The sequence below is a fragment of the Prosthecobacter sp. genome, from assembly GCF_044236155.1.
Lineage (GTDB): Bacteria > Verrucomicrobiota > Verrucomicrobiia > Verrucomicrobiales > Verrucomicrobiaceae > Prosthecobacter.
The window spans coordinates 1-113031 of sequence record NZ_JBIIHA010000013.1 but is presented as its reverse complement, the minus strand read 5'-3'; the positions used below and the strand labels follow the sequence as shown (position 1 = coordinate 113031).

The 113031-nt window shown below is 61.3% G+C and carries 103 protein-coding genes, 1 tRNA gene and 1 pseudogene (1 of these 105 only partly in view); 44 read left to right on the top strand and 61 right to left on the bottom strand.

Annotation, left to right across the window (positions count from 1 at the left end; translation table 11 throughout):
* Positions 1 to 3189 carry the 3' portion of a DUF6797 domain-containing protein gene (locus tag ACILSE_RS13115; RefSeq protein WP_395717851.1) on the top strand. It extends 63 nt beyond the left edge of the window, so only the last 3189 of its 3252 coding nucleotides appear in the window; its start codon lies off the left edge, out of view; it ends in the stop codon at positions 3187 to 3189.
* 3 nt (positions 3190 to 3192) lie between these two features.
* Here ACILSE_RS13115 and ACILSE_RS13110 read toward each other — a convergent pair whose 3' ends face one another.
* The gene (locus ACILSE_RS13110; RefSeq protein ID WP_395717850.1) at positions 3193 to 3987 is read right to left on the bottom strand and encodes an SDR family oxidoreductase; all 795 of its coding nucleotides are present in this window, start codon (positions 3985 to 3987) and stop codon (positions 3193 to 3195) included.
* A gap of 118 nt (positions 3988 to 4105) precedes the next feature.
* Here ACILSE_RS13110 and ACILSE_RS13105 point away from each other — a divergent pair, with 118 nt between their 5' ends.
* On the top strand, positions 4106 to 5347 hold the full coding sequence (locus ACILSE_RS13105) for an NAD(P)/FAD-dependent oxidoreductase (RefSeq protein ID WP_395717849.1): 1242 nt from the start codon (positions 4106 to 4108) through the stop codon (positions 5345 to 5347).
* An 8-nt stretch (positions 5348 to 5355) separates the two neighbouring features.
* On the opposite strand, the gene ACILSE_RS13100 is transcribed toward ACILSE_RS13105, so the two are convergent.
* The 4 genes from ACILSE_RS13100 to ACILSE_RS13085 all read right to left on the bottom strand — a co-directional run bounded on the left by ACILSE_RS13100 (position 5356) and on the right by ACILSE_RS13085 (position 8451).
* Entirely contained in the window at positions 5356 to 5655 is a 300-nt protein-coding gene (locus ACILSE_RS13100; RefSeq protein ID WP_395717848.1) for a type II toxin-antitoxin system RelE/ParE family toxin, read from the bottom strand.
* Complete coding sequence (locus ACILSE_RS13095) at positions 5652 to 5885, bottom strand: addiction module protein (RefSeq protein ID WP_395717847.1); 234 nt, start codon at positions 5883 to 5885, stop codon at positions 5652 to 5654. Before ACILSE_RS13095 ends, ACILSE_RS13100 begins: the two co-directional genes overlap by 4 nt.
* A gap of 104 nt (positions 5886 to 5989) precedes the next feature.
* Entirely contained in the window at positions 5990 to 7096 is a 1107-nt protein-coding gene (locus ACILSE_RS13090; protein WP_395717846.1) for an Ldh family oxidoreductase, read from the bottom strand.
* A gap of 5 nt (positions 7097 to 7101) precedes the next feature.
* Entirely contained in the window at positions 7102 to 8451 is a 1350-nt protein-coding gene (locus ACILSE_RS13085) for an MFS transporter (RefSeq protein ID WP_395717845.1), read from the bottom strand.
* A 152-nt stretch (positions 8452 to 8603) separates the two neighbouring features.
* Between ACILSE_RS13085 and ACILSE_RS13080 the strand changes: the two genes are divergently transcribed.
* Positions 8604 to 10949, top strand: a complete 2346-nt coding sequence (locus tag ACILSE_RS13080; RefSeq protein ID WP_395717844.1) for a DUF1592 domain-containing protein — start codon at positions 8604 to 8606, stop codon at positions 10947 to 10949.
* A gap of 1 nt (position 10950) precedes the next feature.
* Here the strand turns inward: ACILSE_RS13080 and ACILSE_RS13075 are convergent, their stop codons facing one another.
* Both ACILSE_RS13075 and ACILSE_RS13070 read right to left on the bottom strand, forming a co-directional pair.
* Complete coding sequence (locus tag ACILSE_RS13075; RefSeq protein WP_395717843.1) at positions 10951 to 11244, bottom strand: hypothetical protein; 294 nt, start codon at positions 11242 to 11244, stop codon at positions 10951 to 10953.
* Positions 11241 to 11504: a hypothetical protein gene (locus ACILSE_RS13070; RefSeq protein ID WP_395717842.1), complete on the bottom strand. Its 264-nt coding sequence runs from the start codon at positions 11502 to 11504 to the stop codon at positions 11241 to 11243. Before ACILSE_RS13070 ends, ACILSE_RS13075 begins: the two co-directional genes overlap by 4 nt.
* A 91-nt stretch (positions 11505 to 11595) precedes the next feature.
* Here ACILSE_RS13070 and ACILSE_RS13065 point away from each other — a divergent pair, with 91 nt between their 5' ends.
* Both ACILSE_RS13065 and ACILSE_RS13060 read left to right on the top strand, forming a co-directional pair.
* Complete coding sequence (locus ACILSE_RS13065; protein ID WP_395717841.1) at positions 11596 to 12702, top strand: hypothetical protein; 1107 nt, start codon at positions 11596 to 11598, stop codon at positions 12700 to 12702.
* Between the two features lie 2 nt (positions 12703 to 12704).
* Positions 12705 to 13100: a (deoxy)nucleoside triphosphate pyrophosphohydrolase gene (locus tag ACILSE_RS13060; RefSeq protein WP_395717840.1), complete on the top strand. Its 396-nt coding sequence runs from the start codon at positions 12705 to 12707 to the stop codon at positions 13098 to 13100.
* On the opposite strand, the gene ACILSE_RS13055 is transcribed toward ACILSE_RS13060, so the two are convergent.
* Genes ACILSE_RS13055 through ACILSE_RS13040 form a run of 4 tightly spaced genes read right to left on the bottom strand, consistent with a single transcriptional unit; the run spans position 13084 to position 16087 of the window.
* Positions 13084 to 13731, bottom strand: a complete 648-nt coding sequence (locus ACILSE_RS13055; RefSeq protein ID WP_395717839.1) for a thermonuclease family protein — start codon at positions 13729 to 13731, stop codon at positions 13084 to 13086. The two genes, ACILSE_RS13060 and ACILSE_RS13055, sit on opposite strands and share 17 nt — an antisense overlap.
* A complete protein-coding gene (locus ACILSE_RS13050) occupies positions 13728 to 14423 on the bottom strand; it encodes a 7-carboxy-7-deazaguanine synthase QueE (RefSeq protein WP_395717838.1) in 696 nt (231 codons plus the stop codon). Before ACILSE_RS13050 ends, ACILSE_RS13055 begins: the two co-directional genes overlap by 4 nt.
* Positions 14423 to 15760: an aspartate aminotransferase family protein gene (locus ACILSE_RS13045; RefSeq protein WP_395717837.1), complete on the bottom strand. Its 1338-nt coding sequence runs from the start codon at positions 15758 to 15760 to the stop codon at positions 14423 to 14425. Before ACILSE_RS13045 ends, ACILSE_RS13050 begins: the two co-directional genes overlap by 1 nt.
* An 18-nt stretch (positions 15761 to 15778) precedes the next feature.
* Positions 15779 to 16087: a Dabb family protein gene (locus tag ACILSE_RS13040; protein WP_395717836.1), complete on the bottom strand. Its 309-nt coding sequence runs from the start codon at positions 16085 to 16087 to the stop codon at positions 15779 to 15781.
* Between the two features lie 258 nt (positions 16088 to 16345).
* Between ACILSE_RS13040 and ACILSE_RS13035 the strand changes: the two genes are divergently transcribed.
* A complete protein-coding gene (locus ACILSE_RS13035) occupies positions 16346 to 16609 on the top strand; it encodes a twin-arginine translocase TatA/TatE family subunit (RefSeq protein WP_395717835.1) in 264 nt (87 codons plus the stop codon).
* Between the two features lie 19 nt (positions 16610 to 16628).
* Entirely contained in the window at positions 16629 to 17573 is a 945-nt protein-coding gene (locus tag ACILSE_RS13030; protein WP_395717834.1) for an endonuclease/exonuclease/phosphatase family protein, read from the top strand.
* An 11-nt stretch (positions 17574 to 17584) separates the two neighbouring features.
* On the opposite strand, the gene ACILSE_RS13025 is transcribed toward ACILSE_RS13030, so the two are convergent.
* Positions 17585 to 18634: a hypothetical protein gene (locus ACILSE_RS13025; RefSeq protein WP_395717833.1), complete on the bottom strand. Its 1050-nt coding sequence runs from the start codon at positions 18632 to 18634 to the stop codon at positions 17585 to 17587.
* A 115-nt stretch (positions 18635 to 18749) separates the two neighbouring features.
* Between ACILSE_RS13025 and glsA the strand changes: the two genes are divergently transcribed.
* Positions 18750 to 20570 (top strand): glutaminase A, encoded by a 1821-nt coding sequence (glsA, locus tag ACILSE_RS13020; protein WP_395717832.1) that lies wholly within the window; start codon positions 18750 to 18752, stop codon positions 20568 to 20570.
* A gap of 3 nt (positions 20571 to 20573) precedes the next feature.
* Here the strand turns inward: glsA and ACILSE_RS13015 are convergent, their stop codons facing one another.
* Positions 20574 to 21647 (bottom strand): hypothetical protein, encoded by a 1074-nt coding sequence (locus ACILSE_RS13015; RefSeq protein ID WP_395717831.1) that lies wholly within the window; start codon positions 21645 to 21647, stop codon positions 20574 to 20576.
* A gap of 106 nt (positions 21648 to 21753) precedes the next feature.
* Here ACILSE_RS13015 and ACILSE_RS13010 point away from each other — a divergent pair, with 106 nt between their 5' ends.
* From ACILSE_RS13010 to ACILSE_RS12995, 4 genes are all read left to right on the top strand, one after another.
* Positions 21754 to 23715, top strand: coding sequence for a sialate O-acetylesterase (locus ACILSE_RS13010; protein ID WP_395717830.1), 1962 nt, complete (start codon positions 21754 to 21756; stop codon positions 23713 to 23715).
* A 360-nt stretch (positions 23716 to 24075) separates the two neighbouring features.
* On the top strand, positions 24076 to 24198 hold the full coding sequence (locus ACILSE_RS13005) for a hypothetical protein (RefSeq protein ID WP_395717873.1): 123 nt from the start codon (positions 24076 to 24078) through the stop codon (positions 24196 to 24198).
* Positions 24153 to 24734: an IS5 family transposase gene (locus tag ACILSE_RS13000; protein WP_395717829.1), complete on the top strand. Its 582-nt coding sequence runs from the start codon at positions 24153 to 24155 to the stop codon at positions 24732 to 24734. Before ACILSE_RS13005 ends, ACILSE_RS13000 begins: the two co-directional genes overlap by 46 nt.
* Positions 24667 to 24864, top strand: a complete 198-nt coding sequence (locus ACILSE_RS12995; RefSeq protein WP_395717872.1) for a transposase — start codon at positions 24667 to 24669, stop codon at positions 24862 to 24864. The genes ACILSE_RS13000 and ACILSE_RS12995 overlap by 68 nt, the downstream gene beginning before the upstream one ends.
* Positions 24865 to 25016: 152 nt before the next feature.
* On the opposite strand, the gene ACILSE_RS12990 is transcribed toward ACILSE_RS12995, so the two are convergent.
* Complete coding sequence (locus ACILSE_RS12990) at positions 25017 to 27554, bottom strand: protein kinase domain-containing protein (RefSeq protein WP_395717828.1); 2538 nt, start codon at positions 27552 to 27554, stop codon at positions 25017 to 25019.
* Positions 27555 to 27678: 124 nt separating this feature from the next.
* Here ACILSE_RS12990 and ACILSE_RS12985 point away from each other — a divergent pair, with 124 nt between their 5' ends.
* The 5 genes from ACILSE_RS12985 (at position 27679) to ACILSE_RS12965 (ending at position 30886) form a co-directional block, all read left to right on the top strand.
* Positions 27679 to 28719, top strand: coding sequence for an aldo/keto reductase (locus tag ACILSE_RS12985; RefSeq protein WP_395717827.1), 1041 nt, complete (start codon positions 27679 to 27681; stop codon positions 28717 to 28719).
* A 48-nt stretch (positions 28720 to 28767) separates the two neighbouring features.
* The gene (locus tag ACILSE_RS12980) at positions 28768 to 29013 is read left to right on the top strand and encodes a type II toxin-antitoxin system Phd/YefM family antitoxin (protein ID WP_395717826.1); all 246 of its coding nucleotides are present in this window, start codon (positions 28768 to 28770) and stop codon (positions 29011 to 29013) included.
* A complete protein-coding gene (locus ACILSE_RS12975) occupies positions 29010 to 29417 on the top strand; it encodes a type II toxin-antitoxin system VapC family toxin (RefSeq protein ID WP_395717825.1) in 408 nt (135 codons plus the stop codon). The genes ACILSE_RS12980 and ACILSE_RS12975 overlap by 4 nt, the downstream gene beginning before the upstream one ends.
* A 40-nt stretch (positions 29418 to 29457) precedes the next feature.
* Positions 29458 to 29832: a hypothetical protein gene (locus ACILSE_RS12970; RefSeq protein ID WP_395717824.1), complete on the top strand. Its 375-nt coding sequence runs from the start codon at positions 29458 to 29460 to the stop codon at positions 29830 to 29832.
* A 67-nt stretch (positions 29833 to 29899) separates the two neighbouring features.
* Positions 29900 to 30886 carry a ThuA domain-containing protein gene (locus tag ACILSE_RS12965; RefSeq protein WP_395717823.1) on the top strand — a complete coding sequence of 329 codons (987 nt, stop codon included), beginning with the start codon at positions 29900 to 29902 and terminating at the stop codon, positions 30884 to 30886.
* Positions 30887 to 30895: 9 nt separating this feature from the next.
* Here the strand turns inward: ACILSE_RS12965 and sufU are convergent, their stop codons facing one another.
* The 6 genes from sufU to ACILSE_RS12935 all read right to left on the bottom strand — a co-directional run bounded on the left by sufU (position 30896) and on the right by ACILSE_RS12935 (position 39140).
* The gene (sufU, locus tag ACILSE_RS12960) at positions 30896 to 31342 is read right to left on the bottom strand and encodes a Fe-S cluster assembly sulfur transfer protein SufU (protein ID WP_395717822.1); all 447 of its coding nucleotides are present in this window, start codon (positions 31340 to 31342) and stop codon (positions 30896 to 30898) included.
* Positions 31342 to 32559: a cysteine desulfurase gene (locus tag ACILSE_RS12955; protein ID WP_395717821.1), complete on the bottom strand. Its 1218-nt coding sequence runs from the start codon at positions 32557 to 32559 to the stop codon at positions 31342 to 31344. The genes sufU and ACILSE_RS12955 overlap by 1 nt, the downstream gene beginning before the upstream one ends.
* A gap of 18 nt (positions 32560 to 32577) precedes the next feature.
* Positions 32578 to 32769, bottom strand: a complete 192-nt coding sequence (locus ACILSE_RS12950) for a hypothetical protein (protein WP_395717820.1) — start codon at positions 32767 to 32769, stop codon at positions 32578 to 32580.
* 429 nt (positions 32770 to 33198) lie between these two features.
* A complete protein-coding gene (locus ACILSE_RS12945) occupies positions 33199 to 36615 on the bottom strand; it encodes a PVC-type heme-binding CxxCH protein (RefSeq protein WP_395717819.1) in 3417 nt (1138 codons plus the stop codon).
* 75 nt (positions 36616 to 36690) lie between these two features.
* The gene (gene nspC, locus ACILSE_RS12940) at positions 36691 to 37884 is read right to left on the bottom strand and encodes a carboxynorspermidine decarboxylase (RefSeq protein WP_395717818.1); all 1194 of its coding nucleotides are present in this window, start codon (positions 37882 to 37884) and stop codon (positions 36691 to 36693) included.
* A 179-nt stretch (positions 37885 to 38063) separates the two neighbouring features.
* The gene (locus ACILSE_RS12935; protein WP_395717817.1) at positions 38064 to 39140 is read right to left on the bottom strand and encodes a sugar kinase; all 1077 of its coding nucleotides are present in this window, start codon (positions 39138 to 39140) and stop codon (positions 38064 to 38066) included.
* A 99-nt stretch (positions 39141 to 39239) separates the two neighbouring features.
* On the opposite strand from ACILSE_RS12935, the gene ACILSE_RS12930 reads away from it, so the two are divergent.
* Complete coding sequence (locus tag ACILSE_RS12930; protein WP_395717816.1) at positions 39240 to 40472, top strand: serine hydrolase domain-containing protein; 1233 nt, start codon at positions 39240 to 39242, stop codon at positions 40470 to 40472.
* 84 nt (positions 40473 to 40556) lie between these two features.
* The gene (locus tag ACILSE_RS12925) at positions 40557 to 41051 is read left to right on the top strand and encodes an FKBP-type peptidyl-prolyl cis-trans isomerase (protein ID WP_395717815.1); all 495 of its coding nucleotides are present in this window, start codon (positions 40557 to 40559) and stop codon (positions 41049 to 41051) included.
* A 33-nt stretch (positions 41052 to 41084) separates the two neighbouring features.
* On the opposite strand, the gene ACILSE_RS12920 is transcribed toward ACILSE_RS12925, so the two are convergent.
* The 10 genes from ACILSE_RS12920 to ACILSE_RS12875 all read right to left on the bottom strand — a co-directional run bounded on the left by ACILSE_RS12920 (position 41085) and on the right by ACILSE_RS12875 (position 50124).
* Positions 41085 to 42359, bottom strand: coding sequence for a putative Na+/H+ antiporter (locus ACILSE_RS12920; protein WP_395717814.1), 1275 nt, complete (start codon positions 42357 to 42359; stop codon positions 41085 to 41087).
* A 10-nt stretch (positions 42360 to 42369) separates the two neighbouring features.
* Positions 42370 to 42651 (bottom strand): hypothetical protein, encoded by a 282-nt coding sequence (locus ACILSE_RS12915; RefSeq protein WP_395717813.1) that lies wholly within the window; start codon positions 42649 to 42651, stop codon positions 42370 to 42372.
* A gap of 21 nt (positions 42652 to 42672) precedes the next feature.
* Positions 42673 to 43611, bottom strand: a complete 939-nt coding sequence (locus ACILSE_RS12910; RefSeq protein ID WP_395717812.1) for a calcium/sodium antiporter — start codon at positions 43609 to 43611, stop codon at positions 42673 to 42675.
* Positions 43612 to 43630: 19 nt separating this feature from the next.
* Positions 43631 to 44074 carry a universal stress protein gene (locus ACILSE_RS12905; protein WP_395717811.1) on the bottom strand — a complete coding sequence of 148 codons (444 nt, stop codon included), beginning with the start codon at positions 44072 to 44074 and terminating at the stop codon, positions 43631 to 43633.
* A gap of 3 nt (positions 44075 to 44077) precedes the next feature.
* The gene (locus tag ACILSE_RS12900) at positions 44078 to 46453 is read right to left on the bottom strand and encodes a fused MFS/spermidine synthase (protein ID WP_395717810.1); all 2376 of its coding nucleotides are present in this window, start codon (positions 46451 to 46453) and stop codon (positions 44078 to 44080) included.
* Positions 46454 to 46536: 83 nt separating this feature from the next.
* Positions 46537 to 47364, bottom strand: a complete 828-nt coding sequence (locus ACILSE_RS12895; protein WP_395717809.1) for an NAD(P)-dependent oxidoreductase — start codon at positions 47362 to 47364, stop codon at positions 46537 to 46539.
* Positions 47365 to 47373: 9 nt separating this feature from the next.
* Positions 47374 to 48453, bottom strand: a complete 1080-nt coding sequence (locus tag ACILSE_RS12890; RefSeq protein ID WP_395717808.1) for a peptidylprolyl isomerase — start codon at positions 48451 to 48453, stop codon at positions 47374 to 47376.
* Between the two features lie 18 nt (positions 48454 to 48471).
* Entirely contained in the window at positions 48472 to 49029 is a 558-nt protein-coding gene (sufT, locus tag ACILSE_RS12885; RefSeq protein ID WP_395717807.1) for a putative Fe-S cluster assembly protein SufT, read from the bottom strand.
* A 39-nt stretch (positions 49030 to 49068) separates the two neighbouring features.
* The gene (locus ACILSE_RS12880) at positions 49069 to 49557 is read right to left on the bottom strand and encodes an iron-sulfur cluster assembly scaffold protein (RefSeq protein WP_395717806.1); all 489 of its coding nucleotides are present in this window, start codon (positions 49555 to 49557) and stop codon (positions 49069 to 49071) included.
* 6 nt (positions 49558 to 49563) lie between these two features.
* Entirely contained in the window at positions 49564 to 50124 is a 561-nt protein-coding gene (locus ACILSE_RS12875) for a rhodanese-like domain-containing protein (protein ID WP_395717805.1), read from the bottom strand.
* Between the two features lie 118 nt (positions 50125 to 50242).
* On the opposite strand from ACILSE_RS12875, the gene pssA reads away from it, so the two are divergent.
* Together pssA and ACILSE_RS12865 are read left to right on the top strand one after the other, a co-directional pair.
* Positions 50243 to 51118, top strand: a complete 876-nt coding sequence (gene pssA, locus ACILSE_RS12870) for a CDP-diacylglycerol--serine O-phosphatidyltransferase (protein ID WP_395717804.1) — start codon at positions 50243 to 50245, stop codon at positions 51116 to 51118.
* Positions 51119 to 51172: 54 nt separating this feature from the next.
* Complete coding sequence (locus ACILSE_RS12865) at positions 51173 to 52396, top strand: hypothetical protein (RefSeq protein ID WP_395717803.1); 1224 nt, start codon at positions 51173 to 51175, stop codon at positions 52394 to 52396.
* A 39-nt stretch (positions 52397 to 52435) separates the two neighbouring features.
* On the opposite strand, the gene ACILSE_RS12860 is transcribed toward ACILSE_RS12865, so the two are convergent.
* The 9 genes from ACILSE_RS12860 to ACILSE_RS12820 all read right to left on the bottom strand — a co-directional run bounded on the left by ACILSE_RS12860 (position 52436) and on the right by ACILSE_RS12820 (position 61436).
* Positions 52436 to 52508 (bottom strand) — tRNA-Phe (locus tag ACILSE_RS12860).
* 83 nt (positions 52509 to 52591) lie between these two features.
* Complete coding sequence (locus tag ACILSE_RS12855; RefSeq protein ID WP_395717802.1) at positions 52592 to 52966, bottom strand: DUF423 domain-containing protein; 375 nt, start codon at positions 52964 to 52966, stop codon at positions 52592 to 52594.
* Between the two features lie 28 nt (positions 52967 to 52994).
* The gene (locus tag ACILSE_RS12850; protein WP_395717801.1) at positions 52995 to 54473 is read right to left on the bottom strand and encodes a DUF1501 domain-containing protein; all 1479 of its coding nucleotides are present in this window, start codon (positions 54471 to 54473) and stop codon (positions 52995 to 52997) included.
* Between the two features lie 29 nt (positions 54474 to 54502).
* Positions 54503 to 55159 carry an N-(5'-phosphoribosyl)anthranilate isomerase gene (locus tag ACILSE_RS12845; protein ID WP_395717800.1) on the bottom strand — a complete coding sequence of 219 codons (657 nt, stop codon included), beginning with the start codon at positions 55157 to 55159 and terminating at the stop codon, positions 54503 to 54505.
* Positions 55149 to 55598: a hypothetical protein gene (locus tag ACILSE_RS12840; RefSeq protein ID WP_395717799.1), complete on the bottom strand. Its 450-nt coding sequence runs from the start codon at positions 55596 to 55598 to the stop codon at positions 55149 to 55151. The genes ACILSE_RS12845 and ACILSE_RS12840 overlap by 11 nt, the downstream gene beginning before the upstream one ends.
* 10 nt (positions 55599 to 55608) lie before the next feature.
* Complete coding sequence (locus ACILSE_RS12835; protein ID WP_395717798.1) at positions 55609 to 56139, bottom strand: hypothetical protein; 531 nt, start codon at positions 56137 to 56139, stop codon at positions 55609 to 55611.
* An 89-nt stretch (positions 56140 to 56228) separates the two neighbouring features.
* Positions 56229 to 56798 (bottom strand): hypothetical protein, encoded by a 570-nt coding sequence (locus ACILSE_RS12830; protein ID WP_395717797.1) that lies wholly within the window; start codon positions 56796 to 56798, stop codon positions 56229 to 56231.
* Positions 56795 to 59059, bottom strand: a complete 2265-nt coding sequence (locus ACILSE_RS12825) for a hypothetical protein (protein WP_395717796.1) — start codon at positions 59057 to 59059, stop codon at positions 56795 to 56797. The genes ACILSE_RS12830 and ACILSE_RS12825 overlap by 4 nt, the downstream gene beginning before the upstream one ends.
* Before the next feature lie 91 nt (positions 59060 to 59150).
* A complete protein-coding gene (locus tag ACILSE_RS12820; protein ID WP_395717795.1) occupies positions 59151 to 61436 on the bottom strand; it encodes a M48 family metallopeptidase in 2286 nt (761 codons plus the stop codon).
* 135 nt (positions 61437 to 61571) lie between these two features.
* Between ACILSE_RS12820 and ACILSE_RS12815 the strand changes: the two genes are divergently transcribed.
* From ACILSE_RS12815 to ACILSE_RS12795, 5 genes are all read left to right on the top strand, one after another.
* Entirely contained in the window at positions 61572 to 62972 is a 1401-nt protein-coding gene (locus ACILSE_RS12815; protein WP_395717794.1) for a sulfatase, read from the top strand.
* A 66-nt stretch (positions 62973 to 63038) separates the two neighbouring features.
* The gene (locus ACILSE_RS12810) at positions 63039 to 65132 is read left to right on the top strand and encodes a DUF1549 domain-containing protein (RefSeq protein WP_395717793.1); all 2094 of its coding nucleotides are present in this window, start codon (positions 63039 to 63041) and stop codon (positions 65130 to 65132) included.
* Between the two features lie 22 nt (positions 65133 to 65154).
* A complete protein-coding gene (locus tag ACILSE_RS12805) occupies positions 65155 to 66444 on the top strand; it encodes a DUF1501 domain-containing protein (RefSeq protein WP_395717792.1) in 1290 nt (429 codons plus the stop codon).
* Positions 66445 to 66537: 93 nt separating this feature from the next.
* Entirely contained in the window at positions 66538 to 67848 is a 1311-nt protein-coding gene (locus ACILSE_RS12800) for a Gfo/Idh/MocA family protein (protein ID WP_395717791.1), read from the top strand.
* Between the two features lie 137 nt (positions 67849 to 67985).
* Positions 67986 to 70004, top strand: a complete 2019-nt coding sequence (locus ACILSE_RS12795; protein WP_395717790.1) for an ATP-dependent helicase — start codon at positions 67986 to 67988, stop codon at positions 70002 to 70004.
* A gap of 2 nt (positions 70005 to 70006) precedes the next feature.
* On the opposite strand, the gene ACILSE_RS12790 is transcribed toward ACILSE_RS12795, so the two are convergent.
* Positions 70007 to 71368, bottom strand: coding sequence for a hypothetical protein (locus ACILSE_RS12790; protein ID WP_395717789.1), 1362 nt, complete (start codon positions 71366 to 71368; stop codon positions 70007 to 70009).
* On the opposite strand from ACILSE_RS12790, the gene ACILSE_RS12785 reads away from it, so the two are divergent.
* From ACILSE_RS12785 to ACILSE_RS12775, 3 genes are all read left to right on the top strand, one after another.
* Positions 71346 to 71804, top strand: coding sequence for a hypothetical protein (locus ACILSE_RS12785; protein WP_395717788.1), 459 nt, complete (start codon positions 71346 to 71348; stop codon positions 71802 to 71804). The genes ACILSE_RS12790 and ACILSE_RS12785 overlap by 23 nt on opposite strands.
* Positions 71805 to 71933: 129 nt before the next feature.
* On the top strand, positions 71934 to 72941 hold the full coding sequence (locus tag ACILSE_RS12780) for a carbohydrate kinase family protein (protein WP_395717787.1): 1008 nt from the start codon (positions 71934 to 71936) through the stop codon (positions 72939 to 72941).
* A gap of 47 nt (positions 72942 to 72988) precedes the next feature.
* Positions 72989 to 73759 carry an SDR family NAD(P)-dependent oxidoreductase gene (locus ACILSE_RS12775; protein ID WP_395717786.1) on the top strand — a complete coding sequence of 257 codons (771 nt, stop codon included), beginning with the start codon at positions 72989 to 72991 and terminating at the stop codon, positions 73757 to 73759.
* 123 nt (positions 73760 to 73882) lie between these two features.
* Here the strand turns inward: ACILSE_RS12775 and ACILSE_RS12770 are convergent, their stop codons facing one another.
* Positions 73883 to 74560, bottom strand: a complete 678-nt coding sequence (locus ACILSE_RS12770) for a class I SAM-dependent methyltransferase (RefSeq protein ID WP_395717785.1) — start codon at positions 74558 to 74560, stop codon at positions 73883 to 73885.
* Positions 74561 to 74647: 87 nt separating this feature from the next.
* Between ACILSE_RS12770 and ACILSE_RS12765 the strand changes: the two genes are divergently transcribed.
* Genes ACILSE_RS12765 through ACILSE_RS12755 form a run of 3 tightly spaced genes read left to right on the top strand, consistent with a single transcriptional unit; the run spans position 74648 to position 76656 of the window.
* Positions 74648 to 75526 carry a hypothetical protein gene (locus ACILSE_RS12765; RefSeq protein ID WP_395717784.1) on the top strand — a complete coding sequence of 293 codons (879 nt, stop codon included), beginning with the start codon at positions 74648 to 74650 and terminating at the stop codon, positions 75524 to 75526.
* A gap of 27 nt (positions 75527 to 75553) precedes the next feature.
* Positions 75554 to 76054 (top strand): hypothetical protein, encoded by a 501-nt coding sequence (locus ACILSE_RS12760; RefSeq protein WP_395717783.1) that lies wholly within the window; start codon positions 75554 to 75556, stop codon positions 76052 to 76054.
* 32 nt (positions 76055 to 76086) lie between these two features.
* Positions 76087 to 76656 (top strand): anthranilate synthase component II, encoded by a 570-nt coding sequence (locus tag ACILSE_RS12755; RefSeq protein ID WP_395717782.1) that lies wholly within the window; start codon positions 76087 to 76089, stop codon positions 76654 to 76656.
* 23 nt (positions 76657 to 76679) lie between these two features.
* Here ACILSE_RS12755 and ACILSE_RS12750 read toward each other — a convergent pair whose 3' ends face one another.
* Both ACILSE_RS12750 and ACILSE_RS12745 read right to left on the bottom strand, forming a co-directional pair.
* Complete coding sequence (locus ACILSE_RS12750; RefSeq protein ID WP_395717781.1) at positions 76680 to 78554, bottom strand: hypothetical protein; 1875 nt, start codon at positions 78552 to 78554, stop codon at positions 76680 to 76682.
* A 56-nt stretch (positions 78555 to 78610) separates the two neighbouring features.
* Positions 78611 to 80977, bottom strand: coding sequence for an ABC transporter permease (locus ACILSE_RS12745; RefSeq protein WP_395717780.1), 2367 nt, complete (start codon positions 80975 to 80977; stop codon positions 78611 to 78613).
* Between the two features lie 94 nt (positions 80978 to 81071).
* Between ACILSE_RS12745 and ACILSE_RS12740 the strand changes: the two genes are divergently transcribed.
* Positions 81072 to 82103 (top strand): hypothetical protein, encoded by a 1032-nt coding sequence (locus tag ACILSE_RS12740; RefSeq protein WP_395717779.1) that lies wholly within the window; start codon positions 81072 to 81074, stop codon positions 82101 to 82103.
* Between the two features lie 31 nt (positions 82104 to 82134).
* Here the strand turns inward: ACILSE_RS12740 and ACILSE_RS12735 are convergent, their stop codons facing one another.
* Positions 82135 to 83256, bottom strand: coding sequence for a substrate-binding domain-containing protein (locus ACILSE_RS12735; RefSeq protein ID WP_395717778.1), 1122 nt, complete (start codon positions 83254 to 83256; stop codon positions 82135 to 82137).
* 155 nt (positions 83257 to 83411) lie between these two features.
* Here ACILSE_RS12735 and ACILSE_RS12730 point away from each other — a divergent pair, with 155 nt between their 5' ends.
* Entirely contained in the window at positions 83412 to 84368 is a 957-nt protein-coding gene (locus ACILSE_RS12730) for a YHYH protein (protein WP_395717777.1), read from the top strand.
* Here the strand turns inward: ACILSE_RS12730 and ACILSE_RS12725 are convergent, their stop codons facing one another.
* Genes ACILSE_RS12725 through ACILSE_RS12705 form a run of 5 tightly spaced genes read right to left on the bottom strand, consistent with a single transcriptional unit; the run spans position 84369 to position 92887 of the window.
* Entirely contained in the window at positions 84369 to 86537 is a 2169-nt protein-coding gene (locus tag ACILSE_RS12725; RefSeq protein WP_395717776.1) for a molybdopterin oxidoreductase family protein, read from the bottom strand.
* A gap of 17 nt (positions 86538 to 86554) precedes the next feature.
* Complete coding sequence (locus ACILSE_RS12720; protein WP_395717775.1) at positions 86555 to 88120, bottom strand: DmsC/YnfH family molybdoenzyme membrane anchor subunit; 1566 nt, start codon at positions 88118 to 88120, stop codon at positions 86555 to 86557.
* Positions 88117 to 89874: a NirA family protein gene (locus tag ACILSE_RS12715; protein WP_395717774.1), complete on the bottom strand. Its 1758-nt coding sequence runs from the start codon at positions 89872 to 89874 to the stop codon at positions 88117 to 88119. The genes ACILSE_RS12720 and ACILSE_RS12715 overlap by 4 nt, the downstream gene beginning before the upstream one ends.
* Positions 89855 to 91465 (bottom strand): sulfite reductase flavoprotein subunit alpha, encoded by a 1611-nt coding sequence (locus ACILSE_RS12710; RefSeq protein ID WP_395717773.1) that lies wholly within the window; start codon positions 91463 to 91465, stop codon positions 89855 to 89857. Before ACILSE_RS12710 ends, ACILSE_RS12715 begins: the two co-directional genes overlap by 20 nt.
* A 12-nt stretch (positions 91466 to 91477) precedes the next feature.
* The gene (locus ACILSE_RS12705; protein ID WP_395717772.1) at positions 91478 to 92887 is read right to left on the bottom strand and encodes an alginate export family protein; all 1410 of its coding nucleotides are present in this window, start codon (positions 92885 to 92887) and stop codon (positions 91478 to 91480) included.
* Between the two features lie 291 nt (positions 92888 to 93178).
* Here ACILSE_RS12705 and ACILSE_RS12700 point away from each other — a divergent pair, with 291 nt between their 5' ends.
* Positions 93179 to 94117, top strand: a complete 939-nt coding sequence (locus ACILSE_RS12700; RefSeq protein WP_395717771.1) for a cupin domain-containing protein — start codon at positions 93179 to 93181, stop codon at positions 94115 to 94117.
* Between the two features lie 21 nt (positions 94118 to 94138).
* Complete coding sequence (locus ACILSE_RS12695) at positions 94139 to 95281, top strand: DNA glycosylase AlkZ-like family protein (protein WP_395717770.1); 1143 nt, start codon at positions 94139 to 94141, stop codon at positions 95279 to 95281.
* A 12-nt stretch (positions 95282 to 95293) separates the two neighbouring features.
* Here the strand turns inward: ACILSE_RS12695 and ACILSE_RS12690 are convergent, their stop codons facing one another.
* The 6 genes from ACILSE_RS12690 to ACILSE_RS12665 all read right to left on the bottom strand — a co-directional run bounded on the left by ACILSE_RS12690 (position 95294) and on the right by ACILSE_RS12665 (position 100413).
* A complete protein-coding gene (locus tag ACILSE_RS12690) occupies positions 95294 to 96160 on the bottom strand; it encodes an ABC transporter ATP-binding protein (RefSeq protein WP_395717769.1) in 867 nt (288 codons plus the stop codon).
* Positions 96157 to 97077, bottom strand: a complete 921-nt coding sequence (locus ACILSE_RS12685) for an ABC transporter ATP-binding protein (RefSeq protein WP_395717768.1) — start codon at positions 97075 to 97077, stop codon at positions 96157 to 96159. Before ACILSE_RS12685 ends, ACILSE_RS12690 begins: the two co-directional genes overlap by 4 nt.
* A gap of 20 nt (positions 97078 to 97097) precedes the next feature.
* Positions 97098 to 97256, bottom strand: coding sequence for a hypothetical protein (locus ACILSE_RS12680; RefSeq protein ID WP_395717767.1), 159 nt, complete (start codon positions 97254 to 97256; stop codon positions 97098 to 97100).
* A 45-nt stretch (positions 97257 to 97301) separates the two neighbouring features.
* Complete coding sequence (locus ACILSE_RS12675; RefSeq protein ID WP_395717766.1) at positions 97302 to 97940, bottom strand: ABC transporter permease; 639 nt, start codon at positions 97938 to 97940, stop codon at positions 97302 to 97304.
* Positions 97941 to 98053: 113 nt separating this feature from the next.
* Positions 98054 to 99307 carry a CmpA/NrtA family ABC transporter substrate-binding protein gene (locus tag ACILSE_RS12670; RefSeq protein ID WP_395717765.1) on the bottom strand — a complete coding sequence of 418 codons (1254 nt, stop codon included), beginning with the start codon at positions 99305 to 99307 and terminating at the stop codon, positions 98054 to 98056.
* A complete protein-coding gene (locus tag ACILSE_RS12665) occupies positions 99304 to 100413 on the bottom strand; it encodes a CmpA/NrtA family ABC transporter substrate-binding protein (RefSeq protein ID WP_395717764.1) in 1110 nt (369 codons plus the stop codon). Before ACILSE_RS12665 ends, ACILSE_RS12670 begins: the two co-directional genes overlap by 4 nt.
* Before the next feature lie 93 nt (positions 100414 to 100506).
* Here ACILSE_RS12665 and ACILSE_RS12660 point away from each other — a divergent pair, with 93 nt between their 5' ends.
* On the top strand, positions 100507 to 101421 hold the full coding sequence (locus ACILSE_RS12660) for a LysR family transcriptional regulator (protein ID WP_395717763.1): 915 nt from the start codon (positions 100507 to 100509) through the stop codon (positions 101419 to 101421).
* Here ACILSE_RS12660 and ACILSE_RS12655 read toward each other — a convergent pair.
* On the bottom strand, positions 101369 to 102301 hold the full coding sequence (locus tag ACILSE_RS12655; RefSeq protein ID WP_395717762.1) for a hypothetical protein: 933 nt from the start codon (positions 102299 to 102301) through the stop codon (positions 101369 to 101371). The genes ACILSE_RS12660 and ACILSE_RS12655 overlap by 53 nt on opposite strands.
* A complete protein-coding gene (locus ACILSE_RS12650; protein ID WP_395717761.1) occupies positions 102298 to 103500 on the bottom strand; it encodes a magnesium transporter in 1203 nt (400 codons plus the stop codon). Before ACILSE_RS12650 ends, ACILSE_RS12655 begins: the two co-directional genes overlap by 4 nt.
* Positions 103501 to 103594: 94 nt before the next feature.
* On the opposite strand from ACILSE_RS12650, the gene ACILSE_RS12645 reads away from it, so the two are divergent.
* From ACILSE_RS12645 to ACILSE_RS12635, 3 genes are read left to right on the top strand one after another with little or no spacing between them, the layout of a single operon-like run.
* Entirely contained in the window at positions 103595 to 104560 is a 966-nt protein-coding gene (locus tag ACILSE_RS12645) for a rhomboid family intramembrane serine protease (protein WP_395717760.1), read from the top strand.
* A gap of 2 nt (positions 104561 to 104562) precedes the next feature.
* Positions 104563 to 104721, top strand: coding sequence for a hypothetical protein (locus ACILSE_RS12640; RefSeq protein ID WP_395717759.1), 159 nt, complete (start codon positions 104563 to 104565; stop codon positions 104719 to 104721).
* Between the two features lie 37 nt (positions 104722 to 104758).
* Complete coding sequence (locus ACILSE_RS12635; protein ID WP_395717758.1) at positions 104759 to 105313, top strand: cob(I)yrinic acid a,c-diamide adenosyltransferase; 555 nt, start codon at positions 104759 to 104761, stop codon at positions 105311 to 105313.
* Here the strand turns inward: ACILSE_RS12635 and ACILSE_RS12630 are convergent, their stop codons facing one another.
* The 4 genes from ACILSE_RS12630 to ACILSE_RS12615 form a co-directional block, all read right to left on the bottom strand.
* A complete protein-coding gene (locus tag ACILSE_RS12630; RefSeq protein WP_395717757.1) occupies positions 105314 to 108973 on the bottom strand; it encodes an ATP-binding cassette domain-containing protein in 3660 nt (1219 codons plus the stop codon).
* A 139-nt stretch (positions 108974 to 109112) separates the two neighbouring features.
* Complete coding sequence (locus ACILSE_RS12625; protein ID WP_395717756.1) at positions 109113 to 109307, bottom strand: hypothetical protein; 195 nt, start codon at positions 109305 to 109307, stop codon at positions 109113 to 109115.
* Positions 109304 to 109714 (bottom strand): hypothetical protein, encoded by a 411-nt coding sequence (locus tag ACILSE_RS12620; protein ID WP_395717755.1) that lies wholly within the window; start codon positions 109712 to 109714, stop codon positions 109304 to 109306. The genes ACILSE_RS12625 and ACILSE_RS12620 overlap by 4 nt, the downstream gene beginning before the upstream one ends.
* 12 nt (positions 109715 to 109726) lie before the next feature.
* Positions 109727 to 110023 carry a hypothetical protein gene (locus tag ACILSE_RS12615; RefSeq protein WP_395717754.1) on the bottom strand — a complete coding sequence of 99 codons (297 nt, stop codon included), beginning with the start codon at positions 110021 to 110023 and terminating at the stop codon, positions 109727 to 109729.
* Between the two features lie 278 nt (positions 110024 to 110301).
* Here ACILSE_RS12615 and ACILSE_RS12610 point away from each other — a divergent pair, with 278 nt between their 5' ends.
* The 4 genes and pseudogenes from ACILSE_RS12610 to ACILSE_RS12595 form a co-directional block, all read left to right on the top strand.
* Complete coding sequence (locus ACILSE_RS12610) at positions 110302 to 110775, top strand: GNAT family N-acetyltransferase (RefSeq protein ID WP_395717753.1); 474 nt, start codon at positions 110302 to 110304, stop codon at positions 110773 to 110775.
* Positions 110776 to 110781: 6 nt separating this feature from the next.
* A complete protein-coding gene (locus tag ACILSE_RS12605) occupies positions 110782 to 111093 on the top strand; it encodes a hypothetical protein (protein WP_395717752.1) in 312 nt (103 codons plus the stop codon).
* Between the two features lie 5 nt (positions 111094 to 111098).
* Positions 111099 to 112727: a PrsW family glutamic-type intramembrane protease gene (locus ACILSE_RS12600; protein ID WP_395717751.1), complete on the top strand. Its 1629-nt coding sequence runs from the start codon at positions 111099 to 111101 to the stop codon at positions 112725 to 112727.
* Between the two features lie 95 nt (positions 112728 to 112822).
* Positions 112823 to 113031, top strand: a pseudogene (locus ACILSE_RS12595) (RDD family protein); the annotation flags it as partial.

The window sequence follows — 113031 nt, the reverse complement described above, 5'->3', positions numbered from 1 at the left end:
GATTCGCCGGAGTGGCCGTTGAACTACCGTCTGCATCTCGAAGGTGCGGCCAAGGTGAAACTTAGCGATGAGCTGACACTCTCACTCGATGCGAAGGGGCCTCACGACATCGCAGTGGAGCATCCGGCGAATGGAGCGCCTGTTTTGCGGGTGTGGAGAGCAGGCAAACTCGTGCGCGGGCCGGAAGAGGTGCCAGCATTGGCCAAAACGGGCGCGAAGGACTTTCCGGACGCGGGGCTTGACCTCGGAGCGGACTTCACGGCGATGGCGCAGTTTGAGTCGAATGGCGAAGGCACGCTGTTTTCGATGTGTGCGCCCACGGGCAAGTGGTCGCCGGATGCGAAGGCGCTGTTCATTCGCGGCGGCAGGCTGGTGTATGACATCGGCTGGCTTGGCGCAATGACTGGAAAGCCGAAGGTGAATGATGGGAAACCGCACACGGCGGTTTTGAACGTCAGTGGAAGCACCGTGCGGCTTTGGTTGGATGGCAAAGAGATCGCGAACGCGGCGAATTTCGCCAAACCGGATCAGAAAGGGTATGTCTTCAAGGTCGGGCGTGCCGCGCCGAACTTCGGCGGAGATTTCACCCATGGCCAAATCAGCATGGTAAAGGTCTGGCAGCGTGCGTTGCCGCAGAGCGAGATCGCGCTGCTTTTCAAAGACGGTGGAGCGAGTGCGAACACGCCGGACTTCACGCATGCACCGAAAGCGGGCGGCAAACCGGTGATCGAAAGCGGCAGCGGCTGGGTGCAGGCGCTGGAGCGCAGCGATCACGCGGAGATCGTGGGCAGTTGGAATGCGAAGACGCTCGAAGAAGGTGCGACGATCTACAAGACCCTCTGCGTGGTGTGCCACGGCACGAAGGTGCAGCCGGGATCGCTGCCCACCGCTTTGCGATTCGCTGAAGGGCAGTTCAAAAACGGCAGCGACCCGTTCTCGATGTATCTCACGCTCACCAAGGGCTTCGGCCAGATGGTGCCGCAGCCGCAATACACCACCGCGCAGAAGTATGCGGTCATCCATTACATCCGCGAGACCTTCCTGCGCCCGCACAATCCCTCGCAGCTCAAGGAGATCGACCTCGCCGCGCTGCCACGTGGTCTCGCCCGTGCCGAGGCCGAAAAGATCGACACCACACTGCCGCCGTATCAACGCATGGAACTCGGCAACGCACTGTTTTGGACGCTGGAGGTCGCTGCGGACAATATCGCGCAAAAAGGCATCGCCATCCGGCTCGATGACGGTCCTGGTGGCGTGACGAAAGGCCGCGCATGGATGATCTATGATCACGACACGATGCGCGTCGCCGCGGCGAGCACTGGGACGTTTGTGGACTGGAAAGGCATCGCCTTCGACGGCAGTCACGGCACGCACACGAGCCTCATCGGCGAAAAGCAGTTCGTGATGCCCGTCGAACCCGGTTGGAGCCTCAGCAGTGATTTCGAAGACACCCGCACCGCAGCCAAAGATGGCAAAAAATACGGTCCCATGGCCGGCTTGCGTTTCCTCGGCCTCTACAAGCATCAAAACCAAAGCGTGATCGCCGCGAGCATCCACGGCACGCGTGTGCTCGAATCGCCCGCGTGGATGGATTACGGCTCCACGCCGATCCTCGTGCGCACGGTGAACGTCGCCGAGGCCAAACAGCCGCTTTTCCTGCGTGTGGCACCGGATGGCGTGAATGTCGTTTTGAAGGGAGAAGGCGAGTTGAAGCGCGAAAACGGCTTTTGGGTCGCCAAACTGGCTTCGGGGGCTCAAACGCGACTTTTCATCTCCCGCGTCGATCCGGCCTCGCTCGACACGATGGCGAAAAACTTCACTGCGCCGCTCGATCTGGCTCCGTTGACGAAAGGCGGTCCCGCACAGTGGCCGCAAACCGTCACCACGACCTCCGTGGCTGGCAAAGACGATGCCGCATTCATCGCCGATGACTTCTCGCTGCCGGTGGAGAATCCGTTTCAAAGCTGGATGCGCCCCGGTGGCTTTGACTTCACACCCGATGGCAAGGCGGCCATCGTCGCGATGTGGAATGGCGATGTGTGGCGGGTCGATGGCTTGATGGCGAAAGCGCCCGCCACGTTGACGTGGCGCCGAATCGCCAGTGGCCTGTTTCAACCACTCGGCGTGAAGTTTCGCGATGGTGAACTCTTCGTGCTTTGCCGCGACCAGCTCGCGAAGCTCGTTGATTTGAACGCGGATGGCGAAACGGACTTCATCGAGTGCTTCAACGACGACGCGCAAGTCACCGAGCACTTCCACGAGTTCGCGATGGGCCTGCAAACCGATGCCGCAGGTAATTTTTATTATGCCAAGTCCGGCCGTCATGCGCTCGACAGCGTCATCCCGCAGCATGGCACACTGTTAAAGGTAAGCGCCGATGGGTCGAAGACCGACATCCTCGCCACCGGCTTCCGTGCAGCGAACGGCGTGTGCCTCAATGACGACGGCACCTTCTTCGTCACCGATCAAGAAGGCTTCTGGACGCCGAAAAACCGCATCAACCGCGTCAAAGCAGGCGGCTTCTACGGCAACATGTATGGCTACACGAGCGTCACCGACGAATCCGATGCCGCCATGGAGCCGCCGATGGTCTGGATCACCAACGACAAGGACCGCAGCCCGGCCGAGCTTATCTGGGTGCCCAAGAACGCCTGGGGCAATCTCGGTGGCTCATTGCTCAATCTCAGCTACGGCACCGGCAAAGCCTTTCTCGTGCCGCACGAGGAAGTGAACGGCAAATGGCAGGGCGCGGTGTGCGAGCTGCCCATGCCCGCCTTCGCCACCGGCATCATGCGCGGCCGTTTCGGCCCCGATGACGCGCTTTACACCTGCGGGATGTTTGCGTGGGCTGGGAACGCGACTGCGCCTGGAGGGTTTCACCGCATCCGGCGTGGTGAGCGGCCTGCGCAGGTGCCGCTGATGGTGAAGGCGAAGAAGGGAACCCTTAGCGTGACATTTAGTGACCTAATTGACCCGACTGACTGTGCGATGAAGGTTTGGTCCCTCAAGCGCACGAAGAACTATGGCTCCAAGCACTACGACGAGCACGAGCTGACGATTCGCGATGTGAAGCTCAGTGACGACAAGAAAACGATCACGCTCGAGATCCCCGACCTCGCTCCAACCTGGTGCTACGAACTCCGAATCGGCGACCGTGTGCTGCACGGGACGATTCATGAGCTGAAGTGAGTCTCACGCCTTCGGCTTGATCTCAAACGCATCCAGCCACGGAAGCGTGATCTGCGGGGGCATGCCGCCGAAGGGTTGGTAGGCGGGGAGTTGGACGATGCTCATGCTGTGCGGCTGGCTGGCGATGAAGAACATCGCGTCGGCGCAGTCTTCGCAGGTGATCATGGCTTCCTTGTGCTTGGCGGAGGGCTGCACCGGGCGCTTTTTCACGAGCGGGGTGTCCGCTTCGCCAGGAGCGTATTCAGAAACGACGATGCCATGCGCATTCAGCTGCATCCGTGCCGTGAACAGCATGCCATGCACAGCCCACTTGCTGGCGGTGTAGGGCACGCCGGCGAAGGAATCATAGCCATGGCCGGCTGTGGAGGACACGACAACGATCCTGCCGCCACCATTGGCGGCCATCGGCTTGGAAACGGCTTGAATCATGTTGGCCACGCCGATCACATTGATCTCCATGACCTTACGCCAGCTCTCTTCACTCGCGATGCGTGTAGAGTCGGCGTGAGCCATGAAGCGGTCGGGCGTGTTGATCCCTGCGGTGTGGATAAGCGCGTGCGGCACGCCGGTTTTTAGCACTGTTTCCATCGCTGCCGCCACACTGGCACCCTCTGCCACATCGCAAACGACAGGGATGATGTTCGCTGAAAGCGCGGCGCTTTCCTGGAGTGACTCCAGTGTGCGCCCAAACACAAATGTCATTGCCCCGGCGTCCGCAAAACGCTTTGCCGCTGCCTGTCCCATGCCGCCGCCACCGCCGGTGACGATCACGATTTTGTCTGTCCAAGATTGGTCCATTGTTCGATGCTAACGAGCGCGTGCGGGGCGTCCAGCGGTGGCGATTGGCAAAAATTGCGGTGCGGGCCGCCAAAGCATCCAAGATGACGGGTCGCGCCGCGCCATTCTGAGCGGGAACATGAGCAAACAGGTCATCATCCTCGGAGCGGGCGTCATCGGCCTCAGCACGGCGCTTTATTGCGCCCGGCGAGGCATGAGCGTGACGATCATCGATCAAAAGGCGCGTCAGCGGGATGGTTGTTCGTTTGGGAACGCAGGTATGATCGTGCCAAGTCACTTCATTCCGCTCGCGGCGCCGGGAATGGTCGCTTTGGGCCTGAAATGGATGTGGAATCCGGAATCGCCGTTTTACATCCAACCGCGGCTCGATGCCGATTTGATGCGCTGGGGCCTGCATTTCTGGAAAGCGGCCACGAAGGCGCGTGTGGATGCCGCGGCGCCTGTTTTGCGCGATTTGAGCCTGCTGAGTCGCGAGTGCTTTGAGACGCTGGGACTCGATTTTGGCCTTGTGAAGCGTGGTTTGCTCATGCTGTGCCAGAAACAGCAGACGCTGGATGAGGAAGGTCACATGGCGGGGAAGGCGAACGCGCTCGGCATCCCCGCCGAGGTGCTGGATGCGAAGGCGACGGCTGTGCTCGATCCTGCGGTGACGATGCAGGTCTGCGGCAGTGTGTTTTTCCCGAAGGACTGCCATCTCACACCGGGACGTTTTATCGGCGCGGTGGAGGCGGAGTTGCTCAGGCTCGGCGTGACGTTCTTGTGGGAAACGGAGGTGAAGGGCTTTGAGGTCGAAGGACAGACGCTTCGTGCGGTGAAGACATCGAAAGGCGCAGTTTCGGGTGATGAAGTGGTGCTGTGCGGCGGTGTGTGGTCCGCGCAGCTCGCGAACGAGCTCGATTTGAAGATCCCGATGCAGGCGGGCAAGGGCTACAGCCTCACGCTGACGAATCCGAAACAGTTGCCGGAGCTGTGCAGCATCTGCACCGAGGCGCGGCTGGCGGTGACGCCGATGGAGGGCGCGTTGCGTGTCGGTGGCACGATGGAGCTGGCGGGCATCGACGAATCGATCACGCAGCGTCGCGTGCGCGGCATCACGCGGGCGTTTCCGCAGTATTTCCCGGCGTTTGAGGAGAAGGATTTCGCGGAGGTGAAGCCGTGGAGCGGTCTGCGGCCTGTTTCGCCCGATGGCATGCCTTACATCGGCCGCACGCAGCGCTGGAAGAACCTCACCGTGGCCACCGGCCACGCGATGATGGGCCTGAGCCTCGCGCCCGCGACGGGAAGAATGGTTGCTGAGGTGTTGAGTGGCGAGAAATCATCCGTGGCGCTCGATTTGATGTCACCGGACCGATTTGCGTGATCCACCGACTACAGATCGGCAAATGCGGCTCGATAAGTCTCGGGATGACGGGCGCTGTGGAGCAAGGCGCCGAAGTAGAGCAGATCATCCTCAACGAGATAGTAGATGATGTATGGGAAGCGGCGAACCAAGCAGCGGCGGACGCGACCCTCGAGAACGCGGCAGCGCAACGTGTCTGCCGTGATCTCCACACAGGCATGCTCCACTGTCTGCACAAACCGGCGGCCAAGCTCTTTGTCTTCCGCGCTGTAGCGGCCCGTTACGCAGCACAGCTCGGCTTGGAAGTGCTCCGAATAGACAACCTTCATGCAGCGAGGCTTCTGGCAGCCGAAAAAACATCGTCATGGCTCAAGCCGCGCTCGCGTCCTGCTTTGAACTCTTGGAAACGGCGTTCTATCTCGGCACCCAGGGTGGCTTCATTCTCCCATTGAGCGGGCAGGTCGGCGTCCACGGTCTGCCAGATGATTTCGGCCAGGAAACGCCGCTCCTCAGAAGGAAGGCGAACCGCGTGGGCAAAGAGTTCTTGGGTGGCAGTCATGACCAGATTGTAGCGGGACGGGACAAGGTTGCCAAGCGTATGATTTGAGGACGTTGTTGATCAGCTTATGCGGGGCGGACAAGGGAACGTGCCTGGCCTGCTTTTTAAGCCAGGTCCGCTTCAGGAAACTCCGCCACGTCGAATGCGGGCTCGCCACATTTGAGCGCGATTTGATTGAGCTGGCGAATCTCGTGGCGGGAGAAGAGCAGGCCGCCGTTGTTTGTGCATTTCTTGGCCCAGCGGGCTTCGAGTTCGCCGGGGAGGAGGCAGTGTTCGTTGCCGTGGGAGAGGATGTCGTGGAGGACGGTTTTGACGTTTTCGGCTTGAGATAGGCCGCCGGAGAAGGCGCCGGATGAGAGCGCGTCGGGATGGATGACTTGGAAGTAGAAGCATGGCGTTTGCTTCGTGCCGGGAACGGGATCGCGTCCGCGGAGGGTGGGCAGCGAGCCGCCGATGAGCGCGGCGAAGAGTTCGTCGGCGAGCGCGAGGCCGTAGCCTTTGTGCTGACCAAAGGGCAGCAGCGCGGCGACTTGCGCGGGGTCGGTGGTCATGCGGCCGTCTTTGTCGAGCGCGAGATCGGGCGGGAGCGATTTGCCTTCGCGAGCGAGCTGCTGCACGCGACCGAGCGCGATGACGGACGTTGCCCAATCGATGACGATGGGGAAGCCGACGGCGTCGGTGGTGGGAAAGCCCCACGAGTGCGGATTAGTGCCGAGCGTGGCGTGTTTGCCGCCGAAGGGCACGACGCCGGTTTTGGCGGAGGTGCAGTTGGTGTAGGCGACGTAGCCGCGACGCGCGGCCTCCATGACGTAACCGCCGCCCCAGAGGTAGTGAAACGCGCTGTCCACGGACACCTGGCCGATGCCGTAGCGCTCGGCGAGGGCGATGCAGGTTTCGATGGCCTGCTCGGCGACGGGCTGGCCGAGTTTGCGATGCGCGTTCCAGACTTCGGTGGCGGGAAAACGTCCAGGCAGCTTCTCAATCGACGCGCGAGGCAGGCAGCCGCCGACTTTGGAGCCGAAGTGATCGTCGAGGCTCAGCGCCTTGATGCCGTTGTGCGTGCGCACGCCATGCCACGAGGCGCTTTGCGCGATGCGCACGGCGGATTGCGTTTCGTCCTCGTCGTAACCACGGGCGAGGTAAGCGGCTGCGATGACCGCATTGTGCCGCTCGACCGGCACGACGTGCATGATTTCGTCGTCAGCATTCATCGATGTCATTTTTGCTCGTCGGAGGAAGGGCGATGGCCCAGTCCGAGGCTGAGGATGATCACGGCGCTCACGGTCATCGACGCGGTGAGCACGTAGATGCCGGTGGCGAAGGAGCCGGTGCTCTTTTCGAGGCTGCCAAGCAAATACGGGCCCATGAAGCCGCCGATTTGTCCGATGGAGTTGATGAGGCCGATGCTGCCCGCGGCGGCGGATTCGGTGAGGAAGAGGCTGGGCAGTGCCCAGAAGGCCGGTTGGTAGCCTTTGACGCCGGCGAAGAAGATCATGAAGCACAGGATGGTGAGGGCGAGATTGCCCTGCGTGAGCGGTGCGAGTCCGAGTGCGGTGAGGCCGATGATGATGGAAAAGGCCGCGTGGCAGCGACGCTCGCCCGTGCGGTCGGAATTCCAGCCGACGAACAACTGGCTGCCAAGCGCGAGGCAGGGCGGCAGGATGACGAGCCAGGTGATTTTGTTGAGATCGAGCTTGTACCAGGACTTTAAGATGCTGGGGAAGAAGAACTCGTAGCCGTAGTTCGCGGTGACGCTGCAGCAGAAGGCCAGCGCGAGCAGCAGCACCTTCGGATTTCGCAGCGCTTCGCCGAGCGACATGCGTTTGCCTTTGGAGCGCTGTGATTTTTCGAGTTCGAGCTGCTGCTCGAGGGCCTCGCGTTCATCGGTGGCCAGCCATTTGGCCTCACGCGGCCGGTCTGGTAGCATGAAGAGCACGACAAAGCCCAGCAGCACGGCGGGAACGCCCCAGAAGATATACATCCACTGCCAGCCTTCGAGACCGAGGAGCTCGGGATGATGCACGGTGACGCCGTTGATGACCTCGTCGGTGCCGATTTGCAGCAGGAGGTTGGAGATTTTCGGGCTCACGATCTGTGCCACGGGTGTGGCGATCAAAAACAGCGCCACGGCGCGGGAGCGGTCGCGATTGGGGAACCAATGTGTGAGGAAGACGATCACGCCGGGAAAGAAGCCGGCCTCCGCGAGCCCGAGCCCGAAGCGCACGCAGTAGAACTGCATCGGCGTCCTCACCGCCGCGGTGAGCGCGGCGAGAATGCCCCACGTCACCATGATGCGCGACATCATGCGCCGTGCGCTCCATCGCTCGACGAGCAGCGTGCCTGGCACCTCGAGCAGGATGTAGCCCCAGAAGAACATGCCCGCGCCGAAACCGATGACCGCGTTGTCGAACTCAGGCAGGTCCTTCGCCATCGTGAGCTTCGCGAGGCTCACATTCGCCCGATCAACATACGCGATGACGTAGCAGACAAAGAGCAACGGCAGCAGCCGCCAGTAGGCTTTGTTCCTGGCACGATCCAGGGCGGAGGAGTCGGGTGGGGTGGGCACGGCGGGAGAGCGTTGCTGGCGGCTATCGTTCAGCGAGGTGCTTTTGCAATAGCCTGTTCAAGAACTCGCGTGACGACTCGAAGGATCGAAAAAACCTGATGAAAGAGCAATGCAATGAACCGCTTTATCCCCTTGGCCGCTAAAAATCCCCCATGGCTGCTTCATCCCCAAAAATCCGTTTTCCACTGCCTGTCCTGTGGGTCTTCGCCACGTGCTCGTTTGCCGCGCCTGTCGAGCATCCGGGCAAAGCCTTGTATCAAAAACTCTGTTCCGATTGCCACGGTGACCGCGGGCAGGGCGTGGAGGATGAATATGACGAGCCGCTGTCAGGCGAGAAAACGCTCGAGGCGCTTGCACGTCAGATCGACCGCACGATGCCGGAGGATGATCCTGACAAGACAACTGCGGAGAATGCGAAGCTCATCGCACAGTATATTTACGACGCGTTTTACTCGCCCTCGGCCCAGGCACGGCTGAATCCGCCGAAAAAGGAGCTGGCACGGCTCACCATCGAACAATTCCGCAACAGCGTGATGGATGTGATCGGACGTTTCCGCATGGGCCCCGGTTTTGACCGCCCCATCGGCAGCGAGCAGGGACTGAAGGCCTTTTACCGCGGTGTGGAGCTACCGAAACCCGGCGAAAAGCCCGTGGACACCACGCCAAAAACAGGCATCAAGGCCAAGCGGCCTAACAAGACCATCGAGAAGATCGAGCCGGTGATTTCATTTCACTGGGGGGCGGACAGCCCGGACAAGGCCGTGCTGGAGGCGGAGCAGTTTCAGAATCGCTTTGAGGGCAGTGTCATTGCTCGTGAGACCGGAATCTATGAGTTCGCGGTGAAGTCGGAGAACGGCTTCCGCCTTTTCATCAATGACACATCGGATGGCGACGCGCTTATCGACGGCTGGGTCAGCGCAGGGCCGCAGGTGCGGGAGGAAAAAAAGAGCATCCACCTCGTCGGCGGGCGTGCTTACCGCCTGGTGCTTGAGCATTTCAAATTCAAGGAGAAGTCCGCCTCCATCGAACTGTGTTGGAAACCGCCGCATGGCGTGAAGGAGCTGATCCCCGCGCACGCGCTGCGCACTGAGAGGCCGCGAGAGCTCATGATCGTGAGCACGGAATTCCCAGCGGATGACAGCAGCGGCGGTTATGCGCGGGGCACGACGATTTCAAAGGGCTGGGACCAGGCGGTGACAGAATCGGCGATCGCCACCGCCGAGCATGTGATCGCGAATCTGGATGAACTCGCGCAAACCAAGCCCGGAGCACCTGATCGCGGCGAGAAGCTTCGCAAATTCGCGCAGAACTTTATCGAAACCGCCTTCCGCCGGCCTTTGAGCGATGATTTGAAGCAGTTTATGATCGAATCGCAGTTCAAGTCGGCCAAAACACCGGACACGGCGGTGAAACGCGTCGTGATGCTGGCGATTAAATCGCCGCAGTTTCTTTATCCCGGCATTCAGGCGGGCGAAAAAGCCGATGATTACGACACCGCCTCGCGTCTGGCGCTGACGCTTTGGGATTCCGTTCCGGACAAAAAGCTCACCCAGGCCGCCGCAGAGGGAAAGCTGCGCACGCGTGATCAAGTGAGAGCGGAGGCGCAACGGATGCTGGCCGATCCACGCACGAAGGCAAAACTGCACGGATTCTTCCATCACTGGCTGGAGCTCGAGCGAGCCGAGGGGACCAGCAAAGACCCGAAGGTCTTCCCGGACTTCACGCCCGAGTTGCTCGCCGACCTGCGCGAATCGCTTTTCCAGTTCATCGACGAGGTGGTTTGGAGCGAGAAATCCGACTACCGCGGCCTGCTGCAGGCAGACTACATCCTGCTCAACGAGCGCCTAGGCAAGTTCTACGGCCACCCGGTCACCGGCAATGAGTTCCAGCGGGTGGGCTTTGATCCGAAACAGCGCGCCGGTGTCGTCACTCACCCCTACCTGCTCGCCTCGCTCGCCTACACGAAGCAGTCCTCGCCCGTGCATCGCGGCGTATTTTTGACGCGCAACATTGTCGGCATGTCGCTCAAGCCGCCGAAGAAGGCCGTCGTGTTCGAGGACAGCCACTTCAATCCGAAGCTCACCATGCGGGAGAAGATCACCGAACTCACCCGAAGCGGTGGTTGCATGACCTGCCACAGCATGATCAACCCGCTCGGCTTCAGCCTGGAGAACTTCGACGCCGTCGGTCGCTGGCGCACGAAGGACAACAACAAGCCCGTGAACCCTGTGAGCGAGTTCACCACGCACGAAGGCCAGCTTGTGCGACTCACCGGCCCGCGGGACATCGTGAACTACGTCGCCGACAATCCCGCCGGCCACCGCGCCTTCATACGCCACCTTTTTCATCATCTCGTGAAGCAGGAGCCCGCCGCATACGGCCCCAAGGTCATCGACGACCTCCAAAAAAGCTTCGCTGCCAATCAATGCCACATTCAGAAGCTGATGGTCGAGGTCGCGCTGGTCGCCGCGATGGAAGGCGTCACAACACAGCCTTGATCTAGCCGAAGAGCGGCAGCATCGCGGAGAGCACGAATGCGATCAGCAATGCCAGAGCCACCCACCACCAGAGATTCGACTTCCGAGGCTTTGGGGAATTCTGGCCGCCAAATTCACGGGCGATGAAGTCATCGTAGTCGAAGTCATTGTCTGGCAGATCGAGCCCATCCGCGTGCGTATCGCCGCTCCAGCCGGACTTTTCGCAAGCGCCGCATTCTTCACAGGCTACGGCACCCTTGGGTGCCCATTCACCGCAGACCGGGCACTGGCCCGGCGGCTTGAAGCGGCCGCTCATGGAGTGCGTGATCGAGAGTTTGTCGATGGGGCGCGGCTCAAGGGAGTGTCGCTGGCCGCAAAGCCGGTGGGTGCCACCTGCCTGCGCTGAAAGGCCGCATTGTCATGCATGCCGCCGAGGTTCAGCAGTGGCATCCAGCCCGCCTGCCGTTGTGATCCGGCCGGTCCGCGACGCAGTGGCGTGAGCATGATCATCACCGTGACAAGGGTCACAGTGATGGCGAGGCATCGACTCGTCGGGATGGCGCGCTGCCAGTTCATGCAATGCTAATTATTTAACTTTTGCTAAATAATGTCAATCCCCGTGTGGTGCCGGTGTTTTTGCTTGTCCTGCCGCGTTTCCCCGCCAGCGATGAGCCGCGTGATTTGGATTTTAACGGCCGGTTATGGCGATGGACACAACACAGCGGCGCGCTCGGTGGCCGAGGCGCTGGAACGCCTTTGCGCGGGTGAAAGTGTCGAGGTTTGCGACCTCATTAGCGAGGCGATGCCGCGCACGGCCGCGATGACGAAGGCGCTCTACCAGCAGGCCATCACGCATTTCCCCGCCGCATGGCGTGTCACTTATGACCTCATGGGCAAACGCAGCGTCACCGGACCTGATTCGCTGTGGCAGAAGGGCTTGCTCAATCATCTCAAACAGCAGCTCGCCGAAAAGCAGCCGCGCCTCATCGTCAGCACCTATCCGCTCTACGCCGTGCTGTTGGAAACCCTGGCGCGCCAACAGGCTGTGCCGCCTCTCTGCACGGTCATCACGGACTCGATTACCGTGAACCGCATCTGGGTCATGTCCGGCAGCGATTTGTTTTGCGTGGCCGACGAGGAAACCAAAAAAGTCGTCGTTGGATTCGGCGTGCCCGAGACAAAAATCCGCGTTACCGGCTTTCCGGTGAGCCTTGCTTTCACGGAACCGCTACCGCAGCAAGCGCCGCATGCGGGAGCACGCATTCTTTACCTGCCATCGACTACTGGACGGCATGTAGCGTCCACGCTGGACGCGCTGAAGCCGCTGCTGCTCGCCGGAAACAAACTGACGTTGCCCGTTGGCAAGCACGCGGCGCGTCTCTATCACATCCTGCGCCGCCTCACCGATTCGCTGCCGCCGGAATCAGTCGAAATCATTGGTTGGACGAAGCGCATCCCGGAATTTTTGCGCACGCACGACGTCGTCATCTGCAAGGCCGGCGGCGCCATCCTGCACGAGGTACTCGCGGCGAAAATCCCCGCCGTCATCGACTACGTCGTGCCTGGCCAGGAGGAAGGAAACGCCGAACTGCTGACCAAGATCGACGGCGGCGTGGTCACGCGCACCCCCAAGGAGACCGCCGCCGCGGTGGAGAGCATCCTCACCAACAACGCCGCCGTGGGCCGTCGCATGCGGGCCAACATGGGCAAGCTCAGCGTGCCTGATGCGGCTCTGCGCACCGCGAAGGCAGCGCTCACGCTCTCCGACTCCTGAGCATGCATGTTCAACCGCCAGTGCCGGTCGTTTGCGCGGTCATCGTGCGTGACGGGCTGGTCATGCTCGCGCAGCGCCCGCCCGGAAAGAAACTCGGCGGTTTATGGGAGTTTCCCGGCGGCAAAGTGGAGCGCGGTGAAGAGCCGGAAGCCGCCTTGCACCGCGAACTTCGCGAGGAACTCGGCTGCGAAGTCAGGATCACGAAAAAACTGCCGCCTTTTGTTCATTCGTATGAATGGGGCAGCATCAAACTCATTCCTTTTCTCTGCGAACTCAAGCCTGACAGCCCGGAGCCGCACCCGCACGAGCATACCAGCCTTGCCTGGGTGGAAAGCGTGAAACTCGCCTCCTATCCCCTGGCACTGGCGGATGTGCCGGTGCTCACTTTTTTGGCTTAGGCGGCGCCCGTTTTGGAATACCCCACGCGCCTCGCTTCTCGGCCTTCGCCTCGCGCTCAGCTTCACGCAGGCGCTTCTCGAAATCGAACTCATGCTGCCCGTCCGGCATCATCGTGCCCTTCGTGTGAATGCGGCACAGACCGGCCTCGACGAGCTTGATCGCCAAATCCTCGCCATCGTCAAACAAGACCACGGCATAGGTGCGCTCGCTGTCGTAAACACGTTCCCACCGTGTCTGGATCGTGAAATCCTCCTCCTTGAGCAGATTCTCAGTGAACGCTTTCGCCTGCGCGCCCGCGTTCAAAATCTGCGGGATGCTCAAACCACCAAAATAACCCGCCTGGTCCTTCAGACGGCCCTCTACCAGCGCATACTGCCTCTTTTCGGGGCAATCGACAAAATAGAGCCGCAACACATGCTCGCCGCCGTCATGCGCGATCTTGAAGCTGTCACCATCATTGCCCGGATCATCCACCAAACGCGCATTTTTCAACTCAACGAAGAAACCATCAGGCTCCGCTTTGGGCGCGGTGGGTTTTTCGCGGAAAAAGTCCCATGACTGGATCACCGCGACCAGCAGCCAGACCGCGATCCACAAATTCCGCGTCAGCTTCGGATGCTTCCTTCTCATGTGCCGCGCTTGTTGCCAAAGAGGTCGATGTGCAAGCGTGGCGAGTAGCGCCAGCCCTCACGCTTGCAGATGTCCACGAGCAACATCTGCCGGGCCTTCAAAGCGTCCTGCGTGATGCCCTCCGGCATGAGCAAGACCTTCTCCGGCGGTATCTCGATGCCGATGGAGGCGATGACGGCCTTCACCTCCAAAACATCGGCCTCGCTGGCGATGACGAATTTCAGCTGAAAGTCATGTTTCGAGCACCAGGCCCGCAACACGTCTGGCTGAAACCGCAGGCGTTCATGCTTTTCGACCCATGCCTTACCTGCGGCAGCCTCATCCGGCGTCGAATGCGCCAGTTTTGGGCTGATGGAGGCCAGATCACAAGGCACGCCCTCTGGCGTGATGGTGCCCGCCGTTTCGATCGTGATGTGCTTTCCGGCCTCACGCAGCTTTTGCAGCAGTAAAGGCATCTCCTTGGCCACCATCGGCTCGCCACCGGTGACGACGACGAAGCGCGTGGGATGCGCGTTCACCGCCTGCAAAAGCGCTTCCACGCTCATCTCCGTGCCCTCGGGCTTCCACGAGGCATACGGCGTGTCACACCAGCGGCAGCGCAGATTGCATCCCGACGTCCGCACAAACACCGAAGGCACGCCCACCAGCGTCCCTTCGCCCTGCACAGAGTAAAAGATCTCGGAGATCAGCATCAGGCTTTCCACTCTGCCGCGTGGCGGGCAAAAGCAAGTGCCGCACGCTTCAGCGCTTCATCGATGTCCGCCTGGGTGTGAGCGAGGCTGATGAACCACAAGCCACGTTCGATGGCGCGGACGCCTTCTTCGAGAAGGCAGCGGCGCAGGTGGGCCCAGCGTGGGGCGTCTTGGCGGCGGACGTAGTCGCGGTAGCTGGTGATGGGGCCTTTGTCGGCACCGGGCTTCAGCATGGCGCAGTGGAAGACGAGGCCGGGGCCTTGCGGTTGCAGCGGGATGTCATGCTGCGCGGCGAGCTTGCTCAAGCCGGCCATCAAGTGCTCGCCGAGGGCGATGACGCCTGCTGGATGCTTGTCACCGAGGGCGATGACTTCATCGAGGCACCATTTCGCAGCGGCAAGGCAAAGCGGGTTCGCATTGAGCGTGCCGGCGTGGACGACCTCGCCACTGATGATCTTGGCGAAGAATGATTCTCTGCCGACGAGGGCCGCGAAAGGCACACCGCCCCCGACGGCCTTGCCGAGGATGGTCAAATCGGGCGTGAAGCCATAGTGCGTCTGCGCACAGCCAGCACCGAAGCGGAAGCCGGTGATGGTTTCATCGGCGATCATGACGATGCCGTTCGCATCGCAAAGCTCGCGGATGGTCGAGATCATGCCGGGCACGGCGGGCATGCAGCCGGTGTTGCAGAGCACGGGCTCGAAAATGATCGCGGCGATCTGGCCGTGATGCTCCTCGACCTTGCGGCGCAGGTGCTCGGGATCGTTCCAGCGGGCCACGACGAAGGTGCCGAGCACCTCGGGGATCACGCCCTGGCTGGGGTGGAGGCGCGTGGGGTTCTCGTCATCGCCCCACTTGTCCGGCGGCGGTGCGAAGCCGACGAGGCCTTCATCCGCCCAGCCGTGGTAGTGGCCCTCAAACTTCAGAATGAGAGGACGGCCTGTGTGCGCCCTCGCGAGACGCAACGCGGAGAGCACGACCTCGGTGGCGGAGTTGTTGAAGCGCACCCGCTCGGCTCCCGGGATCATCTTTTGCAGCCGCTCGGCCACGTCGATCTCCAACTCGCTCTGCGCGGCCCAGTGCGTGCCTTTGAAAGCCTGCGCGGAGATCGCCTCAGCCATGCCCTTCGGCGCGTGACCATACAAAATGGCACCCTGGCCGATCTGGAAGTCGATGTACTCATTCCCATCGACATCGAAGAGCCGCGAGCCGCTGCCGTGATCGAAGTAAAGAGGCACCGGGGCCTCAATCTTGCGGATGCCGCTGTTGATACCGGCGGCAATGCTGCGCTGGGCGCGGGTGTAGAGCTCCGCGGATTTCGGGAAGGTGTAGGACATGGCTGGAAGGGTGAAAACTCAGCTCAGGGAGGAGCTGTCATACACGACGACGCGCTCCCAGAAGGTCTTGCAGGTGTCCACGAAGCGCTGGTGGTCCGGGCAGCCCTTCTGGTAGAATTCATGGTCCTCCATGGTCATGAAGAGCAGCGAGATGGAATAGCTGAACGAGTGATCCGTGACCGGGCGCTTCTCCGTGGGAGCTGGTTTGCCAACGAATCCGTGGGCGAGGTAGCTGATCTTCGGAAGCAGGGCGAGTTCCGATTCAAAGGTGGCACGTTGATCGGCGGTGAGGTCGGGCTTGAGCCAGAAATAGACGTTGTGAAGCATGGTAGCCGACAGCTACGCCCGCCGAACCCGCCTGCAATCGCCAAAACTCTGGTTTCAATTCAGAACCAGCCTCGTTTTCCCGCGAAAATGCGAGATTCCTGCTAGCCCGGCGGCCATTGGCGCGTTTTAGCGGGTGGAAATGGTTTCTGAGGTTTCCACCTCGGTCATTTTCATCCGCGCGAAGGACGATGGCCCCACTGGGAACGACTGAAAGTCCGCGTTGCACGTCCACACCAACAATGCAAACCTAGTACCATCATGACCACCCCCCACATCCTCGCCGCCTTTGGCCCCCTCGGCACGCCCGAGTTGATCATCATCGCCATCCTCATTCTCGTGCTTTTTGGCGCGAAAAAACTGCCCACCTTCGCCCGCAGCCTGGGCAAGAGCATGGGCGAGTTCAAAAAAGCCAAGGACGAGTTCGAAAAGGAGCTTCACAACGCCCAGATCGAGGCGGAACGCCCGCAGATCCAGCAGCCGCAGGAAAAGCGCCAACCGGTCGCCAACGTCGAAGATTCCTAGCCAAGTCTCGTTCATGGGCATGAAGCCACTCCTTCAAATCACGCGGCGGGTCTTTGGACCCGCCGTTTTCTTTGCCTGCGCGGTGCAGCTGGGGGGCGCCGAGCCGGAGCGCATCACCTTCTGCGCCTACAATCTGAAGAATTGGCTCACGATGGACCGGCTGGACATGAAGACCTACCAGACGCTACCAGCCACACCGAAGCCGGAGGCCGAGCGCGAGCAGGTGGTCAAAATCCTCGCCGCCATCAAGCCGGACATCCTCGGCGTCTGCGAGATCGGCACTGCCGACGACCTCGCCGACCTGCAAAAACGCCTCAAGGCCGCAGGCATCAACCTGCCGCACACCGAGCTGGCCCATGGCGGTGATTCCACCCGCCGGCTTGCCTTGCTTTCCCGTCTGCCGATCAAAGCGCGCAACTCACAGACGAACCTCACCTACCAGCTAGGCGCGCAGACGCTGCCTTTTCAACGCGGCATTCTGGATGTGACCATCGCCATCACGCCGACTTTCGACCTGCACTGCGTCGGCGTGCATTTGAAGTCGATGCGTGAGATCGAGGAGGCCGACCAGGCCCAGATGAGACGAAACGAGGCACGCCTGCTGCGCAAACACCTCGACAGCATTTTCACCCACGACTCCGGAGCACGCATCCTGGCCTACGGCGACTTCAACGAGCACCGCAACGAGCCCGCCATCGCCGAAATCATGGGCAGTCCGCGCACGAGCGACACCGCCATGCAGGACATCTGGCTCAAAGACCGCAACGGCGAGGTCTGGACGCACTTCTGGGACACGGCGGACACTTATTCACGCCTCGACTACTGCTTCATGAGCCGCGTGCTGCGTCCTCACATCGACTTCAACCGCTGCTATATCTACTCCTCGCGAGACTTTGACAAGGCGAGCGACCACCGGCCGCTGGTCATCAAGATCAGCCCTGAGCCGATCTTGAAGAAGGAGTAAAGCCTACGCGCCTACTGCCGCGTGATCTTCAGCACGCGGTTATTGTAGCTGTCGGTGATGTACAGCTCGCCCGTCTGCGGGTGAATGGTGACGCCATGGGGACGCGAAAGCTCGCACTGCCTCGGATCACCGCCCACACCCGCGCAGCCTTTCCTGCCAGTGCCTGCTACGCGCTCGATTTTGCCGGTGGCAGGCACGTAGCGCCGCACAAGATGCGCCTCCGCGTCTGCAATGAGCACCGTGTCGTCCTTGTCCACGCAAAGGTGCTTCGGCCCGTTCATCGTGGCCTCCAGAGCGGGACCACCGTCCCCTTCCCCTCCCTGCTTGCCGCTGGCGTTCACGACGGTGCGGATGCGGCCGTTTTGATCAACGACACGAAGCGCGTTGCCACCACGCTCGAGGATATAGACGTTTCCTTTCCCGTCCGCGGCGACCGCACGTGGATCCACCAGCGGCTCATCGACTGCCACAGCACCATCCACGGGTTTGCCCTTTTTCCCATTGCCAGCAATGACGCGGCTTTTGTGGCTGGCGAGGTCCAACTCATGGACCTGGAGCAGATCGGCGATGAGGAGCTTTTTGCTATCAGGAGTGAGGGTGATGCAGTAAGGGCCGTTGCCACGCGCCTTGCCCGCAGGCGCTTTCCAGCCCTCCAGGGTGCTCACGATGCGTGCCTTCACATCCACCACGCGCACGCGGCCGTTCCAGGTGTCTCCGATGAGCACCTTGTCATCCGGCAGGATGGCGAGGTTGTGCGGCCCGTTGAACTGCGCGCGGATCGCCGGCCCGCCGTCGCCGCTGTCGCCCGGCTTGAGCTGCCCGGCCACATGCTGGATCACGCCGCCGCCATCGACCTGCAGCAGCCGGTTGCCCGAAACCATTTCAACGATCCACAGGTGGCCGCCGGAGTCGAATGCCGTGCCAAACGGCTCCTTCAACACGGCCTCCGTCGCAGGAATGTCCACCGCGTCGTTCGTTCCGCCGGCGACAAGCACGATCTGGTCGGCATGGGCAAGCTGAGGCAGGAAGAAAACGAGAAGGCTGGCGAGTGATGATTTCATGAGGGCAGAGAATACTGAGCAAGCGCGGCCATTTATCCATAGGGAATCAGATCAACTCAAGAGGGCGTGAAGAGAAAAATGAATCTCAGGCACAAGAGTTGCTTGGGAACTTAAAATGCTCTCTCCCATCCAAGAGTATCTCGAACAGCTTCATTCGCGTTACGCGTCTGACAGCAGCGGACATGTGGCCGATTACATCCCCGAGCTCTCCAAAGCATCCCCAAACTGGTTCGGCATCTGCATCGCCACGCGAGACGGGCATGTTTACGAAGTGGGCGACACAAGACAGCCGTTCACCATCCAGTCCATCTCGAAGGCGCTGACCTATGGCCTCGCGCTCGAAGACCGCGGAGAGGAGCATGTCCTGTCCCGCATCGGTGTGGAGCCCTCGGTGGAGGCCTTCAACGCCATCAGCCTCAAGGAAGGCACCGGTGCGCCGCTGAACCCAATGATTAATGCGGGAGCGATTGCCACCAGCGGCCAAATCTTGAAAAAGGATGGCAAGAGCCGCATCGAGCGCGTGGTGGAGTATCTCAGCGCCTTCGCGGGGCGGAAACTTGAGGTCAACCAGTCCGTGTATCGCAGCGAGAGCGAGACCGGGCACCGCAATCGAGCCATCGGCTGGCTGCTTCGGAATTTCGGAATCATCGACGAAGACCCGGACGAGATCCTCGAGACCTATTTCCAGCAATGCGCCGTTGAGATCACCTGCCGTGATCTGGCGGTCATGGGGGCGACTCTGGCCAATCAGGGCGTGCATCCGGCCAGCAACACCCGCGTCATTCCGGCGGAGCTGGTGGACAACGTGCTCGGCGTCATGGCCACCTGCGGCATGTATGACTGGTCGGGCGAGTGGATTTACCGTGTCGGCCTGCCCGCCAAAAGCGGAGTCGGCGGCGGCATTCTAGCCGTGCTGCCAGGACAGCTCGGCATTGGTGTTTTCTCACCACCTCTGGACAAACAGGGCAACAGCCACCGTGGCATCCAGGTTTGCATGGATGTCTCGCGCGAACTCGCCCTGCACATGTTGAATCCCACGGCGACTCCGCGTTCCTCCGTGCGGCTGGCCTACAAGGGCGGCGAGGTCATGGCCCGCCGGCGTCTGCCGCCGACGGCCCGGGAGATGCTCCGTGTGAACGGGGCACGCATCCAGATCATCGAGCTACAAGGAGGCCTGACCTTCGCCACCATCGAGCCGGTCGTGCGTTACGCGGCAAGCCTCGCCGAGGAGGGCTGCCGCTTCATCATCTTTGATCTGCGGGCGGTGGTGAATGCGAACTCGGTTAGCCTCATCCTCTTGTCCAACCTCGGAGTGCGGCTTGCCGAGCAGCAGGTGCGCATGGTTTTTTGCCAGCCGGGCCGCTTGCTGACCTCCCTGCGGGGCATTGGCATCACGCCCGATCAGATCTACGCCACTCTCGACGCCGCCCTGGAGGCCTGTGAGGACGCGATGCTTCTCGAGGTCACCGGCGCCTCCTGGAGGCCGCTGGGCACCCTCAAGCTCAAGTCCTGCTTCCTTTTCCGCGGCTGCACGAACGACGACATCGCCTACCTTGAGGAAACTCTGGAGCAGCGCTGCTACAATCCGAACGAGGTGCTCATGACCACCGGCGGCAAGGCAGACGAGATGTTTGTGATCGTGAAAGGCAATGTCGAGGTTCAAATCCTCGCCGAGGGTGGTGAACGCAAGCGCATCGACGTGCTCACCGCCGGCATGACAGTCGGCGAGATGGCCTTCCTTGATGGTTCAACACGCTCCGCCGATGTGATTGCCATGGAGCCTGTGAGGTGCGTGGTGATCACCAAGGACTGGTTCGAAGCTCTGAATGCCCAGCGTCCTTCGCTCAAGATCACGCTCCTGCATGAGTTGACCCAGGAGCTCTCGGTGCGCCTTCGTCAGGCGAACCGGGAAATCTCCACCCTGCATCGCGGCTAGCAGTCACTTCTTCTTCAGCAGGCGTACGCGGTGTGATTCGCTGTCGCCGATGAAGACCGTGCCGTCGGCGTCGCAAAAGACACCGTGAGGACGCGCCATTTTGCACTGAAGCGGATCGCCATCCGGGCCGTCGCCTTTCTGATTGAGCCCGGCGATGAGTTCAAGATTACCAGTCTTCATGTTGATCATACGGATGGAGTGGCTTTCGCAGTCGGCGAGCCAGACGTTGCCCTCGGCATCGACAGAAATGCCCTTCGGCCCGCTCAGCGTGGCCTCCTTCGCCGGACCACCGTTGCCGGTGAAGCCGCTTTTACCTGTGCCTGCGATGTGATGAATTTTCCCGGCCTTCAGGTCGAATTTGAAGACCTGGTTTCCTTCACGCGTGGCGAGCCAAAGGTTGCCCTGCTTGTCGAAATCGAGCGAACGCGGCCCTTTGAGCGACGTCCCGGCGATGGGAGATCCGTCGGGCGTCGGCCCCGCCTTTCCAACACCGGCAAAGGTGCTGATCGTGCCCGTCTTCATGTCGATCTTGCGGATTACGTGGTTGCCGATGTCGCAGACGTAAAGATCGCCCTCAGGGCCGAATTGAATGCTGTGCGGTTGCTTGAATTGCGCTTTCACCGCCGGTCCGCCGTCACCGCTGTAGCCTGCCACGCCAGTTCCGGCGATGGTGGTGATGATCTTCGTCTTCAGGTCAATCTTCCGCACCGCATTGTTCACCATGTCCACGATGTAAAGGTCGCCCTTCGAGTCGAAACGCAGTTCATGCGGCAGATTGAAGGTCGCCTGCAAAGCGGGGCCGCCATCGCCGCTGTAGCCCTTGGCGCCTGTGCCCGCGATGGTGCTGATCGTGCCATCAGGAGCCACGCGGCGGATGCGCTGGCCGGTGTATTCGCAGAACCAGATCGCACCATCGGGGCCACGCACGACGCCGAACGGATTGTCGATCTGGGCCGCCGTGGCGGGACCACCATCACCGCTGCCGCCTTTGACGCCGGTTCCGGAGAAGGTTGAGATGGTCCACTCCGCCGCCGTGGCGGTGTGGGCGAGGAAAGCGAGGAGAAGAAGCGTGCGCATGGTGATTGGAAGAACGCGACGATGAAGGGAGCGGCTCCAGATGCCAAGAAAGAAATGCAGGCCGCTGGATTTCATGTCCAATCCGACAACCATCCGCCTGCATTCCATGAAACCGCTCGCCGCCTTCCTTTCCTCATTCGTCATTCTGCATTCGTCCTTCGCCGAAGTGCGGCTGCCCTCCATCTTCACCGACCACATGGTGCTCCAGCGGGACAAAGCGGTGCCGGTGTGGGGCAAGGCCGCGCCGGGCGAGGAGGTCGTCGTCGAGTTCGCGGGGCAAAAGAAGACCGCGAAGGCCGATGCGGGCGGCAAATGGATGGTAAAGCTCGATCCCATGCCCGCGAATGCGGAGCCGCAGGTGCTCAAGGCGGGCAATGTGAGCGTGCAGGATGTTTTGATCGGCGAAGTGTGGCTCGCCTCCGGCCAGTCGAACATGGAGTGGGAAATGCAGATGAAGCCCGACTCGAACGCCGACATCCCGAACACCACGCATCCGAACCTCCGCCTCATCGAGGTGCCGAAAACGACCGCGCTCACGCCGCAGGACGATGTGCCCGCGAAATGGGCACGCAGCTCGCCGGAGAGCGCCGCCAGCTTTTCCGCTGTGGGTTACTACTTTGGTCTCAAACTGCACGAGGAGCTCAAAGTGCCCGTCGGCATCATTTTGAGCGCCTGGGGCGGCACGCGCATCGAGCCGTGGACGAGCATCGAGGGCTTTGACGCCGTTCCGGAGCTGAAAGACTTCGTCGCCGATGTGCGCGCGAAACTTCCCGGCAGCGACGCCTACCGCACCGCGCATGAAAAACACCTCGCCGCCGTCACGCAGTGGCAGCAGGCCGTGAAGACCGCCTTGGAGAAAAAGCAGCCCGTGCCCGCCATCCCCGGCCAGCCTGCCACGCTCGACGCCGGTGCTGGCACGCCCACCGCGCTCTACAATGCCATGATCCATCCGCTCGTCCCCTTCGCCATGCGCGGCGCCATCTGGTATCAGGGCGAATCGAACCACAACGAAGGCTTCGTCTATACCGACAAGAAAAAAGCCCTGCTCGCCTCCTGGCGCAGCGTGTTCCAGCAGCCTGAGCTGCCCTTCTACTTCGTGCAGATCGCCCCCTTCCAATACGGCACCGAGGAGCCGGAGATCCTCGCGCAGTTCTGGCAGGCGCAGACGAAGTGCCTCGACATCCCGCACACCGGCATGGCCGTCATTACCGACATCGGCGAGGTCCCGGACATCCATCCCGCGAAGAAAAAAGAAGTCGCCCACCGCCTCTCGCTCTGGGCCATGGCAAAGACCTACGGCAAGACCGACATCGACCCCAGCGGCCCGCTTTACGCCAGCCACGCCATCGAAGGCAGCGCCATCCGCGTGAAGTTCGCCCACGCCGCCAGCGGACTCGCCTCACGCGATGGCAAACCGCTCACGCATTTCGAGATCGCCGGCCGCGATGGCCTCTTCCAGCCTGCGGACGCTCAAATCGATGGCGACAGCGTCGTTTTGACCTCCGCCAAGGTCCCGCAGCCGCGTCGTGCGCGATTCGCGTGGAGCAAGCTCGCCATCCCGAACCTCATGGACAAAGACGGCCTGCCCGCCACCGCCTTCCACACGCACTGGCCTGTCGATCCCGACCTCGGCGACAACTTCGCCAAAGGCTGCACCTGGACCAGCAGCGACCAAAACACCTACGGCTGGGACTTTGGCCTCACCGACGGCTCCTGGGCCTCCTTTCCGCCGAACTGCTACGCCACCAGCAACACCGACCAGTTCCCGAAGCACGTCACCATCGACCTCAAGCAACCGCGCACGCTAAATTTGATCCTCGTCGGTGCCCCCGAGATCGGCTCCACCAAAACCGTCGCCATCTCCGTCAGCACCGATGGCCAAACCTTCCGCGAGGTCGGCAAACATGTCTTCCCCCTCGCCAAAGCCGAACGCGCCTCCATCACCTTCCCCGACACCGAGGCCAAGTTTATCCGCCTCACCTACCTCGACCACCACGCGCAGCAGGCGGGCAACTTCCCCAACACGTTTGCTTTCACGACCGAGGTGGAGGCGTATCGGGTGAAGTGAGGCCACTTACCGGGAGTTGAGCCATCTGCACAAGACTCGAACGGTGGCATGCATCATTGTAAGTTGCGGAGCGTTATGAAAATAAAGCGCCTGAAATCTTTTGGGCTGCTTTAAGCATCTGAATCGTGTTGGATATTTTTTGTTGGACTCTGGAGTCAGTGATGGGGTTTCCGTGGTTAGAGAATACAGTTTTAACGACTAGTTCGATGTTATCCTCGGTGAGCTTCCTCTTAAATTTGGGTGCATCGCCAGTGACCTTGATTAATCCGGCTTCATACGCATTCAAAATCCGAATTGTCTGACATCCATTCTGCGTTTTGGTTCCAGTTCTGTGATCAAACCACGGTCGGTGCTTAGGTCGTGTTTGAAAACCTGTCGATTGGCAAATCGGTGGTGATGGCGGAAAGGGCAGAGACGATGAAAAACCAACGCTTTGCATGGTGGGGGCCGCTCAAAGAGCGGCTCAAAAAAATGGTGGTCTGAAACTGGGCTGCAGACCTCCAGCAGGATTGGACATGGTGCTTGATGCGCTGTTCTACCGGCTGAGAAATGCAGGACCTTGGCGTGACCTTCCTGATGGCTTCGGTCCCTGGCGCACGATCTATGGCTGGTATCAGCAGCTGGCTCGGCAAGGGATCTGGGAGCGACTGCTGCGCCGATTGGCGTGCCGCTCCAAAAGCAGGATCCGACTGGTCGATGGCACGCATGTGGTGGTGCACCAATGCGCCGCCAATCCCGCCGGAGGAGCTCGGAAGCAGGCGATGGACCGCACGCGTGGCGTACGCAACACCAAGATCATGGCGCTGACCGACGGTCGGGGGCTGCCAGTGAAGCTGTTGCTCATCGAAGGCCAGGCTTACGAGGGCAAATATGTCATCCCGTTGCTCGAAGTCCCAGAGGGGCTGATGGTAGTGGGAGACAGCCGAGCGCAGCGAGACAGCCAGCCGCAGGCTGCCCGCAGGGGCAAGGCAAAGACGAGACAACGGCTTCGACAGCGCCCCTCTTCGCCGACAACTTGAGCAGCTTGGAGCCTCTCATTGCATTCCCAGCAAGTCGAACCGGCGCAAGAAGCGCAGGCTCAACAAGAAGCTCTATCGTCAGCGCTACAAGGTGGAGAACTACTTCTGCCGCCTGAAGCACTGTACCTAAGCAAACACGCGCCGCGACAAACTTGCCTCCCACTTCCTGGCTCTCATTCAGTTTGCTTCCATCATCGACTGGCTTCGGTATGGATGTTGAGGGTTTTCAAACACGGCCTAGTTCTGAACAAAAAATTGAAAAGCACGGCCTCGCAAGCACGCTCATTTTCCGCGCACCAGCACGACGCGGAAGCCGATGGTGTTCCGTCTCGTTTCCGGCGGCACCGGCATGCGGGCGGAAGCGAGCAGTTCTTCCGGCGCGGAGGTGCGCCAGTTGCCGCCGCGGGTGGTGCCGAGGGAAGGCTTGGCCGTCTCACCGGGTTTGGCGGCAGGAGCGGGCTCGTAATCCGTGTCCACCCACTCCGAGACATTGCCCGCGAGACCGCAGATGCCGCGCTCATTCAGCGGCAGCGCGGCCACCGGCGCGACGAAAGGATATTTGTCCTCATAACCGGCGATCGCGCTGTCCAGGCTGGCTTTGCGGGCGGAATTGATGTCGGCGAGATTGTCCACGTTGTTCGGCGGCGGCCAGTCGTAGCCCCAGGGGTAAACACCACGGATGCGACCGTTGCGCTCCTCGGGCGTGGCACCGCGTTCAGGCGGCAATCCGGCCGCACGGCTCCATTCCTCGTCAGTTGGCAGCCGGTAGGAGTCTTTTGGGCCGATGAGGCCGGCATTGCGCTCACGTTCCGTGAACCAGGTGCAAAACGCCCGCGCCTCATTGCGATCCACGCCCACCACGGGCAGCGCGCCGCCTTTGCCGCTGTCATCGACACGGCCGGGGCGGCGGGCCTGCGTGGCTTTGCAATACTCCATGTAGTCGCGGTGCCGGATCTCCCACGCGGAGATCATCACATCGCCCAGCGGCACGAAATTCATGCCGAGGCTGTTCTCCTTCCACTGACGGCCAAAGGTCACCGCCTTCCGCGTCTGCATGTCGGCAAAAAGCTCCGCCTGCTCCCCTTCCCGCACCTCACCTTCGAGCACGACGTCGGCGAAACCTTCCTCCCGCAGCTCAAACTCCACCGGCCCGGTGCGGACTCGCGGCAGTTCCAGCGGCGTCTCGCCGAGAAGCTGCTCGTGCTGATAGACGCGCACCTTCTCCGGCTGGCTGCGCACGATCACGCTGCCGTAGGTCTGGCGCTCCACACGCAGATGGAAGGCGCGCCAGTTTTTTTCCTCCTCAGGATCAGTCTCCACCTCGCGCCCGTCCGGCATCTCCTCGCCCGCAGGCTGTCCGCTCTCGACGAAATAAAACGGCTCCACCGCGTAGTGATGCTCCTGGCTCAAAAACGCCTCGCTGCGGTCACGATCCGTCAGCCAGTAGCGAAACGCCTCCGCGTCCCCGTCCGGCACGACCACGAGATAGGCCGTCTCTTTCCCCGGCTGGTAGCGCACCACCTTCCCCTCGAACGAGCGGCCGGTCGCCTCCAGAAAACGACGGAAAAACTTCATCTCCACCGGAACGGCGCTCAGATGACCTCCTGCGGCCGGCTTGAATTCCATGCCCAGGCTGTTCATCCAGCGCTCGCCCTTCTGCGGCAGACGTGAGGGCTCCATTTTCAGGTCAAACACCGCCGGTTTCTCATCCGAGGCGATGTGCTCGATCTCGATCTGTTTATGGCCAGCCAGCCGGAGTTGGTAAATCACCGGCACGCCCTCCGCAGGATTCAGTTCCAGCGGCGTCTCGCCCAGCTTCTCCTCCCCCGCAAAGACCACCGCGCCCGCCGGCATCGTCACGATCTTCAGCCGCGGCACACTGTTGTTCATCGCCACCATGGCCCGTCCGCGTTTGCTTTGCGCCAGCCACATGCCGAAGCCCACCGCCAGCACCAGCGCCACCGAACCGGCGGCAATCCATGACCACATTAGTTTGCGCGAGGACGGCAGCGGCTCGCCGCGCAGCGCCAGCGCCATTTCGCGCGCATTGACGAAGCGCCCTTTCGCCTTCGGCGCGCAGGCCGTGCAGATGGCATCCTGCAGCCTGCGCCACACCTCCAGATCCGCGCCCGACTCCGAGCACGAGGGCAGATCCGGGAAATCCAGCCGGTCTTTGCCCGTGCTCGCCTCATACAGCACCATGCCCAGGGAAAAAATGTCCGACGCCGCCGTCCCCGGCCCCTCGGGAGCCACAAAGCCCTCCGTGCCCACGAAACTGCGCTGCCCCAGCAGCGCCACCAGCCCGATGTCCGCCAGCCGGCACGCGCCATCGATGAAAATCAGATTCGACGGCTTCACATCGCGATGAATGAGCTGGTTCCGATGCAGGTAATCCAAGCCCTCCGCGATCGACGCCCCCAGCTTGATGCACTGCTCCGCCGGCACACGCTTCTCGCGCTTCATCTGCAGGCCCAGCGTGTGCGGCTTGTACGTCGCCGGATCGATGTCACGCCCGCGCTCCACATCATCCGCCAGCTCCATCACATAGTAATAAAAACCCTCCTGCTCGTTACGTCCCACCTGGAGGATCGGCACCAGCCCCTCGTGGCGGCGTGAGATCGGCTCGAAGCGCTTCAGCGCCTCAAACTCCCGCTCAAACGAGTCCGGTTTGTCATAATCCTCCCGCCACACCACCTTCACCGCCCGGAACACCCCGGTCACACTCCGCGCCAGCCACACCTCCCCAAACGCACCGCGTCCGATGAGGCGGAGCGTCTCATGATCGCGGATGTCCGGGGGCGTGCGTGGCGGAGACTGCATGCGGGAGGCTGGGATAGATGAATTACACCGCAGCCGCCTCCCCTTGTCGAGTTGCGATGTCACGATTTTCACAAGCGAATGCTTCGCCCTTGGCTCTCCGCCTTTCGCTCGTTAGCATCCGCGCATGAACCGCAAACGCCTCGGCCGCTCTGGCATCGTCGTCACCGACATCTGTATGGGAACCATGACCTTCGGCCTCCAGGCCGATGAGAAGACATCCTTTGCCATCATGGACCGTGCGCTGGACGCGGGGATCGACTTCTTTGACACCGCCGAGATGTATCCCGTGCCTCCCAGCGCCGAACTCTTCGGCGTGACCGAGCAGATCGTCGGCAAATGGCTCAAAGGCCGCACGCGTGGCGAGATCATCATCGCCAGCAAAGTCACCGGCCCCGGCCACGGCTGGTTCCGCCCGCCGATTCGCGGCGGTTTCACCGCGCTGGACCGCCGCCAGATTTTCCAAGCCTGCGAAGACAGCCTGCGCCGCCTGCAGACCGATTACATCGACCTTTACCAGACGCACTGGCCCGACCACGGCATGGAGCAGGAGGAAACGCTCACCGCTTTGACTAAGCTCATCGACCAGGGAAAAATTCGTGCCTGGGGCAGCAGCAATGAAACCTGCTGGGGCGTCATGAAAAACCTGTGGGAGGCCGAGAAGCACGGCCTCGCCCGCATGATGACCGTGCAGAACAATTTCTCCCTCATCAACCGCCGCTGCGAGAGCGAACTCGCCCAGGTCTGCCGTAAGGAAAACGTCAGTCTCCTGCCCTACTCGCCGCTCGGCGGTGGAGTGCTGTGCGGCAAATACAACGGCGGCGCGCTGCCAAAGGGCTCTCGCTTCACCGACTACATCCAGAACGGCGGCCCGCGTCAAAAACGCATGGCCGCACGCTTCGTGAATGAACGCAGCCTCGAAACCACCGCCCGCCTCCAGGTCATCGCCGCCGACCTTGGCGTCAGCGTCACCGCGCTCGCGCTCGCGTGGAGCAAGCAGCACGACTTCGTCGCCTCCACCATCGTGGGCGCCACCACCGTCGCCCAGCTCGAAGAAAGCCTCCCCGCCGCCGATCTCGTCCTCAGCGCCGAAACGCTGGCCCGCATCGATGAAATCGACGCCGCGATTCCGAATCCGATGACGGAGGACGGGCTGCGCAGGCTGTAGCCCCTGATGCGGGGTTGCACAATTCCGCGGATGATTGGATGATACAGCATGCTCACCGCAACCGTCACCGACTTCATGGCCGATGTGGCCTCCTACCTCGCCCGCGTGGAGCAGGGCGAGCAGGTCTGCCTGACGAATCACGGGCAGATCAAGGCCCGGATCGTTCCTGACCGCCCCGTGGTGCGTGCAGTTCTAGAACGGGCCGAGGCCTTGCGCGCAGAAATCAGCCATGGCAGCACCGGAGATGACTGGAGCGCCGCCGACTACCTTCATGCCGGCCGCCGCGAGTCATGAATCTCGTGGCTGATGCCAGTTCCGCCCTGGGTCTCGTCCTGCCAGGCCATGATCCGGCGGTGACCCAGAAGTTTCGGGACCATCTCCTGCTCGGCGACGACATTCACGTTCCCAGCCTGTGGTATCTCGAAACACTCAATGTGCTGCTCGTGCGCGAGCGGCGAAAGAAAATCACCCCAGTACAGCGCGATGAAGCCATCTCCATTCTGCATGGTCTGCCCTTGCTCAAGGAAGCCGCATGTGCTGATCACATCTCCCGCATCCTGCAGTTGGGATGCCGTCATTCACTGAGCGCGTATGACGCCTGCTACCTGGAGCTTGCCATCCGCCTCGCTGCGCCACTGCTGACAGCGGATGATTCCCTGCGTGCCGCCGCTTTGGCGGAAGGCGTTCTGCTACTTTGATCACGCGATGGCGAAGCCCAATTGAACCGCACTCCCATCCATGGGTCTTTTTGATTTCTTCCGCCGGTCACCCAAGCCATCATTAGCCACGGCAGCAGGTGGTCGTTACGCTGGCCGCCCACTGCTCATCTTGCTCGAAAACTATGTCCTGAGCGCCATCGGAACTCTCGCGCCGGACAAGGATCAATTGGTGGCATCGATCACTCAGCGAATTTTCGGAGGCGGCACCGATTGGCGCACCACGCTGCGCACAACCTTGCAGCTTGGCGATTCTCTGGACGAGTCTCTGCGGCGGATGTGGGCCGAAAATCAGCAACAAGCCCAGCAGGCGGGTGTCACACTCAGCCCCGAGGAGTTTGCCCGCATGATCGCCGACCAAAACTTCGCTCATCTCCTCACGGCGGCGTCGAACTGACCACGCAGCCATCCTTCAAGCGGCTCTTGATTTGAAGAGGCATGCTGGAATGATGCCCCACGATCTCATGAAACTCATCCATTCCACGTTGCTGCTTTTCTCTGCCGTCGTCTCACTTCAAGCCGTCACGCCCGAAGGGAAACAGAAACTCGTCCTGATCGCTGGGAAACCGTCGCATCCGCCGGGGATGCATGAGTTTCGCGCCGGAACAATGCTTTTGGAAAAATGCCTCGCCAGCGTGCCAAATCTCGTCGTGGACCGGCATGAGATGGGCTGGGTGAGCGACGAAAAGACCTTCGAGAACGCGGACGCGGTGGTCATTTACGCGGATGGCGGCGGCAGGCATCCTGCGGTGGTTGACGGGCATCTCGAAACGCTGCGCAAGCTGATCGCGAAAGGCGTTGGCTTTGGCTGCATGCACTACGGCGTGGAGATCGTGCCAGATCAGGCGGGCAAAGAGTTCCAGGAATGGCTCGGCGGGCACTACGAGAACGCGTATTCGTGCAATCCGATCTGGGACGCGAACTATGCCGAACTGCCGCAGCATCCGGTCACCCGCGGCGTGCAGCCCTTCACCACGAAGGACGAGTGGTACTTCCACATGCGCTTCCGCCCGGCCTTCGGTCACGGTGTGAAGGCCGCCGAGGATGGCGCGGCCAAATTCGCGCCGATCCTCGTCGCCACGCCGACGGATGCGACGCGTGACGGTCCATATGTTTACCCGAAAGGCCCGTATCCGCACATCCAGGCCGAAAAAGGCAGCCCGGAGACGATGATGTGGACGATCGAACGCGCCGACGGCGGACGCGGCTTCGGCTTCACCGGCGGCCACTTCCACTACAACTGGGGCAACGACAACGTGCGCAAGGCCGTGCTGAACGCGCTGCTGTGGGTGACCAAGGTCGAGGTGCCGGAAAAAGGCGTCGAATCGACCGTGACAGCGGAGGACCTGAAACAGAACCTCGACCCCAAGAACGCGCCGAAGCCCAAGAACGCTGGCATCGAAACTCCGCGCGTGTTTGAGCGCGGCAAGGCGGCGGCTTCAGCTTCCTGAGCCGGCAAATCAGTCCTTCTTCTCTTCCAAAGCTTGCTCAAGGGCGCGCCAGGCGAGCATGGCGCACTTCACGCGCTGGGGGAACTTTTGCACGCCTTCGAGCAGGATGAGTTCTCCGAGCGCGTCCTCATCCTGCGGGCTGCCATCGCCCATCACGACGCGACGGAAGTCCTCGCGCATGGTGGCGGCCTGTTCGCGGGACTTGCCCTTGATCTTCTGCGTCATCATGGAGGCGCTGGCCTGGCTGATGGCGCAGCCCTGGCCGGTGAATTTGAGGTCCTCGATGAGGCCGTTGTCAGCCAAACGCAACCACACATCGATCTCGTCGCCGCAGGAAGGATTGTCGCCATGCGCATGGAGGCAGGGCGGCGGGATCTCGCCGCGATTGCGTGGATTCTTCGAGTGATCGAGGATCACCTGCTGATAGAGGTCGCGGAGTTCGTCGGAGAGGGGCATCAGGTGAAGAATTTACGCGCGGCATGCAGCACTTCGACGAGTCGATTGATCTCCTCGATGGTGTTGTAGAAATAAAAGCTGGCGCGGGTGGTGCCGGGGACCTTGAATCGCTTCATCAGCGGCTGCGTGCAGTGATGCCCTCCGCGCATGGCGATGCCGTGGCTGTTCGCGAACTCGACCAGGTCATGCGGATGGGCGTAATCCAGATGGAAAGCCACCAGCGAGCCCCGCTGGCCGGACTGCGGGCCGAGGATGCGGATGCCGGGAATCTCGCTCATGCACTGCACGGCGTAGTTGGACAGATTCAGATCGTGACGGTGGATGTTTTCGAGGCCGATGGTCTCCAGGTAGTCGATGGCGGCTCCAAGCCCGATGACGCCGGCGATGTCGGGTGTGCCAGCCTCAAAACGCGCTGGCGGCGGCTTGTAGGTGCTGCCTTCGAGCGTGACCGAGAGGATCATCTCGCCCCCGCCGTGCCACGGGGGCATTTTTTCGAGCAATGCCATGCGGCCATAAAGCACACCGATGCCGGTGGGGGCGCACATCTTGTGTCCGGAGAAGACGAGGAAGTCGCAGCCGATCTCCACCACGTTCACCGGCATATGGCCGACGCTTTGCGCACCGTCGAGCAGCGTCACCGCGCCAAGGGCCTTCGCCCTGGCGCAAAGTTCGCGGGCGGGATTGATGGTGCCGAGAGAGTTTGAGATGTGGACGAAGGCAAAGAGCTTCACCTGCTCGTTTAGCAGCGAGTCGATGGCGGCGGGATCGAGCGTGCCGTCATCGAGCACCGGGATGTGCTTCAAAGTGGCTCCCGTGCGCTGCGCGAGAAGCTGCCAGGGCACCAGATTGCTATGATGCTCCATGCCGGTGACGAGGATGACATCCCCGGGCCGCAGGTTCTGCACGCCCCAGGTGTTCGCGACAAGGTTGATGCCCTCCGTGCAGCCGCGGGTGAAAATGATCTCGTCCTCGGAAGCGGCGCCGATGAAACGGGCGGCCTTTTTGCGAGCCGCCTCGAAGGCATCCGTGGCACGCGCGCTCAGTTCATGCAGCGCGCGATGAACGTTGGCGTTGTCCCGTTCATAGTAGTGGGTCAGCGCGCTGATCACCGCACGCGGCTTCTGGCTGCTGGCCGCGCTGTCGAGATAAACGAGCGGATGACCATTCACCTGCTGGTCGAGAATGGGAAAATCAGAGCGGATGCGGTGCCAGTCCATGATCTCGGACCCCCGCCCTTAGCGGGCCGCCATGCTTTGACGAGGCGCGACACCCGCCGGAGAACGACCCGCATAAATGCCGCGGCTTTCCACCTGGCGGGCACGATCCTGAACTGAGGCGGGCTTGCCGGCCTCGGGACCGGACTCGGCGAAGAAGCCCATTGCCTGCGATCCAATGCCGTCCAGCATTCTCACGGGAAAGCTGTTCATCAAACCCTGGAAGGTCTGGCAACTGGTGAGGCCAGCGGAAAGAACAACAAGGAGTGCGGCGCGAGAATATCTCATTAAGAGCCTGTTTATCATGACGGGAGGGTTCTGTAAACAACAAGAATTCAGCGTCTCAGGGCATATCCGGAATGCTCCACCAGCAGTTCCTGCCGGGTTTGATGCGCCCCCTTGTTTTCCACCTCTCGCGCCCGCGATTCAACCGCGCTGCTACCACGCTCCTCCGCCATCATGAGCAGCGGTGCAAGCCTGAGGGCCGTGTTGATCAACTGGCAATTGGTCAGCAGAAAACAGGCGCAGGCCGCTAGGAAGAGGCGATTTAACAAAAACATTGGCTGTGTTTATCACATCGCCGGCATTCTGAGTAAATTATTTTGTCCTCAGGAAGGTGAATAAGGTGTGGCCGCCCAGGTTTCACTTCCCCAGCAAAAACGCGATCAAGTCACTCATCTGCTCTTTGGAGATCGCGGCTTCGAGACCATCCGGCATCAGCGTGCGGTCGAGGCTCTTCATGTCTTTGATGGCGCTGCGGGAGAGGGTTTCTTTGGCTCCGCCCATCATGGCGAGGACGATGGCGTCGCTGGTTTCGTTTTGGATGAGGCCGCTGAGGGTTCTTCCGTCCTTCGTCTCGACCGAGTAGGCGCTCCAGCGGGCTTCGAACATGCGGTTGGGATCAAGGATATCGCTGAGGAGGGCTTCGGGGGGCTTCACTTTCACGTCGGAGAGCGGCGGGCCGACATCGACGCCGAGCTGGCCGTGCTTGTGGCAGGTGATGCAGATGGTGGCGAAGACTTGCTGGCCTTTTTTGGCATCGCCGGGCTTTTTGGCGGCGTCGAGGTAGCTGGTGACGACCTTGGCGCGGTCGGTGTTGGCCTCGCCGAAGAGTTTTTTGGCGAGTTCGGCCATTTCGCCTTTGCCGCGTTGGTAGGCCCAGCGTTTTTCGACATCGACCCACGCGGTGGGGAACTCGCCTTTGTCCATGCGCTTGAAGAGTTCGAGCGCGGTGGTGGCGTTGGCGGTGAGGATGGTCACGAGGTCGCGTTTCAAAGCGGGACCGGCTTTGGGCAGCAGGTCGTAAATGAGCGGCGAGGTGCTGGTGGCGCTGAATTTCTTCAGCAAGGCCACGGCGGCGGTGGTGAGTTCGGTGGGCTGGTTGCTGGTGAGCAGGTTCTTCATCACCGGCTCGACGGCGGCCCATTTCCGCGAGGCCAGCAGTGGCAGCACGGCGAGGCGTTGATCAAGCGGTGCCTTCGAGTCGGCGATGATGGTGTCGATCTTCGTTTGAAGCGCGGCGATCTCTTTGGCGGCGTCTTCGTGATCTTTCGGGAGCTTGGCGAGGCCTTGGAGCAAGGCGGGTTTCCACCAGAGGAGTTCGCCGGGTTCTATCTTCAAGACACTGAGTAGCTTCTCGATGTCTGGAGCGTGCTTTGCGGCGATTGATGCGCTGGCGAACGAACGGATCGTGTCGTTGCGGTTCGCTGAGTAGGTTTTCGAGAATCGCTCATCGGCTAGCAACTGAGCCAAAACATGGCCTGCGGTGTAGGTGCTGGATGAAAGGGCGGCTTTGGCCATCCAAGGGTCTTCGGGATATTGGCAAATAGCATCGGTGCGAATAGCGAGATGCTGACCATCGGGTTGATCATCGGCATCAAGCTTGAGGAGCAGCTTGTTAAAGATGATGCGTCCCGCGTGCTCTTTGAGGGCTGGGAAGTGTGGTGCAGCCGTCCCGGCTGTCTTTAAAGCGGAGGAGGTGATCAACTGGCCCTTCTTCGGCACCACACGCCAAATCCGCCCATGATTCTCGCCTTGGCGCATGTCGTGGGTTTTGACGAACTCCTCGGGGAAGAAGCGGGCGTGGTCGATCCAGCGGCGGTAGATGTCGCAGATGTAGATGGCGCCGTCGGGGCCGGTGGTGAAGTTTACGGGGCGGCTCCATTCGTCGCTGCTGCGGAAGAACTCGGTGCGGTCGCCGACGCGGGTGGCTTTGAGCGAGGCGCCGTTGGGTTCGATCTTGTAGCGGGTGACGAGCTGGCCGGTGGGATCGGGGACGAAGACGTTGTTTTTGAGTTCGGGCATCAAGTGGCCGCGATAGACGCCGAGGCCACTGCAGGCGGTGTTCGTGCCGGCGTGGGCATCGGCGGTGGTGTGGGTGATTTGCAGCGGATAGACACGGGTCTCCGCGCCGGGCGTGGCGATGTCTTCATGCACCTGCGTGATGCCAGCGTGCGGATTCCGCAGCATGGCCTCGTAGGGCATGACGGTGAACATGAGCGGGTTGCGGTTCGAGCAGTAGAAGTGATGGCCGTAGTCGTCGAACGCGCCGCCGTATTGGCCTTTGCCGCCGGTGGGCGTGATCTCGCCGGTCTTGGGGTTCCATTTGAAGTTGGAGCCGCTGATGTTTGTAGCCGGGGGCAGTGACCCCGGCTTGGGGACGTTCGTGCCGGGATCAGTGCCCCCGGCTACAGCAGTTACGGGATAGATTTCCCGTGCATCGAGGCCGTTGTTGAAATGCACGCAGCCATCAGGGCCCCAACGCGGGGCGCTGACTTGGAGCTGGCTGTGCTTCGGATTGAAGCCGCGGATGAGGGGCTTGATGAGGTCGGCTTTGTTGTCGCCGTCGGTGTCTTTGAGGAAGAGAATCTGGCTGCGGGTGGTGGCGATGAGGCCGCCGTCGTAGGGGAGGAGGCCCTGCACGTTGTCCATGTGGTCGGCAAAGGTCACGGCCTTGTCCATGCGGCCATCGCCGTTTTCGTCGGTGAGCAATTGAATGCGCGAGAGCCATGGATCGCCGGGATTCGGCGGGCCGAGCGGGTAGTCGCGCATGTCGGCGACGAATAGGCGGCCTTTTTCGTCCCAAGTGGCCTCGACGGGATCGAGCACGAGCGGTTCGGCGGCGACGAGTTGCACCTCATACGGCCCGTCGAGCTGAATGCGCTTCATGCTTTCTTCGGGCGAAAGAGCCTCACTTTGACCATCGCGCACCGCGCCGATGTCGCTGCCGCCGCTGGCCTGGATGGCGGACCATTTCTCTTTGAATTCGCCGAGCGGATACAGCTCATAGCGACGCACGATCATCTCCGCGCCCTCGGTTTGGAGGAGGATTTTCCCTTCGGCGGGTTTGCAATCGAAGGCCTCATTGATGAGCGCGCCGTTGACGAAGTATTGCAGCGTGTCGCCTTTGGCGATGACTTCGAGGCGGTTCCACTCGCCGCTGGGGCTTTCGACATCGTTCTTGCCACGAAAGCCAACGGTGTCGCTCCAGTCTTCGTCGCGGCCACGCCAGTTGATGCGGCCTTTGGTGACGGTTTGGCGTGGTGCGCCTTGTTTCCAAATCTTCTCCTTATCGCGGTCGAGCACGAACTCGGCGGAGAGCGATGTGGTGAGCTCGGTGCCATCGGCGAGCTTCGGTGAGAGCACCAAGATGTCACCCACACCGCCTTCGATGATCTGGGCCTCGATGCTGGCCATCCAGGTGTCGCTGTAGGCACCGTGCGGGCCGTAAGCGTGGAGGAGGATGCCGTTGTCCTTGGCTTTCTTTTCACGGGCTCCCCAAGTCTTCGTGCCCCATTTGAATTCGATGACGAGATGGTAGTCGCGGTAGTTTTCCTTGGTGGCGACATAGCCGTAGCCGCGGCCGCTGATGTTGAAGGTGCCATCCGCAGCGAAGGTCCAAATGTCCTTCGGCGCATCGTGGAAGTCCATTTTCGGATTGACGTGGTAGTCCACGTTGCCGGACTTGATGACTTCGAGGAGGTCTATCTTTTTCGTCACCGGTTGGGCGGTGCAAAGGACGGAAGAGACGCAAAGGGCAGAAAGGACGAAGCGGCGCATGGCGAGGATACGAAAGAAACGATCCTCGATTTGCCGTGCCAGACGCGAATGCGCCCAATCTTGGTGCTTTTGTGCTTACGAGAGCTTGTTGCGGAAGTCCTCGTAGCCAAAACGGCGCACGACATGGTATTGCTTTGCCTCCGCATCGTAGATGGCGATGTCAGGATGCGGCACGCCGTTGAAGGTGGTTGTCTTCACCATCGTGTAATGCGCCATGTCGGCGAAGACGAGCCGCTGACCGACACGCAACGGCTCGGGGAACGAGAAACCCTCGATCACATCGCCCGCGAGGCAGGTGGGGCCACCGAGGCGATACTCATGCGCGAATTCGCCCGTTTTGCCTGCTCCGAAGACGTGCGGGCGATAGGGCATTTCCAAACAGTCCGGCATGTGCGCGGTGATGGAGATGTCGAGGATCGCGGTGGGAACCGGCGTCGGCACGATGTCCTGCACCTCTGCGATGAGATAGCCGGTGTTCAGACCAGCGGCCTCGCCGGGTTCGATATAGACTTCTTTGCCCCACTTCTCGCGGAAGGTGCGGAGGACACGCACGAGGAGCTCCACGTCATAGTCGTTGCGCGTGATGTGATGACCGCCGCCCATGTTCACCCATTGCACCTGCTCGATGAGGTGGGAGAACTTCGCTTCAACCGCGGCGACGGTGCGCTCCAGCACATCGGCGTCCTGCTCGCACAAGGCGTGAAAGTGCAGGCCCTCGATGCCGGTCCAATCTTCGCCTTCCAGCGAATCGGCTCGAATGCCGAGACGGCAGCCGGGCGAACAAGGATCGTAGAGCGACACCTCGACCTCGGAATGCTCCGGATTCACACGGATGCCCGGGCTTGGCGCATGACCGGCGGCCTTTGCGGCATCGATCGTCGGCTTGTGCTTCCGGAACTGGGCAAGCGAGTTGAAGCTGAGATGATGGGCGATGGGGATGATCGCGCGCATCTCCGCCTCCTTGAACGACGGCGCATAGACATGCACCTCCTTGCCAAATTCCTTCGCGAGCAACGCCTCATGCAGGCCGCTGGCGCAGCAGCCGCTCAAATACTCGCGCATGATCGGAAACACGCTGAACATCGAGAAGCCCTTCAGCGCGAGAAGCACCTTCGCGCCCGACTCACGCTGCACGGCGGCAAGTTTCTCCATGTTTTTGCGCAGCAAGGCCGTGTCCACCACGTAGGCGGGCGTTTGGATCGCGTTGATGTCGAAGGCCGGGAAAGGCTGCTCGTAAACGTGTGGAGGCGTGAAGTCGGTGAAGGCCATGCGAGTGGATGGGAGAGCGAAAGTGAGTCAAGAAGGAGATCAATGACGAAACCAGAATGACGAATGAGGAATCAATGTCGAAGCTCGAATGAGCCAATATCGACCTTCATCCTCATGCCTATCCCGTGCTTGGGCATTGGGGCTTCATTCGACATTCCTCATTCTGGTTTCGTCATTCCTTAGCGCTGCACTTTGGCGTCACCGCCTTCGGCGAGCTTCTGCACTTCGACAAACGTCGCCATGCTGGTGTCACCAGGTGTCGTCATCGCCAGCGCGCCATGCGCGGCACCGTAATCAACGGCCTTCTGCGCATCGTTCTCGACCAGCAGGCCGTGAATAAGGCCGGCAACGAAGCTGTCACCTGCCCCGATACGGTCCAGGATGTCGAAACGCGGGTAATTGCGACTGCGATGGAACTTTCCGCGATGCCAGCACAGCGCGCCCCAGTCGTTGATGCTGGCGGTGTGCACGCGGCGCAGCGTGGCGGCGATAGTGTGCAGGTTGGGATACTCGGCGGCGAGTTTCTCCATCATCGGGCGCAGTTTGGCATCCTCGGAGGCGAAGATGTCGTTCGAATCGCTCGGAACAGCGGAGGCAGAAGGCGGATCGTCGCTCAGAACACCTATCATCACATTCACGTAAGGAGCGAGACGGCGGTTCAGCGCCTGCGCCGCAGGAAAGCCGCCGCGCTCCTGCCAGAGTGAGGGACGGTAGTTCAAATCATAGCTCACCGTCACGCCGTGCTTCTTCGCCGCCTCGCAGGCCTGGATGGTGACCTCGGCGGTCGATTCGGACAATCCGGCGAAGATGCCGCCGGTGTGCAACCATTTGCAGCCCAAGGTGCCGAAGAGATGATCGAAGTCGAAATCGCCCGGCTTGATCTGCGACGCGGCGCTGTTGCCACGATCCACGCTACCTTTGGCGCCACGAACGCCGAAGCCACGCTCGGTGAAGTTGATCGGATTGCGCACACGCTTCCCCATGCCGTCGTAAGGCACCCATTTGATGAGCGAGGTGTCCACGCCGCCCTGAAGGATGAGGTCTTCAATGAGACGTCCGATCTCATTGTCGGCAAACGCCGACAGGATGCCGCTGCGCAGGCCAAAGCAACGACGGGCACCGCGTGCCACGTTGTATTCGCCGCCGCCTTCCCAGGCCGTGAACTGACGCGAAGTGCGCACGCGTCCTTCGCCTGGGTCGAGGCGCAGCAGGACTTCACCGAGAGAAAGCAGATCGTAGGCAGGTTGGGCAGGCATGGGGCGGCCAGATATGGCGTGTCGTGCGAGAATCTCCAGCGGCAATTCACTCCGTGCTGGCGTTTGCCTCCCGCAAGAAACTCATGCAATCGTCGCCGCGTGAACTTCCGTCTCCTCAGCACCGCCATCGTCTTCATTTCCGTCACAATCCACGCCGCGGATCTTTATTTCCCACCGCCTGACAGTGAAGGAGGCTGGCGTGAGGCGAAAACGGAGAAGGAGTGCCGCGACAAGGCAGGCATGGATCTCTCGAAGCTGGAGACGGCCTTCATTCTCACCGATCGCAGCACGGCGCATGGCGGGCTCGTGGTCGTGCGCAATGGCTGGCTGTGTTTCGAGCGCTACTTTGGCCGGGCCAACCGCAATGCGAACCCCGATATGGCCTCCACGGGCAAGGGCTTTTGCAGCATCGCCTGCGGCATCATGCTGGAAGAGTTCAAAGACAAGATTCCCGAGGGTCTCGACACGAAAGTCTTCACTGAAAAGTATCTGCCCGAGGCCTTCCCGCTGAATGATCCGCGCAAGGCGGACATCACGCTCGGCCAGCTACTCTGCATGACCGCCGGTTACTGGGGCGAGGGCCAGACACCCACTGGCTACGTCAAAGGCGATCCCAAAGCGAAGCCGCTGAAGCCAGTGCCAGGACAGAACATCCGCGATCTCGACCAATCCTCGCTCAAGGTGCCGCTGTGGTGCGATCCGGGCGCGGGTTACTCGTATTCATCACCCTCTCCGCACATCGCCAGCATCGTGCTGCGTCATGTCACGGGCATGGAGTTGAAAGATTACATCGACACGCGCCTGGCGAAGCCGCAGGGCTGGGGCGCGTGGGATTACTGCCTGCATCGCGGCGATTTCGTCATGCCACATGCCAATGGCGCCGGCAGCACCGCCCTTCACGCCACCGACGCGGCGCGGTTCGGCTACTGCCTCGCCCATGACGGCAAATGGAAGGACAAGCAGCTCGTTCCGCCGGATTACATCAAAAAGTGCCAGACGTGGAGCCCCTACAACCCGCACACGCCCTTCAGCCTGCAATGGGAACACAACGCCGACGGTCATGTGGCCGGAGCGCCGAAGGATGCGTTCTGGAAAAGCGGCGCGGGCGGCTTCTGCCTCTACGTCATTCCTTCGCTCGACCTCGTGATCTACAAACTCGGCGGTAAAACCGGCCAGTATGATCCGACGCTCACGCGCATCCCGCAGCCGAAGCCCGACACCAGCCGTGACACCTGGGAGGCCTTCCCCGGCAGCGCGTTCATGGAAGGCTCAGGCGCTTCATCGCTGAACCGCATTCTTGAAATGGTCTGCGCGGCCGTGCGCATCGATTAACGCACATTGTCATCAACTTACATGCCCGCTTGACCACTCGGAGCCTGTCGGGACACTCGCCATACTTTGCCGAACCAAACCATCATGACCAAATCCATCGCCCTTGCCCTTCCCGCCCTGTTTCTTCTGAGCTGCGAAAGCAGCAAGCCTGAGCCCAAGAAATCCGCCCCACCGCCGCCCGCTCCTGCTCCCGTGGTGCCGGCGGCGCCGCCACCAACCACCGTCGGCAGCATCCACACCACCGCGTCGGGATTGCGCTATGAGGTTCTGCAGCGCGGCACCGGCACCGTATCACCCACGGCCACCGACAACGTGACCGTCCACTACCACGGCACGCTGCAGAACGGGACCGTGTTCGACAGTTCGGTGCTGCGCGGACAGCCGACGAGCTTCCCGTTGAACGGGGTGATTCCAGGTTGGACCGAAGGCGTGCAACTCATGAAAGTGGGCGACAAGTTCAAGTTCACCATCCCTTCCAACCTCGCCTACGGTGGAAACAGCCCCAGCCCGGCCATCCCGCCGTTCAGCACGCTGGTGTTCGAGGTCGAACTGCTCGCCATCAACGGCAGCACTCTCTGATTCTCAGTAATAAACCATGCTGCCTGCGCCGGTTTAGCGCAGGAGCCAAAAGAACACCACCGCCACCAAAGTGGGAGGCAGCGCGCCTAGGAAGAGGCCCAGCGGGCTGATTCCTTCGCCTTGGAATGCCCGGCTTGTCTGCAAAATACCCGCCCCGGCCGGATTCGGGGCGTTGGCGATGACCGTCAGACCGCCGCCAGTGACGGCTCCGGCGACAAGGGCGTATTTCAAATCATGTGTGATACTTTCCACCAGGCTGCCTAAGTAGGTCAAAGCGGCGTTATCGGTGATCGCGGTGAGTCCTGTGGCACCAAAGTAGAGAGTGGCACCATCGAGCCCGCTGATCAGAGGCTTGAGCCACCATGACTGAAGCGAGCCAAGAGTGACCAGGCCGGCAAGGAAAAACCCCACGAGCAGGCCTTCGCGCAATTTCAAACCGTCCTGAAACTCCCGCGTGGCGGTGACGAGTCCGAGAAAGAGCATGAACACACCAAAAAACACATCCGGGTGATGCGCGAAGAAAACGATGGAACCAAGGAATACCACGTGCAGCACCGTGAGCCACATGGGGATGGGCTGCGGCTCCTGATGATGAACCTCGACAGCGGCGATTTCCCGGCGAAACACCCAGCCGACGAGCGCGGTTGAGGCCATGCAACTCGCGGCGGCTTTCCAGCCAAAGGTGGTGAACATGAACGTCATGTCCCAGTTCCACTTCACCGCAACCATCAGCACCGGCGGGGCGGCGAAATGTGTGAGCGTGCCGCCGATGGACACATTCACAAAAAGCAGACCCAGCGTGGCATAGGCAAGCCTCGGTGTGATTCCGCGGTCGAAATAGCGCCTTTTTAAAAGGATGGCGAGCAGCGTCATCGCCGCGGGCTCCGTGATGAAGGACCCAAGAAGCGATCCAAACGAAAGCGCCGACAGGTAGAAGGCCATGTTTTCTTTGAAAGGCAGGAGCCTCGCGATCATCGAGATGAGTGCCTCCGCCAGCCGCACCACGGGCCGCGTGGCCGCCACGACCATCACCACAAGGACAAACTTCGGCTCGGTGTAGTTCAGGCTTTCGATGTAATGCACCGCCTCGTGCACGCTGCCTTTGAGCACCGTGATGCCCGCGAAGAGAGCCGCCGCCCACAGGCCAAAGACAACCTCGGTTTCCGCCATGAAATGCAGCATGTTTTCCTGGACAGAACCCTTTGGAAACCGGTGCGCCCAATGCGCAAAACGCTTCACTGAAAACGTGTGCAGCACGGACAGCGCAAAGAGCGCGCTGGCGAGGATTTCGATCGGGGAGGCAGTCATATGAGTTAATTTAAGGGAGGATAGGAAATTCAGCCGCATGGGGCGCGAGGAGATGATAAATCCTGAATCCTCCGGCGATAACACCGAAGAACATCAGCAGGGCGAAGGCTTTCAGCATCCAGGCGGGTGTCGGTGCCGTGATCTGACCGCGTGAGGTGAAATGCCCGACGAAGTTTTCGCCGATCCACTCGGCTTTGATCCAGAAGACGCAGCCAAGCACGAAGATCGCAGCCGTTATGACGCAGGTCTTAACGAGTTCGGACTCGGCTATGGTGGACCAATCAGGATTCATTAGTGTGTCAGATAGATGGATTCAATGAGCAGCACCGCCCGCGTTCAGCGTCATCGCCACATACACGGCATACAGCGCCAGCAGCACAAATCCACGCCAGCGGCCTAGCGAGCCGCCTTTGCCCGGAAGAATCATCAGCGTCGTGACGATGCCGAAAACAAGGCTGGGCAGGACTTCCGGCGCCTTCACCTCGTAGGGCTGGATGAACGCCGCCACGGCGGCGATGAAAACGACATTGAAGATGTTGCTGCCAAGGATGTTGCCCAAACCGACATCATGATGACCGCGCATGCGTGCGATGAGCGTGGTGGCGAGTTCAGGGGTGCTCGTCGCAGCGGCCACCACCACGGCACCGACGACAAACGGGCTCCATCCGAGCGCCTCCGCCACGCCTTTGCCGCCGCGCACGACAAACTGCGCGGCGCAAATGAGCAGGCCAAGCCCGAGAACGAGGACAAAGATCGTCTTTCCAGGAGAAACAGGCTCGCCGGACTCCTGCAAGGCCGCCGCGTGCCTTCGCGCATGCCGAACGACCAGGCACAGCCAGGCAACAAACACGGAAATCATGATGACCGCGTCCAGACGCGAGAACCAGCCGTCATAAAGCAACGCATACACCAAGCCAGGCACGAGCAGGCTCATGAACCAATCCCGCCTCACGCCGTCATCCTCAACCCTCATGCCGGAGAGCGCGAGCACGATGGCAAGCACGAGCGAGACGTTGGCCACATTGCTGCCAAGCACGTCACCGAGCGATATCTGCGGCAAGCCTTCCAACGCGGCATGGATGGCGACGAACAGCTCCGGCGAGGAAGTGCCGAACGCGGCGACGGTGACTCCGATGACCGCTGACGGCCAGCGCAGCCAGCGGGCGAGGCCCACACCGCCCTTGACAAAAAATTCTCCGCCGAACCAGGCGAGCAGCACGCCCGCAAGGAGCAGTAAAAGCGAGTTTTGCATGAAAAGGCGGATGAATGGACTACTCCCGCACCACCAGCACGCTGCAAGGTGCCTGCCGCGCGACTTTCTCCGCCACGCTGCCGAGCAGGGCATGCTTCAGGCCTGAGTGGCCGTGGGTGGGAATGAGAACAGCATCCACTTTTTCGTCCGCAGCAGTCTGGCAGATCACTTCGGCAGGACGGCCATCCTTCACGAGCACGCGGATGTTTTCAGCGTTGGGGAAGTGTTCGGCGGCCAGCTTCTTCAAGCCGTGTTCCGCCTCGTGGCGCATGCGCTCATGCAGGTCGCCGGTTTGCACGCGCAGTCCTTGATAGGCCGGCTCGGTGACGTGCAGCAGGACGACCTCCAGGCCGGAGCGCTGCCCCATCGCACCAGCGGCCCGCAATGCCGGCAGCGAACAATCAGAGAAATCCGTCGGCACGAGAACTTTCCGCCAGAGGTCGGGAGAGGATGGTCTGCTCATAGTTCATTCATGAATGGACGGCACCTTTTCCGGGAAAAGTGATTCTTCGGCCCGGAAACTGCCTTCCTCTCCGCTCCACAGAGCCGGAATCGCCAGTTCATCACGAGGAAAGAGGTCGGTGTTTGGTGCCGGGAGCGATGCGCGGTCAAAGTCAGGCCCGAGCACGATCCGGGGAGTCTGCGGATCAAGATACGGCGCCAGCAGCCGCGGAAGATCTATGCCTGCCATCGCAAAATGATGCCGGTACTCCAGATGGCCGAGCCGCAGCCTGAGCGTGTCCGCATCCCAGGGCACAGGCTGGCTGCTGCCGATGAGAATGTGCGGCAGCACCAGCACATGCGGGAAAACGCTCGCGAAGGTGTTACTCACACGGTCCGTCGGAGCCCAGGTGACGGCGAAGCCGCCGGGCTTGAGGCGGCTGAGCAGCAGACGGAAGTATTCCTCGGAGTAAAGATTCCCCGAATGCGCGCTGGTGGGCCGCAGCGCATCAGCCTCGATGATGTCAAAGCGCCTCCCGGTTGTCATGAGATACCGCCGCCCGTCGCCGGTGACATGCTGGATCCGCCCGTCCTCCAGCAAAGCGCGCACTCCCGCATATCCTGACTCCTCGGCATGCAGGCGCAGCGTTTCGAGTTCCGCGCCGATGATCTCCACACAGATGATGCTTTTCGTCTCGATGCGTGATGCTGCGCTGAAGAGCGTATCGCCCGATCCCAGGCCGATGATGGCGATGTCCTCGGGTTTCGGATGCATCATCGCAGGCAGCGCCCCCAGCACGCTGTGGATGCCGCCGAAAGGAATCCAGCTCTGGCCGATGCCGTTGACAAAGACCACGATCGCCGCGGCCGAATCATCCGGCGGCGGTTTTTTTAGAACTGAGACGCCCGCTCCATCCTCCGCCAGATGAATCCGCTCCGGCGCGACACCATGCGCACGCGCCCACAAGGCTGGATTGCCGGGAATCACCGCCATCGAGACCACGGCGAGGATGATGAAGACCCATTTGCCACCATAAGCTTTGATGCCGCCGGGAATGACCAGCATCATCACGCCGAAGATCGTGCTCAGCAGTACCAGCAGCCTCAGCGTCATCGACGTGCCGAGCCATGGCAGCAGGCAGGTGCCCACCAACAACGCGCCGAGCATGCTGCCGGCAATGTTGGTCGCCTGAATCCAGCCAACACGGCGTCCTGCGAACGCGAGATCATTCTGCGCGACTCTTTGCAGCATGGGGTAGCTCATTCCCATCAAAAAAGTGGGCGGGCCGATCATCAACACCGGCAGGCCGAAATGCAGCACGGGAAAAAGCCACGCCGGGCCCGTGTCTGGTGAGTGGGTGCCCTTCCACCACTGCTGGAGCAGCAGCACGGCCGTGTTCGCGTCCACCGGCTCGTAGCTGTCCAGATAGCTTCGCAACCACGCGAGGGACTGCCATTCATTCAACCCGACAAGCACTGCGGCAGTGATGAATCCCGCACAAATGCCGACACCACACTGCAGGGCCAGAAACCAGCTTCCCGGCTTGCGTATGCGTGGCACGAGCAGCGTTCCCGCCAAGGAACCCGCTCCCACTCCCGCGAGATAAATGGCCAGCAGCGTGCCAAAGGTGAAGGCGGTGGACTTCAGCATGACTCCGAGCAGCCGGAACCAGACCATCTCCAACGCCAGCGCGATGAAACCTGACAGCGCATACACGAGCAGGCAGGTTCTCAACCCCCAGCCTGCCGTCTCGCAGGATGATAATCCGTTTTCTTCGGCAGGATGACCTACCTTTGACATCAGCAACGGCAGAATGCCGCAGGCGCAGATGCCATTGAGCAGCGCGGCATCATGGATCGCACCTTCAATGCCATGCAGCGGCAACAGCGCCCAGGTCGTGACCAGCGCGCCCACCGCCGCGCCCAGGGTGTTCATGCCGTAAAGCTGTCCCGTGCGCACCGCAGCGTCCGGCAGGCGGTAAATCATCGCACGAGCGAGCAGCGGCATGGACAGGCCCATCAGCAAAGTCGGTGGCAGCAGGGCCAACACGAGGACCAGCGCCGTCAACATCCGCGATCCAGCGATACCACCGAGCTGCTGGTAGAGCAGATCATAAAAGAGCGGTTTGCTGACAAGGCCGAAGATCGCAATCAGCAACTCCGCGAAAGCGAAGAACAACAAATTCGACCGGTGGGTGCCACGATCCGCGAGAACACCGCCCCAAAAGCTCCCGCATCCCAATCCGGCCATGAAGGCCGTGACAATGATCGTGACCGCCGTGACATCTCCGCCGGCAAAGACCACCAGGAGCCGCTGCCAGGCCACTTGATAAACCAGCGCCGCGAAGCCGGAGATGAAGAACAAAAAAGCCACGAGCACCCGGGCTGGCAGAGACAACATGAGCCTGTGCTAGCGGAACCATGCGGGAATGGTCAATCCAACCGTCCCACTTCGGCTTGTGGCGATTTTTGCCACAAGGCAGTTCAGCGCTGACCGATCACGCAGAAATCGAGGTCGCCTTTGCCGGCGTCCACGCCTTTGCGCATCGCGGCGGCGGTGCATTCGAGCGCGGGAGTTTCCAGTTTCGCCGCGGCGGCCAGTTCGCGGGCGAAGTCGGCGTCCTTGAGCATGTTCCGCAGGCTGAAGTGCGGCTCGAAGTCGCCCTTGATGATGGCGGGCAGCTTCATGCCGATGAGCGTGGAGTAGTTCGCATTTCCTTCAAGCGCCTCGTGCAGGCGCTCCAGCGGGATGCCGTTGGCTTTCGTGATGGAGGCGGCCTCGGCCACGGCTTCGACGATGACGGAGGAGACCAGGTTCGTGACGATCTTGAGCACCATCGCGTCGCCGATGCCGCCGAGCGGCAGGATTTTCACCGAACTGGCCTCCAGCACCGGCCTGGCTCTTTCGATCATCAATTCGCTGCCGCCGAGGTAGTAGCAGAGCTTGCCGTTTTGCGCGGCCATCTTGCTGCCTGTGAAGGGAGCATCGAGAAATGACGCGCCGGTCGCCTCCACGAGCTTCGCGGCCTCCAGCGTGGCTTTTTTGCTCACGGTGGCGTGGTTCATTACGAGGTGACCGGCCTTGAGCGCGGGCTTCATGTCGTTGATAGCCTCCAGCAGCGCGGCGCTGTCCCGCACGAAGATTTGAATGATGCCCGCGGCCTCCGCCACCTCACGCGGGGAGGCGAGGAAGTTCGGCACAGGGCGTGCGCTACGACTCCACACAAACACCTCATGCCCCGCCTTGCGGAGATTTTCCGCGACACGACTGCCGATGATGCCAAGACCGAGAACGCCGACGTTTTGTTTCATGGGCGGCATTTAGGGCGCGGGTTCGGCGCGGTCAATGACCTCGGGATGGTAAAACACAAATTTTGTCGGCCGCTGGGACCTCTCCCGCAGCTCGGCGATTAGGTTCCGCACCGCTTTCTCACGCCGCTGGCTCGTTAGCATGGCGAAAATCTCGTCCCTGCACTCTTCAAAGGCCGGGAGGCGTGATTCACGGCGCTCTTTGACGAGGAGGATGTGCCAGCCGAGCTTGGTGAGCACAGGTGAGCTGAGTTCGCCCGGCTTGAGCTTTTCCACAGCGGCGACGAAATCCGCCGGCATCCGCTCACGGGTGAACCAGCCGAGATCACCGCCGATTTTCTTCGTGCGTTCATCCTCCGAATGTGCCGCGACAAGTTCGACGAACCTTTTCCGATCTGCCATGAGACGGCCGTGAATCTCGCGGATCTCCATCTCCCGGTCAGGCTTCGCCTTGTCATGCCGCGTGAGGAAAAGATGCGCCACATGATGCGCCTGCGGGATGCGCAGGGTTTCCTTGAACTCGTCATACCAGGCCCGGGCGTCGGCCGCGGTCAGTTCGGCCATGCGATGGGCAATTTTTTCGCGAATCCACTCCTCGTCGAGCTGCGCGTCACGGATTGAAGCATCGAGCGACTGCTCGGTCAGTTGCTGGCTGCTGAGACGCCGGGGAAATTCTTCCGCATTCGCAAACTGCCGCCGCATGAAGTCCGATTCGCGTCTGGCATCGCCCAGAGGCGGCACCGTGTCGATGCCGTTCATCATGCGGAAGGCGCGCAGGGTGCGGTCGTTGACGAGGTTTTCGAGCACGAGCCAGCGGGTCTGCTTTCTGGCCTCGACACCGAGCGAAGACCACACCTCGTTCCGCTTCCACAAATGCTCGCGCATGGCCTCCTCCAGTTCCAGCCGCGTGACGGGCCGGCCATAGACCTCCGCCACATGCCCGCCGGCTTTTCCCTGTGGTGAGTCCCCGCTGCCCGCCATCAGACGCGCATGCAACGGACCTTTGCACACATATAAGTCCGCCAGCAGATAACTGGCGACGATGAAACAGACGGCGAAGCGCCAGGGAAAACCATGAGCCGAGAATGGCATGACGGAGGCCGCGGGCGCTCAGACCATGCCGAGCTTCATTTTGCCCTCAATGCTGATCATGCCCTGGTTCCATGGCGGGTCCCAAACGAGCTCGACCGCGGCATCGTCCATCTCCTCGATGGTCATAATGCGGCTCTGGGCGTCAGCGGCGATGGTGGGACCCATACCGCAGCCTGGAGCGGTGAGCGTCATCTTCACCACGGCCTTGTTTTTGCCTTCCGCGTCGGCTTCAACCTTGCAATCATACACGAGGCCGAGATCGACGATGTTCACCGGAATTTCCGGGTCATAGACGTTCTTGAGCTGGTTCCAGACCTGGCCTTCGAGGTCGCTGACATCAGAGGGAATGTTCGAGGAGGTGCTCTCCTGGTCTTTTTTGGACGCCTCGGGATCGATGCCGAGCGCATCGGCGTCTTTCGCCTGGATGCGGGCGAGGCCAAAGTCGGTGGCCACGGTGTAGGTGCCGCCAAGCGACTGCGTGATGATGACCTTCATGCCGAGCGGCAGCTTGATGCTGTCACCGCTGGGAATCTGGATGGCTTCGACTTCGCGTTTGAGTTCGAGGGAGGAATGCATGCTGAGAAATGACGAATGAAGAAGGGGAGAAAGACGAAACTAGGAGGTGAGCACGATTTTGACCTTGCCCTGCGTCTTGCCGGCGAGGTTGAGGGCGTCGGCGAGCGTGCCCGATTGATCCGGAAGTGGGGCGGGGCTGTTGTTTTGGGCCTTTGCTTCTTTGCTCTCGGCCTCGAGCGCGGCGCGAAGGGCGCCCTCCACCATCTGGCCGCAGTGGATCTTCATGGGTGGCAACGGACCCAGCGGTTTGCTGAGTTCGTCGGCGGACATGGCAAGCGCCTCAGCCTTTGTTTTGCCACGAATCAATTCGGTGGCGATGCTGGCGACGGCGATGGCGGTCTGGCAGCCGAAACTCTGGAAGCTGGCCTTGTCGATGACCTTCCGGCCGTCCTTGTCCTTGTACTTGATCCACATGCGCACCATGTCGCCGCAATCCGGGCTGCCCACCGTGCCCACGGCGTCTGCATCGGGCATTTCACCGAGGTTCTGCGTGTTCGTGAGGGCTTGTTGCAGCGCGGCTTCGTCCATGGTGGGTCAGGCTTCGATTTCGATACGATAGCGGGGCAGCGTTGGATCAATCTCCTGGCTGTAAGCATCAATGCCGCCAGCCAGACACTTCGTTTCACCAAAGCCATGGCCGATGAAATAGGCGGCGGCATCCAGCGAACGGGAGCCGGTGTGATCGTAGAGCACGACTGGCTTGGTCTTGTCACCGTGGGTGAAAATCTCATGCACGAGCTCCTGGGTGAGCAGACGCGCGCCAGGGAGCTTCACCGCATCGTGTTCTTCACGCGTGCGGACATCGAGCAGCACGAGGTCAGGCAGGGCGCGGCGGAGCTGCTCGAAGTCGTGCGGACTGATCTGCAGCGAGGCATCGCTCTGATGACTTTCCTGAATGTGGGCGATGGCTTCGGCGACAGGGATGTTCTCATTCCGCTCGCAGACCTGCGCCAGCGTCTCCCCCGGCTGGAAGCCGCAACTGCGGCAGCCACCGATATGGTAGCGGGCAAACAAAGCCCGCTGCGCGCCAGGATAGGCCTGGAGCACCTGGCTCATGGTCATGTCGCCGTTCAAGGGGGGGAGCGCGTCGGGCATGGGGCGTTCAGAATGGAGCAATGAGAGCGGAGCACAAGTGTTTCGATGTCCCGCATGCGGCTTTGAGCCCGCATTTCGTCATTCGACATTACCCCATTCGTCATTCACCTTGCCGCCCATGTCCTCTGCCCAAGAACCTCGCATCCCGGTGCTGCCGACTTTGATGACGGCGGGCAATATTTTGTGCGGCTTTGTCGCCATCCTGCAAATCTTTGATGGACGGCATCTCGACGAGCACCAGCACTACTACTACGCGATCGTGTTCATCCTTCTGGCCTGCCTCTTTGACGCACTCGACGGCCGCGTGGCGCGCATGGGCGGCACGGAGAGCCCGTTCGGCCGCGAGCTGGACTCGCTGGCGGACATCGTGAGCTTCGGCGTAGCCCCGGCGCTGCTGGTGCATGACATCGTGCTGAAGGAAATCGACACGCCCAAGGGCCTCGGCTGGCTCATCTCATGCATTTACCTCGTCTGCGGAGCGATGCGACTGGCCCGCTTCAACTGCCTCGCAGCGGCGGATGTGAAATGCAGCAGCAAGAGCTTCCGCGGCTGCCCGATCCCGGCGGCGGCGGGCGTGATCTCGTCATTGACGCTGCTCGTCATCTGGCTGGACGGAAATGGACGCGAGATCGGCCACTGGAAGTATGCGCTGGCCGGGCTGATGGCCCTGCTCTCGTATCTGATGGTCAGCAATCTCGAGTATCCGAGCTTCAAGGCGGTGAACTGGCGCACGAAACGCTCCTTCCACTGGGTGCTCATAAGCATCGTCGTCATCGCCTTCACCGTGATGAACTGGCACTGGATGCCCTCGGTCATCTTTGTGAGCTACCTGCTCTACGGACTGGCGCGTCCGTGGATCTCACGCCAGTGGCGGCAGGAGATCGAGATCGAGCCGGAGTCGCCCGAAGTGGATCCTGAGGTCGAAACTCGCATCCTCACCGGCGAGGACGAAGCCATGTCGCCGCGTGCGTCCGATCCCGCCGCGCAGATTTGAAACCATTTTGTTTCACAAATGCCCTGGAGAGCGTAACTGGACCGACCCCAGCCCATGGCCGATTTCTATCAGCACGCCCGCGTGCCCACGCTCCATCACCTCGCCCACGCGGACAGCTCCGCACGGGAGACAGAGATGCTGGAGTGGGCCCGGAGCAAGCCAGTGGCCCTTTTGTTGCCCGCGCTCTACGCCGAATGCGAGCGCCCTGCCCTGCCACGCATTTTGGAGGAGGTCTCGCAGGCCGGGCATATCAGCGAGGTGATCCTCAGCATGAACGGCATGAACGCCGCCGAGCACGAGCGCGCTTTACGCGTCTGCCGACAGCATCTGCGCGGCAAAAAAACACACCTGCTTTGGAATGACGGCCCGCAGCTCTCCGGCGTTTATCAGCGCATGGAGGAGGCCGGGATGGCAGGCGCGCACGCCGGCAAGGGATCGAACATCTGGATGGGCATCGCCTACCTGCACGCACGCGGCTTCAAAGGCATCGTCGTCAGTCACGACACGGACATCCTGAACTACAGCCGCGACGTGCTGTGGCGGCTGTGCTACCCGCTGCTGCATCCGCGCATGGGCTATCGTTTTGCCAAAGGCTACTACAGCCGGGTGTCCGACCGTCTGTATGGACGCGTCACACGCCTGCTAATCTTTCCTCTCGTTCAGGCCTGCCGTGACGTGCTCGGGACAAAACCGTTGCTCGAACACCTTGAAAGCTTCCGCTACCCGCTCTCCGGTGAATTCGCTGCCAACATGGACGCGCTCGAGAGCTTCAGCCTGCCCGGCGGCTGGGGTTTGGAGGTTTCAATGCTGAGCGAGGCGTTCCGTCATCTGCCCGGCGAGCAGCAGTGCCAGGTCGATCTCGGTTTTCACTTCGAGCACCGTCACCGCCAGCTCACGCACGAGCAGGTGGGCGTGAACGAGCCCGGCCTTATCACCGCCGCCGCCGATGTGGCGCGCTGCCTGGCCTGGCAGGTGCTGCGTGAGTCCGAACCCCGCTCCGCGCAGAGCCTTATGGCCCGCATCATCGAGCGTTATCGTCCGCGTGCCGCCGAGTGGCTGCAACGCTACGAGCATGTGGCCCTGCTCAACGGTCTCAACCACGATCTTGAGGAGGAGGAAGCCGCTGTCACCGCGTTTGGCTGCGCACTGGACCAGTTGCTCCATCAAATCGGCACCGACGGCCTCCGCGTGCCCGCCATGCGCGACACTCCAGCCCGCACACTCTCCGCCATCCCAGGTCTCGCCGAAGAGATCGTAGCCAGCACAACGAGCTTGTGATCGTCGCCTCAACGCCTCTGACATTTCTTTGGAAAGAGGTGGCTCGGGACGGAATCGAACCGCCGACACGGGGATTTTCAATCCCCTGCTCTACCGACTGAGCTACCGAGCCTCTGACTAGAAGGGCCGCTATTGGAGCATGCTTCAATCGGGGCGCAACGGGTTTTTCCAGGCTTCCGCAGATTGATCCAAGGCTCATTTTTCCTTCGCCACAAAGGCCAGCATGAGCCAGCCGAGCATGAAGCTCACGCCGCCCAAAGGCGTGATGGCGCCGAGCCACTTCACGCCTGTGAAGGCGAGCACATAGAGCGATCCGCTGAACAGGATGATCCCCGCGAACAACAGGCTCCAAGCGCGACGCAGCGTCTTGCTACCACCGGCCAGCAACGCGATCACCAACAACAGGACCGCGTGCGGCAGATGATAACGCAGCGCGGTTTCCCAATGCTCAAGCTGACCGGCAGCTTTCAGCTTTTCGTGGAGCGGACCATGCGCGCCCATCGCTCCGAACAGGACGGCGAGAAATCCGGTGAAGGCGGAGAGACGCAGGCGGCGGACATCAGGTTGCATAAGTTGTGATGCTTAACCGGCACGGAGCTCAAATCCACTCCTTGATGACGCGCCCCGACACATCTGTGAGTCGGAAATCGCGGCCTTGGAAGCGATGCGTGAGGCGCAGATGGTCGAAGCCGAATTGATTCAGCAGCGTGGCATGGAAGTCGTGCAGATCGACGGGATCACGCACAACGCTCCAGCCGATTTCATCGGTCTCGCCATAGGTTTGCCCGCCTTTGATGCCACCGCCGGCGGCGAGCATCGTGAATGCGAAGGGATGGTGATCGCGGCCGGTGGCGTTCGGATTTCCGCCGCGGTTTTCCCCGAGCGGTGTGCGCCCGAACTCACTGCCCCAGATGACCATCGTGTCCTCCAGCATGCCGCGTTGCTTCAAATCGGTGAGCAGGGCCGCGATGGGCTGGTCGGCCATGCCGGCGTTGTAGCTGAGTTCGTCGTTGAGATTGCTGTGATGATCCCAGCTTGCATGCATGAGGCTCACGAAACGCACGCCGCGCTCCACAAGGCGCCGCGCGAGCAGGCAGTTCTTCGCAAAGGCCTGATACTGCCCCGGGCCACCGCCGCGAGAGGCTTTGATCGGCGGATCCTTGCGGTTCACGCCGTACATTTCGAGCGTCTTCTCGTCTTCACCCTTCAGGTCGATCAACTCGGGCGCGGAGGACTGCATCCGGAAAGCCAGTTCATACGCGGAGATGCGGCTGGCGATCTCCGGATCGCGCAGATGCTCGTAGCGGCTCTGATTCAGCTCCATCAGCGTATCCAGCCCCTTGCGCTGAAGGCTCATCGGGATGCCCGGCGGATTTTTCAAATTGAGCACGGGCTCGCCTTGATTGCGGAACAGCACGCCCGCGTAAGTGCTCGGCAGGAAGCCGCTTTGCCACAACGACGCGCCACCGCTGGTGCCGCGTCCGGCAGACAGCACGACGTAGCCCGGAAGATTGCGCGACATGCTGCCAAGTCCGTAGTTCAGCCACGATCCGATCGTCGGCAGCCCGAACTGCGCCCGGCCGCAATGCAGCACGAGCTGTCCGGGATGGTGATTGAACTGATCCGTGTGCAGGCTGCGGATCATGAGCCAGTCATCGGCGTGCTTGGCCATGTGCGGTAGCAGATCGCTGAAATCCATGCCGCACTGGCCGTGTTTTGCGAACTTGCGCGGGCTGCCCATCAACTTGGCGGTTTCCTTGCGGATGAAGGCGAAGCGCACGTTTTTTGTCATGCTCTCCGGCAGCGACTGGCCGTTCAATTCATTGAGCTTCGGCTTCGGATCGAACAAATCCATCTGACTCGGCCCTCCCTCGAAGAAGATGAAGATGCAGTTCTTCGCCTTGGCCGGGAAATGCGGCGCTTTCGGCAGCAGCGGATCGGCTTCCATGGCCGAAGCACGCGAAATGAGCCCCTCCTCCGTCAGCAGCGCCCCCAAAGCGAGCGCACCGATGCCGTTGGCGCTCGTGGCGAGAAATTCGCGGCGTTTTTGAAGGATCTGCTGTTCAACCGGATGCATGTCAGGATAACGCATCCTGCACAGCCGAACTAACACGCCCAGCCTGCCCGTGCTTCGGCGATAAAGCGGGCAACTTGCGCCAAGTCCTTGATGCCGGGCGCTGATTCGACTCCGCTGGCGACATCGACTGCCACCGGACGCGTTTGCTGCACGGCCTGACGAACGTTGTCAGCGTTGAGACCGCCAGAGAGCAGGATGTGCTTGCCGGGAAAGATCTCCTGAGCACGCACGGCCAGTTCCCATGGAAACGCATGCCCGCCGCCACCGTAGGTTCCTGGGTTATAGGCATCGAGCAGGATCGCGGCGCAGGGAAATTCGCCGATTTGCGGCAGCGAAGCGGCATCGCGCACTTGCAGGGCCTTGATGACGTTCACGCCGCGATTCATGAGGCGTTCGACATCATGAGGCGTTTCATCGCCGTGAAGTTGCAGCGCTTGAAACAGGCCGCTGGTGATGGCCGCATCGAGCAGCACGTCATCGGGATTCACCAGCACGGCAACGAGCGCATTTTTCGCCGACACGTCACGCAATGAAGCCTCTGCGACCGACAACGGCATGTGACGCTTCGACTTGGGCCAGAGATTGATGCCGACAGCGTCCGCGCCGAGCGCGAAAATTTCTGCCGCTTGCTCCGGATGCGTGATGCCGCAGATTTTCACGCTTTGACGGCCGGGATCAGGGAACATGAGTCGGGAAAGCGGGATTCACACGCTCCGGCAGCAGCGGGGCGGTCACGGAGAGAAGCACGTCGAGCTTGGGCGGCAGCGGCATGCTGCCGCGCACGCGCACATCGCGCTTCAACTCGTCAAAACGCATCGAATCCGTGGGCCGGATGAGAAAGATGACCGGCGGCGCGGCATGGGCAGCGGAATGAACAAGCGGATAAGCGGTGCTCAGTAGCCGGTCGAGCATGTCACCCATCATGTCAGGCAGCGGCAGGGAGAAAAGAAACAGCGAGTACTCACGGCGCAGCGCCATTTCAAAGGCACGCTCACCGCTCGGCGCATCATCGACCTCGCACATGCGAAAAGCAGTCAGCGCCTCGCGGATGACACGACGGTAGGGCAGGCTTTCCTCGGCGAGAAGCACCCGGGGGACTGCGGTTGGGGCCGGATCGGGTGTCATGAAAAGCGTTTCAGCTTTCAGGATACACCACCACGGCCATGACGCCCTCGCTAGGCAGCCAGCCGACGACTTCGGCGCGCTTCAGAGGCTTGGAGGACGCGCCCATGCCCTTGCGCACGGTTTCGAGCACTTTCTTCTGCGTGTCCTCGGTCACGGTGGAGCCGAACAAACCGGCGAGATCGGTCAAAACGGGCGCGGGCGCGTTCACACCGCCCAGCGTGGTCACCGGCGTGCGTGACTGGCCGCAGGCAAGGATCGCCTCACGAATGGCCTCCGGTGTCATGTCGCCGGAAAGGACCACCAGGCGGCGCAGACGTGTTTCCGCCGTGGGCGTCTGCACGATGGAAGGAGCCACCTCGGCGGCACCGGGAGCCGCAGGCGGCGGTTTGATCGACTTCGAAGGCTTCAGGAAACCGCGTGGACCACCTGTGTTGAAACCCGCCCCGGGAACCAACGCCTGCGGCAGCACAGGCTCCTCCGCGTATGACGCGGCAGATCCCAGCAGGAGGCAGGCAAGCAGTCTGAAGAAGGCGAATTTCACAAGAAGGGCGCGTTTTTATCACGCTGCCTCCGAAGTGACAATCACAAAGATGTAAAAGCAGGACACCTCGTCTTCAGGCGAGAGGAAGGTTACCTACCTGGCTTCCCGACACGCTTAAAGATCACGGGCTCGGACCAGTTCCAAAACTGCGGCTCGAGCAGTTTTGCGTGGTTGGCCGGATCGGTGGCGAGATGATTGTGCGGGTCGTCTTTGACACGCTGCGTGGTGCCTTTGAGCTGGCCGGCCTTGAGCGCCTTCTCGACGGCGAGATCGTCGATCGTCCAGGCGAGGATGACTCCCTCATCGGGCTGGCGCATGAGCATGACCTGCGATTTTGTTTCCTTGTCGTCCTGATCCTGCATGAGGGCGAAGCAGAGTTTGATCTTGTCGTCAGCAGTGGCGCGGTGGAGGCGCAAGTCGGAGGGCTCCTCCTTCTTGTCGTCCGGGTCGGATAAGCGCAAGACGCCATTGGAGGGGAAGATGACGGTGAACTGGAACTTTTCTTTTTCATCCACCGAGGTCCACAGGCCGTTCCAGTCGCCTGGCTGCAATTCGAGTGGCTTGAGGCCGAAGTCCTGATCGACGGTGGTCTCCGGGCACGCGCTCAAGAGACAGACCGCAAGGACGGAGGCAGCAAGACGAAGAAGTACGGTTCTCATGGCGGTGGCGAGGGGGGATTCGTGGTGGGCGAGGCGAGCTGTTCGCGCAAACCGGCGGCTCCCGGCGGCAGGGTGAGTGACACACCGCTTGGGCGCTTTGTGTCGTCATCCGGCGGCGCGACGACGACCGGAGGTTCGGTGACGGGAATGGCCTTGGGCACGGCGGTCTGGGTCGAAACAGCAGGTGCCGGCATGACGGCGGATGATTTGCCGCCTTTGACGGCTTCCACTGGCACTGTTCCGCGTTTTTTCTGCCACAGGGCGGTGCCGGAGAGATGCGCGCAGAAGGCGCCGAGCACCATCGAGCCGCCGAGAAAGACGGCGGCCTTCAACCACATGGGCACGTCGTCGCGGGGAATCAGATGCTCCGGAAGCGTGGGCGGCGCGCTGGCGGCGGCTCGGGCCCAGTCGGGCGCGTCAGGCGGAGTTGGCTCGCCACCCGCATTGCGAAAGAGCAGTTCGGCAAAGCCAATGTTCGTCTCCTCTTTGCCCGCAGGACCGCCCATGGTCAGGGCGACGGGAGAACGCAGGGGTTCGGGGGCGGGTGATGCGGAAAATTCGCGTTTCACGCCGGTTTTCGTGACCGGAATGGTTTTCTGGCTCGGTTTCAAGCCAGGTGAAAGCGCAGGTTCCGTGCCGCCGGAGCGCACGGGCTCGTTCGGTTTGACGAGGTCGTAGTGCTGGATGATGCGGGCGTAACGCGCCAGGAAATCACCGCGCTGACCAGGTTTTGATTCGGCAACTTTGGCGATCTCGTCATCCAGCAGACGGGCGACGGTTTCTCGTTCACGTGCGCCGCCTTCGGGAGAGGCTTGGACGCCGACGGGAGATTCAAGGCCGAGGAGAAATTTACACAAGGCGGAGAGCCAGCCGGCATGCCAGGTCGTGGTGGCGGCTGCTTTCGCAGGGGGCAGCAACGTGGCGGGATCCGTGCCGCGGCCGGACATGGAGGCGAGCGTGGGATGCGCGCGCACGATGATGTTGAAGGCGGGCCACTCGTTGAGCTTGGAGACGAGGAGCTTCGTGCTGCGCGAATCCTCGCGTGGAAAGCCGGTGAGCAGGAAGATGTCCTCCAGCCGCAGCTTGCTGAGGGCGAGGCTGGAGTTTTCGATCTGCGTGAGGGCTGAGTCGAGCCCCGCGAGCACAAGATAGGCCTCCTGCACGTCGAGCCAGCGGCGTTCGCGCATCAAGTCGGCCAGGCTGATGCCTTCCACGACCTCCTCCGCCAGACAGGTGATGTCGTCGGCCTCGTTGACGAGCGCGAGCGTGATGAGGCCGGAGTTGTCGCGCTGCTTGGTGACTTTGAAGGCGGTGTCATCGACTTCCTTCACGCGGGCGCAAGCGATGCGTGAGGGCGGCACCTGCTCGATGAGCACGGCGCGGCCGGTCTTGGTGAGGGTGCCTCGCATGCTGTAGGGATTCGCCATGTCGAGGCGCTGGCTCTGGATGCGCACGAGATTGACGAGGCCGCGGGCGACCTCCTGATAACTTGCCAGCAGCGGGGCGAGCAGCGCGCGAGGTTTCTGCGCGGCGGGAATCTCCCCGGAGATTTGATCGGGCGCGAGCTTTTGCAGGGCACCGCGCAGATCGCGCATCGCGGCGATGACGCCGACGCCCGCGCTGGCGAGGCAGGAGCCGAGAAGATCGCAAAAATCGGCCGCGGAGAGCTGCTGGTCCGGCAGGGTTCCGCCCTGCTCGACGAGGAAGGTGCGCAGGAACCTCGCCTGCTTCTCGAAGCTGGTCTTCAGAGCGCGCTTTTTCGCCGCGCTGCTGTCGAGCACGCGAAAATCCGCCGCCAGCACCTGCACGGCCTGCGGAGCCGTCTGCACCACGCGGAATCCGTCCAACGGTGACTCGGTGAGGTATTCACCTCGCTCGCAGACCGCCACGGCAGTCTCCAGCGCGCGGCAGGCGATCATGATGGCCAGCCAGCCGGGAATCTCCTGCTGGCGCGTGAGATAACCGCGCAGCGCCTCACCGTCGATGTTGCTGGTGATGTAAAACGGGTTCCCCTCGTCCTCGCCAAACTCGATCATGCGCGCCAGCGCGGGATGGCCGCGTTTTTGCAGCGTCCTGCAGGCGTCCTCGAAGGCGGCGCGGTTGGAGAGCGGCTCCAGCAGCACATGGCAGTGGACGTATTCGAGCCGCTGCATGTCAAAGGCCAGCACGGCCACCTGCTCGGCATTGCGCACCAGCTCGACGTTGTTGCCGTCGGTGTCCTGAACGATTTGGTAATGCCTGAATTGAATCGGCTCCGACATGGGGGCGCTGTGAGGAGAAGGAATGCGCGACTATCCAGCCATGCGGCGGATGTTCAAGCCGGGGTTTCGGTTTGCGGAAATCACCTTCGCCTCAGGCCGTCGGCGGCTTCCACGCGGCGATTGAGTCGGGGGATTTTGACTTCATGCCAAGGCGCTGCGTTGTGAACTCGTCAGGCAACAGGATCTCCGTGGCGGAACCGAGGCTGAGGGAGCCCATGAAGTGGGTCTCGACACGCTCGGCAGACTCCGCCAGCCAGGCAAAGGAACGGTGGTAGAGGCTGAGGAAGGCATCCACATACGGAGCGATGCATTCGGAGGCCTGGGAGGCCATCTTCAGGCCGATGGCGCGCATGCTTGCCGCGTCGAGAGAGGTCATGGACACCCCCGGCATCTCCGGCAAAGGCGCGGGCAGCATGTGCTGGTTCAAAGACTTCGTTTTGCCATCTTCCGCAAAAGGATAGGGCGCCCCGTCCATCGTGGACATGATCTGCCTCACAAGATTGAGCATCTTCGGCACCACCGACTGCAGGGCGGTGAGGAAGGCGCTGGGATCGTCCGTGTTGGCAAATTTCGCCCCCAGCGTCTGAAACGCGAAAAAGGTGGTCAGCAGTTCGCGAAAGGAAGGCAGCGCGCCGCACATTGCCTCGTAGATGCTGACCCAGGCGGGCAGCTCCTCGCGGCGCTTGCGCAGCCACGGATTGAGTTCGGACTTGTCGCTCCACCACAACATGCCGAGCGCCGCGGCAAAGCGGCTTTCCAAAACGCGTTCCCGCTCCTGCAGCGGTCCCTCCATGTGCTCCATCACCATGCGCTGACGGGCGGCCTCCGCGCGCAGCGAGGGCGGACTGGCGTCCTCGGTGCCGAACTGCATGCGGGAGACGGTGAATCCGGCGAGGCTGAGCGTGGCGGCGGCTTCGAGATCGCGACGACGCTGCCAGGCTTGGTTCCACTCCTGCAGGGCCACCTTGAACTGCGGCCCCCAGACGACGATCTCCTCGCGCACATGCTGGATGGTGCGCTGCAACTCGGCGCGTGAAGTCGAACCGGCGGGAGTGCTGCCCAGACCGCACATCGCACGCTCGGGATGGGCCAGACCGCCAAAGTAGCGGCGGATGACGAGAAGCGCCTCCTCCTCGCGGCGGTTTTGATGAATCACTTCTTCATCCGCGACCATGCGGTGCTCGTGGAGATTCAAGCCGAGGTCGTGCTGGTAGTAAAAGTAAGTAACCTGCCGCGACAGATCGACGAACTGCCTCATGACCGACGCCGCGGGCTGCAGATGCGAAAGATAGGCAACGATTGCCTCCCCGCGGGGCCGGCTGCCGTCAGCCTTCGGCTCCTCTTTTTCCAGCTCTCCCGCCTCCGCACGGGCGGAGGCCTTCGTCTTCGCCTCAGCGGCCACATGACGCGCCATGAGCAGCGAAAGATTCTCAGGCAGCCGGTGCTGGATGACACCGCGCTGGATTTCCTGCTCCGCCGACTTCCACGCCGAGCCGAGCAGCGAAAGCTTCCGCCGCATGCGCTCATACATCTCCCGGCCGATCACGTTCGCCCCGGTGCGCTCCGCCGAGCGCGTGATGAGCCAGAGCGTGACCGCGCTGGTCATGCGGGAGGCGAGCGCGAACACCATGAAGGGGATTTTCGCCGCCCAAATCCAGCCGCGCATGATCTTGCGCCCCATCTTGCGCCACTCGCTCTCCTTCTTGGGCGCCTCGCGCATTTTCATCTCCCACTCGTCGCGCTCCATCACGGCGCGGAAAAACCACGCGTTCATCTCCCGCACGGCATGGACGAAGATCGTGCCGATGCCGCCGGCGTTGTGGCTGAGCTCGTGGGCGAGCAGGCCGGCCAGTTCCCGTGCGGTGATCACCGAAACCACAGGCAGGCCGACATGCAGCATCGTTTGCCCGGTCAGGATCCCGTAAAGGCCGCCGAACATGGAACTGCGGACGGAAATCGTCGTGTCGAGCCACACCTGCGCCGGCGGCACGGCCCGCAGGTGCCAGCAGAGCATGTGGATCAGCTCAAAAAGCTGCGGCTGCGTCGCGGCGGTGATCTGAATGGCCACTTTCGCGTGCTTCGGCCTCGGCCGTAGCGGACGCAGCATGAGCACCCAAGTCACGCCCATGAAGCCAAACTTCAAAAACTCCGGAATGATGCGCCACTGGAGGATCCCCGTCTTCGCCATGCTGCCGGTGATCTGGCACACCTGCCAGCACATCCACACAAACAGGCCGATGACCAGCAGCAGGTAGCTGAACTGCAAAGCCAGCGAAATGACGGCAGAAACCACCAGCAACAGGAAATGCAACGGCCCGCGCCACGGTGCGATGCGCACTGGCTTGGGCGGAGGTTGCTGGGGAATGCTGGATGACATGAGCCGTTGGAACCGGCGAGAACCGGTCCAGAGGCACATAATCAACCCTCTTTAATATGGTATTTCTAGTTAATTATTGTTATTTGCCGGGTTTCGACCCGCAAGTCCCCTGCCCTCCAGCCGTTTTTTCCAGCCATGCGCTTCGTGCTGCCGCTCCTCCTCTTCGCTCTGTCCGCCATGGCGGCAAAGCCCGTCAATCTGGTCTTCATCCTCACCGACAATCAGGGCGCGTGGACCCTCGGCTGCTACGGCAATCCGGACATCCGCACGCCGCACATCGACCAGATGGCCGCCGAGGGCATCCGCTTCACCCGGGCGCTCAGCAGCAATCCCGTGTGCTCCCCCACACGTGCCACCTTTCTCACCGGACTCATCCCTTCGCAGCACGGCCTGCATTCCTTCCTCGACCCGAAGTTCATGATGGGACCGGAGGCTTACAATACGCTGCAGGAGTTCACCTCCCTCGGCGAGGTGCTGCGGGATGCTGGCTACACCTGCGGATTGAGTGGGAAATGGCACCTCGGGGCCAACATGACAGCCAGCGAGGGCTTCACCACGTGGACCACGAAGCCCGACGGCAGCACGCAGGAGTTCTATGATCAAAAGGTCATCGAAAACGGCCAGCTCCGCGTCGAGCCTGGCTACACGACCGACTTCTGGACGCGCAAGGGCGTCGAGTTCATCCAGCAGAACAAGGACAAGCCCTTCTTCCTCTACCTCGCCTACAACGGCCCCTATTCGCTCGGCAAACTGATGACACAGCCGGCGCGCAACCGCCACGCGGCCTACTACGCCGACAAGCCGCTGCATTCCTTCCCGCGCGATGCGATGCATCCGTGGCAGTTCAACAACAAGGAGTTTCACAACACCGACGCGGGCCGCCGCCGCATGGCCGCCGAGTGCAGCGGAGTCGATGATGGTGTGGGCGAGATCCTTGCCGCGCTGAAGGCCAACGGCCTCGAAAACGACACGCTTGTCGTCTATTCGAGCGATCAGGGCTGGATGGGCGGCCAGAACGGGATGTGGGGCATGGGCGACCACTTTCGCCCGATCGGCGCGCATGAGTTGATGATGCAGATACCGCTGATCTTTCGTCAACCGGGCCAAATCCCCGCCGCACAGACCTGCGATGCCATCGTGAGCAACTACGACTTCATGCCCAGCGTGCTCGGCTACCTCGGCTTGGCCGACAAGATGCCGCAGAAGCCCCAATCACCCGGTCGCGACTTCTCGGCTGCCTTGCGCGGACAAAAACTCGCAAATTGGGACAACACCATCTTCTATGAGATGGAAACCACGCGCGCGATCCGCACGGAGCGCTGGAAATACGTCGCACGTCATCCTGACGGCCCGCATGAGCTCTATGACATGCAATCCGATCCACAGGAGCGCTTCAACCAATACGGCCAGCCCGGCACCGAGTCCGTGAAGAGCAATCTCGCCAAGCAGCTCGACACTTTTTTCACACGCCATGCCGATCCCAAATACGACATCTGGCAAGGCGGCACTTCCAAGGCGAAGCGGCACACGAAATGAGCTGAAACTTCCCCACGCCCCCTCCGTTTCATCGCGCAACCGACCGGATCACCGGACGTTTTGTCTATGAAAACGCGCCTTCTCCTCCCACTTGCCTGCGTCCTGCTCAGCCACAGCCTCAGAGCAGACAATGAAGTCTATCGCACCTGGACGGATACCCAAGGACGCAAACTGGAGGCGACTTTCCGCGGCATCGAGAACGGCCAGATCTTCCTCCAGGTCCGCAACGGCTATGTCTATCGCATTCCGCTCGACAAACTGACGCCCGCCGATCAGGAGGCCGCGAAGACGCTGAAGCCGGAAGGCCTTGGCATCCCGGCTGATCCAAATCTCGCCCAGGCCGCGGCGCGCATCGACATGCTCGTGGACGGCGGATTGAAAAAGGCCGGGCAAAAGCCCAACCCTCTCGCCTCCGACGAGCAGTTCGTGCGCCGTGTGTTCCTGGATCTCGCCGGACGCATCCCCACGCGTGAGGAGACGCTGGAGTTCATCAACGACACCAGCGTGTCGAAGCGCGCGAAGGTCATCGACCGCCTGCTGAACTCCCCCGGCTTCGCCAGCCACCTCTTCAACTACTTCTCCGACATGCTGCGCATGGCCGACGTGGCGCAGAAGGCGCGTTTCTACACCTATCAGGACTGGTTCAAGAGCCAGCTCGCCGACAATGTGCCGTGGGACCAGATCGTGTACAAGATGATGACCGCCGATGGCAAGCTGTTGGAAAACGGCGCCACCGGCTACCTGCTGCGGGACGCGGGCATGCGCCTGGACAACCTCAGCCTCACGCTGAGCACCTTCCTCGGCGCGAACGTTTCCTGCGCGCAATGCCATGATCATCCTTTCGCCGAATGGACCCAGCACCAGTTTTATGAAATGGCGGCGTTCTTTGGCGCGACGGAGACCTTCGGAGCCAGGGGCGCCCCCAAGGGCGAAAATGCGAGGATGATGCGGCAGGCGCTCGCCTCGCTCGACAACAAGAAGATCCAGCAGCAGGCCAAAAACCTTCTCCGCATCAACAGCATGGCTGTGGAGGACACCACGGAGAACGATCTGCGCCTGCCGGACGACTACAAGTACCCGGATGCCAAGCCCGGCGACCCTGTGAAGCCGAAACTGGTGACATGGAGCGATGACAAGGCCAAAAAGGCCTACCAGAACGTGCAGACAAAGAATGAGGAGGAACTGCGTGTGCAGTTCGCCAAATGGATGACCTCGCCGGACAATCCCCGCTTCGCGATGACGATTGCCAACCGCATGTGGAAGCGCGTTTTCGGCCTCGGCGTGAAGGAGCCGGTGACCGACCTTGATGATCCGGCCTCCAGCGTGAATCCGCCGCTGCTTCACCACCTGGGAAGCGAGATGGTGCGGCTCAAGTTCGACCTCAAGCAGTTCATGCGCCTGCTCTGCAACACCCAGGCCTACCAGCGTGAGGCCACCAGCCATGAGATGGCCGACGGCACGCCTTACCTCTTCCCCGGACCGATCCTCCGCCGCATGACTGCGGAACAAGCCTGGGACTCCTGTGCCACGCTCGTCGTCGGCGCGGATGTGGACAAGTACCGGGAGCACCGCGGAGCAACCTATGCCAAGGCCATGAACATCGACTTCGGCAAAGCCGACTCTCCTGACGCCCTCGCGGCACAGATTGAAAATGCGATGGCCAGCATGCGCCAGTTCGGCGCTGGCAAGGCGCAGGGCAATCCGAAGAACAATGCGAAAAAGAAACGCATGATGCAGCAGGCCGGCGGCGAGGAAGAGGACCTCACCGTGAACCCGCCCGTGCGAAACGGCCTCGTCCTGGCCCGTGCCTCCGAGCTGCCGCAGCCGGAGAAGGACCAGCATTTCCTCCGCATGTTCGGCCAGAGCGACCGCCAGATCGCCGACAGCAGCAGCGAGGAGGGCAGCATCCCGCAGGTCATGATGCTCATGAACGGCGAGGCGCAACGCGTCATCGGTCAGGACGATTCCCTCGTTGTCAAAACGGCCGCGGAGCAGAAAACGCCCGATCAACAGGTCGAGAGCCTCTACCTCAGCTTCTTCAGCCGCAAGCCACGCGCCGAGGAGCTGAAGACCGCCGTCGCCGGTCTCGAATCCGGCATGACCATGCGTGATCTGACGTGGGTCCTCTTCAACACCCGCGAATTCATGTTTGTGGAATAACCCGCTTCAAACCGCACTCCTTATGAACTCCCAAAACAAACTCGATCCCGTCACCCGCCGCGCTTTCTGCGAACGCTGGGCCAGGGCCGCTCTCGGCGTCACCGTCCTGCATGGGGCCGCGCGTCATGGACTTGCCGCTGAAACAGCCGCCTCCACCCCCGTCGGCGGTCCCGGTTTCGGCAAGGCAAAGAACGTCATCTTCCTCCAGATGATCGGCGGCATGACCCACATCGACACGCTCGATCCCAAGGAAGGCCCAACGCAGGGACCGAAGAAGCCCGTCGGCACAAAAGCAGGCTTCCAGCTCGGCGGCACGATGGAGAATCTCGCGAAGCACGCGGACAAGATCAGCATCATCCGCAGCATGACCTCCAAGACCGGCGTGCATGCCAGCGGCCAGTATCTCATCCGCAGCGGCTATGAGCAGCGCGGCACCATCAAGCATCCGAACATCGGCGCCTGGGCGCAGCATTTCAAAGGCAACAGCCACAAGACGCTGCCCTCCAGTGTGTGCGTGAATCGCCAGCCGAACAACGGCAACGGCTTCTTCCCCTCCAGCTTCGCGCCGCTGCCCATCCTCGATCCCGATGCGGGCCTCCAGTATGCGGAGAGCGACGCCACCCCGGAGCAGCTCATCAAGCGCCTCGTCATGCTCGACCAGCTCGACTCCGGCTTCCGGCAGCGCTTCAAAACATCGGAAGTGCAGAGCTACACGGAGTTTTACGACAAGACCGTCAGCATCATGTCCAGCACCGACCTGGAGGCCTTCCAGCTCGCCTCCGAGCCGGAAGCCTTGAAGGAAAAATACGGCCGCAACAAATTTGGCCAAGGTTGCCTGCTTGCCCGTCGTCTCGTGGAAAAAGGCATCCGCTACATCGAAGTCGCCAAAGGCGGCTGGGACATGCACAACAACATCGAGGAAGGTCTCGAAGAGCACGGGGCCGAGCTCGATGTCGCCCTCTCCGCGCTGCTGGATGACCTCAAGGAACGCGGCCTGCTCGAAACCACGCTGGTCGTCCTTTGCTCCGAATTCGGTCGCGGCCCGAAGATCAACGGCAACGCCGGACGCGATCATCACCCGAAGGTCTTCTCCACCCTGCTCGCCGGTGGCGGCATCAAGGGCGGCTTCATCTACGGCGCTAGCGACAAGGAAGGCATGGCCGTGGCCGACAAGCAGACCAGCCCGCAGGACTTCCTAAGCACCATCGGCTGGAGCCTCGGCCTCCCGGTCGATGAAGTCGTCATGTCTCCTTCGAATCGCCCCTTCACGGTCGGCGACAAGGGCAAGCCGGTGATGGATGTGTTTGCGTAAGCGAGCGGAATTCCGCGTGAGGAGATTGAGACAGCGACGCAAAGCGCCGCGAAATGATGGCTTTTTGTGTCGCGCATGCTTTCATCGCCAATCATGACCTCCCGCCGCCATTTCCTCTCCGCCAGCACCGCCGCGTTTGCCGCTTCGTCGTTTCATATCTTCGGCGCTGATACGACGAAAAAATACCGCACGGCGCTGATCGGTTCCGGCTGGTGGGGCATGAACATCCTGCGCGAGGCCATCGCTTCTCAACGCGTGAAGGTCTGCGCCCTCTGCGATGCGCATGAAGATGTCGCCTCCAACGCCGCGGACGATGTGAACGGCCTCAACGGCGACGATCCGAAGCTCTACAAGGACTTCCGCGAGTTGCTGGCAAAGGAGAAGCCCGAGATCGTCATCATCGCCACGCCGGATCACTGGCACGCGCTGCAAACCATCGCCGCGTGCCAGGCCGGAGCGCATGTGCTCGTCGAAAAGCCCACCGGGCACACGATTGGCGAGAGCCAGGCCATGGTGAAGGCCGCGCGCGAGGCGGGCGTCGTCGTGCAGGTCGGTCTGCACCGCCGCATCGGCCCGCATCACGTCGAGGCGATGAATTTCCTCAAGTCCGGAGCCGTGGGCAAGGTCGGCATGGTGCGCGCCTTTGCCATCAGCAAGGGCGGCCCCGAGCAGCCGAAGCCGAACAGCAAGGTGCCCGAAGGCATGGACTGGGAGATGTGGTGCGGCCCGGCGCCTATGCGCCCCTTCAACACCAAGATGCATCCCGGTGGCTGGCGGAACTTCCTCGACTACGCGAACGGCACCATGGGCGACTGGGGCGTGCATTGGCTCGACCAGATCCTCTGGTGGAGCGGCGAGAAGGGGCCGAAGAAAGTGTTCTGCACCGGCGGTCGCGAGATCGCAGGCCCCGCCGTGCTGAATGACAAGGAGCAGACCACCGACTCACCTGACCATCAGATGGCCACGTTCGAGTTTGAGCAGTTCACCGCCACCTGGGAGCACCGCAAATTCGCCGACAACAACAACGAGAAGCACAAGATCGGCTGCTACTTCTACGGCGAGAAAGGCGTGCTGCACATCGGCTGGCGCGACGGCTGGACCTTCTACCCCGCCGATCCGAAGCAGGGCGAGAAACACGGCAACCATCAGCTTCAGGAGCCTGACGGCCACAACATCGCCCTCCTCTGGGCCGATTTCATCGACGCCATCGAGAAGAAGCGCAAACCCGTCGCCGACATCGAAAGCGCCCACCGCTCTTCCTGCCTGCCTTTGCTCGGCATGATCAGCCACAAGGCCGGCCGCAGCATCCAGTGGGACGCCGAGAAAGAGCAGATCATCGGCGACCCCGAAGCCGCGAAGCTCATGCGCCGCGAGTATCGCGGTGAGTGGAAGTACCCCGTCTAAAGTGACGAAATCCGAATGAGGAATGACGAATGAAGCCCCAATGACGGAGCTTCCGATTTCTTCATTGATTCGTCATTCGCCATTCTGGTTTCGTCATTCATTCTTGCCCAGCCCGCCGCGACGCTCTACGTCCCAAAATGCCCCGCGAATACACGCTGCATCACGCGCACGAACCCTCCCACCGCATCGACTACAAGGCGGAGCTCAATGAGCAGCAATACGCCGCCGTCGTCAGCCCGCCGGGGCAGTCGCTCGTCATTGCGGGAGCGGGTTCGGGCAAGACACGGACGCTGACGTATCGCGTGGCGTGGTTGCTCGACAATGGCATCCAGCCGGAGTCGATCTTGCTGCTCACCTTTACCAACAAAGCCGCCCGCGAGATGCAGGAGCGCGTGCAGGCGCTCGTCACGCAGGATGCCAGCCGCATCTGGGGCGGCACCTTCCACAGCATCGGGAACCGCCTCCTGCGCTACAACGCCGAGCGGCTCGGCTACCGCAAAGGCTTCTCGATCATGGACCGCGAGGACCAGAAGGACCTGCTCGAAACCGTCATCGGTGCCAGCGGCATCGACACGACGACCTATCGCTTCCCGAAGGCCGAGGTGCTCGGCGACATCTTCTCGCTCGCCGACAACACGCTCTGCGATCTCCAGGAGATCATCGACACGCGCTATCCTTACTTCGACAAGGTCGCCGAAGGCATCCTGAAGGTGCGAAAGCTCTACCAGGACAAAAAACGCGAGACGAACTGCTTCGACTTCGACGATCTGCTCACGCAAACCGTCGCGCTGCTCGAGGAGAACGAGGATTTGCTCGAGCGGTATCGCCGCCAGTTCGAGTTCGTGCTCGTCGATGAGTATCAGGACACGAACAGCCTGCAATGTCGCATGGTCGAGTTGCTCACCGGCCCGCAGGGAAATCTCATGGTCGTGGGCGATGACGCGCAGAGCATCTACTCCTGGCGCGGAGCCGATGTGTCGAACATCCTCAACTTCTCCGATCACTGGCCAAAGGCACGCACGCATAAGATCGAGGTGAACTACCGCAGCGTCCCCGAGGTGCTGAATCTCGCGAATGCGGCCATCGCCATGAATCGCGGGCAGATCCCGAAGAATCTCCAGCCGGCCCGCGAATCCAAGGGCGTGCTCCCCGCGCTCGTCGCGCTCGACAACTCCTCCGCGCAGGCCGCTTTCGTCGCGCAACGCATTTTGGAGCTACAAGACGAAGGCTGCGAGCTCAACGACATCGCCATCCTCTACCGTGCGCACTTTCACAGCATGGAGATCCAGATGGAGCTCACGCAGCGCGGCATCCCGTTTCAGATCACCTCCGGTTTGCGCTTCTTCGAGCAGGCGCATGTGAAGGACGTCGCCGCGTTCATGAAGTTCGCTGTGAACCGCCAGGACGAGGTCAGCTTCATGCGCATGGTGCGCCTCTGCGATGGCATCGGCAATGTCAGCGCCTACAAGCTCTGGAACGAGTGGCTGCAAAGCGATGCCGCCAAGGCCGAGACGATGACCGGCACCTTCTCCGAGGTGCTTTTGCCGCTCAAAGTGCCGAAGAAGGCCAAATCGACGTGGGAACAGTTCGCCTACACCCTCGACGAGCTCATCGACAAGGAGGGCAAACCCGTCGCGCCCGCCTTCATGATCCGCAGCATCGTCGAAGGCGTGTATGAGGACTACATGAAGGCGAAGTTCAAAAACTACGAGCAGCGCCAGCAGGACCTCGAACAGCTCAGCAACTTCAGCGACCGCTTCACCGACTCTTTGGAGTTCCTCAGCCAGCTCAGCCTTCTCAGCGGCGTCGATACCGACAACAAGCCCGACCAGCATGCCCAGGACCGCGATGCCGTCACGCTCACGACCGGCCATCAGGCCAAAGGCCTCGAATGGAACATCGTCTTTGCCGTCTGGCTTGCCGATGGCATGTTCCCCCACAAACGCGCCATCGACGAAGGCGGCGACAGCGCCCTCGAAGAAGAACGCCGCCTCTTCTACGTCACGGTGACCCGCGCCAAAGACGAACTCTACCTCACCTATCCCGTCATCAACCACCAAGCCCGCGACGGCGACATCATGATGCGCCCCTCACGCTTTCTCACGGATCTGCCGAAGGACCTCGTCGAGGAGTGGAAGGTGCGGAGTGGGTGGTGACTTCACCCAAACAATAGACTGTCGGGCTGCTCATTCAGCAGCCAAACCAAGTGCTCCATCGAACCATGTCCGCTGGGCCAGTTGGACGCGCCGGGCGGCGAATAGTCGATTCTTTTTTGAATGGGCACCGAAAAGTTCGCGCCGTATCGCCGACGCAGTGACTCTCCGTCACTGCTGTTTTGCGGCGAAAACAGGCAGGGGTCAAAAACAGTGATCTTGTTGAGATCTTGGTTGGGACCAAGCGCTGCCTTCAAGAAATACTGCATGTAGATATCGGTTACCGGCAAACTGTAGCCGCAAACGATTATGTTTTTACAGGATCGCAAAGCATCTAGTGCAGATGCCCAAGACTCCGCGCCAATAGCCTGCGAGGCTTTGTTGAACACAGGAGGCATAATTAACGGATCTTCAGCGGCTTCTACTAGGCGTGGTCCAGCTAGCTTTTTTTCATCATCGATGCGCCCTTTCTTCGAAAAATTGTTTGAGCCGTGTAATTTGACGATGTTGATCTTGGTCAGTTGGCTATCTGGATCAACCGGATCAAGCTCCTCCAGAATATACCCGGGTTCTGTTCGATGATAATCAGCATCCACATGAAACGCCGCATGCTTGAGTCCGAGTGCTATCGGCCTCATGACACGAGTGTGGTAGTCAATGATTATGCCTTTCGAAGGAAAGCGCCGGTGACGGCCATACGCAGTTCCAATTAGGGCGTGCAGGAGAGACCTCTCCAATACCAGATCGTAATTGAATGTGATGATAAACGGCATTTCCTCATTCCGAGCCCGACACCACGCAAACAGGGTGTGCCAAAATTGGTTATATAGGGGGTTTACCCCTTCTCCGTTAACCGTTCGAATGTTCAGAGCGCCTGAATGACGAACATCGCAGGTAATTTCGATTGTCCGAGCAATCGCTCGGGTCATTAGCTCCAGTTTCTTTTTGTCAGCTGGCCGTCCGGCGAGAGCATTCAGTGAAAGAATCGACAGAACTTCTTCAAGATTCCAAACGTCAAGTGATGCCCTTCCATGGTATTCATCAAGCTCATCTCTGACTGAAAGCGCATCTGACAAGAGCTTCTGGTCATCGGAATTCAGTTTTGCGTCTCTATGCTTACCCTTCTTTGCCAAATTCCACATTTGATCCATAAAGCCGCCCATGAGAGGAATCCCTGCTGCGCGACTAGCCCCTGCTCCAAGAATAATGACATTGTTCGGCATGATCGTTCCAATAAAGATCTCGAAACCGAAATCGCGCAACAGACAACCCGACAGATGACTGCGGTTAAGAATCTGAGCATTGATACTCAATCGGCTACTTTTTGCAGTCAATTCACTTGGGTTGTTCTCTTGTGCGTCACCCAAGACGCCCTACGTCTCCGACTTCTGCGAGCCCAACGACCTCCCGCCATCACCGCGCTACAGCGTCGTCTTGATGGCCTTGCGCGATGAACTGCCGCGTCACGGCGACATCCGCGAGTTCTACCTCTGCCAAGGACCGGAGCAGGTGGCGGCCTTGCAGCGGGATTTGCCGGAATTCACGCTGCGGCATGCTTCCGAAACTTACACAGCCCCGGTGAAGGACTGGCCCGGCCTCACTCGGAGCCACCGGCGCTCCGATGATGCGTTGGCGACGCGGGTGACGATCGACATCGACGCCGCCACGGACAACACGGTCACGACCACGCTCTCCATCGGCCACCAAGCGCCGAATCTCAGGCAAATCCGCCACACCTTCCGCCGCACAGGCACGACATGGAAGCTGGTGAAACGCGAGGATGCCCCGATGGTGCGGATTTGAGGCAGCACCGATCGCCCGGCACTTTGTTAATCTTGAGATGAAACTTTTTCCGACGAGAACAGTCTCCCCGATCCCGCGTGACGGGAAAATCTGAAGCCCTATTGACCGTATCAAGCCCTGAACCCATCCATGACTCGCAGAGGACTTCTCGCCGGCGGCAATTTCATCATCGACCACGTCAAGCTCATCGACGCCTGGCCGGAGCAGGACATGCTCGCGTTCATCCACAGCGAGACGTCCTCGAACGGCGGCGGACCTTACAACGTGCTGAAGGATCTGGCGGCGATGGGTGTCGGTTATCCGCTGGCGGCCGCCGGTCTCGTCGGCCAAGACGCGAATGGGGACTGGATCATGCGCGACTGCCGCGACACGGGCATCAACACGACGCAACTGCACCAAACCGACGCCGCGCCGACGAGCTACACGGATGCGATGACCGTCACCGGCACAGGACGGCGCACGTTTTTTCATCAGCTCGGCACGAACGCCATCCTGGGTGAGTCGCACTTCGATTTCAGCAACACGAGGGCGAAAATCTTCCACCTCGGCTACCTGATGCTGCTCACCGAGATGGACCGCCTGCTCCCTGATGGCCGCAGCATCGCCAGCCGCGTGCTGGAGGCCGCGCAAAACGCGGGACTGCACACGAGCGTCGATCTCGTGAGCTCGAATCATCCGCAGTTCCGCCAGATCACCGCCGCCTCCCTGCCCTTCACCGATTTTCTCATCCTGAACGAGATCGAGGCGGGCAACGCGACCGGGCTCGACCTGAAATCATCGCCGCCGGATCTCGACAAGATCAAGACCGCTGCCCGGCAACTCCTCGCGCAAGGCGTGCGCCGCGAGGTGATCATCCATTTTGAAGCGGGGGCCGTTGTCGCAGAAAAAAATGGCGCGGTGCATCATCAGCGCTCGCTCCAACTTCCCGCCGGATTCATCGCCGGAGCCACGGGGGCGGGCGATGCCTTCGCCGCCGGTTATCTCCACGGCACGCACGAGGAATGGCCGGTGGCCGACCGCCTCAAGCTCGCCGTCTGCACCGCCGCGATGTGCCTGACGCATCCCACGCCGTCGCAGGGGCTGAAACCCGTCGCCGAGTGCCTGAGGCTGGCGGACGAACTGGGTTTCAGGACGTGAGATGCTTTCCTCTCGCGCACTTCACACGTGCATGCTAAACGGCGCGCATGTCCTCCCCACTTTTTGATCTCTCCGGCAAATGCGCGCTCGTCACCGGCGGCAGCAAGGGCCTCGGCAAGGCCATGGCGCGCGGTTTTGCAGAAGCCGGTGCCGATGTCTTCATCTCCAGCCGCAATGCCGACGAACTCAAAGCCGCCGCCGCTGAAATCGGCGAGGGTTTGAAGGTGAAGGTCGAATGGATGGTCGCCGACATGGCAGATCGTGCCGCTGTGAAAGCTCTGGCTGTCGAAGCTGAAAAGCGCCTCGGCAAGATCGACATCCTCGTGAACAACGCAGGCATCAACAACCCGCAGGCCATCGACGAGATCACCGACGAGGTCTGGGACCGCAATGTCGAGGTGGATCTCACCGCCGTGATGAGCCTGACCCGCGCCGTGGTGCCCGGCATGAAGGCGCGCAAGTGGGGACGCGTCATCCACATCTCCAGCGTGCTCGGCGTCGGCGGAAGGCTGAAGCGAAACGTCTATTGCGCGTGCAAGGCGGCGCTCATCGGCCTGGCCCGTGCCAGCGCGCTCGATCTCGGCCCCTATGGCATCACGGTGAACTGCCTCTGCCCCGGCCCCTTCCTGACGGACATGCCCGGCAAACTGCTCAACGACGAGGAGAAGAAATACTTCGCCGACCGCACGGCGGTGAAACGCTGGGCCGCTCCGCGTGAGCTCGCAGGCCCGGCTTTGATGCTCGCGAGCGAGGCAGGCAGCTACATCACCGGCCAGGGCATCGTGGTGGACGGCGGCGCGGCAGTGAACATCCTGTAAGCCCGCGCATGGCGGGAATGACGAAACCCGACTGGCGAATGAGGAATGAGCGAGCGAACGCTCGCAGCATTCACTCCTCTGTCATTCAACATTCCTCATTCTGGTTTCGTCATTGCGAACGCCTCACTTCGCCTCGCTTTTGCCAAAGAACATCAAATGCTGCCACGGCAGGCCGTCGAACTCGCGCTTCAGCGTGAAGCCGTTCGCGTTCATCTCTTTGTTGATCTGCGCCTTGGTCATCTTGTGTTCCGGCCGGATCGGCACCGTCTCGTCCTCGGCTCGGAATTCGACGAGCACGAGCAGGCCGTCCTTTTTCAAAGCGGCACGCATCGAGGCGAGCATCTGCACGGGATGGGAGAACTCGTGATACACATCGACGAGGAGGATCATGTCGCAGGTGTCCGGCGGAAGCTTCGGATCGTGGTAGAGGCCGTTGATGGGCACGACGTTCTTCACGCCTTTGCGGTCGATGTTCTGCTTCAGCATCTCGATCATCTCCGGCTGGACATCCACGGCGAAGACCTTGCCCTTTTCACCGACCATTTCCGCCAGCGGCAGCGTGTGGTAGCCGTTCCCGCAGCCCATGTCGCACACGGTCATGCCGGGCTTCACCTGGAGCTGCTCGCGCATTTTTGAGGGTCCCTCCTCCTGCTCGCGCACGCGGCGGATGAGCCACTCCGCGCCCTTCCAGTGCATGGTCATGGCGATCTGGCGGCCCATGTACTCCGTGAGCCCAGGAGGCGCCTCCTGGGCTGGCAGATTCAGAAAGGCGATGAGGATCAAGCAGGTGAGCAAGCGCATGGTGGTGCGCATGAAACGCCGGAACACGCCGAAATGTAGCGAATTGACCGCCTGCGCGACTTTTCCAGACTCGCGCTGGAAATCACGATGCCACTCCGTATCATCGCCGCCATGATCCGCACTTATCTCGTCCGCCTCCTGCTGCCTCTGCTCGGCGCCGCCGGGACCGCCGTGCTCAGCGCCCAGGACGCGCCGGAGCGCACGCCGCAGAAAAACCCGATCCCCGAGGACGTCGTGGGTGACGAGCATGTGCGCGAGGAGTTCGGCGTGAACGAGTTCACCACGCCCTCCATCCGCAAGCTCTTCGACATGCTCAACAAGGTGGGCAAGCTCAGCTACGTCAACCTTAAGCGCCCCTTCACCGACAAGACACCCGCGGACCGGGTGCTCGTCTCCCTCGGACTCGGCACGCTCATCGCGGACGGCTTCCTGATCGTGCAGTGCGAAAAGCTGGAGGAAATGGAGAACGTCGGCCGCGCCATGATCAAGTACGGCAAGGCACTCGGGGCCGGTGGACGGCTCGCCAAACACCAGCAGAGCCTTTTTGACTACAGCCTGAAGGGCAACTGGCAGGATCTGCGCGTCGAGCTGGCCAAAACACAGGCCGATGTCGAGGCAGAAATGGTGCAGCTCCGCGATGTGGACATCGCCCACCTCATCAGCCTCGGCGGCTGGCTGCGCGCGCTGGAAATCTCCACCCAGAGCATCAACGACAACTACGCCGAGGAAAAGACCCGCCAGCTCACCCGCCGCGACATCGCCGAGTACTACCTGATGAGCCTCGAAAGCCTGCATCCAAGCATCACCAAGAATCCCAACCTGCAGAAGCTGCGCAAAGGGCTGGAGGAGATGATCCCGCTCTTCGACGTTCCCGAAGGCAAGGCGCTGAGCCACGACGAGGTGAAGGCGATGCATCAAAAAGCATACGAACTATCCCACGTCATCACGGACAAGATGAACGACTGAGATCTCCCGTCTCGCAACCCGACCCTCATGGCCAATCTCTCCACGCAACAACGTCAGCTCGTCGAACAATGGGCCGCCGAAGGCGCGAACCTCAATCAAATCCAGGACCGCCTGCGCAGCGAGTGCTCGATCACGCTCACCTACATGGAGACGCGTCTGCTCATCATGGAGCTGGGCGTCAAGATCCAGGACAAGCCACGTGAGACACCGCCGGAGGAAAAGCCCGCGCCAGCAGCCCCTGAGGCAGCGGCCTCAGACGAAGAAGCCGTCGCCGATGAAGTGCACGCCCCCGACACACCCGCAGGTGCCGGAGGCGCATTGAAAGTCACCGTCGATGAAATCCCGCCAGCCGGAGCGCTGATCAGCGGCAAGGCCACCTTCAGCGATGGCAATACCGTGCAGTGGTTCATGGACCAGATGGGACGCTTCGGCATGCGCGGCCCCGCGCCCGGCTACCAGCCGCCCGCCGCCGACATCCCCGCCTTCCAGCGTGAACTCGACACGCTGCTGAGCATGCGCGGCTTCTGAATTTGAAACCTTAAACTTGGAACCCGGACTCCGTGCTTCTGATCATCGACAACTACGACTCCTTCACGTACAACCTCGTCCAGTACTTCGGCGAGATGGGAGCCGTCATGGAAATCCGCCGCAACGACCAGATCACGCTTGAAGAGATCGAAAAGCTCAAGCCTGACCACATCTGCATCTCCCCCGGCCCCTGCACACCGAAGGAAGCCGGCATCAGTTGCGCTGTGATCGAGCGCTTTGGCAAGACCACACCGCTGCTCGGCGTCTGCCTCGGCCATCAGGCCATCGGGCATGTCTTCGGCGGCGATGTCGTCCGCGCAGACCGCCTCATGCACGGGAAGACCTCGATGATTCACCACACGGGCACATCGGTCTTCAAAAACATGCCGGAGCCGTTCGAAGCCACGCGCTACCACTCGCTGCTCGTCAAACGCGCCACTTTGCCCGCCTGCCTCGAAATCACCGCCACTGCCAGCGACGACGAATCCGAGATCATGGGCCTGCGGCACAAGGAACTGCCCATCCACGGCGTGCAGTTCCATCCCGAGTCCATCCTCACGCAGGATGGCAAGAAGCTGCTGAAGAACTTCCTGGAGATGTGATGACGTGGTGAAAATTCACCACGTCACTTCTTCTCAAACCGCTTCCGCAACTCGTTGAAGTAGCGCCGCACCTGCTCGCGGCGTGCGGGAGGCAGGGCGGACTCGTCGAGCGCGGCCTCCTCGGCCTGAATGGCTTCGAGAGCGGTCTGCGTGGCGGAGCGGGTGGACTGCTCGGTGCGCGCCCCGCCTTCCACACTGCGCACAGTGCTCTGGCCTTCGTTGTTCTGCCGCGCTTGCACGACGCTTTGACTGCCGCTCTCCTGTTTCTGCGTGGGCGTGTTGTTGAGATCGGCTTTGCCAACGCCGGGCGGCTGACCTGAACCGGGAACCGCGATGACGGGTCCGCTGGCATCATCAGGGCTGCCATCACCAGGCATGATGATCGTGGGGGCCTTGTCATCCGGCTTTCCACCTGGAACAGGAGCCATGAGCATGGGCTGGCCGTTGGAAGGCTGGCCTTGTTGCCCTTGCGGACCTTGCTGGCCCTGCTGGCCCTGCTGGCCCTGCTGGCCCTGCTGGCCCATGCTCATCATTTGCTGCTGCTGACCTTGCGCACCCTGCTGTTGCTGCATCTGGTTTTGCTGTCCGGACTGCTGGCCCATGCCCGGCGGCGTGAGCTGCTGCTGCGGATTCTGCGCCTGTCCGACCTGCGGCGTGCTGCCCTGCTGCCCAGATTGCTCTCCCTGCCCGGTCTGGCCCATCTGCTGCATCGCCCCATTGGTTTCATTCTGCCCGGCGATGCTGCTGCCGGAGTCGCGCAACTGCTGCGCGAGCTGTTGCAGTTCGTTGCGCGATTGCTCGCGCAAGGCGAGATCACGCAGCTTGTCAGCGAGCTTTTGAAACTCCTCCCCCGCCCCGGCTGGCTGCCCCTGCTGCATCTGATCACCCGCCGCGAGCACGTTCTGTCCGACGGTGCGCTGGCGATCCTCCTTTTCAGACTGCTGCCGCACGTCCTTGAGCGTTTCGTTCATGCGCTCCTTCGCCTCGTTGGTGAGCTGCGGGGACTTGAGCTGGCTGGCGAGCGTTTCAGCGGCTTTCGCCGCCGCTTTGGCATTTTTCGCGGCCACGGAATCGCCGAGGTCGGCGGTGTCGGCATGCTTGCGCAGCGCTTCGACGAGTTTTTCCGAAGCCCATGCCTCCTTGGCCTTGTCGAGCTCATCGGCGAGTTTTTCCGCGTCACGCGCACGGCGCTCAAGCTCGGCCAGAACATCACGCGCATCCTTCCCCGCCGAGTTGGCGAGATCAGTGGCGGTCTGCTGCAGCTTTTGCTTCAAGTCCTCGACCTGCTTGTTTTCATCCTCATTGAGTCCGGCGAGTTTTTTCTTCTCCCAGTCGGTCTGCGCGAGTTTTTTCGCTTCCTCGGCGGCTTTGCGCGTCATTTCTTCGTCCATCACGATCACCGTCGAGGGCGGCGCGGTGACGATGCTGACGAAGCTGCCGAGGATCGCGATCAGCAGCGGCAGTGCGAGCCAGCGGTCCGGTTTCAGAGGCAAATCCTTCCGCAAAGAAGGTAGCGCGCGCGGCAAAACCTCGCGCTGCGCGTCGATGTGGGCGCGCGCGGCCTCTCCGCCCTCGGCGCGTTGCTCAAACCACCACGCGGTGGCAAATGCCTCGCGTCTTCCTGCTGCCTGATCCCACAAGGCCAACGCGCTGAACTCGCCCGGTCTGCGCCACCACGCATAAGCCAGGCTTCCGGCTAGCCAGACAAACAATCCGCCCCAGGCCGGCAAAAACACATCACGGCCACGCAACGCGGCCAGGATCACGAGCACCAGCACCAGCGAGGCGGGAATGAGCGTCATGCGCAGCAACGCCAGCCAGCGCCGCAGTGTCACCCACGCCTGAACTTTCCGCGCCACGAGGGCGAAGACGGTTTCGGCGGTCGGAGCGGCATTCATGGCTTCCATACAATCGCAAAACGTGCCGCAGGCCAAGTACTTTGGGGTCCGCCGTGTCAATCCCGCGCCTTGAGCACACCCACCATGTCCAATTTCCTCAACATGCGGCCGACCACGAGGAAGGAGGCGCAGGAGGCGGCCGCCACGACGACCACGGCCATCGTGTAGGTGTAGAGGCTGATCTGCAAAGGCAGGCGGACGGTCTCGGTGCGCACTTTTTCGATGATGAACATGGCCAGCCCGCGGCCAAACAGCAATCCAACCGGCAACGCGGCGAGGATGAGCAGGATCAGCTCTCCAAGCAGCACGCCGGCAACCTCCCGCTGGGTGAAGCCGACAACCCGCAGCGTGGCGAGGTCGCGGCTGCGCTCGGAAAGCGCGATGCGGGCGCTGTTGTAAACAACCCCGAAAGCGACAACGATGGCGAGCACGAGATAGAGCTTGCGGATGACGCCGATGCTCTGGCCGGTGGTGTCGCGGAAGGCCTGAAGCTGGTCTTTTTTCACCAGCGTGACGGCGGCGCGCGGCGTGTCCTTCACCTCGCGCATGAAGTCGGCCCAGCGTGACTGGTCCACGGTCAGGTAAGCGCCGCTGATCGTGTCTCCCTCCTGCATAAGGCGGTGCAGCGCCTCGATATCCATGAAGGCGTTCACTCCCGCGAAGTCCTCCATGAAACCGCGAATCGCGACGTTCAGCGTGGCGCGCCTGCCTTCGAGCGCCTCGACCTGCACGACATCGCCAATGCGTGCGCCGAGGATTTTGCCGAGCTGCTCGGACATGATGATCCCCTCCTCCGGCAGCGAGATGCGCCGGCGTTTCGCGTCCAAGAGACGGTTCAGATCCGCGTCACGTGGCAGGCCGGTGACCGCGAGCTTGCGCGAATGATGTCCAAAACGGATGCGCGCCTGCACAGCGCGCACCGGCTCGGCTCGCTGAACGCCGGGAATCTCCTTCAGGTTGTGCAGCGCGGTGCTTGAGCCCGGCTCGGATAGAAAAACGACGACATCCTGCCGCTGCACGTCATTCCACTGGTAGGTGAGCAGGTAGTCGATGCTGTCCGCCATCGACCCGGGCAGCACCATCAGCCCCGTGGCCAGTGCGAGACCGAAAATGGTGAACAGCGCCTGCACCGGCCGACGCTCGATGTTTCTCAAGGCCATGCGCAGCGCCGGACCGCTGCCTCGTGTGAGCCCCATTCGCTCCAGTAGCGAAGGTTTGAAGTCCGCGGGCGGTTCGGGCCTCATCGCCTCCGCCGGCGGCAGCTTCACCGCCATCCAGACGACGCTGATGACACCGAGGATCGACGCACCGGCGCTGACGACGAGGGCGATGCCCAGCGCGTTATAGTCCATGCGAAAATTCAGCTCGGGAAAGCGGAAAAACAACGTGTAGATGCCCACCAGACCGCCGCCCATCCAGCGACCGACGATGCCGCCAATCAAGGTGCCGAGCACGACAATGACAAACGCATAATTCAGGTAATGCCGCCCCACCTGCCATGAGGAATATCCGAGCGCCTTGAGCTGGGCGATCTGCTCCCTTTGCAAACGCACCAGACGTGCGAGCACCGCGTTCACCATGAAGGCCGCAACGCTGAGGAAAACCACCGGATAGGCCACGGAGAGCGCATGCACGACGCGCAGCTCGTCATCCAGGCGCTTCGCGCTGTTGTGATCCTGCCGCGTGTAGGCGCCCTGTGCGCCGTAATCCGCCAGCAGCCGGTCGATCTCCGCCAGCACCGGCCCGGCCTGCGCGCCTGGAGAAAGATCGACGCTGAGGTCATTGAAGGCTCCATCAAGATTGTAGGGCACGGCAATGGCTCGGTAGTTCATCCAGAACACACCGTAACGCTTGTTGTCCGGCAAAGTCTGACCGGGCCGCGCCTCAAACACAAACTCCGGCGAGAGACCAATCCCGCAGACGATGATTTTGTCTCGCCTCCCGTTGATCACCGCGACGAGGCTGTCGCCGATCCGCAGCTTGTTCGCTTTGGCAAAGGACTCGCTCACCACGGCATGACGGCGCTCGTCCGGCTGCGGCACGCGTCCCTGGCGAACAAACACCTGGTTTAGTGTCTGCGGCCTGTCCTCCGGCAGGGAAACGAGATGCCCGGAGGCGGGCTCGGTCATGCCTGGAAGGTCCAGCGTCGCATCCACCACCACCCGCGGCTCGATGGCGGCGACACCAGGTATTTCCGCCACACGATCCGCCAGCGCCATCGGTGCTCGTTTGAGCGAAGCAAACACATCCGCCAGCCGGTAGCGCTGATAATAAGCGTCCCGCGTGCTCTCCAACGTCAAGATGATGCTGCGCGTCATGATCATCATCGCCAGCCCGCAGGCCATGACAAGGCTCACCGCCACGATCTGCCCCTTCATGCGACCGAGGTCGCGGAAGAGCTTCAAATCGAGCGGAGTAAGCATCCGCCATCATGTCCCCAGCATGACCGGCGCGCAACCTGCGGCCCACCAGATGACATCTTGAAAGCTGGAACGCCGCGTGCGACACACCCACCGCATGAACGAGATCACTAAGCGCAAGAACTTCATCCCCGTCACCGACGAGCTGATCTCATACCTCGACCAGTTCGGACGCTGCTACTCGCTGCCGACGACCTACGACGAGCTGCGTGGCTTTAGTGAAAGCTACCCGCTTTACGACAAGGAGGGCAACGCCACGCACTGGAGCAGCGTGATGTATCCCCGCGAGTACCAGCAGGAGATTTACCCGAAGCTGACCAGCATCTACTCGCAGCTCCGCACCGGTGACTTTCATGCCGTGCCGCACCTCTATGTGGAGCGCGTCGATTACTGCGAGTTTGGAAACTCCCGTCCCTTCCGCGTCCGCGTCGTGAATCAATACAACGACAACTACGACCATTTTTACGTCAAGACCGCAGACGCCTCCCGTGTCTATGGCCTCGAACTCGAACACCTCCTCTCGCCGAACCGGATCAACTACCTCATGCATCGCGGTGGCACGCTGGTGGAAGAGCACATCGCCGGTGTTCCAGGAGATGCCTTCATCCGCGATTACCTGACCCGTCCGGACCTCAATCGGGTGCGTCTGGCCAAGGAGTTCGTGAAATTCTCCGAGCGCTGCTTCATCCGTCTTCTGGGTGACATGCGAAGCTATAATTACGTCATCGACATGACTCCGGACTTCGAGGAGGTGCAGTACCGGGTCCGCGCCATCGACTTCGACCAGCAGAGCTACGAAGGCCGCAAGAGCCTGTACCTCCCGCAATTCTTCAAAGAGAACAATCCCGTCGTCCAGCTCTGCTCCGCCTGCCTGAACTTCCCCACCATGAAGCAGTATCAGGAGGAGGAGCGCAATCTCATCTCACGCCGCTACCTCTCCGAGCACACCCGCATCATGGCGCTCCTCCGCTGCATGAAAAACAATGCCGTGGAGCCCTTTGAAAAGGTCATCCAGCTACGTTCGGAACTCGGCCAGTATCACAGCACGCACCTCTTCGACACCTGCCAGAGCATGGGTGAGATCGTGGAGCGCAACCTCGACCTCATGCTCGGCAGGCATTTGGAATGATTGCTGGTCTCGTGACAAGACCGCCAGGCATTCACCCTGCTGCATGACGCCGAAACGCGCCCGGCGTGACGCCGTGCCGCTTCCGAAAAGCCTCCGCCATGTACTGCGGATGGGTGAATCCGCAGCGCATGGCGATCGCATCCAGCGTCAGGTCAGTTTCCATGAGCAACTTTTCCACTGCGCCAAAACGCATCCGTTTGATCTCCTCGCCAGGGCTGCGACCGATGAGCGCCTTCATCCGGCGCTCCAGCACACTGCGTGAGAGCGCCACCTCCCGTGCGACTCGCGGCACGTCGATCTGCTCCGTGGCATGCTGGCGGATGAACCGGAGCGCCGCAGCAATGCGCGTATCGTCAACAGCGACGATGTCGCTCGATTGCCTCACCACGATGTCGCCAGGCTGATGGTAATGCCTTTCGCCCGGTTTCGGGATCCGTCTGCCAGCCATCCAATCATCCAATAGCCTCGCCGCATGGTGACCGACCGTCTGTCCACGCAGACGCACGCTGGAAAGCGGCGGCGAGGCCGTCTCGCAAAGCATGTTGTCATTCTCTGCACCGACCACGGCCACCTCCTCCGGCACGGCGATGCCCGCCCGACGTGCGGCATCCAGCACCCAGAAGCCCATCTGGTCGTTCACCGCGAAAACACCGGCGGGTTTGGGCAGTTCGCCGAGCCATGTGGCCAGATCGCGCTGATGCTGCTCCCAGTTTTGATGCTTCGAATGAAACACAGGACATTCAAACCCCATCCCACCGACGGTTTGCGTGAAGCGTGAGCTGCGCTCGATGAAAAAATTCTCCGAATCATCCAGCACGCAGGCAAAATGCTGGAAGCCGCGGTCACGCAGGTGCTGGGCCACCCGTGTGCCAATCACGCTGTTGTCCATGCCGACGTAGGGAAACGGATGTTTCAGCACCGTCGTCCGCAGCTCCACCACCGGCAGCTTCGTAGCCTTGAGCTGCCGCAGCAGCGTCTCATCCACGGTGCGTGAGAGGATGCCATCGCCGTGCCAGTCTTTCAGCCATCCGGGAAACTGGCTGCGCAGATCACGCGGCTCCAGATAAATCGACCACGGCCCATGCTCCGCCACGTAACGCCGGATGCCGCGCACGATGTCACGCCCATACGAGCGTGAAGTATCAACCAGCACGGCCACTTCAGGGATCCGTGCGGTTGGTGCGGCTGATTTCCGTGAAGGCACGCCGCATCAAGCCCAACGGACCCCGCCAGCGCAAGAGGCAAACATCCTTCACGAACCAAGAAAAAGCGTAACAAACACCGCGCCGCGTGGTTATCTCGTCCGTCATGAAGCCCTCCCGCCGACCATCTGTCTCTTCCCTGCTGCTCCGCACCTGCGGCTGCGTACTGGTCTCTGCCTGCCTCGCAGCCTCCACATCCCTGCCGCCGAGCGAGGTGAAAATCACGACGGATGGCGATTACAGGCGCATCCAGGCCAATGGCATCCCGGATCATGAGCCGGGACAATTTCCTAACCGTCGCAATCCCAACACGATCGCGCCACAGGCGTATGACTACAAAGTGCCGCTGCATCCGAAGCTGGCCGCGAAACCCTCGCCCTTCCGGATGCAGCCCTTTGGCATCGCCGTGAATGGAGTCGTCTTCGATCCCTTCGCTGCCGAATGGTGGCAAAACGATCCCAACAGCGGCTGGCAGTATGAACCGCAAGGTGGCGCGATCGATCTCGGCATCGACTCCAGCAACGCGCACGTGCAGCCAAACGGCGCGTATCATTACCACGGCATCCCGAATGGATTGCTCGAAAAACTCAGCAGCAACAAGCCGCAGATGACCCTGCTCGGCTGGGCAGCGGACGGTTTCCCCATCTACGGCCCCTGGGGCTACAGCGAGGCGAACAACGCCAGCAGCAGCGTGAAGAAGCTCGCCTCCAGCTACGCCGTCAAAGCAGGCGAGCGTCCTGCTGGTTCGCCCGGTGGCAAATACGACGGCTCGTTTGTCCAGGACTACGAATATGTCGAAGGTTCCGGGGACCTCGATGCCAACAACGGCCGCCAGGGCGTCACCCCCGAGTTCCCCAAAGGCACTTACTACTACGTGCTCACCAACGAATACCCGTTCATTCCACGTCAATTCGCCGGAACACCCGATGCCAGCTTTGAACGCCGCGGCCCTCCCGGCGGTGGCGGATTCGGCCCACCCGGACGCGGCCGTCGTGGCGGCCCAGGAGGCCCTCCCGGCATGCGTCCACCGCCTCGCGGTGGTCTTCCGCCTCCTCCGTTTTGATCAAAACGCCTCCACCCGCACCGCCGAGTGTTTGTAACTCGGCTGGCGGCTCAGCGGATCGAATGACGCATGCGTGAGCTGGTTCACCCGCCCGTCATGCATCGGCAAATACACCTCGCCGGGCTTCACGCAGCTCGTCACTCGGGTCAATACGGTCAATTCCGCCCGTTTCGAGATCACCCGCACCCGCTGCCCATCCCGCAGCACACCCAGCTTCGCCGCATCCTCTGGGTTCAAGTCCAGCATCAACTCCTCCGGCGCCATCTTCCGCAGCACCGCCGACTTCCCCGTCCGCGTCTCCGTGTGCCATTGCGCACTCGTGCCGCGGCCCGTCATCAAAATGAGAGGAAACTCCGCACTACGCAGCTCCGGCGGTGCCACCGGCTCATCAAAGCAAAACTTCGCCCGCTGATCCGCCGTGAAAAACTTTCCATCCTCGAATAGCCGCCGTTCCCGACTGAGCACTGAGCACTGAGCACTTTTGACCAGCGGCCACTGCACGCCCCCAAGCTTCCGAATCATCTCATAACCTTCGATGCCCGTGATCTCACACGGCTGCCCTTCCGAGCAGCGCTGCAAAACGCGAAACACGTCCTCCGGCGTCTGCCATTCGCGAAACATCTCCCCGCAGCCCCAGTAGTGGGCGATGAGCCGGAAGATGTGAAAATCCGCCAGCGCCTGCCCCGGCGCACGACGCACTTTCGGTGAGTAGCCGATGCGGCGCTCGCTGTTGATGAAGCAGCCTTCTTTTTCGCCCCATCCCGCCGCTGGCAGCACGAGATGAGCACGCTTCGCGGTCTCGGTGCTGCAATACATGTCCTGCACGACGAGGAAATCGAGCTTGTCGAGGATGCGGTTCATCTCGTTCTGGTCGATCCACGAGTGACTCGGGTTCGTCGCGACAAACCAGATGGCTTTCACCGTTCCTTCATCCGCTGCCTTGATGATCTGATCATACGCGAGGCTCGGGCGATCCGGAATGCGCTCCACCGGCATGCCCGTGGCCTTCGCGATCTTCTCCCGATGCGCCGCATTCCGAAAATCATGCCCGCCGAGCAAGTTCGTCGTGTTCGAGAACAAACGCGAACCCATCGCATTGCACTGCCCGGTGATCGAATTCGCCCCTGTGCCCGGTTTGCCGATGTTTCCGGTCATCAGCGCCAGATTGATGATCGCCTGCGCCGTGCGTGTGGCCTGATGTCCTTGATTTACGCCCATCGTCCACCAGAAGGACACCGCTTTGCCTTGGCGGATGGTTTTGGCAAAAAGTGCCAAGTGCTCAGTGCTCAGTCCGGTTCCGGCACAAACCCTCTCCGGCGTAAAATCGGCCACAAAGCTCTCGAAAGCCTCAAAGCCATTCGTGTGCGCTTCGACGAAGGCTTTATCCACTCCACCATCGCGAATGAGAAGATGCGCGAGACCATACAGCAGCGTCAAATCGCTCTTTGGCTTGATCGCGTAGTGCTGCGTGGCGGCCATCGCGGTCTCGGTGGTGCGGGGATCGACGACGATGATTTCTGGCTGACGTTGGTTCTTCAAAACGCGCTGCCACATGATCGGATGTGCGATGCAGGGATTCCCGCCGATGAAGACGAGCACATCGCTCTCCTCAAAGTCGGCGTAGGTGAAGGGCGGCGCGTCGAAGCCAAAGCTTTCTTTGTAAGCCGCCACCGCCGTGGCCATGCACTGGCGTGTGTTGCCATCGCCGTGGATCATGCCCATGCCAAACTTCGCCAGCGCCCCGAGGAAGGCCATCTCCTCGAACATGATCTGTCCCGTGCTCAAAAACGCGGCGGCTTCGGGGCCATGCTGATCGAGGATACGCCGCATCTGATCGCAGAAGTAGCGCAGCGCCGTGTCCCAATCGACTTCCTTGCCATGCAGGATGGGCATCCGTGCCCGATCCGGCGCATCGAGCACGCTCAGCGCCTCCCAGCCTTTCGGGCAGGCCGTGCCGAGGTTCACGGGATATTCGGCATCGGGCGTGAGATTGATCGCCTCGCCATCTTTGAGGTGAATCTTCAAGCCGCAGCCGGTCGAGCAAAAGCCGCACACGGCCTTCGTCGTCGCCGTGGGCACCGAAACGGCAGGCAACTGCCCCAATCCGAACCTCGCCGGGTCACGCACCAGATCCGCCGTGAGCGGCCCATTCCATTCGCGGAAGGTCATGGCTGGTAGCGTGATCATCAGTTCCCGGGCATTTTGGGCCCGCAGGCCGCGGTGAAAAAGTAGTGCCGCTCGATCAACTGGCTGCCCAGGGTGATCGCGACGGACAAGGTGAAGATCGCAGCGACATAGAACTGCGTGAAGATGACCGTGGGCAGGATGATGCCGACCATGGCGAGCATGATTTTTCGTGCCCGTAGCAGATGCGGGAGCTTTTCGGTCAGAATGCGGGCGCTCATGTGCCAGGCGCTGCTGGCATCGCGTCGCGCATTCCGAATCTCACGCATCTCAAACAGCGACACACACCAGCGCAGCACAAGCGCCGTCGGAATGGCGATTTGAGCCGCTGAATGACCCATCCAGGCCCAAACGACGCCCGAAATGGCCACGCCGAGCAAAACCATCGTTCCAAAGAATTTGCCACTCACGAGCTTCATCGACCAAAACGGCCGCCGCGTGTCCACATAGACCATGACGGACGTGTAAACGGCCAAAACGCCCGCGATCCCCGCGAGGCCAAGCGTGAGTTTCGAAGGAAAAACGACCGCCAGTGCCCCCAGCTTCGCAAACAGCCCGAAAGCAATGATTTCGCGTGAGAGCCAGCTTTTGCGCCAACCGAGAAATGCCCGCCAAGCCTTCAAAGGCTGCCCGAGGTGCAGAACACTCAACGCAATGCCCACGATGCCAACGATCAACGCCGTCAACGAGGTCAATCGGGTCGCCTCAATGCTCACAAAGCCCCTCAACACCGCCAACGCGGTGACAAAAAAGGTTCCCGCGCTCATCTGTGTGAGCACGAGCATCCACGTGAGCGGTGGATGCGCATGGTCGAGTCGCAGCAGGCCAGCATCGGCAGCTTTCGCTTCCGCGATGGCTTTGGTGGAGACATAGGTCGTGGTGGGCCGTGTGTAGCTCGAATCAAACGCTCCGGCGATGATCTGGCCGCGATCCGGCACATCACTCAGTTTCACGACCTGGATCTTGATCGCCTCGTTTGGGCAGGCCTGCACGCAAGCGGGAGCTTCACCTTCGGCGAGACGGCCCTGGCACATGTCGCACTTGCGCACGATGCCGCGCTTCAAGTTGAACTTCGGCACGTCATACGGGCATTTCAAAATGCAGTAGCTGCAGCCGATGCACTGATCATCAAGGTGCCGCACGATGCCGGTGATGGGATCTTTGTCATACGCGAGCACCGGGCAGCCATTCGAGCAGGCCGGGTCCTCGCAGTGATGGCAGGCCGTCGTGACGGTCTGGTGATATGGCTGCTGCTTCCGCAAACCCGTGATGAGCCCGACATCACGCCAGGCTTCATTGTCATCGAGCCCGTTCAGCGAGTGACAAGCCGCCACACAGGCCTTGCAGCCCGTGCAGGCATCCAGATTGACCTGAAAGGCATACTGCTCACCGGGATTCGGCTTCGAAAGCGGGATCAGGTGGGTGAAGCGGTCACGGATACTGCGGGTGTCATACTCCTCGGAGAACAGAGCGACCGGTGTGCGGAGGGTTTGCTGTTCTTTGAGCACCTTCCGCAGCAGGTCTGACGAGTCAGACTGGTCGGACAAGTCTGACAGCACCGAGATCATGCGGCCGAAAATGCCTCCTGAAGCTGGCCGACAGTTCTTTGATTGCAGAAGGCATGAAACGTCTCCTCCGGCCCGCTGCGGCCTTTGAGATAGCCTTTGAGCATGGCTTCGAGTGTTTCACCGAGACTCTCAAAAGCCACACCACTGAAGACCTGGCGACCGATCTTGCGGTTCTCGCCGAAGCCGCCGCCGACGGTGATGTGGTAGCCTTCGCCGCTTTCGGTTTTCACTTTGGTGCCGAGCAGACCGATATCGCCCATGAAGTGCTGGGCGCAGGAGTGGGCGCAGCCGGTGAAGTGGATGTTCACGGGCTTGTCGAGCTTCACGCGCTTGTCGAGATAGTCCATCATCGCGATGGCGTGGCCCTTCGTGTCGCTGGCGGCGTATTTGCAGTATTTGTTGCCCGTGCAGGCGACGAAGCCGCTCTTCAAATTCGACTGCTCGCAGGGGAAACCGAGCTTTTTGAGCGACTTCGCGAGCGTGGCGGCATACGCGGTCTTTACGTTCGGGATGATGAAGTTTTGCCAAACCGTGAGTCGCACCTCGCCGCTGCCATAGCTGTCGGCGAGATCGGCGATGCGCTCCATCTGCTTCGCCGTCATCTGTCCGACCGGCACGCTGGCACCGACATAAACGAGCCCATCCTGCTTCTGCGGATGAATGCCGACATGCGAGTGGCCTTGTTGCGAAAATTCGCGCTTCGCCTCGATGGGCGAGCCAGGAGCGAGGCGTGTGAGCTTGAATTTGAGATGCTTCTCTGCCTCCACGAGCACGCCATCGAGACCTTTGTCCTCCACGACATACTTGAAGCGGGCCTTTTTGCGATTCGTGCGGTCGCCGAAGTCGATGAAGACGCGCAGCAGGGCCACCATGACATCGTTGAGCTGCTCGGGTTTCACAAGAACGCCCCAATCGCTCGCAAAGGTCTGATGACCGGTGACACCGCCGAGGGCGATGCGGAAATACACACCGGGTTCGATGCCTTCGCTGTTCTCGGTGATTTTCACCGCGCTGGCACCGATGTCGTTCGTGTCTTCAACGGACGAGATGAGGCCGCCGCCATCGTAGGCGATGTTGAATTTGCGCGGCAGATCATAAAACTCCTTCGAGCCGATGATGAGCGTGGCGAGTTCGTTCACGAGCGGACGCACGTCGATGAGTTCAAACAGATCGTGACCCGCGCAGGGGTTCATCGTGATGTTGCGGATGTTGTCCGCGCCCGCGCCTTTGGAATGCAATCCGCAGCCTTGGATGCGGCGAAGCACCTCCGGGCAGTTTTTCGGCTCGATGAGGCGGATTTGGAAATTGTTCCGCGTGGTGATCTGGATGTAGCCGGAGGTCAGTTCGCGTGAAATGGCCGCAAGCTCGCGAAGCTGATAGCTCTTCACCACGCCGCCCGGAATGCGCAGTCGGCACATGTAGCCATCTTTGACCGGATTCAGCCAGAAGAGGCCGTTCCACTTGTAGCGAAACACGCTCTCCGGCTCCGGCTTGGCATTCCAGCGGGCATCGAGCACGAGCTGCTCGATGGCATCGAACGGATGAAGCTCGCGTTTGATGCGCTCTTCCTTCGTCAAATCATCGAGCGAAGGACCTGCGGGTGCTGCAGGCGTGGCCGCGAGATCGCCGAAGGTGACTCCACCTGCAGCAATGCCGGCGAAAAAGCCTTCGAGGTAGCGCTTCTGCTCGGCGGAAAAGTCGTCGCCTATCGCAGGGCTGGTGACTCGTGGTGCATCAATAGACATCGCGGGCATAGCGTTTCTCCTTTTTCATTTGGGCGACGTAGGACGCGGCTTCGTCAGCCGTTTTGCCGCCCTGGGTTTCAATGATGTGATGGAGGGCGTCATCAACGTCCTTGGCCATGCGTTTGGCATCGCCGCAGACGTAGAAGTGCGCGCCTTCTTGGAGCCATTGCCAGAGTTCGCTGGCGGCTTGGAGCATGCGGGTCTGCACGTAGATTTTCTCCTCCTGATCGCGGCTGAAGGCGGTGTCGAGTCGCGTCAGGTGACCGCTTTGCACCCAGGCGATGATTTGATCGTGGTAGAGGAAGTCGGTGCTGCGTTTTTGATCGCCGAAGAAGAGCCAGTTCTTGCCGGGGGCTTTGGTGGCCTCGCGCTCTTCGAGGAAGGCACGGAAGGGCGCGATGCCGGTGCCGGGGCCGACCATGATGACGGGCTTTGTGAGATCAGTGGGCAGGCGGAAATGGTTCGCGGCGTGGAAGTAGATGCCGGTGGTCTCGCCGAGTGGCAATCGATCCGCGAGGAAGGTGCTGGCGACGCCTTTGTGCGCGATGCCATCGGTGCTGTAGCGCACCGCACCGACGCAGAGATGCACTTCATCGGGGTGCGCCTTGATGCTCGAAGCGATCGAATAGAGGCGCGGCTGTAGCTTGCGCAGGTTTTCGAGGAAGGAGTCGAGTGTGAGGCGGGCCTCGGGCGTTTTCCCGAGAAGGCTGCGGACTTCGAAATCGGAGATGAGGGCCTCGCGGAGGGTTTTGGAGCCCACGGGGGCGTTTGGATCGAAACCGTGCGCCGCGATGACGGAATCAACGACCTCGGGGCAGTTTTGGACGAAGACGCCGAGTGCGTCTCCTACTTCGTAAGTCAGGCCACTGCCGGTGAGTGAGAAGGCGATGTGGCGGGTATCTTTGGAGCTGCCGGGGGAGTTTAGAGGCAGGTTTTCGAGGAGCTTGGCCGGGAATGGATTCTTTTTGGACCACGCTGTGTCGGACGAGTCTGACACGTCCGACGAGTCAGACGGTTTGGAGGCTCCGAGAATGGTGAAGGCGTTCTTCGACCACTCTTTGGCCAGCTCATCAAACTCCACATCGCAGTCCACGCGGTCCACGATGCGTTTGGCGCCGAGTTCGGCGAGGCGCTGATCGAGCTTCTTGCCGGCAAGGCAAAAAGTGTCGGCATAGTTTTTGTCGCCGAGCGCGAGGACGGAGTATTGCACGCCGTCGAATTTGGGGCTGCTGCCGTTTTGATTGATGGCATCCCAGAAGGTGGCCGCGTTGTCCGGCATGTCACCCTCGCCCCAGGTGGAGGTGATGAGGAGGACGTTCTTGTCTTGGATGAGATCGGCCGGTTGCAGCGAGTCGAGGCCCGCGGCTCGCGCCGCGAAACCTCGACCCGATGCTTCCCTGGCCAGCCGCTTGGCCAAACTTTCCGCGTTGCCGCTCTGACTGCCGAAGGCGATGAGCAGAGGTGTTTTTGCCTCGGCAGTTGCCATCGGCGCACCACCCTTTCCGCCGCGTTGCAGGACTCCGGCAAGGAATCCATTCAACCAGGCGCGTTGCTCGGCGGAGAAAGGTGCGTTGTCAGGAATGAGCGGCGTGATCTGCATGACGAGCGCGGTTTAAAAGTCGATCTGCACCTGCACGTAGCCGAAGTGCGCATCATCCGAGGCACCCGTGGCCTGAAGGTAGTCTCCGGCGATGAAGTAGCTGTAGCCAGCCATGAGGCCGACGTGCGGATGGAGCTTGTAGATGGCGGTGAGGTCGATCTCCTGGCCGCGGAAGGTGCTGCCAGCGCCGGTGGCTGCGGCATTGAGCGGGCGCACGGTGGTGACGCCGTTCACGCGATACCAGGCATCGGCATTGGTGGCATTCCAGTAGAGGTGGTAGTCGAGCATGACCTTCAGCTTCGGCGTGGGCGAGAAGCTGAGGTTGAGCTGGGGATTGTGCATGTTGATCCAGCCCGTGGTGTCCATGTAGCCGTAGAAAAGATGGTTCGTGGGATACAGGTTTTGGAAGGTGCCGATGTCGCCATCTGCCGCGTTGCTATCACCGGGGCTGAAGTTGTATTGCAGGCCGATGCGGGGCTTCCACGGATGGGAGAGCCAGTTGTAACCGACAGCCCAGTGACCGGCGAAGGCGCTCAAATCGCGACCGCTGACCTCGCCGAACTGGTAAGCCATCTCGGTGGTGTAATCCCAACCGCCGAGCTTCTTCGGATCGCCCTTCCACAGAGTGCCCACGGTGTAGAAGTCCGTGTCGCCAAGGCGGGCACCGAAGTTGCCATTGCCGTCATCGCTCTTTTTGAAGAGGTAGAAGTCAGTCGTGAGATTGAATGGAACAAACAGCGTGGAGGCATAAATGCCGCTGAAGAGATCATTCGAGGCCTCGTCGTTGTCGAGGAAGGGGCTCTGGTTCCACATGTTGTTCGTGAAAGCCACCGGCGACGACACGAAGAAGTCGAGCGAGTATTTTTCTGCGGTGTAGCGGAACTTGGCGGCATCAAAGGTCCGCGCGGAGTTCAACCACTCAAGCGGACCGACGAGGCGTTGATCGCCATAGCTGAGGAACTGGCGGCCGAGCGTGGCGCTGAGGCCCTTCTTCGGATTGCCGAGCTGCACATAGGCCTTCAGGATGTCGAAGCTGTCATCGCCTTCCGCGGCGAAAGTGCCGACATTGTTCGGACGGCTGCCGCCGAGCTCACGAATGTCCTGGCCTTGGATATAAAACTTCAGCCAAGGATTCATATCGTAGCCCAGGCCGAGGCGAAAACGCTGGAGCAGCCACGAGGCGTCCTGAGGGCCGTTCACAGCGCTGTTGAAGTCGAAATTGTTGTCACGCACTTCCATGCGCATCTTTTCCTGCACGTCGATGGTGAGGCCGCCATACTTGATGGGCGCGTAAGCCGGCGGCGGCGGCGCGAGTGTGAAGCCCGGCACGGGAGGCGGAGGCGGCGCGGCCGGTTTGGCAGCGGGTGTTTGCGCGAACGACGCGGTGGTCGTCGCGAGCAGGATGGGGAGCAGCCTTTTCATGGTAGTGCGGTGTGTGGGTGTGGTGTTTGGGTTTTCGGCTACGCGGCGGCTGTAGGGTCGAGGGAAAGGGATTCAGGGAATGCCTGCCAATGAGCCAGCCGCGTGCCAAAGCGCTCCCACGCAGCAAGCAGCGGCTTGAATCCTTTGCGTGGTTTGAATGAATTCCGTTCATGGATGGCCCCGCATGCACAGCCTCAGGGCTGTCACTCACGGCCGCCATGTCTTGATCGACAAAGCGCTTCCCTTGCCACCCCAACGATGCCTATTTTATCGACAACGTTTCTACCGCTCATGAATCCGACCACCTCAGACACCGCCCCGACCTGCAACCAAGACTGGGAGAAGCACGGCCTGTTCTTCGAGTACGGCAGCGCCGCGAATCCGCGGATGCCGAAGATTGCCATCGATGTGTTTCCGCCTGCGATGCATCAGATCGCCGAGACGAAGGTCATTGCGTTGGAGTTGTCGAAGAAGCTGGAAACGAGCTTCCCGGTCACCGGGCCTGATTTGCTGGCCAATTTCATCCACATCGCCGCTGGTGACGAACTGCCCACCTCCTGCCATGCCAGCAGCCAGGTCTTCTATGTCATCCGAGGCGCTGGCTTCAGCATGATCGATGGCAAAAAGCTGAGCTGGAAGACCGGCGATCTCTTTGCGCTGCCTGCCACGGGCGAGATCCGTCATCATGCGAGCGAGGACAGCGCCTTCTATTGGGTGAACGACCAGCCGTTGATGGACTTCCTCGGTGCCAAGCCCACGACACCGAGATTTCGCCCGCTCTATTTCTCTCGTGAACTGCTCACGAGCGAGCTGGAAAAGGTGCGCAAGGAAAACGAAGGCAAGGACAAGAACCGCAACGGCATCCTCCTCGCGAATCCCGACTGCCCGCAGACCAAGACGCTCACGCACTCGATGTGGTCGCTCTACAATCTGCTGCCCGCGAAGAGCAAACAAAAGGCCCACCGGCACAACTCCATCGCTCTCGATTTCGCCGTAAAGGCCACGGAAGGCGTCTATACCATGATCGGTCGCGATCTCGACAGCGATGGTAATATCATCAACCCCGTCCGTGCCAATTGGGTGGCCGGAGGAGCCTTTGTGACGCCCCCCGGCTGGTGGCACTCCCATCACAACGAAAGCGACGAGGACGCCATCGTCCTGCCCGTGCAAGACGCCGGCCTGCACACCTACCTGCAGACCCTCGACATCCAGTTTGCGCACGGGTATTGAGCCGGGCTTTCAGATTCAAGGATGACGGATGGGCTTTTTGCCGCTCTCGTCGGCAGCTTGATGAAGTCACTCACGCTGCCCATCGACACCGCACGCCGCTTCATGCGGCAGGCCACCGGCCTCGACACTGCTTTTGCTGATGTCGATACGGCGCTTGGTCATTTGGGCTTTGTGCAGATCGATCCCATCAACGTCTGCGGCCGCATGCACGACCACATTTTGCGTCATCGCGTGCAGGGCTATGGCGAAGGCGATCTCATGCGCCATCTGCATCGCGAAGGGCCTCGCAGCGCCTTCGAGCATCATTTGCCTGACTCGAGCAACCTCGCCGCCCTGCCGCTGGATGCCTGGCCGCACCTGCAACGTGCCATGAAGGCCCGCGCCGCCAGAGAGAGCACTTGGTCAGGTAAATTGACTCCTGCGGAGAAAAAACTCGCCGCGCGCATCCTCTCCCGCATGGCGGATGAAGGGCCGCTCAGCTCCCAGGACATCGAAAGTGCCCGCAAAGCCAAAACGCATGCCTGGGACAGCACCACGCTCGCGAAGAGCACGCTGCACAAGCTCTTCTTCCATGGTCGCGTGCTCATCGCGCGTCGCGATGGCATTCGCCGCTACTACGATCTGCCTGAGAAAGTGCTGCCCACAGGCACTTTGAATGCCCCAATGCCATCAAAGGACGAAACCGCCCGCAGGCTCGCGGAACTCAAACTGCGCCAGCGACGACTCGCCATCCTCAAAAGCAGCGAAGTGCGTGCTTTGGGCGATGAAATCATCTCTGTGAGCATTCAGGAGCTGCCAAAGCTCAAACTGCATGTTTTGCGTCGTGACCTCCCGCAGCTCGAAAAAGCTCAAAACAGCCCGCCGAGCACTTCCGAGCCTCTTTTGATCGCTCCGCTCGATCCCATCATCTACGACCGCCGTGTGACCGAGCAGTTGTGGGCCTTCGACTACCGCTGGGAAGTCTATGTGCCGCCTCAGAAGCGCCAACGCGGCTACTACGCCCTCCCGCTCCTGCATGGCACCCACTTCACCGGCCACGCCGACCTCAAAGCCGATCGCGAGTCAGGAAAACTGCACATCGTTTCCAGCGAGGGGCGGAGTGCGAAGAAGGCGGCCAAGCACCTTGCCACATTTTTGGGACTACGTTCGGCTAGAACATGCTAAGCCACGAAACCATCACGCCGCGGCCGCATGCAGGGCCATTTCGGCGGCCATGTCGGGTGAGGGCCTGAATTCAGGCTCTTTGCTGGGGCGAATGTGCGATTTGTCGTTGAGGAAGGTGATGAGGTGTTCGCGGAGTTCGTAGTAGCGCGGGTCCTCCATGATCTCTTTGCGGCTGCGGGGGCGCTCGAAGGGGATCTTCAAAATATCGCCGACTTCGGCTTCGGGGCCGTCGGTCATCATGACGACGCGGTCGGAGAGGAAGATGGCTTCATCGACATCGTGCGTGACCATGAGGGTGGTGATGCGATTGCGGCGCCAGAGGTCGAGGAGCACTTCTTGAAGCTCGTAGCGCGTGAGGGAGTCGAGCATGCCAAAGGGCTCGTCGAGCAGCAGCATTTTCGGCTGCAAAGCGAAGGCGCGGGCGATGCCGACGCGCTGGCGCATGCCTTGGGAGAGTTCGCCGGGGTGTTTGTGCATGGCATCGCCTAGGCCGACGATGCTGAGGTAATACTCGGCCATCTGGCGTCGCTCGGCCTTGCTGGCGGTGAAATAGACCTGGTTCACGCCGAGCATGACGTTTTCAAAGGCGCTCATCCACGGCAGTAGGCAAGGTGATTGGAAGACGATGCCGCGATCCGGGCCCGGACCGACGGCTTCTTTGCCGGCGAGGATCATGTTGCCCTTCGAGAGATCGCTCAAACCGGCGACCATCATGAGTACGGTGCTTTTGCCGCAACCGCTGTGGCCGATGAGCGTGGCGAACTCGCCCTCCTTGAGCTTGAGATTGAAGTTTTTGACGATGGTGGCCGGACCTTTGGGCGTGTCGTAGGTCTTCCAAAGACGGTCCAGTTCGAGCATGGGGAGCTTGTGCGTGCTCATGCGGCCACCTCCACTTCTTCGCGTTTTTCGGCGGTGCGGCGTTTCGGGCCGCTGCGATTGAGGAATTGCAGGCTATTCACGGTGGTGAGGTCTTCAGGCAGAATGTCCGGCAGCGTGAGTTTGAGGCTGGTCTTCGATTTGGTGCGGCCTTTGGCATCGAGCAGCGTGGTGATGAGCTGCGTGCGCAGTTTCTTAAACTTGGGATCGTGATTGATCGTGCGGCGGTCGCGGGGTCGCTCGAGGTCGATGATCATCGGCTCGCCAAGCGTGGCGGGAGCGGTGGGAAGCAGCGGAATGACTTTATCGGCGACCAAAATGGCCTCATCGGGGTCGTTCGTGATCCAGATGACGGTGGTTTTGTTGTTCATCCAGATGTCGCTGATCTCGTCCTGGAGCTGCGCTCGTGTGAGGGCATCGAGAGCGCTCAAAGGCTCGTCCATGAGAAGCACCTTCGGGTTCATGGCGAGTGTGCGAGCGACGGAAACACGCTGACGCATGCCCCCTGAGAGTTCCTTGGGCAGCTTGTGTGCCGCTGGCGTGAGCTTCACCATGGCGATGTATTTGGCGACGTGGGCTTTGCGCTGTTCCGACGTCCATTCTTTGAAAACCTCATCCACCGCGAGCGCGATGTTTTCCTCGACGGTGAGCCAGGGGAGCAACGAGTAGTTCTGGAAGACCAAACCGCGGTCCGGGCCAGGTTCGGTGATCTTTTTGCCTTCGATGAGCGCTTCGCCGGCATCGGGCTTCACGAGACCGGAGATCAAATTGATCAGTGTGCTCTTTCCGGAGCCCGAGTAGCCGACGATGACGACGAATTCGCCTTCTTCGACCGTCAGATTGATGTCTTTGAGAACTTCGGTCCTCGAACCGTTGTGCCCGAAGCCTTTGGAGGCGTTGTTGATTTGAATGAGAGACATGGCGGCGGCTTGTTTCTCGGTTAGATGGATTTGAAACGGCTCTCCACGAGGCTCATCAGCCTATCCAGGGCCCAGCCGACGACGCCGATGGTGAGGATGCTGAGGATGATGCTGGTGTAGAGGCCGTTGTTGTATTCGTTCCAGAGGAAGTTGCCGATGCCGATGCGGCCGGTGAGCATTTCGACGGCGACGATGACGAGCCAGGCGATGCCGAGGCTGAGGCGTTAGCCGGTGAACATGTAGGGCAGTGTGGCAGGGACGAGCACCTTCCAAAGCGTCTTCCACTTCGAGAGCTTGAGCACTTTGGCGACATTCAGGTAGTCTTGCGGCACGGCGCGGACGCCGACGGCGGTATTCAGCACGGTGGGCCACATGGCGCAGATGGCGATGGTGAAAAGAGCGCCCATCTCGTTCGCATTTTTTCCGGCTCCCATGAAGAGAACGACACCGAGAGGCATCCAAGCGAGGGGTGAGACAGGTCGCAGGATTTGGATGATGGGATCAAACATCCGCGTGAAGGTTTTGGAGAGGCCGAGCATGAAACCGATGGGCGTGCCGACGAGCAGGGCGAAGAAGTAGCCCTTCGCGACGACGATGAGCGAATACCAGGTGAAACGGAGAATGCCCTGATCGAGCTCCTCACGCTTGGCGAATGGCTCGACGATGTATTTCTTGGTCTTGTCCCAGGTTTCGAGCGGTCCGGGCAGGTCTTTGATGAGGCCCACTTTCACCTTCTTGGTAAAGCCGGAGGGCGTCTTTTCCTCACGAACGCCACCGGAGATGGCACCCCAGATGAGAAGGACAGCGAAGATGCCCATGACGGGCATGAACCAGTGGAGGAGTTGTTGTCGGGTGAGTTTCATGCGGGGGGATTTATGATTTATGATTCTTGATTTATGATTTGCCGATCTCCCTCACCGCTCCGTGTGGAGCGGCTCGGGAAATCAAAAATCATAAGTCGTAAATCATAAATGAATTAGCCTTTGAGGTTCTTGATGGCAGCGGAGGTGGCGAATTCCTCGGCTTTGGCGGGATCGAAGACCGCGCCGTCCATGAAGGTTTCAGGGCTGTCATCGAGCTTGCCGCCGGTGTAGCCGATCTCCTTCATGGCTTCTTCGTAGAGAGCCGTTCCGGCGGTGGCTTTGGCGACGCCGTCGTAGTCGGGTGTGCCTTCGACCATGCCCCAGCGGCGGAACTGGGAGAGCCACCACTTCACGAACTTCGGCTGCGGGTAGTTGCAGTTGCGACCGCTGAACATCATGTAGTCTTCGTCCTTCTTCGTGCGGCCGTCGCCGTAGTCGAGCTCGCCCATGAGGCGGCTGTAGATGACCTCGGGCGGGCAATTCACATAGCTGGCGGCGGAGATGATCTCGACCTGCTCCTTGCGGTTGCCGAGGTCGTCGAGCCAGACGCTGGCCTCATGCAGGGCTTTGAGAACGGCTTTGACGGTCTTTGGATTTTTTTCGGAGAACTCCTTGGTGAAGGCGCAGACCTTCTCGGGGTGGTTCTTCCATATTTCCTGCGTGGCGACGCTGGTGTAGCCGATGTCTTCGGCGATGGCACGGGCGTTCCAGGGCTCGCCGACGCAGTAGCCGTCCATCTTGCCGACCTTCATGTTCGCGACCATCTGGGGAGGTGGGATGGTGGTCAAGGTGATGTCGGAGTCGGGATTGATGCCACCAGCGGCGAGGTAATAGCGAAGCCACATGGCGTGTGTGCCGGGCGGGAAGGTCATCGCGAAGGTGAGCGGTGTGCCACCGGCCTTCGCTTCATCGACGAGGGGTTTGAGGGCCTTCGGATCGCCTGCGACGGTGCCTTTGAATTTGTTCGAGAGCGTGATGGCCTGGCCGTTGCGGTTCAAGATCCATGGGAAGACCATTTCCTTCACGGCTGAGCCACCGAGGCCCATGGTGGAGGCGATCGGCATGCCGAGAAGCATGTGCGTGGCCTGGTTTTCGCCGGTGACGAGCTTGTCGCGAATGACGGCCCAGGAGGCTTCTTTACTCACGGTGGAGTTGATGCCGAATTTTTTGAAGAGGCCCTTCTCATGCGCGATGACGATGGGTGAGCAATCGGTGAGGGCGATGATACCGAGTTTGATGTCGGCAGTCTCGGGTGAATCGTCGGCATAGGCGGAGCCGACCCAGCCGGAGGGCAGGCCGGAGAGCAGGGCTCCAAGACCTGCTTGGCGGAGGATGGAGCGACGAGTGAGGGGTGTGGCGTTGTTCATGCGAGGGCGAGTGGTGGACGTTTCTTGGGTTTGATGGCGGGTTTAGCGGCGGCGGCTGCTTCGGGAAGAGGGAGGGCGCTGGAGGTCCAGCATTCACGCATGGCGGCGGCGGCTTCGGGGCGCTGCGCGGGTGTGAGCAAGCCGTGGGCGATGAATTCATCGATGAGCCAGCGACCACGTTCGGAGGTGGGCTCGTTGGCCTCGCGGCGCTTGAAGATGTGGAAGTGACTCACTTCGACCGACTTCTCCGTGCCGAGATCGAGAGGGCCGACGAGGGAGCGATTCAAGATGGCTTCGTTGCCTCTGAAGTAGCCGCTTTCCGCGAGGATGTGGGCTACCTCGCTGCGGTTTTCTTTCGCATCGCAGAAGGCGCAAGATTCATGAAGCGCGGCGATGATGGCGCGGATCTCATCGGCGTGACGCTCGATGAAGGTCTCGGTGGTGAGCAGCACCTTTTCGGGATGACCGGGGGCAAGTTGCTCACTCGTGGCCGCGATCCAGCCGGTGCCGCGTTCGACGGCGAAGGAGTTCCACGGTTCGCCGACGCAGTAGCCATCGATGAGGCCGGCTTCGAGGCTTGAGGCCATCTGTGTGGGTGGCAGCGCCACGATGCGCACGTCCTTTTCCACGTCGATGCCGCCTGCGGTCATCCATTGGCGCAGGAGGAAGAAGTGCGAGGCATAGCGTGAGACCATGCCGAAGGTGAATTTCCGGCTGGTGCTGCTGCGGATGAGTTTTTTCAGGCTGGCGGCATCACGCACGCCACGGTTCCAGAGATCGCGACTGAGGGTGATGGCATTGCCGTGGAGATTGAAGACGAATGGGGCCACCACGCGGCATGGCGGCGTGCTGAGCCCGAGGCGCATCGCCAGCGCGAGGCCGGCGATGGCATGGGCGGCATCCACTTGGCCGTACAGCAGCTTTTCCCGAATGGTGGCCCATCCGACCTCACAACTTAACTCAACTCGAACGCCATGTTTGCGGAAGAGCTCACGGTGCTTGGCCACGAGGAGCGGGGCGCAGTCGGCGAGCGGAATGAAACCGATGCGCACGGGCTGAACGACCCCGCTGAGGGTGGCTTTGGAACTGGGAGCGGCGTTTGGCATGACGCCCAATCTCTGAGCAGCCGTGGTGCCAGCGTGCCAGACTCATGCAGAAACCATGCGCAATGTTTTTCACCTGATGTATGAATGGCATTCATGGACCACGCCATCGATTCCCGCCAGCTCCGTGCCTTCATCTGCCTCGCCCGCAGCGGCAGCTTCACGCAGGCAGGCCGCGAACTGCACCTCACGCAGAGCGCCATCAGCCACGCCATCAAATCGCTCGAAAACGATCTCGGCACGCAGCTTTTCCATCGCCAGGGCAAAAGCGTGCACCTCACGCATGCGGGCCGTGAGCTGCTGCCGCACGCGGAGAACATCCTGCAAAGCATGAGCGCCGCCAGGAGCATCCTCGGCACGCTGGATCAAACCCCACGCGGCAAGCTGCGCATCGGCTGCACCACCGCTGCCGCTCAGTTCATCCTGCCGACGGTGTTTCGCGAGTTCAAAGAGAGCTTCCCTCAATACGAGATCAAAGTCATCACGGGCGAGACCCCCGACACGATCGAGAAGCTCGAAAAAAACCAGGTGGACATCACCGTGAGCCTCAAACCGGCTGAAACCGCCAAACTCAGCTGCCACGCCATCTTTGACGACGAACTCGAGTTCCTCGTCTCGCCTCTGCATCCGTGGGCGCAGAAGGCACCGAAGCTCAAAGAGGCCGCCAATGAGACCTTCATCGTCGCCAGCCGCAACAGCCTCAACTTCGCCCTCATCCAGGAATTCTTCATGAAGCAAGGAGTGCGGCTGAACAACTTCATCGAACTCGGTAGCTCCGAGGCGACCAAAGAACTCGCCAAACTCGGCATCGGCGTCGCCATCGCCGCACGCTGGATTGCGAGATCTGAGATTGAGGCGGGACAGCTCGTTGCCCTCCCAATGCCTCGCTCAAAGCTGAAACGCAGGTGGGTTGTCTCTACTCTTAAAGGACGACCAGTGAATCTGCCCGAGCGCACCTTCATCGGTTTGTGCGAGGAAGTGGGCCGACGGATGGTGGATCCGAGGAGCTGATACGGCCAAGCTCGTGGCATGCTGAAAGCAGTTTCTGGCGCACTTCAGCCGCGCGGGAGGCGAGCACGCGCTGCTCGCGTTCGTATTGGTCGCGGCCTTCAGGGGTTTCGATTTTGACGGGTTCGTAGCCCATGGCACTCAGGTCGTAGGGGCTGGCACGCATGTCGAGATCGCGGCCGGCGAGGGCGAGTTCGAAGCATTCACCGATCAAGTCGGAGCCTGTCCAGGGCCAGAGCTTGGAGGACCATTTGTAGAGATCCATGTTGGCATGCAGGCAGGCGGCTTGCTCCAGATCGAGGCGCGAGTCGAGGTCCGGTTGCAGCGCATTGAGCGGTCGCGCTTCTGGCGTGAAGAAACGGAAGGCGTCGTAGTGGGAACAACACAGCGGCTGGGATTCGACAAAGGCGGCGAGCTCTTCAGGCGAGAGACGAAGTTCCCAGCCCTGATGACGAACCTCCTCGACTGGCTGGCGATAAACCATGGCCCACTCATGCAGTCCGAAGCAGGTGAAGCGCCCTGCCCTGCCGAGGATGCGGGTGCAAAGCGCGGCGACCCAGGCGGCGAATTCACGCTCACGCAGGCCGAAACGGCACTCATCGAGGCGCAAGCGGCCGTTCTCACGCACGCAGCGGTCGCTTTGCATCCATGGGCAGGCTTCAAGATCCACAGAAGTCAGTTCGATGCTGACGCCGAGCGGTGGGAGCCATTGTTTGAGCTTCGCCGGTGTGAAACTGTAGTAGGTGAAGAGAAAGTCATGCACGGGATGCTTCGCGCCACGGCTGCGGCGCTCGACAAAGGCATCCGCCGGCCCCTCCACACGCCGCAGATGCGAATGCATGCGCGCCTGCCATTCCTCACGACTCCAGACCGTTCCACTCATGGCACGAGCAGCGCCGCCAGGCCGAGGAAGGTGCCCATGCTGATGACGTCCGTGGCGGTGGTGAGAAAGATGCTGGACGCGGTGGCAGGATCAGCTCCGATCTTGCGCAGCAGAAGCGGGATCAACGCGCCACTGAGGCCGCTGACGACACAACTGACCGACATGGCGATCCAAACAACGCCGGCCAGGACGAGGGCGTTCGGATTGTGATTCATCCGTGCGTACACAAACATGCCGAGTCCGGCGGAGACGCCGACGAGCATGCCGTTGAGCAGACCAAGAAAGCCTTCCTTCATAACGAGCCTGCGCTCCTCACCCGATTTCAAATCCCCGAGCGTCATGCCGCGCAGCGCCACGGCGAGCGCCTGGCAACCGGTGTTCCCGGATTGTCCGGAAAGAACGGGGAGAAAAACGGCGAGAAGCACGAGGCGGTCGAGCGTGCTCTGAAAAACACCGACGACGGCCGCCGCGACGAAGCAGGTGAGCAGATTGATCTGGAGCCACGGATGGCGGAAGCGCAGGCTGCGCAGCAGCGGTGTGGAAAGGCGCTCCTCTTTCTCCACACCGACCATGGAGCCGACCTGTGCGCTGATCTCGATGGCACGTGCCTCGAACAAAGTCTGCCCGCGGACGAGGCCGAGCAGACGCCCCTCCGCGTCGCATACGGGATAGACCGGATAGTGCTGGCCCACGCACGCCTTCATCGCCTCGGTCAGGTGCATGTCGGGCCGCAGATTGAACACATTGGTGTACATGACCTCCTTCAATTTCGCACTGCGGTCGGCGAGCATCAGATCACGCATCACGAGCACGCCGAGGAGCTTGTTCGAGTCGTCGGTGACGTAGCCGTAGGTGACAAACGCGGTGCGAGTCAGCCCGCGCAGCTCCTCGATCGTCTCGCCAACGCTCAGGGTCGGGCGGAATACCGCGACAGGCGCCTCCATGAGCCAGCCGACGCTGTCCTCGGGATACTCGCGGTTGGCCTGCCACTGGCGGGTCTTTTCGAGAGGGATGAAGTGCAGCGCGGCCGTGCGCGGAGCTTCCTGCATCTCATCCATCACCTGCTGGGCAACCATCGGATTGAGCTGCTCAAGGACTCTGGCCGCATCCTCGCCTGAGGCCTGTTCCAGAAGGTCGGCGGCATCATGCGCGCCGCTTTTGGAGACGGCGTCCAGAAGGTTGTTGATCTCAGAGTTCATGCGCGTCCCGAAGCATAAGCAAAATGGGAGGCGTTGTCACTGACGTGGCGAAAAAAACCTCGCCAAGGTCGCGTCGAGGCGCACATTTCCGCCCATGGCCCTGTCCGACCGTGACTATATGCGCGAGTCACCACGCACCTCCGTGCGCGGGGTGACGGCGTTTCAGGCCGCCATGCTGCTGAACATCGGGATGTTCGTGCTGCAGCATGGGTTTCACCTTTTCGGGCAGGTGTGGAAGGACGGCTTTTACCCCTACGGAGGCATCAGCGCAGAGGCGCTGGCACGCGGCCAGGTGTGGACGATTTTCACCTACGCCTTCGTGCATGCCGACCTCTGGCATCTGCTGCTGAACCTGATGCTGCTGGGCTACGCAGGCATGGGGGTGCAGAAGCACTTTGGCAGCCGGCATTTTCTCGCGATTTACCTGCTCTCCGCCATCACGGGCGCGGCGACGGAGATGATCGTCAACGGCTGGGCCCGCGGGGATACGGTCACACCGCTGATCGGCGCCTCCGCCTCGGCCTTCGGCCTGCTGATGGCGCTGGCGGTGATGCTGCCGGGACAAGAGTTGACGGCGTTCATCTACTTCATCATTCCTGTTCGTCTGCGGATGTGGACGCTGGCGAAGGGACTTTTTCTCGCCCAGCTTGTCGTGGGCGTGGCGGGGCTTTTCTCAGGGGTGCTGCCAGAGGTCATGCAGATCGCGTACTTCGCGCATTTGGGGGGCGCTGCGGCGGGTTGGTTTTACGCCCGCAGCCTGGGCTATGGCGGCAGACCGATGACTTATGCCAGCCAGTGGCAGCCGCAGCCGGCCCTGCGGATGCGCAAACCGGAACTGGCACGGGCGCGGCGCATGCTGCGTCCGCAGCTTGATCTGGAGGAGCCTGACACGAGCCCAACATCCGGACGCGCCGCCCCCATCGAAACATTCATCGAAGAGGAGGTGAACCCGATCCTCGACAAAATCAGCGTCGAAGGCATGGGCAGCCTGACCGACGAGGAACGCCGCACGCTGGAACGTGCGAGCCGGCTCATGAACCGCGACAAGCAACAGGGCTGATCATGCTTTCCTCACGCTCCGCCCGTCTTGCCGCCATGCTGCTGCTGGTGCTGTTGTTCGGTTGGACCATGCGGGCCTGGCGAAAGGGCCAAACCACCATCCTGCCCGGCGTGAAAACGCCAGCGGTCGAAAATTCGCCAAACACGCAGCCTGACGAGTGATCCTGCGCGTAATCAAAAGTCCCTTCACATCGCCCTCATGTCCATCGCCACCCGCAAAGGAGACCAAGGGCAGACCGATCTTCTCTTCGGCTGCCGGCTCGCCAAATCCCACCCCCGTGTCCATGCCCTCGGCGCTGTGGACGAGTTGAACGCGGCGCTCGGGCCGCTGCGCATCAGCGCGCTGCGCGAGGAGACAAAACAAATCGTGCCGCAGGTGCAGCGCTGGCTGATTGGATTGATGGGAGAACTCGCCACGCCTCCCGGCCAGGAGCAGCGCTACATCGAGACGCACCCCGACCGCATCACTGAAAAAAACGTCCATTGGCTCGACGAGTGGGTGGCAAAACTTGAAGCAGGCGGTGCTTTGAAGTTCCAAGGCTGGGCGCTGCCCGGAGAGGCCGGTGTGATGAGCGGCGCTCATGCAGACCTTGCCCGTGTGGCCTGCAGACGCGCGGAGCGAAACGTGATCGACCTGCAAGAGACGCCCGACGAGGTGCCGAACGTGGAGATCATCCGCTTTCTGAACCGGCTCTCGGACGTGCTATGGCTGCTCGCACGCTGGGAGGAGCAATCGCAAACAGCGCAGGCGTGATCATACCTTCGTGAGCTGGCGGCGCAGACTGATCTCCACAGCGGTGATGATGAGGGCCAGCGTGAAGAGAATGACGATGCTGTTGATCCAAAGGGTGTTGTACTTAGTGCCAAGGTAGGTCTTCCGCGTGCCGAAGAAGACGTTCGGGCTGGTCTTGCGGCGGTAGTCCTCGCGTTCCATCTCGGCCTTGGTGACGAGGTCGAGCACCTTGCGGTTCACATAGATCTCCTCGGCGCTGACGCCGTCGTTCTGCTGGAGCATGTTTTCCAGCATGGGAGACTCCACTCGCCCGCTGAGCACGGCGTCGCGGATGGAGCCGAGGCGTTTGGAGATTTCCCGCGGATTTTCGGCATAGAGACCGGAGACCACGGCAAGAGATTGTTTTGTGAGCTCCAGCTCATGCCGCTGAAGGTCGGACATATCCGAACCGGGCGGCGGAAGCAGTGACTGGATGCGCTCGTCGAGGAAATCCTGATTCCGCGTGAGCGGGTTGAGCTTGGACTGTGAGATGATGACTCCCTCGTAGGACCAGCGCAGCGGCATGAACTGGCAGATGAAGGGCACTTTGAGCTTGCTGGCGGCGTCCTCGTCGTTGCCAGCCTTTTTGAGCCAGCGGCCGACGGAATAGACGAGATCAAGGTTCTTGTTCATCTCCTCGTATTTGATGAGGGCGCCGCCGAGGATGATCTGCGGGATGAGGATGAGCGGTATGGCGTTCACCGCAGTACGGTTGTCGCTGACGATGCTGGAGATGAAGAGGCCGAGGCAGACACCGGTCAGCGAGGTGAGGAACATCCACCAGAGATGAATCATGAACATGTCGCGGATCTCAAGCACCCAGTTCCCGATCATGAGATAAATCACGCACTGGACGAGCGCGAAGGTGGAGAGGGAGATGATCTTGCCGCTGAGGTAGTAAAAGGTGCGCAGGTTGTGATTGCGCTCGCGGCTGAGCGTGTGGCGGTCGCGGATGATCTCGTCGGCGCTGTTGGTGAGGCCGAGGAACATGGCCACAACGAGGCTCATGAAGAGGTAGGTCGGTATGTGGAAGGCGGTGGCGAAGGTGTAGTTCGCCTCCTCGGAGTATTTGAGAACGCTGGAGATGAGATAGGCGAGCAGCGGCGCCTCCAGCAGCGTGGTGAGGAGGTTGGTACGGTTGCGCAGCTTGCTGAGGAAGGCTCGCTTCAGCAGCGTGGCAAAAAGGATACTCTCCTCGCGGAAGGTGTGCTTCGGCGGCTTCGGCATGCTGCGCATGAGGCTGGCGCTCTGGCTGCCGTCCTTCTTCGGCCGGGCGATGACGCTGGTGCTGCCGGGCGCGGCCTTTTGCTTCGCCATGCTCTCCATGATGAGGTGCCGCTGATAGGAGTCGCGCCAAAAATTTGGCGGGAAGCGCCGTGCGGCCACGAGATGGCCGTCCGCGCTGCGCTCCTGGATGATGTCGCCGCTGATGTCGCGCAGAGGCGTTTCGAGCACATCAAAGACGAAGTCCGGCGTGAGATTGTCCGGCGGCTTCGCCTCCGCGTCACCAGAATGGCCTGTCTCGGTGTTATAGACCTGCCAGAAGTACTCGATCATGCCCTGGGGCGTGCCGAAGTAGGCCATCTTGCCGCCCTTGTCGAGCAGCAGCGCCTTGTCGAACATCGCCAGCAGCTTCGAGCTCGGCTGATGAATCGAGGTGATGACGATCTTGTTGCGCGCGAGGCTGCGGATGATCTCAAGCACATGCTCGCTGTCTTTCGATGACAGGCCGGAAGTCGGCTCGTCGAACAAGTAAACGTCGGAGATGCCGATCATGTCGAGTCCGGCATTGAGACGCTTGCGCTCACCACCGCTGAGGAATTTTTGCTGCGGCGTGCCGGCGAGACGAGCGCGCAAATCGGCGAGCCCGAGTTCGGCGAGCTTCGCCTCGACGCGTTTGCGGCGCTCCTCGGTCTTGAGATGCGGACAGCGCACCGCGACGGAGAAGTCGAGGTTTTCCTGCACCTTCAGCAGCGGATCGAAGGCGTCCTCCTGCGGGATGTAGGCGATGTAAGGCGTGAGATTGCGTAAATTGTCATACAAGGCGAGGCCGTTCATCAGCACTTCGCCACCTTTCGGCTTCAACTGGCCGCCGAGGATGCGCAGCAGCGTGCTTTTGCCGCAGCCGCTCGGCCCCATGACGCAGATCATCTCTCCGCGACGGGCGATGAAGCTCACGCCATCCTGCGCGGTGTCGCGGCCGTCAAAGCGGTGGCTCAATTCGCGCACCTCGACCTGGCGGATCGTGTTGCGCTCCTCCTCGATGATGCGGTCGGCGAAGTGGCAGCGCAGATACTGCCCTTCCCCGAGCGTGATGGTGTCGCCGTCGTTCAGCGTGATCCTGTCACGCACCGGAATGAGGCCGATGTAGAGCGGCCGCGAGGAGCGCAGCACCTCCAGCACGCCGGTTTTTTGCGCGTAGTTGCACTCGATGCGCAGGAGAATCTCGCCGTCCGTGTCCTCGGAAAGGAGAATGTCGCCTTCTTCGAGCAGTTCGGGCTTGTTGGAGACAAGATAAGTATTCCTGCTGCCTTCGAGACGGAACTGGCCGCCAAACTCCTGCGCGCGCACGCGAAGGTCTCGCAGCGCGATCTCGACCTCACCATGCGCGATGATGCTGTCCTCGATGCTGGCCTCGACAATGGTGCCTCCGCTCAACACGACGCCATTGAGCGTGGCCTTGGTCGTGCGCAGCGCCTCGACGGTGACGCCGAGTCCGAAGCTGAGCCGCAGATTCGTGCCGCGTGTGCGTTGCGGTGCGATCTCCGCGCTGCCGCTCTCCGTGAGCGTGAGGTAGATCTGCGTGCCGGAGAGCGTCTTCTTGGCGTTGAAGTAGGAGATGAGGTCGTTGTAGTCGAGCGCGACGTCCTCCAGCACCACGCGCTCACCAGGATACAGACGCGAAAATTCTCCGGGCGGCTGGCGGCGGCTGCGCACGAGAATGGAGATGCCGCCGGTGTTTTTCAGCAACACAAGGTTCTGGAAGCGAAACGCCACCACAGAGCAGTCCGCCGAGAGCGAGCGCAGCAGCACGTCGCAGTTTTTCGTGGAACCGATGCGCAGCGTGTCGAGCGGCTGGCCGCCTTTGGTGGAAAAGCCCTCCTCCGGCGGTTTGTCGCCCGCGTTGAGCTGATAGACGATGTCGATGGCCTGCGCGGCGATGCCCAGGTTCGTCATGAAGAGGTAGAACTCCACCATCTGCCGCTGATTCTGCTGAGCACGGGAGATGAGGAGGTAGAGCTGCACGCCAAGCAGGACTTTCTGCTCCTGCGTGAGCTTCTGGCCCAGCTCCTTCGCGCGCTGCGTGAGATCCTGCGGCTGCTGCAGCGCCTCAAAGTAAAGACGGCGCATGTCGGCGTAAATCGCCTCGGGATAATCGTAACGCAGATAACCAAGGCTGGACTCGACTTCCTCCTCCTCGATGTTGCCGTCCAGCTTGCTGAACGCGGCGAAAACTTCGATCAAGACGGGCAGCATCGTATTGGCCGTGGCAGCGGACGCTGCGGAAACCTGCATCCGCCCGTTCAGCAGATGTTCCCAGCGTTTGGGCGACCACCATGGCAGCGCCACCTGATCATGACCGTCACCCGCAGGATTCTGCTTCGCGGACGGAAAGTTGGCGGGCTTCTTCAACAGGCTCATGCGGCGGGTTCGAGCGCGATGATGGAGTTCTTTTTCAGAAACACAACCGGCGAAGCCACGAATGAACCCGGCGCGGCATGAAAAAAGGCGGCCTGACAAATCAGGCCGCCTTTCGCTGGATTCGTTCGCGCATTTTTCCTCACACGCCGCGCTGCTGCGGGGGGCCTTCGCGATCACGCTCACCACCTCGCGGTTCTTGAGGCTGCTGCGGCGCAGGTCCGCGCTCGCGATTCATCGGCGGCGGCTGAGGACCGTGCGGTCCTTCTCCATGACGCTGAAAAGGTGGGACGAAATCACGTTCTCCTCCGCGCATGCCGTGCGGCGGCGGATTCATGGGGCGATGAAAGTGCGGCGGGCCGCCGGGACCGCGTCCGCCTTCGCGTGATCCAAAGTGCTGCGGAACGGGGCCGCGTTGATCGTGTTGAAAACGCGGTGCAGGTCCACGCGGGCCGTTGAAGGCACCCTCATGCTGCGGACGACCGAAGTTCTGCGGGCCACGAGGTCCGCCACGACGCATCTCAGGACCACGTGGCGAGCCAAAGGAGCCGCGCTGCGCGAAATGTTGCGGAGCGGGGCCTTGCTGACGCGGTTGGAAGCCTCCTCTTGAGTGACCTCCTTTAGGACCACGTGGTCCAGGCGGCTGATGAAAGGCCTGTGGTCCGCGATCTCCACCATGCTGCTGATTTTCGGGTCCGCGGCGGTTTTCAGGCTGCGGGCCGCGTTGCTGATGCTCTCCGCCATCACGCGGTTGGTTCATTGGCGGACGATGAAAGCCTTCGGCTGGAGAATGATCCCCGCGGCCGCGATTTTCCTCACGCGGAGGATTGGCAGGCCCGCGTCCGGCATCGCGTGGATTTGGCTGTCCTCCACGCGGCTGGATTTGCTCACGTGGCGCGTCCATTTGCGGGCGGCGCTGCGTTTCGCGGGTGTTTTCCGCACGCGGCGGACCGTTTTGAGGACGCTCCGCGTCGCGTCGCGGCTGTTCGCCGCGTGGTTCTTCGCGCCTTGGCTGCGCGTTTTCAGCGCGGCGTTCGGGCGCGGGCGGTGCATCGGCGCGGGGCGTTTCGGCGGGTTTGGATTCCTGCGCGGGCAGAGATGCCACGCCAAGGGCGAATGCGCCGCAGAGCATGGCCAGGGAGTTCATTCCGGGTTTCATGGGAGTGTGGGTTGGGATTGCGGGAGGCTGAAACCATCCTCTGCGAGAACGGTTTCAGCATGTTTGACGCCGCCGCGTCGCACTTTTGTGCCCTGCATGGTGACGAAAGCCTTTCACACATGCCGCATCGTCCGCGTTGCCTTTGTCCGCGCGCCTGCTTAATAGTCGGCCCATGTCCGCCACCGACACCGAGCCGCGCATCGAACCGGCCACCATCGAAGACCTGCCGCAGCTCGTGGAGCTGCTCGTCGCGCTTTTCAGCGAGGAGGAGGATTTCAAGCCGGACCGCACCAAGCAGGAGCACGGCCTGCGCCTCATCCTGGAGCAGCCGAACCGCGGCCGCATCTTCGTGCTGCGCACGGATCACAAGGTCATCGGGATGGTGAACCTGCTCTTCACCATCAGCACGGCGGAGGGCGGCCTCGTTCTCATCATGGAGGATGTGATCGTGCATCCGCAGCATCGGCGCCAGGGCTACGGCGGCCGCCTGCTCGACCACGCTATCGAGTTCGCGAAGGAGAAGCGCTTCAAGCGCATCACGCTGCTCACCGACCGCATCAGCGCGGACTCGCAATCATTCTTCCAGCAGCACGGGTTCCAGTTCTCTAAAATGATCCCAATGCGCCTTGTCTTCAACGAAGCCTGAGCCGTCATGCAAACGCCGCCCGCCTTTCCCGCCCGCCCCGGAAGCGCGCCCGGCATCCCGCATCAATGGGTGGAGGCGTCCGACTGGTTTGTGCTTTTTACGCTGGGCACGCTGCTGTTTCTGGTCGGTGCCTTCGCCATCTGGGCCTGGCTCATCTGGCGGCGCACAACGCGCCCGGAGCCGCATGTGCGCCTGCTCATGGAACTGGAGGACGAGGAACAACGCGCCAGACACCAGCCCCATGCCTCCAGCGAGGAAGAAGACACGTCAGAGCCATGGGAACGACCGGCGGACTGGTGGAGGAAAGACGGCGACTGACACGCATGAGCGACGAGCGACCTCTTTTCCACGGCTGGCGCGCGCGCGCGCACTTCCTCACTCGCGACCGGCTCTTTCTGCTGCGCACCTCCGCCGCGATCATCGCGCTGGGCATGATCGCCGCCAGCGCGATCATTGTAAGCGACAGATTGCAGGATCAGACCGCTGACCAACACGTGGTCTCCCCCGCTCTGAGCCGGCTGCATGGCGAATTCCATCAACTGCGGCATGAAAAAGAGCCGCAACCGAGAAAACTGGCCGCATGGCTCCGCCGGGCGTTGGCGCAATCCTCCAAGCCGGTCGCGGACGGCGACGCGGAAGCCTACCATGCATTCACCAGCAACGGACATCTGTGGGGCTACGATGTTAGCGGCCTGATCCACGAGCACGCCACCTCCGACGCACCCGCCGGCCTCTTCCTGGATTATCTGGCCGCCGCTCTCGACCATGATGAGAAAGCCCTGGCCGGCCTACGACAAAGAGCAGCCGCCACACCGCACGAGATGCTCGCCGCCGAACTGCTCGGCAGCCTTTTGAAGCGTTTTGGTGACAACGACGCCGCGATGCGAGCCTTTTTCCTTGAAGGACTCCACTTTGCCGACGCCAGCGCCGCGCGTGAGGAAGCGCTGCGTCTCGCCGTCACCGCGCGTGATCTCGACCTGCTTAATGAAATCGCCAAGCATCCCGGCTGGATTGAAGACTGCCATCCCCTACTGCAACATCACGCAGGAGCGCTCATTGGAGACATCTGGATGCAATGGGGCGGCCTCGTCCGGCATCGCCTCAGCGCCATTCCCTACGGCACGCTGGCTCTCGCCTTCTTTGCCGCCGCACTGTGGTATTTCATCCTTGTGCAGCACAGTGATCGTGAGCGCTGGCGCTGGGCGCGCCCCATCGTCGCCCTCATGGCCGGGGTGTGCAGCGTGTGGCCCACGCTCAGCATTCTGGCCTACCAGGAGTTTGTGCAGGGCATGACCTCGAACGCTCCCTTCCCCCACGATTTGATCTATTATCTCGTCGGCGTCGGTTTGCGGGAAGAAGGCTGTAAACTCCTGCTCTTCGCGCTTTTCCTGCCGTGGCTGCTGTGGCGACGCCAGCCGGGCCTGGCTCTGCTCACGGGAGCATTCGTCGGCCTGGGTTTCTCGCTGGAGGAAAACATCGGATACTACCAGGACTACGGCGGCACCATCGCGTGGACACGCTTTCTCTCCGCGAACTTCATCCACATCTCCCTCACCGGAATCTGCGGGCACAGCCTCTACCACATGCTGCGCACGCGCTTTGCCCGCGCGGACGAGTTCCTCGGCACCTTCGCGCTCGCCATCGCCGCGCACGGCGGCTACGACTGGCTCGCGACCGGCGCTCTCGATGACAACGGCTGGCTCTCTGTCGTCGTCCTCGTGCTGACGGCCGCGCGATTCATCGACCTTCTCGCGGCGGAGACGCGCCCGGCGCGGCTCACGATCTCGCCGCGAGCCGTTTTCACGCTCGGCTCCGCCATTCTCATCGCTGTCTCCTTCGTTCTCGGGGCCTGGAACACGCGTTCGATGGAGGGCGTCGCGCTCGCCGGACAGGAGTGCCTTTCGATGGTGCCGATCGCCCTGCTTTACTGGAGAAAATTCGAAAACGTCTGACCTTGGGAAGGTGTGGTTGTCCACCTTCGTAAATTGCTCTTGTCGGATGCCCGCGAAAGTGTGTAATCTGGACTGAATTTCACCCGATTGACGTTATGAACCCAACACAGCCGCCATCTCCTGGTTCCACGCAGCCCTTGCCGCCTGGCTACACACCGCCGCCGGGGTATCCGCCGCAGATGCCGGGCTATCCGCAGGGTTACATGCCGCCGCCGGGGTACCCGCCGCAAATGCCGGGCTATCCGATGCCGCAGGGCTATCCGCCGCAGATGCCGGGAGGCTACCCTCCGGGCTATCCGATGCC

Excerpts from the sequence above, each read along its gene's own strand:
- ACILSE_RS12845 (WP_395717800.1), bottom strand. The coding sequence starts at position 55,159 with ATGTTCCCTGATCCCGGCCGTCAAAGCGTGAAAATCTGCGGCATCACG.
- pssA (WP_395717804.1), top strand. The coding sequence starts at position 50,243 with ATGTCCTCTGCCCAAGAACCTCGCATCCCGGTGCTGCCGACTTTGATG.
- ACILSE_RS12705 (WP_395717772.1), bottom strand. The coding sequence starts at position 92,887 with ATGAAAAGGCTGCTCCCCATCCTGCTCGCGACGACCACCGCGTCGTTC.
- ACILSE_RS12645 (WP_395717760.1), top strand. The coding sequence starts at position 103,595 with ATGGCCCTGTCCGACCGTGACTATATGCGCGAGTCACCACGCACCTCC.
- ACILSE_RS13035 (WP_395717835.1), top strand. The coding sequence starts at position 16,346 with ATGACCACCCCCCACATCCTCGCCGCCTTTGGCCCCCTCGGCACGCCC.
- ACILSE_RS12830 (WP_395717797.1), bottom strand. The coding sequence starts at position 56,798 with ATGAGAACCGTACTTCTTCGTCTTGCTGCCTCCGTCCTTGCGGTCTGT.
- ACILSE_RS12975 (WP_395717825.1), top strand. The coding sequence starts at position 29,010 with ATGAATCTCGTGGCTGATGCCAGTTCCGCCCTGGGTCTCGTCCTGCCA.
- ACILSE_RS12640 (WP_395717759.1), top strand. The coding sequence starts at position 104,563 with ATGCTTTCCTCACGCTCCGCCCGTCTTGCCGCCATGCTGCTGCTGGTG.
- ACILSE_RS12895 (WP_395717809.1), bottom strand. The coding sequence starts at position 47,364 with ATGAAACAAAACGTCGGCGTTCTCGGTCTTGGCATCATCGGCAGTCGT.
- ACILSE_RS13055 (WP_395717839.1), bottom strand. The coding sequence starts at position 13,731 with ATGAGAAGGAAGCATCCGAAGCTGACGCGGAATTTGTGGATCGCGGTC.
- ACILSE_RS12665 (WP_395717764.1), bottom strand. The coding sequence starts at position 100,413 with ATGCCAAACGCCGCTCCCAGTTCCAAAGCCACCCTCAGCGGGGTCGTT.
- ACILSE_RS12690 (WP_395717769.1), bottom strand. The coding sequence starts at position 96,160 with ATGAGCACGCACAAGCTCCCCATGCTCGAACTGGACCGTCTTTGGAAG.
- ACILSE_RS13095 (WP_395717847.1), bottom strand. The coding sequence starts at position 5,885 with ATGACTGCCACCCAAGAACTCTTTGCCCACGCGGTTCGCCTTCCTTCT.
- ACILSE_RS12915 (WP_395717813.1), bottom strand. The coding sequence starts at position 42,651 with ATGAATCCTGATTGGTCCACCATAGCCGAGTCCGAACTCGTTAAGACC.
- ACILSE_RS12620 (WP_395717755.1), bottom strand. The coding sequence starts at position 109,714 with ATGGCGGAGAGCATCAGCAACGCGGCCCGCAGCCTGAAAACCGCCGCG.
- ACILSE_RS12800 (WP_395717791.1), top strand. The coding sequence starts at position 66,538 with ATGACCTCCCGCCGCCATTTCCTCTCCGCCAGCACCGCCGCGTTTGCC.
- ACILSE_RS13105 (WP_395717849.1), top strand. The coding sequence starts at position 4,106 with ATGAGCAAACAGGTCATCATCCTCGGAGCGGGCGTCATCGGCCTCAGC.
- glsA (WP_395717832.1), top strand. The coding sequence starts at position 18,750 with ATGCTCTCTCCCATCCAAGAGTATCTCGAACAGCTTCATTCGCGTTAC.
- ACILSE_RS12745 (WP_395717780.1), bottom strand. The coding sequence starts at position 80,977 with ATGCTTACTCCGCTCGATTTGAAGCTCTTCCGCGACCTCGGTCGCATG.
- ACILSE_RS12760 (WP_395717783.1), top strand. The coding sequence starts at position 75,554 with ATGGCCAATCTCTCCACGCAACAACGTCAGCTCGTCGAACAATGGGCC.
- ACILSE_RS12935 (WP_395717817.1), bottom strand. The coding sequence starts at position 39,140 with ATGCCTGCCCAACCTGCCTACGATCTGCTTTCTCTCGGTGAAGTCCTG.
- ACILSE_RS13015 (WP_395717831.1), bottom strand. The coding sequence starts at position 21,647 with ATGCGCACGCTTCTTCTCCTCGCTTTCCTCGCCCACACCGCCACGGCG.
- ACILSE_RS12715 (WP_395717774.1), bottom strand. The coding sequence starts at position 89,874 with ATGCCCGCGATGTCTATTGATGCACCACGAGTCACCAGCCCTGCGATA.
- ACILSE_RS12850 (WP_395717801.1), bottom strand. The coding sequence starts at position 54,473 with ATGCATCCGGTTGAACAGCAGATCCTTCAAAAACGCCGCGAATTTCTC.
- ACILSE_RS12840 (WP_395717799.1), bottom strand. The coding sequence starts at position 55,598 with ATGACACCCGATCCGGCCCCAACCGCAGTCCCCCGGGTGCTTCTCGCC.
- ACILSE_RS12655 (WP_395717762.1), bottom strand. The coding sequence starts at position 102,301 with ATGAGTGGAACGGTCTGGAGTCGTGAGGAATGGCAGGCGCGCATGCAT.
- ACILSE_RS12740 (WP_395717779.1), top strand. The coding sequence starts at position 81,072 with ATGAACGAGATCACTAAGCGCAAGAACTTCATCCCCGTCACCGACGAG.
- ACILSE_RS12900 (WP_395717810.1), bottom strand. The coding sequence starts at position 46,453 with ATGTTGTCTCTGCCAGCCCGGGTGCTCGTGGCTTTTTTGTTCTTCATC.
- ACILSE_RS12710 (WP_395717773.1), bottom strand. The coding sequence starts at position 91,465 with ATGCAGATCACGCCGCTCATTCCTGACAACGCACCTTTCTCCGCCGAG.
- ACILSE_RS12680 (WP_395717767.1), bottom strand. The coding sequence starts at position 97,256 with ATGCTCACCGGCCGCATCGGCATCGGCAACTTCCTCTGGAACGAATAC.
- ACILSE_RS12660 (WP_395717763.1), top strand. The coding sequence starts at position 100,507 with ATGGACCACGCCATCGATTCCCGCCAGCTCCGTGCCTTCATCTGCCTC.
- ACILSE_RS12685 (WP_395717768.1), bottom strand. The coding sequence starts at position 97,077 with ATGTCTCTCATTCAAATCAACAACGCCTCCAAAGGCTTCGGGCACAAC.
- ACILSE_RS12945 (WP_395717819.1), bottom strand. The coding sequence starts at position 36,615 with ATGCGCCGCTTCGTCCTTTCTGCCCTTTGCGTCTCTTCCGTCCTTTGC.
- ACILSE_RS12910 (WP_395717812.1), bottom strand. The coding sequence starts at position 43,611 with ATGCAAAACTCGCTTTTACTGCTCCTTGCGGGCGTGCTGCTCGCCTGG.
- ACILSE_RS12695 (WP_395717770.1), top strand. The coding sequence starts at position 94,139 with ATGACGGATGGGCTTTTTGCCGCTCTCGTCGGCAGCTTGATGAAGTCA.
- sufT (WP_395717807.1), bottom strand. The coding sequence starts at position 49,029 with ATGCATTCCTCCCTCGAACTCAAACGCGAAGTCGAAGCCATCCAGATT.
- ACILSE_RS12980 (WP_395717826.1), top strand. The coding sequence starts at position 28,768 with ATGCTCACCGCAACCGTCACCGACTTCATGGCCGATGTGGCCTCCTAC.
- ACILSE_RS12815 (WP_395717794.1), top strand. The coding sequence starts at position 61,572 with ATGCGCTTCGTGCTGCCGCTCCTCCTCTTCGCTCTGTCCGCCATGGCG.
- ACILSE_RS13045 (WP_395717837.1), bottom strand. The coding sequence starts at position 15,760 with ATGTCCTACACCTTCCCGAAATCCGCGGAGCTCTACACCCGCGCCCAG.
- ACILSE_RS12675 (WP_395717766.1), bottom strand. The coding sequence starts at position 97,940 with ATGAAACTCACCCGACAACAACTCCTCCACTGGTTCATGCCCGTCATG.
- ACILSE_RS12650 (WP_395717761.1), bottom strand. The coding sequence starts at position 103,500 with ATGAACTCTGAGATCAACAACCTTCTGGACGCCGTCTCCAAAAGCGGC.
- ACILSE_RS13100 (WP_395717848.1), bottom strand. The coding sequence starts at position 5,655 with ATGAAGGTTGTCTATTCGGAGCACTTCCAAGCCGAGCTGTGCTGCGTA.
- sufU (WP_395717822.1), bottom strand. The coding sequence starts at position 31,342 with ATGCCCCTCTCCGACGAACTCCGCGACCTCTATCAGCAGGTGATCCTC.
- ACILSE_RS13050 (WP_395717838.1), bottom strand. The coding sequence starts at position 14,423 with ATGCTGATCTCCGAGATCTTTTACTCTGTGCAGGGCGAAGGGACGCTG.
- ACILSE_RS12985 (WP_395717827.1), top strand. The coding sequence starts at position 27,679 with ATGAACCGCAAACGCCTCGGCCGCTCTGGCATCGTCGTCACCGACATC.
- ACILSE_RS12635 (WP_395717758.1), top strand. The coding sequence starts at position 104,759 with ATGTCCATCGCCACCCGCAAAGGAGACCAAGGGCAGACCGATCTTCTC.
- ACILSE_RS12965 (WP_395717823.1), top strand. The coding sequence starts at position 29,900 with ATGAAACTCATCCATTCCACGTTGCTGCTTTTCTCTGCCGTCGTCTCA.
- ACILSE_RS12720 (WP_395717775.1), bottom strand. The coding sequence starts at position 88,120 with ATGATCTCGGTGCTGTCAGACTTGTCCGACCAGTCTGACTCGTCAGAC.
- ACILSE_RS13025 (WP_395717833.1), bottom strand. The coding sequence starts at position 18,634 with ATGAAATCATCACTCGCCAGCCTTCTCGTTTTCTTCCTGCCTCAGCTT.
- ACILSE_RS12615 (WP_395717754.1), bottom strand. The coding sequence starts at position 110,023 with ATGCACCGCCCGCGCCCGAACGCCGCGCTGAAAACGCGCAGCCAAGGC.
- ACILSE_RS12630 (WP_395717757.1), bottom strand. The coding sequence starts at position 108,973 with ATGAGCCTGTTGAAGAAGCCCGCCAACTTTCCGTCCGCGAAGCAGAAT.
- ACILSE_RS12880 (WP_395717806.1), bottom strand. The coding sequence starts at position 49,557 with ATGGACGAAGCCGCGCTGCAACAAGCCCTCACGAACACGCAGAACCTC.
- ACILSE_RS13040 (WP_395717836.1), bottom strand. The coding sequence starts at position 16,087 with ATGCTTCACAACGTCTATTTCTGGCTCAAGCCCGACCTCACCGCCGAT.
- ACILSE_RS12905 (WP_395717811.1), bottom strand. The coding sequence starts at position 44,074 with ATGAGCAGACCATCCTCTCCCGACCTCTGGCGGAAAGTTCTCGTGCCG.
- ACILSE_RS12970 (WP_395717824.1), top strand. The coding sequence starts at position 29,458 with ATGGGTCTTTTTGATTTCTTCCGCCGGTCACCCAAGCCATCATTAGCC.
- ACILSE_RS12955 (WP_395717821.1), bottom strand. The coding sequence starts at position 32,559 with ATGGACTGGCACCGCATCCGCTCTGATTTTCCCATTCTCGACCAGCAG.
- ACILSE_RS12625 (WP_395717756.1), bottom strand. The coding sequence starts at position 109,307 with ATGAATCCGCCGCCGCACGGCATGCGCGGAGGAGAACGTGATTTCGTC.
- ACILSE_RS13075 (WP_395717843.1), bottom strand. The coding sequence starts at position 11,244 with ATGAGCGGCCGCTTCAAGCCGCCGGGCCAGTGCCCGGTCTGCGGTGAA.
- ACILSE_RS12925 (WP_395717815.1), top strand. The coding sequence starts at position 40,557 with ATGACCAAATCCATCGCCCTTGCCCTTCCCGCCCTGTTTCTTCTGAGC.
- ACILSE_RS12700 (WP_395717771.1), top strand. The coding sequence starts at position 93,179 with ATGAATCCGACCACCTCAGACACCGCCCCGACCTGCAACCAAGACTGG.
- ACILSE_RS12775 (WP_395717786.1), top strand. The coding sequence starts at position 72,989 with ATGTCCTCCCCACTTTTTGATCTCTCCGGCAAATGCGCGCTCGTCACC.
- ACILSE_RS12810 (WP_395717793.1), top strand. The coding sequence starts at position 63,039 with ATGAAAACGCGCCTTCTCCTCCCACTTGCCTGCGTCCTGCTCAGCCAC.
- ACILSE_RS12670 (WP_395717765.1), bottom strand. The coding sequence starts at position 99,307 with ATGAACAACGCCACACCCCTCACTCGTCGCTCCATCCTCCGCCAAGCA.
- ACILSE_RS13070 (WP_395717842.1), bottom strand. The coding sequence starts at position 11,504 with ATGAACTGGCAGCGCGCCATCCCGACGAGTCGATGCCTCGCCATCACT.
- ACILSE_RS13060 (WP_395717840.1), top strand. The coding sequence starts at position 12,705 with ATGCATGTTCAACCGCCAGTGCCGGTCGTTTGCGCGGTCATCGTGCGT.
- ACILSE_RS13000 (WP_395717829.1), top strand. The coding sequence starts at position 24,153 with ATGGTGGGGGCCGCTCAAAGAGCGGCTCAAAAAAATGGTGGTCTGAAA.
- ACILSE_RS12820 (WP_395717795.1), bottom strand. The coding sequence starts at position 61,436 with ATGTCATCCAGCATTCCCCAGCAACCTCCGCCCAAGCCAGTGCGCATC.
- ACILSE_RS12920 (WP_395717814.1), bottom strand. The coding sequence starts at position 42,359 with ATGACTGCCTCCCCGATCGAAATCCTCGCCAGCGCGCTCTTTGCGCTG.
- ACILSE_RS12855 (WP_395717802.1), bottom strand. The coding sequence starts at position 52,966 with ATGCAACCTGATGTCCGCCGCCTGCGTCTCTCCGCCTTCACCGGATTT.
- ACILSE_RS12805 (WP_395717792.1), top strand. The coding sequence starts at position 65,155 with ATGAACTCCCAAAACAAACTCGATCCCGTCACCCGCCGCGCTTTCTGC.
- ACILSE_RS12770 (WP_395717785.1), bottom strand. The coding sequence starts at position 74,560 with ATGCGCTTGCTCACCTGCTTGATCCTCATCGCCTTTCTGAATCTGCCA.
- ACILSE_RS12890 (WP_395717808.1), bottom strand. The coding sequence starts at position 48,453 with ATGCCATTCTCGGCTCATGGTTTTCCCTGGCGCTTCGCCGTCTGTTTC.
- ACILSE_RS13110 (WP_395717850.1), bottom strand. The coding sequence starts at position 3,987 with ATGGACCAATCTTGGACAGACAAAATCGTGATCGTCACCGGCGGTGGC.
- ACILSE_RS12765 (WP_395717784.1), top strand. The coding sequence starts at position 74,648 with ATGCCACTCCGTATCATCGCCGCCATGATCCGCACTTATCTCGTCCGC.
- ACILSE_RS13065 (WP_395717841.1), top strand. The coding sequence starts at position 11,596 with ATGAGCCGCGTGATTTGGATTTTAACGGCCGGTTATGGCGATGGACAC.
- ACILSE_RS12600 (WP_395717751.1), top strand. The coding sequence starts at position 111,099 with ATGAGCGACGAGCGACCTCTTTTCCACGGCTGGCGCGCGCGCGCGCAC.
- ACILSE_RS12605 (WP_395717752.1), top strand. The coding sequence starts at position 110,782 with ATGCAAACGCCGCCCGCCTTTCCCGCCCGCCCCGGAAGCGCGCCCGGC.
- nspC (WP_395717818.1), bottom strand. The coding sequence starts at position 37,884 with ATGGCCTTCACCGACTTCACGCCTCCACACGTTTACGAGCAGCCTTTC.
- ACILSE_RS12725 (WP_395717776.1), bottom strand. The coding sequence starts at position 86,537 with ATGACCTTCCGCGAATGGAATGGGCCGCTCACGGCGGATCTGGTGCGT.
- ACILSE_RS12990 (WP_395717828.1), bottom strand. The coding sequence starts at position 27,554 with ATGCAGTCTCCGCCACGCACGCCCCCGGACATCCGCGATCATGAGACG.
- ACILSE_RS12950 (WP_395717820.1), bottom strand. The coding sequence starts at position 32,769 with ATGAACAGCTTTCCCGTGAGAATGCTGGACGGCATTGGATCGCAGGCA.
- ACILSE_RS12825 (WP_395717796.1), bottom strand. The coding sequence starts at position 59,059 with ATGTCGGAGCCGATTCAATTCAGGCATTACCAAATCGTTCAGGACACC.
- ACILSE_RS12750 (WP_395717781.1), bottom strand. The coding sequence starts at position 78,554 with ATGAATGCCGCTCCGACCGCCGAAACCGTCTTCGCCCTCGTGGCGCGG.
- ACILSE_RS12730 (WP_395717777.1), top strand. The coding sequence starts at position 83,412 with ATGAAGCCCTCCCGCCGACCATCTGTCTCTTCCCTGCTGCTCCGCACC.
- ACILSE_RS12780 (WP_395717787.1), top strand. The coding sequence starts at position 71,934 with ATGACTCGCAGAGGACTTCTCGCCGGCGGCAATTTCATCATCGACCAC.
- ACILSE_RS12865 (WP_395717803.1), top strand. The coding sequence starts at position 51,173 with ATGGCCGATTTCTATCAGCACGCCCGCGTGCCCACGCTCCATCACCTC.
- ACILSE_RS13010 (WP_395717830.1), top strand. The coding sequence starts at position 21,754 with ATGAAACCGCTCGCCGCCTTCCTTTCCTCATTCGTCATTCTGCATTCG.
- ACILSE_RS13080 (WP_395717844.1), top strand. The coding sequence starts at position 8,604 with ATGGCTGCTTCATCCCCAAAAATCCGTTTTCCACTGCCTGTCCTGTGG.
- ACILSE_RS12875 (WP_395717805.1), bottom strand. The coding sequence starts at position 50,124 with ATGCCCGACGCGCTCCCCCCCTTGAACGGCGACATGACCATGAGCCAG.
- ACILSE_RS12610 (WP_395717753.1), top strand. The coding sequence starts at position 110,302 with ATGTCCGCCACCGACACCGAGCCGCGCATCGAACCGGCCACCATCGAA.
- ACILSE_RS13090 (WP_395717846.1), bottom strand. The coding sequence starts at position 7,096 with ATGAATGCTGACGACGAAATCATGCACGTCGTGCCGGTCGAGCGGCAC.
- ACILSE_RS12795 (WP_395717790.1), top strand. The coding sequence starts at position 67,986 with ATGCCCCGCGAATACACGCTGCATCACGCGCACGAACCCTCCCACCGC.
- ACILSE_RS13030 (WP_395717834.1), top strand. The coding sequence starts at position 16,629 with ATGAAGCCACTCCTTCAAATCACGCGGCGGGTCTTTGGACCCGCCGTT.